Genomic DNA, 115,343 nt, shown 5'->3' with positions numbered 1-115,343 from the left:
ATGATGAAATAGATTCAATAAGAACATTTGATACTATAACAGGTAAAAGCATCGATATGCTTGAAAGTTTTACTTTAGTTCCCGCAAAAACAAGTATTTTAAATTTTGAGAAATTAAACGAACTTAATAAAAAAGCAAGAGGAAAATTAGAAAAAGATATCGCAAAGAATACGGACGAAGAAATAGACAAAAATTGCAGAGAACTTTATGAAAAAATAAAAGATAATACAAATTCTACAACCAAATATGTTTTCTATGCATTAAAAGAATTAAAGTCTGTTTTAGATTTATTTACAGATCCTATAATTATTTTTGATGATTACAGCTTACTAAAGAAAAGCTACAATTCTTTTTACAAAAAAAACAAAGAAGAATTAAAAGACCTTTATGAACATGGAAAAATTCTTAATAATCAGGTAAACAATCATTTTACTTTTTCACATGTAGAGGAAATATTTATAAGGAATAATTCCATGATTTATTTTGATTTGTCTATGACATCAAATAATCTTTTCTGCAAAGATATAATAGAAATAAAATCTGCAGATAATATCAATTATGTAAAAAACATTCATTTTTTAATAGATAGTATAGTTTCTTTCCTAAAAGATGATTACAAAGTTTTAATAACATATAGAAATGAAAAAGAGAAAAAGAACTTAAGCGAGTTTTTGGATAATTACAAATTAACTTACAGCGAAAATATAGCAAAAGGAAGAATTGCTTTTGTAAAGGAAAATATAAAGTACGGTGTAAATATATTAAGTGAAAAAATGTTTATTCTTTCTTATAATGATATTTTAAAGAAGAAAGAAACAAAAAAAACAGTAAAAAAATCTGATAAAAAGAAAGAGAAAGCATTTTTCAGCGAAATATCAAAAGGGGACTATGTAGTTCATGAAACATACGGTATAGGTAGATATCTTGGTATGGTAAACATGGAAGCCGGAGGATTATATAACGACTATTTGGAGATAGAGTTTGCGGGAAGTGACAAACTTTATGTAATTGCAAATAAGATGCATCTTGTAAGTAAATATATAGGAAGTGACGATGCACCTCCAAAGCTTAACAAATTAGGTTCTCAGGTTTGGGAAAATACAAAAGCCAGAACAAAAAAGGCTGTAAAAGAACTTGCCAAAGAATATATAACCCTTTATGCAAAAAGAAGAGAAATAAAAGGATATGCTTTCTCTTCCGATACTCCTTGGCAAAAAGAATTTGAAGATAGTTTTAGATATGAGCTTACTGAGGATCAGGAGAGATGTGTAAGGGAAGTAAAGGAAGACATGGAAAAACCTTATCCTATGGACAGGCTTGTATGTGGAGATGTAGGTTTTGGGAAAACAGAAGTTGCTATGCGAGCAGTTTTTAAAGCCTGCATGGATTCAAAACAATGTGCTGTTTTGGTTCCAACGACAATCCTTGCAATGCAACATTACGATACTTTCGTTGAAAGGTTTAAAGATTTTCCCGTAACTATAGAAATGCTATCAAGATTTAAAACAAAAAAAGAGCAAGATAAGATAATAGATAAATTAAAAAGAGGAAAAGTGGATATTGTAATAGGAACTCATAAACTGCTTTCCGACAGTATTCAGTTTAAAGATTTGGGGCTTCTTGTTGTAGACGAAGAACAGAGGTTTGGAGTTGCTCATAAGGATAAACTTAAACTTCTAAAAGAAAATGTAGATACTCTTACTTTATCAGCAACACCTATTCCAAGAACTTTAAATATGTCTTTAATAGGTATAAGAGATTTATCTACAATAGAAAAACCCCCAAAAGAAAGAGAAGAAACAGAAACATATGTACTTGAGTATGATGATTATATAATCAAGGAAGCTATAAACAGAGAGCTTAGAAGAGATGGGCAAGTATTCTTTGTTTATAATTCAGTAAAGAATGCTGAAAGCACTTGTTCTTATTTAAGGAAATTAATTCCAGGGTTAAAAGTTGAATTTGCAAATGGGCAGATGCCTGAAAGAGAGCTTGAAAAGACTATGTTTCGTTTCTTAAATAAAGAGTTTGATGTACTTGTATGTACGGCAATAGTTGAAAATGGACTTAACATATTAAATGCAAATACTATGATAATAAAAGACGGTAATAATCTTGGACTTTCTCAGTTGTATCAGCTTAGAGGAAGAGTAGGAAGAAGCAATAAAAATGCTTATTGTTATATAACATATGAAAAAAACAGGGCATTAAACGAAACTGCTGTAAAAAGACTTAAAGCAATAAATGAATTTACAAAATTTGGTTCAGGATTCCAAATTGCCATAAGAGATTTACAGATAAGGGGTGCCGGTAATCTTCTAGGTGCAAATCAAAGCGGGCATTTTTCTTCGGTTGGATATGAACTTTATACAAAAATGCTTTCAGAGGCTTTAAAAGAAAGCAAAGGGGAAGTATCCAAAAAAGAAGTAGAAACAAGTATAAACATGAAAGTAGATGCTTATATAGGAAAGAATTATATTGAAGATGAAATGCAAAGAATTCTTACTTATAAAGAAATAGCGGGAGTTGAAACAGAATCTGACAAAGAAGACCTTATTGATCATTTAATAGATGTGTATGGAGATATTCCATCTGCAACAATGAACCTTATTAATATATCCCTTCTTAGAAATAAGGCATCTATAAAAGATGTATTAAGTATTAACGTAAATGAGCAAAATAGAGAAATATATTTTGATTTTGATAAAGACATTGAAATTAATATAGATATAGTGAATAAACTATATGAAATGTTTAAGGGTAAATTTATAAAGAATACAAAATTTATTAGAATATGTTTCCCTTATAAAAAGACCAGAAATGTTCATGTAAATATCATGAAGCTTATAGATAAAATAATTGATAATCTATGATGGATTGTGTATAATTTATAAGATTAATCATTATTAATATAAAAGTTTATGTAACAGAAAGGAAATGTTATGAAAATTATAAATAAAGTTGTTGGTATTGTTGTATCGCTGCTTTTTGTGCTATCTGTATGCGGATGTACAGTAAATGAAGAAAAACTTGCTTCAAGTGCTGTTGCAAAAGTTAATGATACGGAAATTTTAAAATCACAAATGGATGAAATTGTTAATTTTACAGCTGTATATTATTATGCTACAACAGGACAAGATATAACTGAAGATGAAGACTCTTTTAAAACTATGAAAGAAGATATTGTTAATGAAATGGTTGAAAGAGAACTTCTTAAAACAGTAGCTGATAAATACGATTATAAAGTTAATGAAAAAGAAGTTGAAGAAGGCGTAAATAATTTACTTGCCGGAATTGAAGAAAGTCAATATATGACAAATGATGATTATTTGGAAGTTTTACAAAAATATGGTTTTAAAGATGAAAAAAGTTTTAAAGAAGCCGCAAAAACATATTCAGAAGCAATGACTTATACTAATGGTTTCATGGATAAATTCAGAAATGAAGTTCAAGGTAAAGGTTATGCAACTTCAACATATATGACTGTAGATGATATCGAAGTTCCAGCATATGTTTATTATTATATATATATTCAAAAAACAATAGAAGAAGAATATAACAGCTATATGAATTCTTATTATTCAAGCGGGGATTCTTCAACTACTGAATCGAAAACTCCTGAAGAAATAAAAGAAGACACAGAAGAAACAATAAAAGAAAAAGCTGCTTTTTATGCCGAAGGAACAGCAAAGAAACTTGAAGTTACAGATGAAACAATAAATAATATAAAGAAACAAAATTCAACATATGATTCAATTTATGACTCAGAAACAATGGAATCTGTATATAATGCATATGGTATAACAAAAGAACAATATGATAAAGCTGCTACATGGGTAGCAACTGCTGATGCTTACAAAAATAAGCTTCATGATGAAGTTTCATATGAAAAACCTACAGAAGATGATGCAAAGAAAGAATTTGAAAAAAATACAAAACAATACGATACTTCAACAGTAAGTGCAAAACATATTTTGACACAAGATAAATCTTTGGCAAAAGAGATATATGAACAAGCAACAAAAGAAGGGGCAAATTTTGATGATTTAATGAGCAAATATCAAAATGATGAAAGTGTTGAACAGGCATCTGATCTTGGTGCTTTTAAGTATTCAGATATGGTTGAAGAATTTTCTGAAGCTGTATTTGATGCTGAAAAAGGTGAAGTTATAGGACCTGTTAAAACAGAATATGGTTATCATGTAGTTTATGTTTATGATAAAAATATCGTAGAACCTAAGTTTGAAGATTCTATGGATCAAATTCTAGTTGCACTTGATGCCGACAGAAAGGCAGAAGCTGCTTCTAAGTTAGATGAAGAAATTAAAAAAGAACATAAATATGATATTTTAAGAACAGAAATAGATGAGCCATTTAATATGTTTATAGCTGATTTAAAAGAAAACAATAAGATTAAGACTTATAAATCTATAATTAAAAAATAAAAAGAACTGCTTTGTCAGTTCTTTTTTTATAAAAGTATTGACTTAGAGTTAACTCCAAGGTGTAAATTATATATATGAAATAAAAATAGCTATAAATTATATATTTAAAATATAGAGGTAAGAAAAATGAAAATAGCCGAAGTTAGTAAAAAAATGAATTTATCTCAAGATACACTTAGATATTATGAGCGTATTGGACTTATTCCGCCGGTAAAAAGAAACTCTTCAGGGATAAGAGATTATACTGAAAAAGATATTGGATGGGTAGAATTTATTAAATGTATGAGAGGAGCAGGGCTTTCAATTGAAAGTTTAATAGAGTATGTAAAATTATTTGAAGAAGGTGACAAAACTGCGAGAGCAAGAAAAGATATATTATTTGAAGAAAGAGAAAAGTTAATTGAAAGAATTAATTCAATGCAGGAAACTCTTGAAAGATTAAATAAAAAAATTGAAAGATATGAAAAATGTCTTAAAAAAGAAAAGGAACTCAGAGGTGAATAAAAATGAAAGATGACAGAATTAATTTAGCAAAAGAAAATTTAAGAAACCTTGTTTCAAGCGGAAATGTTGAAAATATATTAGATTCAGAATTTAATCAAATAATGAATTATTTTATTTATGGTGAAGTATTTGAAAGTAGTGATTTAATAGATAAGAAATTTAGGGAGCTTATTACAATAAGTGTTCTATTAGCTAATGGCTTATTTTCATCTCTTAAAGAACATATTGAATATGCCCTAAATTTAAAAGCAAGTAGTGTAGAAATAAACGAAACAATATTACAGTGTTCTCCTTATATTGGTTTTGCCAAAGTTAAGGAAGCTATAAAGGTAATGAAAGAAGTTTTTAAAGAAAACAATATTGATTATCCTGTGGAAAGTCAAAAGACAACAAATGAAGAGAATAGATTTGAAGAAGGATTAAAAGTTCAAAAAGAAATTTTTGGAGAAGTTATCGATCAGCTACATGAAAATGCACCAAAAAATCAAAAGCATATACAAAATTATTTATCTGCGATGTGCTTTGGAGACTTTTATACAAGAAAATGCCTGGATTTGAAACAAAGAGAAATAATTACTTTAAGTTGTTTAATATCTCTTGGAGGATGTGAAAGTCAAGTTAAATCTCATATTCAAGGAAATATTAATGTAGGAAATACAAAAGAAATACTTATTGCGGTTATAACCCAGTGTCTGCCATATATAGGCTTTCCAAGAACGTTAAATGCCTTTAATTGTTTAAATGAAGTCATACCTGATTAGTAAAAAACACTTAAACTTTATATAGAGTTTAAGTGTTTTTTTATATATAAAAAATTTACAGCTTTACTTTTATTTTACATTCCTTTTACTTAAGTATGATTTCCAAAGTTTAAATATTGGTATATCATAGCACCATATTAAATAAAGAGAGGAAATGAAGAATATGAAAAAGAAATTATTAGCTGTAGGTTTAGCAGCATTATGCTTAATGGGATTTGCCGGATGCGGTTCAAGCTCTGAAGGAACTGGATCAATAACAATGGCAGGTTCTACATCAATGGAAAGCGTTGCGAAAGCATGGGGTGAAGATTACCTTGCTAAAAACGGAGTAACAATCTCAGTTCAAGGTGGTGGTTCATCAGCAGGTGTAACAAGTGTTGTTGATGGAAGTGCTCAAGTTGGTATGTTAAGTAGAGATGTTAAAGATGAAGAAAAATCAGATGATTTACAAGTTACTCAAGTAGCAATCGATGGTATTGCAATCGTAGTAAATCCTGAAAACGGAGTTGAAGAATTATCATCAGAACAAATTGCTGAAATCTACACAGGAAAAATCACAAACTGGAAAGAAGTTGGCGGAGCTGACGAAGAAATCGTAGTTGTTGGTAGAGAAGCTGGTAGTGGTACAAGAGATGGTTTCGAAAGCATTCTTGGTGTTGAAGAAAAATGTAAATACAAAGCTGAACTTAACGAAACAGGTCAAGTTAAATCAACAGTTGCTTCAACAAAAGGCGCTATCGGATATATGTCTTTAGGATATGTTGATGAAGAAGTAAAAGCTGTAAAAGTTGACGGTGTTGCTCCAACAGAATCAACAGTATCAGACGGAAGCTACAAAGTACAAAGACCATTCATCGTAGTAACAAAAACAGATGCTTCTGATGAAGTAAAAGCATTCGTTGAATATATGTTAAGTGACGAAGGTCAAGCTATCGTTGAAAGCAGTCACTTTGTAAAAGTAAAATAAGAAATTACATAAATTAAATAATTAAAACATTAATGCACCGTATGGTGCATTAATGTTTATTGAAGAGGAAAATAAATGAAACTAAAAAATACATATAAACAAGATAGAATATCAAGTATATTTGAAAAAATATTTTTTGTATGCGCAGTAGTTTCTATTATTAGTGTAGTAGTAATAAGTTTATACATGATTATTTCAGGTTTCCCTGCAATAAAAGAGGTGGGACTTTTTAATTTCTTGTTTGGTACCGAATGGAATCCAACAGGAAGCAACCCAAGCTTTGGTATTTTACCAATGATACTTTCAAGTATATGTGCTACTCTTGGTGCAATAATAATAGGAGTTCCTGTGGGTGTATTAACAGCAGTGTTTTTAAGTGAAGTAGCAAATAAAAAAGTTGCTAGTATTATAAGACCATTTATCGAAATTCTTGCAGGTATACCTTCAGTAATTTACGGGTTTGTAGGATTAATATTGGTTGTACCATTTATTGCTGATGTATTTAATTTATCATACGGGGCATGTCTATTTACAGGTATGCTTGTACTTGCGATAATGATACTTCCTACAATTGTAACAATAAGTGAAGATAGTTTAAGAGCTCTTCCAAATGAATATAAAGAAGCTTCTTTAGGTCTTGGCGCAACAAAAATGCAAACAATTTTTAAAATATTAATTCCTGCTGCAAGAAGCGGTATTACAACAGGGGTTGTTCTAGGTATTGGTAGAGCGATCGGGGAAACAATGGCAGTAATCATGGTAACAGGAAACAGCGTAAATTTACCAAAATTATTCGGTTCTGTTAGACTTATGACAAGCGGTATCGTATCTGAAATGTCATATGCCGTTGGAACTCATAGAGATGCATTATTTGCAATAGGACTTGTATTGTTCATTTTCATTATGATAATAAACTTTGTTTTAAATATGATTTTAAATAAAGCAGATAAAAAATACGATTAAGGACAGGAGGGTAATATGAAAAATAAAAAGTTAAGAATTAGTGATACTATACTAAGACTCTTAGTTATTTTATGTGCGGGATTTACAGCATTACTTGCCTTGTCTTTAGTTCTATATGTTTTATTTAAAGGCGTAGGCAGCATAAACTGGGAAATGCTTACAACATCTCCGAGCGAACTTAAAGGAACAGTTGGGGTTCTTCCAATGATTGTAAATACTCTTTATATGATAGTACTTACACTTATCGTATCTGTTCCAATAGGAATCGGAAGTGCAATATACCTTAATGAATATGCAAAGAAAGACAGCAAAATCGTAAGACTTGTTGAATTCACAACACAAACTCTTGCAGGTATTCCTTCAATTATTTATGGTTTATTTGGATATATGTTCTTTTCTATATTCTGCGGTTTTGGTGTATCTATTTTATCAGGTGCCTTAACTCTTGCAATTATGGTTCTTCCTACTTTAATAAGAACTACACAAGAAGCCTTAAGCAGTGTGCCTGATATGTATAGAGAAGGTGCTCTTGGTATGGGAGCAAGAAAAATTCATTTAATAAGAACTATTTTACTTCCATGTTCAATGCCTGGTATAGTGACAGCTGTAATTTTAAGTATAGGTAAAGTTGTAGGAGAAAGTGCAGCTTTGATATTTACATCAGGTATGGGATATATGTTAACGGACGGAGTAATAAGTCATATATTTAAAAGCGGTGCAACACTTACCGTTCAACTTTATTTATATGCATCACGTGGAGAAAACTTATCAGTATGTTTTGCCCTTGCAAGTATACTTATAGTTATTGTTTTAATAATAAATGTATCAGCGAGATTGCTTTCAAAGAAATTGGAAGCTAAGTAGGAGGAAAAATGGAAAACAGAAAAAAGATTATTACTAAAGATATGAATCTTTATTATTCAGAAAACCATGCTTTAAAAAATATAAACATGGATATTTTAGAAAATGAAGTAGTATCATTAATAGGTCCCAGCGGATGTGGTAAGTCTACTTTCTTAAAAAGCTTAAACAGAATGAATGACTTAGTGGACGGAGTAAAAATTACCGGGGAAATATTAATTGATAATGAAAATATATATGATAACGATATTGACTTAACGCTACTTAGAAAAAAAGTAGGTATGGTGTTCCAAAAACCAAACCCATTCCCAATGAGTATATATGATAATATTGCTTATGGTCCAAGAGTTCACGGAATAAAAAATAAAAGCGAACTTGATGAAATTGTAGAAAGAAGCTTAAGAGGTGCTGCTTTATTTGATGAAGTAAAAGACAGACTTAAAAAATCTGCTTTTGGTTTATCAGGTGGTCAACAACAAAGACTTTGTATTGCCAGAGCATTAGCAGTTGAACCTGAAATTCTTCTTATGGATGAACCAACTTCAGCTCTAGACCCTATTTCTACAATGAAGATAGAAGAATTGGTATTTGACCTTAAAAAGAAATATACTGTTGTAATTGTAACTCATAATATGCAACAAGCTGCGAGAATTTCTGATAAAACAGCGTTTTTCTTGCTTGGTGAATTAATTGAATACAATAAAACTTCTTCTTTGTTTGCTAATCCTGAGCATCCAAAAACAGAAGAATACATAACAGGAAGATTTGGTTGATACTTAACTATAATTTATCAAACAGGAAGGAGAAATATATAAATGAGTGCAAGAAGAAGATTTGATGAAGAACTTGATTTATTACATCATGAACTTATTGAAATGGGTTCTATGATTGAAAAAGCAATAAAATCTTCATTTGAAGCAATTGAAAGTGATGATGAAGATATTGCAAGAGATATTATTGAAAATGATAAAGCAATAAATGAAATGGAAAGAAAAATAGAAGCAAGATGTCTTAAATTAATTTTAAGACAACAACCGGTTGCTTCTGACTTAAGACTTATTTCAACAGCAATGAAGATGATTACCGATATGGAAAGAATCGGGGACCATGCTGCTGATATAGCATCAATCTGCATACCTGATGAAAGAGAAAAAAATCAAGAAAAATTCCAAATTGTAGATGAAAAAATTGTACAAATGTCAAATATTGACCTTGAAATGGTTGCATCAAGTATATCTGCATTTGTAAATGATAATTTAGATTTAGCTAAAACAACAATTAAAACTGACAACGAAGTTGATGAGTTGTTTTATGAAGTTAGAGATGATATAATAAGAGGGCTTAAAAATGATCAAATTACTCCGGGGATTGCAATGGATACATTAATGCTTATTAAGTATCTTGAAAGAATCGGAGATCATGCAACAAATATTTGTGAATGGGTAATCTTCTATTTAACAGGAGAACATAAGAATAAGAAATTATTGTAAAAAAGGATAGTGAAAATTATGGGAAATTATATTTATGTAGTTGAAGATGATAATAATATAAGTGAACTTTTAAAATGTTCATTGGAAGCATTTAATTTTTTTGTTAAAGTATATGAAAATTGTGAAGATATGATGGTTGCATTAAAGGAAGAAAAACCTAAATTGATGCTTCTTGATATAATGCTTCCAGGAATGAGCGGAATAAATGCTTTAAAGCTATTAAAAAACAGTAAAAAATATAAAGAAATTCCCATAATTATTTTAAGTGCAAAGAGTAGTGAAATAGATAAAGTAAATGCTTTAGAACTTGGAGCCGACGATTATGTTACTAAACCTTTCTCTGTTTTAGAGCTTTCTTCAAGAATTAAAAGCGTACTTAGAAGAAGTTATAAAGAAGAGGATAATATATTAAGCTATAAAGATATAACAATTGATAAAGAAAATTATTTGGTTACACATGCAGGTGAAGAAGTTATTCTTACAAAGAAAGAATATAAAATACTTCTTTATATGTTTGAAAATGAAGGCAGGGTAGTAACAAGAGAAGAGCTTTTAAATGAAGTTTGGGGATATGACTTTGAAGGTGAAAGTCGTACTCTTGATATGCATATGAAAACTTTAAGGAATAAAATCGGAAGCGAAGATGATAAGTATAAGTATATAAAAACTGTTAGAGGAATAGGTTATAAATTAGGATAATGAGAAAATTTGTATTTGTAAGAAGTTTTCTTGTAGGTCTTATTTGTACTTTAATACTTAGCTTGTCTTTCCTATTTGTATTATCTAAAAATCAAGATAATGGTTATCATACGACAATAGAATCTTTTTTACATACAGTTAAAGAAACATATGAGTTTAGTACTGATTATGAAAAAGATGCAGAGTATTTAGAATCAATTTCTACTGATAACTATAGAGTAACAATTATTTCTCCCGACGGTACTGTTTTGGCTGATTCAACTCATAAAGAACTTACAGAAAACCATAAAAATAGAGAAGAAGTTAAACAGGCTCTCAAAGAAGGGGAAGGTTATTCAATAAGAAGTTCTTCAACTCTTGATAAAAAAGTTATGTATGGTGCCATCGTATTAAAAAATGGTAATATTTTAAGAGTTATGGTTCCTATGGGAACTATTTACAGTAATTTAGCTACAAAAATAACCATATTTCTTTTAGCTATAGTGATTTCTTTTATTATATCTTGTTTTGCGGCAAGGAAATTTGCTAATGATTCCATAAAACCTTTTGGTAGTGCCGTAGATATATATAAAAAAGAATTCTTTGCTAATGCTTCTCATGAACTTAAAACTCCTATTACATCTATAAGAGGTTTTGCTGAACTCATTTCCTCCGGGCTTATAGATGATAAAGACAAGATAATAGAATACAGTACGACAATAAAAAGAGAAGCTATAAGGATGGATACAATGGTAGAAGAAATACTTAAGTTGTCCAGTCTTGAAGATATTGATGAAAATGAAATGCCTCTTGAAAAGCTAAATGTCGCTGATATTATAAAAGAAGCAGTTGAAGTTCTTGATTATAAATTATACGAAAAGAAAATTATAACAAATGTTGATGTGCATGATGTATACATCGAAAGTGTGCATGAAGATATATTAAGAGTTTTTACAAATCTTATTGAAAACGGAATAAAGTATAATAAAGATAACGGAAAGATTTATATTTCTTTACGTAGAGTAAGAAATAAAGCCGTTATTATAATAAAAGATACAGGAATAGGAATAAAAAAAGAAGATCTCCCTCACATTTTTGAAAGATTTTATCGTGTTGATAAAAGCAGAAACAGAAAAGTTGAAGGGACAGGTCTTGGGCTTTCTATAGTTAAAAGAATAGTTATGAAGTATAAAGGTGAAATAAGTGTTAAATCCACCTATAACGTTGGTACGGAATTTACTATAAAATTTGATGCAGTAACAAAATAGACAAAGCAAAATGCTTTGTCTATTTTTTGTTTTTTTGAGTTTTTTTACAAAAATCACATAAGTCTTTTAACATACATTCACTACATTTTGGATTTCTTGCACTGCACACTTTTCTTCCGTGCCATATAATCCAGTGATGTGCATCAGACCAATATTCTTTAGGGATTTTCTTCATTAAAGATTGTTCAGTCTTTAATACATCATCGCTTTTCGCAAGTCCTAATCTGTTAGATACTCTTTGGACGTGCGTATCAACAGCAATTGCAGGAATACCAAAAGCATTGGACATTACAACATTTGCTGTTTTTCTGCCTACACCATTTAATTTTATAAGTTCTTCCATTGTGCTTGGGACTTCTTCATTGTATTTATCACAAAGAGTAAAGCAAGTTTTCATTATATTTTTTGCTTTAGTGTTTGAAAGCCCGCAGCTTTTTATGTATTCATGAAGTTTCTCTTCGCCAAGTTCTAAAATTTCTCCAGGAGTATTTGCGGCTTTAAATAATTCTTTTGTAACTATATTAACTCTTTCATCTGTGCACTGAGCAGAGAGAATTGTTGCGATTAAAAGTTCAAAAGGAGAATTGAAGTTAAGTCCGCATTTATATTCTCCGTATTCTTTACTTAATATATCTATTATTTCTAATGTTTCTTTTTTTGTTTTCATAAAAATTACCTTAACTTTTATTACCTTTTTTAATTTTTTATTTATTGTATCATAGAGTAAAAAAATTGGAACAATAAATATGAAATAATTAAGAAAGGAAAATAAAAAATGAGAAGAAATACAATGACAATGCTTACGAGCTTAACTACCGGTATGATAGCGGGGATAGGACTTGCCTCTTATGTTTCATCAAACAAAGAACTTAAAAAGCCTGTAAGAAAAATGAAAAATGCAGTTGAAAAGGCTGCAAAAGAAGCTGTAAGCGAAATACAAGATATGACAATGAAAAACTAATGATAAAAGAGTTTTAATATTTATATTAAAACTCTTTTAAATATTATATAAGTTAATTAAAGATTTTGTGTATTTCATTAAATCAGTTGTATATTTTTCAAATTGTAAATCATCTATGTTATTATTTATTTTTAAATTAAAAAATGAATTAAGAATATTTTTATCTTCATTTTCTATTTTTTCCATTAGTTCAATATTTTTATGTATGTATTTATTGGTTTTTAAATAATATTTAGCTTTTATACAAAAAGACATTGATTTATAAAGTGAAAGTAAAATGTCATTGCTTTTTTCATATAAAAAATTATGAACTGTCATATGATAGGTATTACAAGCATTTAGTAACACAGCACGTTTTATATCTTCATTTTTATAAGAGGTTAAAAAAAATCTAAACTTTTGTATATTGGAAGTGTATCAAAATAAAACTGAAAAAGGTCTGATTTTTCCAGTTTTTTATCTCCTGCATTCCTGAGATAAAACCGCAAAATAAATTATTATGTTCTAATGAAGATATTATTTCTTTATAAGTTTTTAAATCATTTATTGATAGGTTATCTAAAATCACAACAATATCGATATCGCTGTTTTCATTTGCTTCTTTTCTTTATCTGCTTCCTTGAAGTCCCAAAAATATAAGTCTATTTTTAAATTCTTCTAAAAGTTTATTTTCTAGTGTTTTTAAAATTAAATTTACATCAATCATTTTTTAACCTCCTTATATTAGGGTTATATTATTATATTATAAAATAATTATAATAAATAAAAAATGTTTACTTTTTAAAATCATAGTGCTATTATTTATGCGGATGGTATTCTTTTGAAACTATACCGAGAAAAATATTAATAGTCTTCAATCTACCTAATTGCTATAAAGCTTTTATCGAAAGAAAGAGACTTTTCAATTATCAAAAGGAAGAAAAGACGAATGAAAATTGGATTTATTGGTGCTGGCAAAGTAGGCGTAAGTCTTGGGAAATATTTTGTTATGCACGAAAAAAAAGTAATGGGGTATTATAGTAATACTCTATCTTCTGCAGTTGATGCTGCAAATTTTACAAATACTAATTATTTTAATTCTTTGGAAGATATTATATCTTCTTGTGATATTTTATTTTTGACTGTTCCCGATTCAAAGATAAAAGAAGTATGGGAGCAAATATGTAAATTTGATATAGAAAATAAAATATTTTCTCATTGTAGCGGAGCTATGTCTTCTGCTGTCTTTCAAAAGTGTGACCAAGATATTCTTGGTTTTTCCATTCATCCAATGTATGCTTTCAGCGATAAGTATACTTCTTACAAAGATCTTTCAAAGGCTTACTTTACAATTGAAGGAAACGAAAAGAGAATTAATGTTATTAAGGATTTTTTTGAAAGCCTTGGAAATCATGTAAAAATCATTCCAAAAGACAATAAAACTAAATATCATTTATCTTGCGTTTTTGCGAGTAATTTAGTTGTAGCTTTGTTTTATAAGAGTATAAAAATTCTTATGGAAACAGAGTTTACTTTTGATGAAGCCAAAAATGCACTACTTCCTCTTTTTATGAATAATGCAGAGAATATTGCTTCAAAAGGTGTAATAAATGCATTAAGCGGTCCAATTGAAAGGAACGATGTAAAAACAGTAAAAGAGCATTTATCTGTTATAAACGGAAGTGAAAAGGATATTTATAAATTGTTGTCTGAGGAGCTTATTGATGTTGCAATGAAAAAAGATAATACAAAAGATTATTGCAATATGAAAAAAATTATTAAAGAGGAATAAGAGGATGAAAAACACAGTAACAACATTCAAAAAACAAAAAGAAGAAAATAGTAAGATTTCCATGCTTACGGCTTATGATTATTCGATGGCAAAATTGATCGATAAGGCAGGTATTAACGGGATTTTAGTAGGGGATTCTCTTGGTAATGTAATCCTTGGCTATGAAGATACAATACCTGTTACAATGGAAGATATGATCCACCACGGAAGAGCCGTTGCAAGAGGGGCAAAAGATGCATTGGTTGTTATAGATATGCCTTTTATGTCATATCAAACAAGTGTATATGATGCAGTAAAAAATGCAGGAAGACTCATGAAAGAAGGGCTTGGTGATGCTGTTAAGCTTGAAGGCGGCAGAGAAGTATGTGAGCAGATAAAAGCAATAACTTCTGCCGGTATACCTGTAATGGCACATCTTGGCTTAACCCCACAAAGCATTAATGCATTTGGAGGATTTAAAATACAAGGAAGAGATGAGCAAAGAGCAAAACAAATTCTTGAAGATGCTTTGTTAGTTGAAGAAGCGGGAGCTTTTGCACTTGTTCTTGAGTGTGTTCCGGAAAAATTAGCTAAACTTATTACTCAAAAAGTTAGTATTCCAACAATCGGAATAGGTGCAGGAAAATACTGTGACGGACAAATTTTGGTATATCAAGATATGCTTGGAATGTTTTCTGATTTTACGCCGAAATTTGTAAAGAAATATGCAAATATAGGTGAAATAATGCAGGACGCATTTAAAACTTACCATAAAGAAATAAATGAGGGTAAATTCCCTATGGAAGAAAATACATATAAAATTGATGATGAAGTTATAGAAAAATTATATTAATTATGGAGAGAAATATGAAAGTAGTACATAAAATCAGTGAAGTAAGAGAAATTGTAAATACATGGAAAAGAGAAGGACTTAGTGTTGGGCTTGTTCCTACAATGGGTTATCTTCATGAAGGACATCAAAGTTTAATTAAAAAAGCCGTAGAACAAAATGACAGAGTAGTTGTAAGCGTGTTTGTAAATCCTATGCAATTTGGTGAAAACGAAGATTTAGCAAGCTACCCAAGAGACCTTGAAAAAGATACAAAACTATGCGAAGAAACAGGAGCAGATTTGATTTTTAATCCAACACCTGAAGAAATGTATCCTGAAGGTTTTTGTTCGTATGTTGATATGAACTCACTTACAAAAGAACTTTGCGGAAAAAGCAGACCTATTCATTTTAGAGGTGTTATGACTGTTGTAAGTAAGCTGTTTAATATTGTTACACCTAATAAAGCATACTTTGGAATGAAAGATGCACAACAGCTTCTTATAATAAAAAGAATGGTAAAAGATTTAAGTTTTGTCATAGAAATAGTAGGATGTCCAATAGTAAGAGAAGAAGATGGTCTTGCAAAGAGTTCAAGAAATACTTATTTAAACGAAGAGGAAAGAAAAGCAGCTTTGATATTATATAAAACAATTAATTTAGGTAAGAAACTTCTTGAAGAAGGTGAAAGAGACAGTGCTGTTTTACTTTCAAAGATGAAAGAAAATATAAATAAAGAACCACTTGCGAAAATTGATTATGTTGAAGCAGTCGATATTGAAAAGGTAGAAAAAGTGGATAAAATCGAAGGTACGGTTCTTGTTGCAATGGCTGTATATATTGGCAAAACTAGATTAATTGACAACTTTGTGTTTGAGTGTTAGGAGGAAAATATGTTACTTAATATGTTAAAAGGTAAAATTCACAGAGCAACCGTTGTTCAATCAGAGCTTGATTATGTAGGAAGTATTACTGTTGATGAAGAACTTCTTGAAAAAGCCGGAATATATGAATATGAAAAGGTTCAAATTGTAGACGTAAATAACGGAAGCAGATTTGAAACTTACACAATTGCTGGAAAAAGAGGCAGTGGTATGATATGCTTAAATGGAGCCGCAGCAAGAGAAGTTCAAGTAGGGGATAAGATCATAATAATGGCTTATGCAAACATGAGTCCTGAAGAAGTGAAAGATAATCCTCCGAAAGTGCTTTTCGTTGATGAAGATAATAAAATAAAAAGAATAACAAGATATGAAAAACACGGACTCTTAACGGAGGATATGATTGATGAATAAAATTTTAGAGGGGAAAGTTGTAACCCTTGGCGTAACAGGCAGTATTGCTGCTTATAAAATGGCAAACGTAGCCAGTATACTTATAAAATTAGGTGCTGAAGTTCATGTAATAATGACTAAAAACGCAACTAACTTTATAAACCCAATAACATTCGAAACTTTAACAAATTCAAAATGCTTGGTTGATACATTTGACAGGAATTTTGAATTTCATGTTTCTCATGTAAATCTTGGTCAAAAATCAGATGTGATGCTTATTGCTCCTGCAAGTGCAAATATTATTGCAAAAATGGCTTATGGAATAGCAGATGATATGCTATCAACTACTGTTTTAGCAGCTACTTGCAAAAAGATAGTATCTCCTGCAATGAATACACATATGTACCATAATAAAATAGTTCAAGATAACATAGAAAAATTAAAAGAATATGGTTTTGAAATAATAGAGCCTGCAAAAGGCATGCTAGCGTGTAGAGACATTGGAGACGGTAAACTTCCTGATGAACAGACTCTTGTAAATTATGTATTAAAAGAAATAGCTCATGAAAAAGATTTAAAAGGTATGAATGTTATGGTAACGGCAGGAGCGACAATGGAAGCTATAGACCCTGTAAGATACATAACAAATCATTCAAGCGGTAAAATGGGATATGCGATTGCAAGAAATGCAATGTTAAGAGGGGCAAACGTAACTTTAGTAAGTGCCAATAGCAGCGAAGAGGTTCCTCCTTTTGTTGAATTAATTAAAGTAAAAAGTGCAAAAGACATGTTCGAAGCAGTAAAAGAAAAAAGCAGTGAAATGGATTTTATTATTAAAGCTGCTGCAGTTTCTGATTATACGCCTATTGATGTAAGTGATGAAAAAATAAAGAAAAAAGATGGAGATCTTTCCATAAAACTAAAAAGAACATATGATATTTTGATGTATCTTGGAGAAAATAAAAAAGAAAATCAAGTTTTATGTGGTTTTGCAATGGAAACTCAAAACTTAATAGATAATGCAAAAGCTAAGCTTGTAAAGAAAAACGCTGATATTATAGTGGCTAACTGCTTAAAAGAAGAAGGTGCAGGTTTTAAGGGAGATACAAATAAAGTTACATTCCTTACAAAAGATAATATAGAGAAAAAAGAGCTTATGAGTAAAGATGAAGTAAGCGAGATTTTACTTGATAAATTGCTTGAGATAAAAAATAAAAAGACCGATTAATCGGTCTTTTTTAAATATGCATCAATAAATAAGTCAATATCTCCATCCATTACTGATTGAACGTTTGATGTTTCGGCTTTTGTCCTATGGTCTTTTACCATGCTGTATGGGTGGAAAACGTATGAGCGAATTTGATTTCCCCATGCGATTTGTCCATAGTCGCCTTTTATTTCATCAAGTTTTTCTTTATGTTCTTCCATTAATATTTTGTATAGTTTACCCTTTAAAATTTTCATAGCCGTTTCTTTGTTTTGGAACTGGCTTCTTTCGTTTTGGCATGATACAACAATTTTTGTAGGAAGATGAGTTATTCTAACAGCTGAGTCGGTTTTGTTTACATGTTGTCCTCCTGCTCCTCCAGAACGATAAGTATCTATTTTTAAATCACTTGGATTGATTTCAAGGTTTATATCTTCTTTTATTTCCGGTTCTACATCTACTGATGCAAAAGAAGTATGTCTTCTGTTATTACTGTCAAAAGGTGAGATTCTTACAAGGCGATGTACCCCTTTTTCGCTTTTTAAATATCCGTAAGCATTTTCGCCCTTAATAAGCATTGTAACGCTTTTTATTCCTGCAACATCTCCCGATAACTCTTCGAGAATTTTTATTTTAAAATTTCTTTTTTCTGCAAATCTTGTGAACATTCTATATAACATTTCTGCCCAGTCTTGACTTTCTGTTCCTCCTGCTCCCGGGTGAATTGAAAGAATGGCATTGTTTGAATCGTATTCTCCTGATAAAAGAGTTGTTAGTGCAAAATTATTTACATCTTTTTTTAGCATATTTAATTCTTTTAAGGTATTATCTGCTTCTGTTTCTATGAATTCTTCACTTAGCATTTCCATAATAATACTGATATCTTCTTTTTTGTTTTCAAGAGATGTAAATGATGTTATTTGTGATTTTAAAGTTTTAACGTCCTTTAAAATTTGATTTGCATTTTCACTGTCATTCCAAAAATTTTCATCATTCATTAAGCTTTCTTTTTCTTTTAGATTTTGTTGTAAACTTTCAATGTTAATGGAGTTTGATAAATCATCAAGTTCCTTTGATATATCATTAAGTAAATTTTTTAATTCAATTAATTCAGTCATTTTATTACTTCCTTTTAAATATTAAATTCATTATATATTATATGACGATATTAAACAATACTATCGTTAAAATGCTTTAATGCAATTAAAGTTTAATTATTGTTTCTTTTTATAAAAAACAGCTGTTAATAAATAATTTGTAACATGATTATAATTGTTTATTAGTTGAATATGTAAAGGTTACACATTTAAAAAGATAATGATGTTTGTTTAGAAGATGTAAATTTTCATGACCTTTTTTTTTCTTTTTTTATGAAAGTACTTGTAATTATATTTTTTATCATATATAATTTTTTTAGTAAAAATCAAGTGTTATATAAAACAAGGAGAGATTACAAATGTTATATTTAATCGATGATGCTAATATCGAAAGCATTAAAACAATTACTCAATATTTCCCAATTACAGGGGTAACAACAAATCCAAGCATTATTGCTGCAAACGGAGAAAATGTTTATAAAAAAATTAAAGAAATAAGAGACGTTATTGGTCCTGACTGTGAACTTCACGCTCAAGTTTTAGCTTCAACTTGCGATGAAATCGTACAAGAAGCAATAAGACTTAGAGATGCTGTAGGCGGAAAATTCTTTGTAAAAGTTCCTGTAACAGGTGAAGGTTTAAAATCAATCAGCGTACTTAAAGAACTTGGCTTTGGCGTAACAGCTACAGCTATCTTTACAGCTCAACAAGCTTTACTTGCTGCTACAGCAGGTGCTGACTATGTAGCTCCATATGTAAACAGAATAGATAATTTCTCTTCTGACGGTATCGGAGTTGTTGCTGACATCGTTGAATTATTCGATATGTACGGAAAAGATACAAAAGTATTAGCTGCAAGCTTTAAAAATACACAACAAGTTCACAATGTAGCTTTGGCTGGTTCTCATGCTGCAACAATCAGCTGTGATTTATTTGAAAAATTAATCTATCATCCACTTACAACAGCTGCAATTATGGAATTTGAAGAAAAAGGTGCAGAATTCTATACATACGAAGAAAAATAGTATGTTTAATAAAAAAATCAGGCGGATTTTTATCCGTCTTTTTTTATTTGCAAAATTACAAAAAATAATGTATATTTAAGATTTCTTACTTTAGGGTAGAAAAGTGAGAAAAATATTGTATAATGGTTTAAATGGAAAGTGGAGGAGAAAAATGAAGAGTAATTTAAAAGTAAGTTTAGTTAGATACACTCCTGAACCTGTAAAGACTGTGGCAATGGCTGCTAAGCTTTGTTATTCAAAGGTTGGGGTTGAAGATATAAGTGAAAAAATAAGTAATGAAGATGCTGAAAAATTTGTAAAGATGCTTATGGGATTTTCTCACATGTCACCTCTTGAACATATAAGCTTTTCTTTTGCAATAGAAGGAGTAAGCAGAACTTTAACTCATCAACTTGTTAGACATAGAATTGCAAGTTATTCTCAACAATCACAAAGATATGTTGACGAAAACGAGTTTGATTATATAATACCTCCTCAAATCGAAAAAGACGAAGAAGCTTTAAAAGTATTTGAGGAAAGTATGAGTATGATTCAATCTTCATACGAAAAATTAAGAGATGTTTTAACAAAAAATGTTACAAAACAAATTATGGACGAAGACGGACTTGAAGAAAGCGAAGCTAGAAAAAAAGCCGTTAAACTTGCAAATGAAGATGCAAGATTTGTTTTACCGGGAGCTTGCGAAACAAAGATTATAACTACAATGAACGCAAGACAACTTCTTCATTTCTTTGAAGAGAGAACATGTGTAAGAGCTCAATGGGAAATAAGAGAACTTGCGACACAGATGTTAAAACTTGTTAAGGAAGTTTGTCCTGTTATTTTTGACAATGCAGGCCCTGGATGCGTAAAAGGCGGCTGTCCGGAAGGAAAGATGACTTGCGGAAAAGCAAAAGAAATAAGAGAAAAATTTAAAAATTTATAGAGGTAAGATATGAGTAATTATGAAAGAGTAAGCGGACGTAATGCCGTAAGAGAAACTTTAAAATCAGGAAGAAACATAAATAAATTATATATTAGCGAAAACCATGATTCTGGACTTGTTAACATAATTAAAATGGCAAAAAGCAAAGGTATTTCAATAAAAAAAACAAACAGACATAAACTTGACAGCATTGCAGGGAATCCTCATCATCAAGGAGTTATTGCTCTTTGCTCTCCTGTTGAAACAGTATCTTTAAGAGAGCTTACAGATAAGCTTAATAAAAAAGAAGGAAAATCTCTTGTTGTAATTCTTGATAATATAACAGACCCTCATAATGCAGGGGCAATAATCAGAAGTGCGTACTGCGCAGGTGCTGACGGTGTAATTATGCAAAACAGGAGAAGTGCCTCAATAGGAGAAGGTATGTATAAATCTTCTGCAGGTGCTTTAGAATACATCGATATATGCGAAGTGTCAAATATATCGCAGACAATAGATGCATTAAAAAAGGAAGGACTTTTTGTTGTAGGTCTTGATATGGACGGAGAAAATTATTACGATATCGATTATGATATGCCTCTTGCCATAGTTGTAGGTGCAGAGGGTAAGGGACTTGGAAGGCTTGTTAAAGAAAAATGCGACTTTATAAGTTCTATTCCACTAAAAAACAATTTTGATTCGTTAAATGCTTCTGTTGCAGCGGGAATTGTTTTATTTGAAGCTGTAAAATGCAGATAGAAAACAGCACTTTTAAGGTGCTGTTTTTTTTGTAATATATTGCTAACTTATGGACTTAAATAATATAAAATGATAGAATAGTCTAAATATAATTATGAAAGGAGAATAGAATCAAAAATGAACGATGACGATAGTGACGCGGCGAACAAACCGATACCTCTGATAGTGCGTTGTTTAATATGTTTTAGATACAAAAAAGACTGATAGAAATAAATATCGAATAAAAAAACGTATTTAGGAGGTAAGATTATGAAAAGTTCGATAATATTAATGATTTTATTACAAATTGTTTTAATTGCGTTAAATGCTGTATTTGCCTGTGCTGAAATTGCTGTTATATCCATGAACGATAACAAGCTTGAAAAAATGGCGGCAAAAGGAGATAAAAGGGCAATAAGACTTTTAAAATTAACCGAGCAGCCTGCAAGATTTTTAGCAACAATTCAAGTTGCAATTACTCTTTCCGGATTTTTGGGCAGTGCTTTTGCTGCGGAAAACTTTTCTGATGGGTTGGTTAATTTGGTTATGAAATTAGGGGGCCAATTTCCCCAAGCGTTTTAGATTCTATCTCTGTAATTTTGATTACAATTATATTATCTTATGTAACTCTTATTTTTGGTGAGCTTGTTCCAAAAAGAGTTGCCATGAAAAAAGCAGAATCTTTGGCTCTTGGTATGTCAGGGCTTACATATTCTATTTCAAAGATATTTGCGCCTTTGGTAAGTATGCTTACTGCTTCAACAAACTTTGTTTTAAGGCTTATAGGTATTGATCCTGAGGAAGAAGACGAAGATGTCAGCGAAGAAGAAATAAGAATGATGGTTGATGTAGGAAGTGAAAAGGGGACTATTGACCATGAAGAAAGAGAATTCATTCAAAATGTTTTTGAATTTGATGATTTATCTGCTGATGAAATATTAACACATAGAACTGATGTTGTTACTCTTGATATGGAAGAAAGTCTTGAAAAGTGGAAAGAGATTATATTTAATACAAAGCATACTCTTTATCCTGTTTGTGACGGTTCAATAGATAACATTATTGGAGTTCTTGATTCAAAGAAATATTTTCGTTTGGAAGATAAAAATATTGAAACTATAATAGAAAATACCATGTCAAAAGCATATTATGTTCCTGATACAATAAAAGCAGATGATTTATTCAGAAATATGAGAAAAACAGGCAATACAATGGCTGTTGTTTTAGATGAGTACGGTGGAACTGCCGGGATAATTACAATAAATGACTTGGTAGAACAGCTTGTTGGGGACCTTGAAGAAGATAATGAGATTGTAAAAATAGATGATGTAACATGTAAAGTAAAGGGAATTGCCTCTTTAGACGAGCTTTCAAAACAAATGGGTGTATCATTATCTACCGAAGAATACGACACAATCGGAGGGCTAATATTCCATGTTCTTCAAAGTATTCCGGAAAAAGGAGAAAATATTGAATTTGATTTTGAAGGAATAAAAGTAATGAATGTTAAAATATATGATCATAAAGTAGTAAGTGCGGTTGTAAAGAAAAATTCACCGAATGAAGAAGATAAAGATAATGAATAAATTAAAGACTCTAAAAAGTTTAGAGTCTTTTTAAATTATATAATTTGTCATTCCTTCATAGTCAAAGGAAGCATTAATCACTTTTTTATATATTGCATTATTATTTATTTCACTGATTAGTGCATTTTTAATTAAACTCATTATTTCTTTTTCGTTAATAGGTGAGATAATCATTGCATTAAGATATTCATTTTTAGGAATTTTATCCCATCTTACAATAACATTTAATTTTTCTTTAAGCATAAAATCAAGCCATATTCTCATTGCTCTGCCGTTTCCTTCTCTAAAAGGATGTGCGATATTCATTTCTATATATTTTTTTATTATTTTTTCATAAGAATCAATGGGCATATTATCAATAATTCTTAAACTTTCATTTAAAAATTTTACAGGTGCAAATTTAAAATTTCCTTTAGATAAATCTACACTGCGTATTTTTCCCGCAAAAGAAAATACATCCATAAACAGATATCTATGGATTTGAATTAATTCGATGGTTTTACCGTTTATTTGATTTATTTTTAATGTGTTTTCATAAAGTTGTAATGCTCTTTGTTTTGAAAAAATTTCTTCTTTTTCTATGTTCATTTTTACCGCTGTTTTATTATATCATTAAAATTTATGTTAGAAATAAATATCAAAAAATACATTTAATTTTGTAAGAAAAAAATTTTTTAAAGATAAAAAAAGAAATAAAAATTAATATAATTAAAACGTTATTATATGTTAAATTAAACGCATATTTCGTTGACTTTATTAGTGTAATTTTATATAATAAACAAAAATACTTTTAACTTAGCACGAGAGGCTAAAAAGGTTATATCCGATTTATGAGTAGCTTGATGGACAAGCTATGCATTTTTTGCGAATACCTGGCCTAAGTGCAGGTATTTTTTTATAAATATCGGAGGTATAAAACAATGTTAAAAGGTCGCAATTTGATTGAGCCAACGAATTTTACAGTAGAAGAATTAGATGAAATATTTGAGCTTGCTAATGATATTCTTAAAGACGAAAAGAAGTATGTTAACGTATGTCATGGGAAATTATTGGCAAGCCTTTTTTATGAGCCGTCAACAAGAACAAAATTTTCTTTTGACGCAGCCATGTATAGATTAGGCGGAAATGTGCTTGGCTTTTCCGATCCGAATACATCAAGTACATCAAAAGGTGAATCTCTTGCAGATACAACAGTTGTAATTTCAAATTATGTTGATATTATCGTTGCAAGACACCCAAGAGAAGGTACTGCAAAGCTTATGAGCGAACATTCAAGTGTTCCTGTAATTAACGCAGGAGACGGTGGACATCAACATCCTACACAAACATTAACAGACCTTCTTACAATTCAGTACTATAAACATAGATTTAATAATTTAAAAATCGGTGTTTGTGGAGACTTGATGTTTGGAAGAACAATTCACTCTTTGGTAAAAGCAATGTCAAGATATGAAAATATAGAGTTTGTATTTATTTCTCCAAAAGAACTTGCTATGCCTGAATATATTAAAGAGGAAATCGAAGGAAAAGTTAAATATTCTGAAACAAATTCTCTTGATGAAGTAATAGGTGATTTAGATGTACTTTATATGTCAAGAGTACAAAGAGAAAGATTTGTAAACGAAGAAGAATATTTAAGGCTTAAAGATTACTTCATACTTACAAAAGAAAAACTTGAAAATGCAAAAGAAGATATGATAGTTATGCATCCACTTCCAAGAGTAAACGAAATTTCAACAGATGTTGATAGTGATAAAAGAGCAGTTTACTTTATGCAAGGAAGACTTGGAATGTATGTAAGAATGGCTCTTATAATGAAATTATTGGGGGTAAGTTTAGATGATTAATGTTTCAATGTTAAAACAAGGTATTGTTATTGACCATATAAAAGTAAACCATGGTTATGAAGTTTTTAAACAACTTAAACTTGATGAAATAGATGATGTTATTGTTCTTATGAGAAATATTCCAAGTCATAAAATGGGAAGAAAAGACATTATAAAAATAGAAACAGACTTAAAACTTGACCTTACAATACTTGGATTAATTGACCCAAACATTACTGTAAGCTACATTAAAGATGGAAAAAGAGTAAAAAAAGTTCAACCTGAACTACCTGAAGTTGTAGAGGGTATTTTAAAATGCAAGAATCCAAGATGTATAACACAATATGAAAAAGTTGATAACATTAAATTCTATCTTGCAAATGCAGAAAAAAGAGAATACAGATGTTCTTATTGCGATTCAAAAACAACATTGGTTGAACATAAATAAGGAGAGATATGAAAACATTATTTACTGGCGGTGTTTTAATTGATGCAACCAAAACCATAAAGGAAGATGTTTTGGTTGAAGATGGAAAAATAATAAAAGTCGGAAAAGATATTGATAAAACGAACTGTGAAGTAATTGATTTAAAAGGGAAAGCATTACTTCCTGCCTTTATAGATATGCATTCTCATTTTAGAGACCCTGGTTATACCTATAAAGAAGATATTGAAACCGGTATGAAAGCAAGCGTTAAAGGCGGATATAGTGTTGTTTGCACAATGGCAAATACAAAACCTGTTTGTGATAATACTGAAGTTTTAAAATATGTAAAGGAAAAATCCGAAAAAGTAGATCTAAATAAAGTAATTCAAATTAGTGCAATCGGAAAAGACCTTGAAGATAAAGAGTTTGTAGATATTAAAGAAAACATGAAATATACAAATCTTTTCTCAAATGACGGAAAAACAATTTTCAGTGATGAATTTATGGAAGAGGCTTTGAAAAAATCTAGTGAATATGGTTTCCATTTACTAACTCATTGTCAACCTGAAGAAGAAATAATCGAAAGGGATATGAAGCTTCTTGAAAAAGTTGGCGGAAATCTTCATGTGTGTCATATAAGTACAAAGAAATCATTGGAACTTATAAAAGAAGCAAGAAAAAAAGGATTAAAGGTAAGCTGTGAAGTTGCACCTCATCATTTATTTGCAGACAGCCTTTCTTACAGAGTAAATCCTTCCTTTGCAACACCTGAAGACAGAATGGCTCTTATAGAAGGAATCAAAAATAATGATATAGAAATTCTTGCAATAGACCATGCACCTCATTCAAAAGAAGACAAAGAAAAAGGAGCTCCGGGAATTGATAATATCGAAGTTGCTTTTTCTATGTACTATAAAGTATTCTTTGATAATGATATCAGCATAAATAAATTAAGCGAAATGATAAGTTTAAATCCGGCAAAAAAAATAGGTTTAAACAAAGGTTTAATCAAAGAAGGTTATGATGCAGATTTGGTTGTTGTTGATACTGATTATGAAGGAATTATAAACAAAGACGAATTTATTTCAAAATCAAACAACACACCTTTTGATAAAGAAAAAATTAAGGGCAAAGTTTTAATGACATTTGTCGGAGGAGAAAAGAAATATGAAGCTGATAGATAAACTATATGAAAGAAGCAAGAAAAACATGGCTGTATGTTTGGGTCTTGATACAAAAGAAGCTTTTTTACCTGAATATATAAGCAACATGGATATATCTTTAGGAGAAAAATATTTCTTGTTTAATAAAGCTATAATAGATGCCACAAAAGATATTGTAGCTTGTTATAAAGTTCAAATTGCTTGTTATGAAGCTCTTGGAATGGATGGGCTTAACGCATATCAAAAAACACTTAAATATATAAGAGAAAATGACGGAATTGTAATTGCAGACATAAAAAGAGGAGATATTTCTTCAACTGCTGCAATGTATGCTGACGGTCATTTTAAAGGAGACTTTGAAGCTGACTTTATTACTATAAACACATATATGGGACTTGATGCAATTAGCCCATATTTTGACTATATGAAAGATGGAAGCAAGGGGCTTTTCGTTTTAGTAAAAACATCAAATCCAAACGGACATCAAATTCAAGACTTAGAAGTAAAAGATGGCGAAAAAGTTTATGAAAAGATGGCTAAATACGTTGATGAATGGGGAAGCGACTTTGTAGGAGAATGTGGATACAGCAGTGTCGGAGCTGTTGTAGGTCTAACTTATCCTAAAGAATTTATAGAAGTAAAGAAATTTATGCCAAAAGCATTCTTCTTAATTCCGGGATATGGAGCTCAAGGCGGAACAGGAAAAGATATTGCGGAAATTTTCAAAGACGATATCTGCGGAGTTGTTAATTCATCAAGAGGAATTATATCTGCACATAAAGGTAAAATTGAAGATGAAAACTTTACTGAACTTACGTTAAAAGCCGTAAAAGATATGCAAGAGGATATAGGACAATGGCTATAGTATTATTTAATGAAAAAATAAAAGATGATATCTATATGATGAAACTTGAAGGAAAGTTTGAAGGAAAAGAAGGACAGTTTTATATGCTTCGCTCTTTAAATACATTTCTTGCAAAACCTATAAGTATTCATGATATAGATGAAGAAGGGATAACTTTCTTATATCAAGTAAAAGGAGAGGGTACAAAGTACTTTAAGACTCTTCAAAAAGGAATGGAACTTGACTTATTTGGTCCAAGAGGTAACGGGTTTGATATAGAAAATATCGAAAAAGATGTTACTTTAATAGGCGGAGGTATAGGAACTGCTCCTTTATATTATCTATGTAAACAAATAAGAAATAAATATCCTGATAAAAAAATAAGAGTATATCTTGGTTTTACTAAAGAAGATTATCTTGTAGATGATTTTAAGAAAATTGCAGATGAAGTTATAGTTGATGTAGGCGGAATAATAACTCATAAAGTTGATTTTATAAAGGATGATATTTACTTTACATGCGGTCCTGATATTATGATGAGAAGCGCATATGATCTTGCTAAAAAAGCAGGAAGAGAAATATATGTTTCATTAGAAAACAGAATGGCATGTGGTGTAGGAGCTTGTCTTGGATGTAATGTTGAGACACCAAACGGAAATAAAAAAGTATGTAAAGACGGTCCTGTATTTAAAGGAAGCGAGGTATACTAAAATGGATAGATTAAAAGTAAATTTCTTAGGTAAAGAATTTAATAATCCATTGGTTGCCGCAAGCGGAACTTTTGGTTTTGGAAGAGAATACAGCGAGTTTTTTGATGTAAAAGAAATTGGTGGTATATGCTCAAAAGGGCTTACTTTAAATCCTCAACCCGGTAATACGGGAGTTAGAATTTGGGAAACTCCAAGCGGAGTAATAAACAGTATAGGACTTGAAAACCCCGGGGTTAAAAAATTTATAGAAAATGAACTTGATTATATGAATTCTACCGAAAGCAGGGTTATAGTAAATTTCGGGGCTCACAGCAAGGAAGATTTTCTTGATGGTATTGAGCTTTTAAATGAACAAGAACTTGATTTTATAGAACTTAACATTTCATGTCCAAATGTTAAGGAAGGCGGAATGGCTTTTTGTATGAATTCTGCAAGTGCATATGATATTACAAAATCGGTAAAAGAAAAGTCAAAATATCCTATTATCGTTAAATTATCGCCAAATGCACCAAGTGTTACAGATGTTGCAAAAGCAGTGGAAGACGGCGGTGCTGATGCTGTAAGTTTAACAAATACATTTCTTGCAATGGCTATTGATATAAATAAGAAAAAACCTGTATTTGATAATGTTTATGCAGGGTTATCGGGAAGTGCAATAAAACCTATTGCTCTTAGAATGGTTCATCAGGTTGCAAAGGAAATAAAAATTCCTATTCTTGCTTACGGAGGAGTAAGCAATTATAAAGATGCTCTTGAATTTATAATGGCAGGAGCGACTTTAGTAGGAGTTGGAAGTGCAATTTTTGCTAATCCGATGGTAATGATTGAAATAAGAGATGATTTAGATAAATATCTAAAGAATAATAATATAAACAATATAAGTGAACTTATAGGAATAGTATAAAGGAGAGTATGTAATGAGTGAACAAAGAGTAAAAGAAATTTTAAAAGAAACAGAAGCATTTTTGGAAGGTCATTTTTTACTTTCATCAGGCAGACATTCAAATCAATATGTACAATGTGCAAAACTTTTAAGATTTCCTGATAAAGCAGCGGAAGTATTAAAAGATGTAGCTGAACAAGTAAAAGATTTAGGTATTACAAAAATATGTGGACCTGCAATGGGTGGTGTTATAGTTTCTTATGAACTAGGGAGGCAACTTGGAATAGAAAGTATCTTTACAGAAAGAAAAGACGGTAACATGGAACTTAGAAGAGGATTCACTGTAGGAAAAGGAGATAAAGTTCTAATAAGTGAAGATGTTATCACAACAGGAAAAAGCACACTTGAAACTGTTAAAGTATTAGAAGATATGGGAGCAGAAGTGGTTGGTGTTTGTTCAATAGTAAACAGAACAAGCGAAGATCTTGATTTCCCACTTCCTATTTATTCTGCAATAAGACTTAACATTGTTTCTTATGATAGTGAAGAATGTCCACTTTGTAAAGAGGGAAAAATTGAACTTGTAAAACCTGGCAGCAGAGATTTTAAGAAAAGTAAATAAAGAGGTTAGAAAATGAAAGGATACTTACAACTTGAAAATGGAATGACCTTTGAAGGTGAGCTTTTCGGTAAGATTGAAGATAAAGTTATCGGAGAAGTTGTATTTAATACTTCAATGACAGGTTATCAAGAAATTCTTACAGACCCTTCTTATTATGGTCAAATAGTAACAATGACATATCCTTTAATCGGTAATTATGGGGTAAATTTTGATTATGAACAATCAGCTTGCTGTAAAGCAAGAGGTTTTATTGTAAAAGAAGTAAGCAACAAACCAAATAATTTCAATAATGAAATGACTCTTCCCGATTATTTGGAAAGCGAAGATATAACAGCAATAAGCGGTGTAGATACAAGAATGCTTACAAAAGTACTTAGAAACGAAGGCGTTATGAGAGGAATGATTACAACTCACATGATGCCAAAGACAAAACTTATCGAAATACTTGACGAATTTGATAATTCAAAAAGTGTATTCAGCGTTTCGACTTCAGCTCCATTTGAAGTTAAAGGAGATAAAGACGGAAAGCATATTGTAGCTATAGATTATGGAATAAAAGCAAATATCATAAATATGTTTAAACAGAGAGGGGTTAATTTAACCGTAGTTCCTTTTGATACAAAGGCGGAAGATATACTAAAAATGAATCCTGATGCTGTATTTTTATCAAACGGACCTGGGGATCCTGCCGATTTACCTGATTGTGTAAAAGAAATTAAAAAATTAATAGGTAAACTTCCTATAATAGGAATTTGTCTTGGTCACCAATTAGCGTCTCTTGCGCTTGGAGGAAAGACATCAAAACTTAAATTTGGACACAGAGGAGGAAACCACCCTGTAAAGAATTTAGACAATGAAAAAGTATTTATGACAAGTCAAAATCACGGTTATGTAGTAGATGAATTACCTGAAGGGGTAGAAGTTACTTATAGAAATATCAATGACGGAAGTATAGAAGGAATGAGATGTAAGGATAAGAAGATATTTACAATTCAATTCCATCCTGAAGCTTGTCCAGGACCTTATGAAGGCGTTCATATTTTTGACGAATTTTTAAAGGTAATAGAATAGGAGGAATATACAAATGCCAAAAAGAGATGATATAAAGAAAGTATTGGTTATAGGTTCTGGTCCTATTATTATCGGTCAAGCTGCAGAATTTGACTATTCAGGAACTCAGGCTTGTGAAGCATTAAAAGAAGAAGGGGTAGAAGTTGTTCTTGTAAACTCTAACCCTGCTACAATAATGACAGATAAACAAACAGCTGATAAAGTATATATTGAGCCTTTAAATGTTGAATCTTTGGAAAAAGTAATTGCAAAAGAAAGACCGGATTCAATCATTGGAGGTATGGGTGGACAAACCGCTCTTAACTTAACGATGGAACTTCACAATAAAGGTATCCTTGATAAATACGGAGTAAAAGTAATAGGTACTAGTATTGAAGGTATCATAAAAGGTGAAGACAGAGATGAATTTAGAAAGTTAATGCAAGAAATTGGACAACCTATAATTGAAAGTAGAATTGTAAACACATTGGAAGATGCCAAAAAGGCGGCTCTTGATATAGGTTATCCTGTTGTTGTAAGACCTGCTTATACACTTGGCGGTACAGGCGGTGGTATCGTAAATAATGAAGAAGAGTTATTAAAAATTGCAGAAAGCGGTCTTGCTCTTTCAATGACAACTCAAGTTTTAATTGAAAAGAGTATCAAAAACTGGAAAGAAATCGAATATGAAGTAATGAGAGATGCCAAGGGTACATGTATTACAATTTGTAATATGGAAAATATAGACCCAGTAGGTATTCATACAGGAGACAGTATTGTTGTTGCTCCTAGTCAAACTCTTTCAGATAAAGAATATCAAATGCTAAGAACAGCATCTATAGATATAATTAACGCTGTAGGAATTGAAGGTGGATGTAACGTACAAATTGCTCTACATCCTGACAGCATGGAATATGCAATAATCGAAATTAACCCAAGAGTTTCTCGTTCTTCAGCTCTTGCATCAAAAGCTGCAGGATATCCAATCGCTAAAGTTTCAGCTAAAATTGCTCTTGGATATTATCTTGATGAAATTAAAAATGCGGTTACAAAAGAAACTTATGCTTGTTTTGAACCTGCTCTTGACTATGTTGTAGTAAAAATTCCTAAATGGCCATTTGATAAATTCTTAAATGCAAAAAGAGATTTAGGTACTAAGATGATGGCGACAGGGGAAGTAATGGCTATAGGTAGAACTTTTGAAGAAGCTTTCTTAAAAGCTATACGTTCTCTTGAAATTAAAAAACATACTTTAGTACATGATAAAGTAAATGATATTCCTATAAAAGAACTTAGACATAAAGTATTTAAAGCTGATGATGAAAGAATCTTTGTTCTTGCTCAAATGCTTAGAATGAAATATTCTGTAACTCAAGTAAGTAAAATTACAGGTATTGATTTATTCTTTGTAAATAAAATTAATGAAATAGTAAAAAGAGAAGAACATTTAAAAACTCTAACTTTAGAAACTTTAACAAGAGATGAACTTCTTGATTTAAAGAAAAAAGGATTCTCTGATAAGGGAATTAGTTTCTTAATGGGAGTTAGAGAAAAAGATATATATGAAATGAGACAAATGTGGAATATTAATCCTGTTTATAAAATGGTTGATACATGTGCAGGTGAATTTGAAGCAAATACTCCATATTATTACTCAACATACGATACTGAAGATGAAGTAGTAGTAAGTGACAAGAAGAAAGTCATGGTTATAGGTTCAGGTCCAATCAGAATCGGACAAGGTATTGAATTTGACTACAGCTCAGTACATTGTGTATATGCTCTAAAACAATTAGGAATCGAAACAATAGTTGTAAACAACAACCCTGAAACAGTAAGTACAGACTTCGACATTTCAGATAAACTTTATTTTGAACCATTAACAGATGAAGATGTGCTTAACATTTACAATAAAGAAAAACCTGACGGAGTAATTTTACAATTCGGTGGACAAACAGCAATTAAACTTGCAGAAATGTGCGTAAGAGAAAATATTCCAATTCTTGGAACTTCTCCAGATAGTATCGACAGAGCAGAAGATAGAGAAAGATTTGAAGAAATGCTTACAAAACTTGGTGTAAAACAACCAACAGGTAAAGGTGTATTTACAGTTGAAGAAGGTATCGAAACTGCAAATAAAATTGAATATCCTGTACTTGTAAGACCTTCATATGTTCTTGGTGGTAGAGGTATGATGATTTGCCACGACGAAGAAAGTCTTGTTAAATATCTAACAAACGCAATCAAAGAAGACCCTAAAAATCCTGTTCTTATTGATAAATATTTATATGGTCTTGAACTTGAAGTTGATGCAGTATGCGATGGTGAAGATGTTTTCGTTCCTGGTATCATGGAACATCTTGACAGAGCAGGGGTTCACTCAGGAGACAGCGTAACAATTTATCCAACAATTCATGTAAGTGATAAAATAAAAGAAACATTATATGACTATACAAGAAAAATTGCTCTTGAACTTGATGTAAGAGGTATGATAAATATCCAATTTATCGTATTCAAAGACGAACTTTATGTAATCGAAGTTAACCCTCGTTCAAGTAGAACAGTACCATATATTACAAAGATTACAAACGTTCCTATTCTTGAAATGGCAGTAAGATCTATGTTTGGTCCTTGCATTAAAGAAATGGGATATGGAAGTTATGTATATAAAGACAGCGAAAATTATGGAATTAAAGTACCTGTATTCTCAACAGAAAAACTTCCAAACGTTGAAGTAAGCCTTGGACCAGAAATGCGTTCAACAGGTGAAGTACTTGGTGTAAGTAAAAATTACCTTGAAGCATTATACAAAGGTTTCCTTGCAGCAGGATTTGATTTAAGCAGAAGAAAAAGAAAACTTCTTATTTCTTTAAATGATGAAAGTAAAGAAGAACTTATTGAATCTCTTAAAAAGATGTCTGAAATTGGATATGAATTCTTTGCAACAGGGAATACAAAGAAATACATGGAAGAACATGGTGTAGAAAATGTTACTGAAGTGTATAAGATTGGTTACGAAGGAGAACATAAAGAACTTGGTATTCTTGATGTAATTAAAAATCATAAAATTGATTTAATAATCAATACTCCTCAAAGCTCATCAGATTCAGAAACAGACGGATTTAAGATAAGAAGATGTGCTGTTGAATGTGGAGTAAGCATCGTTACTTCAATAGATAGTGCAATTGCTTTAGCAACATTATTCTGTGAAGATTTAGATTATGATAAATTTGATATTACAGATGTTGCAAGTTATTAATAAAAATAAAAAGATAGCTTAGGCTGTCTTTTTTTGTTGCATTAAAAATCTTTATACAATCTTAATGCTTCCTAATATCTCCTTAATACTATTTTAATTCTCTTAGTGATAAACTTTATTAAGTAAAAAGGAGGAATTAAAAATGGCATTTCTTATAGGAATAAGTGGGTTGGCAGCATTAGCTATGCTTATATATTATGCTGTTTTACTATTAGGAGGTAGAGATAAATGAGTAATTCTATTTTACAATATGTGCTTTACTTGGTAATTTTGGTGGGATTAGCAATCCCATTAGGGAAATACATTAGTAAGGTAATGAATGGTGAAAAGGTATTTTTATCGAAAATTATAGTTCCCGCAGAAAACTTAATTTATAAAACTTTAAAGATAAATAAAGATGAAGATATGGGGTTTAAAAAATATGCTGTTAGTGCACTTGCATTTAGTGGTTTTGGATTAATATTTCTATTTGTAATTCAATGTGCACAAGCATTGTTACCTTTAAATCCTGAAGGGATAGAAGGTATGAGTTGGCATTTATCTTTTAATACAGCTGCAAGTTTTGTAACTAATACAAACTGGCAAGCGTATAGTGGAGAATCCAAATTAAGTTATTTATCACAAGCTTTAGGATTAACAGTTCAAAACTTTACATCAGCAGCAACAGGTATTGCTGTTTTATATGCTCTTGTAAGAGGATTAATGAGAGTTAAAAGTAATGGAATAGGAAACTTTTTTGTTGATGTAACAAGAAGTATTCTTTACATATTACTTCCACTTTCTATTGTAGTAACAATAGGACTTGCATCTCAAGGTGTTGTTCAAACAATGAGAGGCCATGAAGAAGTAGCATTACTTGAGCCTGTTGCAGTAACAACAGAAGGAGAAGTAATAGAACATGCAAAAATCTTAAATGATAAAGTGTATGTAGACGGAAAAGAAGTTAAGGATGCTGAAATTGTAACAAAAGAAGTTGTTCCATTAGGTATGGCAGCAAGTCAAGTTGCAATAAAACAACTTGGAACAAATGGTGGTAGATATTATGGAGTTAACTCTGCTCATCCACTTGAAAATCCAACTCCGTTTTCAAATATGTTGGAAATGATATCTTTACTACTTATACCTGTAGCTTTATGTTTTGCATTTGGTAGAGATGTTAAGAATAAAAAACAAGGTATTGCTTTATTTATGGCAATGTTTATTATGCTAGTAGTCGGTCTTGGTTTAACTGCTTACAGTGAGCATTCTTCAACTCATGCATTTACACAAAATCAATCGGTAAGTACGTCAGTTGATGGACAAATGGGTAACATGGAAGGAAAAGAAACAAGATTTGGTATTGCAACTTCCGTTACTTGGGCATCATTTACAACTGCTGCTTCAAATGGTTCGGTAAACTCAATGCATGACAGTTATACACCATTGGACGGTATGATTCCAATGCTTCAAATGCAGCTTGGTGAAGTAATATTTGGAGGTGTCGGTTGTGGTTTATACGGTATGTTAGGATTTGCAATTTTAACAGTATTTGTTGCAGGACTTATGGTTGGAAGAACACCTTAGTTTTTAGGGAAGAAAATAGAGCCGTTTGAAATGAGGATGTCTGTACTTGTTTGCTTGGCGACACCTATTGCAATATTGGTGGGAAGCTTTATTGCAACAATTCTTCCTCAAACAGCTGAAAGTTTAAATAACACAGGCGCTCATGGCTTAAGTGAAGTTATATATGCATTCTCTTCTTGTGGAGGGAATAACGGTTTTGCTTTTGCAGGTTTTAATGCAAATACTCCATGCTTAAACGTAAACTTAGGTTTGGTAATGTTATTTGCTCGTTTTGTTCAAATGACTGCTTGGCTTGCAATAGCAGGAAGTTTAGCTAAGAAAAAGAAAATTGCTGTGACATCCGGTACACTTTCGACATTAAATGCGATGTTTGTATTCTTATTAATATTAATGGTATTAATTGTCGGAGCATTAAGTTTCTTCCCTGCATTGTCTCTTGGACCTATAGCAGAGTTCTTTGAAATGATTGTATAGTTAGGAAGGAGAAATAAAAGAAAATGAAAAATAATGAATACACAAGTGCTTTAAAAGATAAAAAATGGTGCTTCCTGAAATAAAAGATGCACCAAGCGGATATATTTTTGGAATATCTATAATTTTATGGTTTACGGTAATATTTGCTAATTTTGCAGAAGCAATAGCTGAAGGAAGGGGAAAAGCTCAATCCGATTCACTAAGAGCTGCAAAGTAAGATGTTATAGCCTATAAAATACCTTCAGCAGATAAAAAAGAAGAAATCTTAGAAACTTTTTCTTCAAATCTACAAAAAGGAGATATCGTTATAGTGAAAGCAGGGGGACAAATTCCTGCTGATGGCGAAGTTATAGAAGGTGCTGCATCTGTTGATGAAAGTGCAATAACAGGTGAATCAGCTCCGGTTATTAGAGGAAGTGGTGGAGATAGAAGTGCTGTAACAGGTGGTACTACTGTAATTTCTGACTGGATTATTGTAAAAGTAACAAGTGAAAAAGGCGAAAGCTTTTTAGATAAAATGATTACTATGGTTGAAGGAGCGTCAAGAAAGAAAACTCCTAACGAAATAGTTTTGGAAGTATTCCTGGCAGCTTTATCAATTATATTTATATTGGTTACTGTAGCATTATATGGATACTCTTTATTCTCAGCAAATCAACAAGGTGTTGCAAACCCAACATCAATAACATCGTTAATAGCATTATTGGTTTGTCTTGCCCCAACAACAATAGGTGCTCTTCTTTCTGCAATTGGTATTGCCGGTATGAGCAGACTTAACAGTGCAAATGTTCTTGCAATGAGTGGTAGAGCAATTGAAGCAGCTGGAGATGTTGATATTTTAATGCTTGATAAAACAGGTACTATTACACTTGGGAATAGAAAAGCAAGTGAATTTATTCCGGCAGAAGGTGTTGATATTAAAGAACTTGCCGATGCTGCTCAGTTATCGTCATTAGCAGATGAAACTCCTGAGGGAAGAAGTATTGTAGTTCTTGCAAAAAAAGAGTTTGGACTTAGAGGAAGAAACCTTGAAGAACTAAATATGGAATTCGTTCCATTCACTGCAAAAACTCGCATGAGCGGTGTAAATATGGACGGTATTGAAATTAGAAAAGGTGCTGCCGATACGATTAAAGAATATGTAAAACAAAAAGGCGGAAACTACAGCCGAATAGTAGAAGAAGCCGTTAATAAAATTGCAAACCAAGGTGGTACTCCTCTTGTGGTAGCAAAAAATGAAAGAGTACTTGGGGTAATATACTTAAAAGATATTATCAAACAAGGTGTAAAAGAAAAATTTGTAAACCTAAGAAAAATGGGTATTAAAACAATTATGATTACAGGGGATAATCCTTTAACCGCAGCAGCAATCGCAGCTGAAGCCGGAGTGGATGACTTCTTGGCAGAAGCAACTCCTGAAGGAAAGCTTGAAATGATAAGAGATTTCCAAAGAAAAGGACACCTAGTAGCCATGACTGGAGATGGAACAAACGACGCGCCTGCTCTTGTTCAAGCTGATGTTGCCGTTGCGATGAACTCTGGTACTCAAGCTGCCAAGGAAGCAGGAAACATGGTTGATTTAGATTCTTCTCCTACAAAATTAATTGATGTTGTAAGAATAGTTAAACAACTTCTTATGACAAGAGGAAGCTTAACAACATTTAGTATTGCAAATGATATTGCAAAATACTTTGCGATTATTCTAGCGTTGTTTTTAAGCTTATATCCGGAATTACAAGCATTAAATATAATGAATTTACATAGTGCAAATTCGGCTGTTTTCTCTGCAATAATATATAACGCACTCATCATTATAGCTTTAATACCTCTTGCATTAAAAGGAGTAAAATATAGAGAAGTATCTTCAGGAAAGCTTCTTACAAGAAACTTATTAATCTACGGACTTGGCAGTATTATCGCACCGTTTATATGTATAAAAATAATTGATATTTTTATTGTTGCTCTTGGTTTATTATAGGAGAGGAATAAGATAAATGAAAGGTATAATTAAAAAATCATTTGTATTTGTTATATTAACAACAATACTATGTGGGCTTATATATACTCTTGTTATGACAGGTATATGCCAAGTATTATTTAATGATAAAGCAAACGGAAGCATAATTGAAGTTAACGGAGTAAAATAGGGAAGTGAATTTATGGCTCAACAATATGAAGATGAAGATCATATGTGGGGACGTATAATGAATTTAAATACGACAACATTTAAATATAAAGACGGTAAGATACTTCTTTATTCTGCTTCTTCTAATCTTACTCCTGCAAGTGAAGATTATGAAAAACAATACAAGAAAGAGTTGATAAAATAAAAGCAAGTCATCCAGAAATGGCAGATACTCCTATTCCTGCGGATTTGCTAACAAACTCAGGAAGTGGGCTAGACCCTGAAATTTCACCTGAGGCAGCAGAATATCAAGTAAAAAGACTAGCTAAAAATAATGGTATGACAGAAGAACAAGTAAGAAATATTATTGATAAATGCACAACAGGTCGTTTTCTTGGAATATTCGGTGAAGAAAGAGTTAATGTGTTAGAAGTTAACTTAATGTTAGACGGAATTCTAAAATAAAAGGAGGAATAAATGATGCATAATAAGATTATTGCACATCAACAGGAGTTACATTTTAAAAATTTGTCTAAAATAAGTGAAGAGTTTTTGCTTATTGAATGTGTGTATAGCTTAGGTTATGAACTTAAGATGAATCCAAAGGTTTATAAAATAGATAAAGAAAATTTCCTTTGGATATATTACGAACAGTCTTGTTTTGCGCTAAATTCTTTCATTAATGATTTTGGTATAATTATTGGAATTGTATCAAATAAATATCCATTATCTATTTATGGAACAATAAATGATAATGAATCTGCCTCTTTAGAATCTTATTATGATGCTAAAGAGGAAAAAGTAAAGTTGGTAAAGATGAATATTTCAGGTAAAGATTTTGATGAAATGTCAGATGTTTGCGTAAAATTAGAGATAAAAGAGCATAGTCTTTTAAATGACTTCTATAAATTATTTTCAAATTTGAATTATAAAAAAAGTTATATTGCTTTAGATAGAATGAAATTTAAAGCAGGCATCTTTGAGGGAATTGAAGAAGAGGATAAGGAGACTTATTATAAATATCTTAAAATAGATAATCCTTATGAATCTGAACTGTTTATCGATTCACTTAGTATAGAGCAGATGAAAGAATTATGGTTAGTATTTCTAAGAGAAAAAATATCACCATTGGAATTTGACTATGCAATGAATAGGTACAAAAATGATATTCTTTATTCATTGTTTGAATGGGAGCTAGCTTTAAGGCTTGCTCTTAATGATATGGATATAAGTATCAGCTATGATAATAACAACTTCCATGTAAAAGATAAAAATGGTAAAAGACTTTACTTTGATTATAATACTGGGGATAGCGCAGAACAGCTTTTTTAAAGATATTATTTCCAGTAAAAAAATATTTTTTAATAAATAAATTTAGTGTTAATATATCTATATTAGCACTATTTGCACTGTACAGGAGAAAATAATGAGACCCAATCTAGATAAAATCTTAGAAAAAATAAAAAAACGAAAATCTTAACAACGGTATGGGAAAACTTAAAATATTTTTTGGTTATGCTGCAGGTGTAGGGAAAACTTATTCAATGCTTGAGGCTGCACATAAGGCTCATTATGAAGGCAAGGATGTAGTTCTTGGTTATATAGAACCTCATGCAAGGTCTGAAACAGCTGCTTTGCAAGAAGGGTTAGAAAGTATACCTAAAAAGGAAATAGAGTATAATGGAATAATATTGAGAGAGTTTGATTTGGATGCAGCCTTAGAAAGAAAACCAGAGATAATTTTATTAGATGAATTAGCTCATACAAATGCACAAGGGTACAGACATTTAAAAAGATATCAAGATATAGAAGAACTATTAAAAGCAGGTATAAATGTTTATACTACCGTTAATGTTCATCATATTGAAAGCCTTAATGATATTGTGGCATCAATAACAGTCATAGAAGTAAGGGAAAGAATTCCCGATAGGATATTTGATCTATCATATCAAGTAGAACTTGTGGATATTGAACCACAAGAATTGATAAAGCGTTTGAATAAAGAGAAGATTTATAAACAGGACAGAGCTGTTGCTGCTTTGGATAATTTCTTTACCATAGAGAATTTAACATCTCTAAGAGAGATTTCTCTTAGAAGATGTACTTACAGAGTAAACAAGATATATTCAAAAAGCAAAGAAAGTCACTTAATAAATGAACATATCTTAATATGTTTATCTTCTTCTCCTAGCAATAAAAAAGTTATTAGAACAGCAGCACGTATGGCGGACGCCTTTAAAGGTACTTTTACAGCTTTATATGTAGAAACATCTGACGCAAAGGAAATGAGCAAAGATGATAAAAGAAGATTAAATGAAAACTTTAAGCTAGCTGAGCAACTCGGAGCAAATATCACTACTGTTTATGGAGATGATGTTGTTTTTCAAATAGCGGAGTTTGCAAGGTTATCAAATGTATCAAAAATAATCATAGGTAGAAGCAGAAACAAGAAATTCTTGTTTTCGCCAAACAGTTCTTTCGCAAATAGGCTTTCTGTTTTATACCCTAATTTAGATATTTATATTATACCTGATAATGAGGTGCAGTCTGATAAAGGACAGAGGTTACGTGCTTTAAAAAAAGAACAGTTTGAAATTTCATTATGGGATTTAATTAAATCAATATCCATATTGTTTGCTAGTACTTTGTTTGGATTTTTATTTTATAATTTAGGTTTTAGTGAGGCAAATATAATTACAGTATATATTCTAGGGGTTTTATTAACTTCATTTGTAACATCAAAAAAATATACCCAATAACATCATCGTTTTTAAGCGTTTCAGTTTTTAACTTTTTATTTACAGAACCTAGATTTACCTTTAATGCATATGAAAGCGGTTATCCTATTACTTTTCTTATAATGTTTATATCTGCATTTATCACTGGAACATTAACATCAAAAATAAAAGAACAAGCAAAACAGTCAGCAAGATTTGCTTACAGAACTAAAGTCCTTTTAGATACGGATCAAAAATTACAACAAGCAAAAACAAAAGAAGAAATAATAACTGAAACGGGAAATCAAATTGTAAAATTCCTCGGTAAGACAGCCACGATATATCTGTCAATATATGGCAGATTAATGGAACCGTTAGTATTTAGAGATAAAAATCAAAGTGATATAAAAGAATATGTAAGTATCAATGAACAAGCTGTTGCTCAATGGGTATATAAAAATAACAAACACGCAGGAGCAACAACAAATACACTTTCAGGTTCAAAGTGTTATTATCTTTCTATCAGAGGTAAAGAAGGAGTTTATGGCGTTGTTGGGGTTGCAATGGATAAGGACGAAGAATTTAGTATGTTTGAAAGAAGTTTACTTATTTCATTAGTAAATGAGTGTGGCGTTGTTCTTGAAAATAATTATTTAGAGAAAAAAAATACAAAAGCTTTAATGGAAGCAAATCAAGAAAAATTAAGAGCTAATTTGCTTAGGTCGATTTCTCATGATTTAAGAGCTCCTTTAACAAGTATTTCAGGAAATGCTTCAGTATTAATAAAAGATATTGAATTAAGTGAAAGTAAAAAATATAAATTATATGAAAATATATATGACGATTCTATGTGGCTTATAAATTTAGTTGAGAATTTATTATCAGTAACAAGGATTGAAGATGGTAGTATGAATCTTAATATACAGCCTGAATTGTTATCTGAAATTATAAGTGAAGCATTAAAACATATAAATAGGAAAAGCGTAGAGCATAACATTAAAGTAGAAATAGAAAATGAATTTATTATGGCGAGAATGGATTCGAGGTTAATAATTCAGGTAGTAATAAATATAATAGACAATGCCATAAAATACACACCAAAAGGATCAAATATTACTGTTAGAGTTGATAAGAAAGGTGAGTATGTATACACTAGCATAATTGATGATGGAGATGGAATCAGTGATGAAGGAAAGAAAAATCTTTTTAAGATGTTCTATACAGAAGGAAATAGAGTTGCTGATAGCAGAAGAGGTTTGGGGCTTGGATTATATTTATGTAAAACCATTATAAAAGCGCATGGAGGAGATCTTACAGTAAAGGATCATTATCCTAAAGGAACAATTTTTACATTTACATTAAAAGCTCAGGAGGTTAATGTACATGAATAATATGGTTTTGGTTATTGAAGACGATAATGCAATAAAAAACCTTATTGCTGCAACTTTAGAAAGTAAAGACTATAAATTTCATACAGCAAAAAACGGTAAACAAGCATTGGACGAGGCAATAAGTCTTAAGCCAGATGTTATACTTCTGGATTTGGGACTTCCTGATATGGATGGTGTAGATATAATAAAAAACGTAAGAACATGGTATAATGTACCTATTATTGTAGTTAGTGCTAGAAGCGAAGATAAGGATAAAATTGATGCTCTTGATGCAGGGGCAGACGATTATTTGACAAAACCTTTTAGTGTTGATGAATTATTGGCTAGATTGAGAGTAGCATTTAGAAGACTTGATTATCAAAATCATCATTTTTCAAGAACGGAAGAGGCTGTTTTTATAAACGGAAGTCTTAAAATAGATTATGCAAGCGGATGCGTTTATGTAGATGATAATGAAGTACATTTAACACCTAACGAATATAAACTTATTTGTTTATTAAGCAATAATGTTGGTAAAGTGCTTACTCATAAATATATATTGAATGAAATTTGGGGAAGTGCCTTTGATAGTGATGTAGCTTCTCTTAGGGTTTACATGGCTACATTAAGAAAGAAAATAGAAAAAGATACAGAGCATCCAGAATATATTCAAACACATATAGGTATAGGATATAGAATGCTTAGAATTGAACAATAAAAAAGAACTCTATTAGAGTTCTTTTTCTTTTTGTAAAAGTTCCCTTCTTCTCTTTTTAGAAAATCTTTCTTCCTCGCTGAAAATACATCCACAGTAGTTTTGTCTGTATAAACCGAGGCTTATGGCTTTTTCTTGCCCTTCATTAAAATATGGTCTAAAATCTCTATATAGAAATTCAACATCATATTTTTTTGCTGCAGCTTTTGCAATTGAGCAAATCAAATTATGGTCTTGAAAAGGACTAATTAAAAGAGTTGTAGAAAATGCATCAAATCCCTTTTCTTTTGCGTATCTTGCTGTTTCAAAAAGACGCATATTATAGCATACACCACATCTGTTATCAAAATTAGGGTAAATATTATCTATAAACTCTCTAAGTCCATATTCATTTTCTATAATAAGTTTTATATTAATGCTTTCAGTATAATCAATAAGTGTTTTTTTTCTTTTTTTATATTCATTAAAAGGATGAATATTTGGATTATACCAAAAACAAGTTGGTTCTATATTTTCTTTTCTAAGTGTATCAATGCACATTATTGAGCATGGGGCACAACATGAATGTAATAATACTTTCAAAATAAATCTCCTTTATGTATAATAATATATTATAAAAATAAAATAAATTAATTGCAACAAGATAGGAAAATAATAATATGGAAAATGTAATAGCTTTAGGGATTGTTTTAATTGTAGTTTTAATATTTGTTATAATTGGAATTTCAATGATTAATACAAAAGATAAACCTATACAGTATTTATCAAATACAAAAAAACTACCAAATGTAAAAGACATAAGAGGATATAATAAGGCTATTGGTAAAATATTTATTATTTTTGCTTTGCTTCTTTTACCTATTTTATCACATATAGTTTTATTTTCTCAAAATTCAAAGTATTCGTTTTTATCAATTTTATTAATGCCCTTTTGGGTGATAGGACTTATTATTTCTTGTGTATTTACGGAAGGAAAATATAAAAAATAAATTAGATATTATAATAGATTTTATGTGTATTAATGTTATAAAAAAAGAAACATCTAATATGTAGATGTTTCTTTTTATTTTAAATATTATTTTTTAGCTTCTTTTCTTGCATTTGCTTCTTCGATTATTTTAGCGCTTGCTATTTGAGGAACTTCATCATATCTTTCAAATTCCATTGTGAAAGATCCTCTTGCTTGAGTCATTGAACGAAGTTCTGTTGCATATTTGAACATTTCTCCTAAAGGAACTTCAGCAGTAATCATTGTTTTACCGTTTCCTACAGGATCCATTCCAAGAACTCTGCCTCTCTTCTTGTTTAAGTCTCCCATTACATCTCCTGTGTTATCATCAGGAATTGTAATTTCAACTTTATAAATAGGTTCAAGAAGTACAGGATCAGCAGCTGCCATACCTTGTTTATAAGCTATGCTTGCAGCCATTTTAAAGCTCATTTCGTCTGAATCTACAGGATGGAATTTTCCGTCAAACAATGTAGCTTTAAGACCAACAACAGGATATCCTGCTAGAACACCATATTCGATACATTCTCTTAATCCTTTTTCTACTGCAGGAATGAAGTTTCTTGGAACTGCACCGCCTACAACAGCATCTACAAATACTAAATCATCTTCAAGATTATATGTAGGTTCAAAATCAATGTTTACAACACCAAATTGACCTCTACCACCTGATTGTTTCTTATGTTTACCTTCAGCAGTTGCTTTTTTCTTTATTGTTTCTCTGTAAGGTATAATAGGTGGAGTTAATACAACTTCTATGCCAAATTTATTTTTAAGTTTTTCTTTAACAACTTCAAGATGTGTTTCTCCCATACCGTAAAGTACGTTTTGATGTGTTTCATCATCTCTTTTAACAACAATTGTTGGGTCTTCTTCTCTTAGTTTATTAAGACCTGTTGAAAGTTTATCTTCATCGCCTCTTGATTTAGGTTCGATACCTGTAAAGATAATAGATTGAGGGAAGTTGATTGGGTTAAACTTAATATGGTCTTTAGGATCGCATAATGTATCTGATGTTTTAGTATATGCAAGTTTTGCAAGTGCACCGATATCTCCAGGATGCATTTCCATAACTTCTTCTTGTTTTTTACCTATTAATGTGTATACTTTTGCGATTTTTTCTTTTTTGTCTTGAGTTGTGTTATTTAATTCCATACCAGGTTTTAAAATACCACTTTTAACTTTGAATAAAGAAAGTTTTCCAACAAATGGGTCAGCAATTGTTTTAAATACGAAAGCACTAAGTGGAGCATCATCTTCGTAATGTCTTTGTGCTTCTTTTCCATCTTGGTCAACTTTTGCAGCTTTTGCTTCTATTGGTGTTGGGAAGTTATATACAATTGCATCTAAGAATTTATCGATAGCTATATCATTTAAAGCACTTACGCAAAATACAGGTATAAGTTCTTCGTTTGCTATTGCTGTTTTAACACCTGAATGTAATTCTGCCTCTGTTAACGTTCCATCTTCATCTTCAAAATATTTTTCCATTAATTCTTCATCTGTTGTTGCAGCAATTTCAAAAATAATGTCTTTATATTTTGTTGATTTTTCAATTGTAGAGTCAGGTACATCCGTAATTGTCATTTTGCCTTTTTCGTATGTATAAGCCTTATTATCAAAAATATCAGCTACGCTGTTAAAACCAACTCCTTCGTTAATAGGGATTTGGAATGGAACAATCTTAGGTCCTGTAAGGGCTCTTAATTCTTCCATAACTTTATGTGTATCTACATTTTCTCTGTCTAGTTTATTGATTACAAAGGCAATTGGTATTCCTCTTTCAACAGCCATTTCATAGGCTTTTTCTGTTCCTACTTGAACTCCACTTACAGCGTCAACTACTATTACTGCAGTATCAGCAACTCTTAGAGCTGAGCATTGTTCTCCTATGTAATCAAAATATCCCGGAATATCTAGAACATTAATTTTAACGCCACCGTGTTCTATAGGGATAAGTGATGTAGATATGGAACTATGTTTACTTTGTTCGCACGAATCATAATCTGAAATTGTTGTTCCATCTTCTGTTTTTCCAAGTCTTTCTATTAGACCTGCTTTAAGAGCCATAGCCTCTGCAAGCAAGGTCTTACCTGAGCCTCCATGGCCAAGTAGTGCAATGTTTCTTATGTCCTTGGTTTTATACGTTTTCATTTGTCTTTCTCCTTTTGCTTTTATTTTTGATGATAATATTCAAAAAGGCCGCAGCAATCTCACGAGATTATTTAGCTACAACCTTATGTCAACGATATTATTTACTTTTTCTTTTTTTTCTTTTTTTCATGTGGAAAAAATCCTTAACAACCATTACAGCAAACATTACGTTTTTTGCGGTGGAATAATATTGTTTTATTTTCATCGTACTATGCATTATTCCATTTGGATCATCAAGCGGTGTTTTTAATGCTGTTTCAATTCCTTTTACAGAGTTATTTACTTTGTTTGTTAACTCCTTTGCATCGCTTGTTATTCCTTCAACATTTTCAATTATTGAATTAATTTTATTTGTATTTGCACTGGTAACTGTTTGCACGTCTCTTAGTACATCGTTAAGTTTAGTCATTGTTTTTGATAGTTTGCTAACGGTTACAATTAAATATAAAATTAATACGACCAAAACAACGCATACAATTATTAAGGCTATATCTAAGGGACTAAGGTTTATAATCATCTAATTTAATTCTCCATTATAAAAGTTCTTCGTCAAATTTTAATTCAAAATCATCAAGATTTTCTTTTTTAGTTTCTTCTTTAGCTTCTTGAACCATATCTTTTAAATCATCGATTTGTTCATCTGCATAATTAGCAACATCATCAATTCTTTCTTTAGCTGTGTTTAAAGCTAAATCGGCACTTGCTTTTGCTTGTTTAGAAAGTTTTTCTGCTTTTTCAAGTGAATGTTGCGCAAATGTGCAAAGTTCATCTTTTGCAATATAATAATTATCAATAGCAATATCCATTAATTCTTCTTTGTTGTCGTAAGCATATTTTGCAGCAATACCTGCAGCTATCCCAACTACTAATCCTGCTAAAAATTTTCCGTTTGACATAATCTCCATCCTCCTAAATACATCTAATAATATATTATCACATTTTATACAAAAAATACATAGAAATTTAACTCTAAATTTTTTATGATAAATTTTTACCTTTTGAATTTATATTTTTTAGCTTGTTTATTAATATACTTAACACAAAAGCAATAAGCGTTGGCACTATCCATGCAAAACCTATATCATAAAAAGGTAAATTTTTGCTTAATCCTGAAAATAAAGGTATGTTTATTAAAATACTTATTATTAAACATACTGATATTGTAAGTGGATATACAATATTATTGTTACTTATTTTCTTATTTATACATGCAAGTATAATTAATACAATTGATACAGGGTATAAAATATTAAGTACAGGAACCGAATATTTTAAAATTGGTGTGAGTCCTATTATTGAGATTAAAAAAGAAACAAGGGCAAAAATTATAACCCAGCTTCTATAACTAAGCTTTGGAAATGTTTCATTAAAATAAGTTCCGCAGCAGCTAAAAAGTCCTATGCAAGTATTTAAACATGCTATAACAAATATCATTGCAAGAATTATTAATCCTACTTTACCATAAATTAAAGAAACTACATAAGTTAAAGTTTGAGCTCCGTTTTCTGTCATCTGCCCGCTTATTCCTGTAAAAAGTCCCGTTATTCCAAGCATAAAATATATGATTAAAAGAAATATTCCTGCTAAAAATCCAGCTTTAATCGTATATTTTGTAACTTTGTTATCATCTTTTATTCCTTTTTCTATTATATTCATTGAGATAATCATTCCAAAGTTCAAGGCTGCAAGAGTATCCATAGTTTGATATCCATCAATAAATCCTTTTACATATGAAAGGTTTTTATATGTATCTATTGGCTGTACTACATTACCAAATAATGTAAAGCAAGCTCCCACAAAAACTATAAAAATAAGAACAAGCAAACAAGGGGTAAGTCTTTTACCTAAATATTCCGTTAGTTTTTCCGGTTTTTGTGCAATGAGGCCTGCAATTAAGAAAAAAATAAAGGAATAAATTATACTTGGTATAATGCTGTCTACATTAAAAAATGGTAAAACTGCCATTTCAAATGAAGTACTTGCCGTTCTTGGAATCGCAAGGCAAGGTCCTATTGCAAGGTATAGAACTAGAATAAAAATAAAAGAAAAAACAGGATGAACCCTATTTGTTAATTGTTTTAATCCTCCTGATTTTGTGACTGCGTAAACTGCCAGTACAGGAAGCCCTATTGCACTTAGAGCAAATCCAACAAAAGCAGGTAGAAAATTTGTCCCTGCGTTTGTTCCAAGGTATGGTGGAAATATTAAATTCCCTGCTCCAAAGAACATTGAAAATAATGTAAGTCCTATTAGTATTGTGTCTTTTTTATTTAATTTGTTCATGTTAAATTCCTTTTTTTATTTGTAAGGGTTATTCTATCATAATATAATGATTTTGTAAAAATAAAAAAAGCATACCCAAAGGTATGCTTAATTTTTTAATTATTCAGCTGTGTATGGTAATAAAGCAGCATTTCTTGCAATATTAACAGCTTGAGTAACACCTCTTTGATGTTTTGCACAAGTTCCTGTTACTCTTCTAGGTAAAATTTTGTATCTTTCAGATACATATTTCTTTAAAACTTTTGTATCTTTATAATCAATGTGTTCAATTTTGTTTTCACAGAAGTAGCAAACTTTTTTTCTTCTTCTGAAACCGCCATTAGAACCACCTTGTCTTTGCATAGCCATAGTTTTTCTCCTTTTTTAATATTTAATTAAAATGGCATATCGTCATCATCCATTTCACTGAATCCATCCATAGGAACACCGAATTCATTGTCAGGTGATGAGAAATTATTGTTATTTCTGCTCATGCCGTCATTTTTAGAACCTAAAAATGTAACTTCTTCGGCAACAACTTCCGTAACATATCTTTTTGAGCCATCATTAGCATCATAACTTCTTGTTTGAATTCTACCAGCAACGGCTGTTTGTCTGCCCTTGCTTAAGTATTGTCCGCAAAGCTCTGCGGTTTTTCCCCATGCAACGATAGGGATGAAGTCTGTGCCTCTTTCTCCGTCTCTTGATTTAAATGTTCTATCAACTGCTAACGTAAATGTGCTAACACTTGAACCTGAAGATAAAACTCTTGTTTCAGGATCTCTTGTTAGACGACCGATTAATACTACTTTGTTTAGCATTTTATACTCCTAATTAATATCTTTTAACGATAATGTCTCTTAAGATATCTTCTGTAATTCTGAATGTATGATTTAATTCATCTAAGCAAGATTTTTCAGCTTCAAAATTAATTAATGTGTAATATGCATCACGATATTTGTTTTTAATTTTGTAAGCAAGTTTTCTCATGCCCCATTCTTCAACTTCTTCAACGTTTCCGCCGTTGTTTTTGATTACGTTTTGAATTCTTTCTATTATTCCTTTGATTTCTTCTTCAGTCATGTCAGGTCTAATAGCGAAAAGTGTTTCATATTTTTTCATATCTTTCACCTCCTTGTGGACTTATGGGGAAAACTTTTTGTTTTCCCAAGGATGCGACTTTTCGTCACAGTTCATTAATTATAGCATTATAAAAGGTTTTTTGTAAAGTTATTTTTTCAAAAAAATAAAAAAAGAGCAGATTATCTGCTCTTTTATTTTGTATAAACTTTTGAATCTATTGCATATTTTGTCACATACATAGTTTTTTCTTCATAAGCACTGTTTCTTTCTTCTACTGTAGGAGAAACTGTGTAGTCGCTTCCGTAAATCATTTTATGAAGATATTCTACATTTGATTTAAGTGTATCAAATACAAGACACCATGATCCATTTATTGTTGCTGATTTTACTATATTTTCATCAGTAAGGGATTGAGATTTTGGTCCTTCTTCGCTTTTAAAATATGCCATTAATATTGGCCACATATCATTTGGTTCAAGTGATGTTGTAATATAAGGAAGTACTGATTCCATCGCTTTTTTTTGTGTTAATAAGTCGCTGCTTTTAAGTTTTTCATATATTTTATTCATTACTATTCTTTGTCTTGCAGTTCTTTGGTAGTCTCCGTTTCCTGCGTATCTTATTCTACAATATGATAAAGCTTGTTTGCCGTCAAGAACTTGTTCTCCCGAAGTTGTAAGTTCTTTGGAAGGTTCTCCTCCAAGAAGTTTGTTATTTTCTCTTATAAATTTATTTAAGTTTTCTATTTCATCTTCTTTTACATCCAAAGTAATTCCGCCTAAAGCATCAACAATATCCGCAACTGCTTCGAAATTTACTTCAACATAATCAGTTATGTTTAAATCGAAATTTTCGTTTAATGTCTTAACTGTCATTAGTGGTCCGCCGTAAGAGTGCGCAGCATTGATTTTATCAAAGCCATAGTCTTGTCCATCTGTTTGTGCAATTTGAATATAGGAGTCTCTTAGTATTGATGTAAGAGAAATCTCGCCTGTTTTACTGTTTACAGAACATATCATCAAAGAGTCAGTTCTTCCACTTTCTTCACCTCTTGAATCGACACCGAATAAAGCATAGTTTTTAATATATTTACTTTGTGCACCATAATAATCTTCCACATAAGAAGAAATTCCTAGTTCTTCATTGCTTGTAGGGAAATCTACATTATTCATCTTAGCAAATATTTGATTTACTTGATAATATGCAAAAGCAGCACCTATTATTAAAAATACTAAAATGAAGATTGCTATTTTCTTAAGTCTTCTTCTCCATTTTTTTTGCGGTTTTTTTCTTCTTTTCCTTCTTTTTTGATCAACCGGGATTCTGTTTTTAGGATCGTTATTTCTATTGGTTGTTTTTCTTTGTTTTCTTTTGGGACGGCTTGGCCTTTTTTTGTTATGGCTTCTTTGTTCCTTATCTCTTATTTTTCTAAGTTCACCCAAAGCTTCGTTCTCATCAATTTTAATGATTTCCCCGTCAGCTCTTTTTACTACAATTTTACCCATTATAAACCTCAACTCATTATAAAATATTGTAAATATTCTAACGTAATAATATTACGAAAATATTATGACCTAATTAATTTTTTATTAAGAAAAAGGTTTCTCGAATTTAATATTTTAACAAAAAAATTGTTAATTACAATAATATAATAAATTTTTAATCATAATATAATAAAGTTTTTTATAAATATATTTATAATACATATTGTTTAAAATAATTTGTAAATAAATATCTAAAATTATATTTTTTTTAATTATATCATAAAAACTTATAATAGTATAATATTTATTGATTTAACCTTGATAATTGGGGAGTACTTGTTTAAAATACTATTATGGAATTATCTAAGAGAATAGAAAATAAAGTAAAACAATTTATCATTGATAACAATTTAATAAAGAAAAATGAAAGAGTAATGATTGCGTTGTCAGGTGGAAGTGATTCTGTCTGTCTTTTTCATATTTTAAATAAACTTAAATTATCTTTGTCTTTTGAACTTTTTGCTTTTCATTTGAATCATAATATTAGAAAAGAAGCTAAAGATGATGAAATGTTTGTCAGAAAATTATGTGATAATTATGGCGTAACATTATTTTTAAAGAGTGTAGATATTCCGAGTATTCAAAAGGAAGAGAATTTAGGACTTGAAGAATTAAGCAGAAATATTCGTTATAATTTAATAAATGAGATTTCTAGAGAAAATAAAATAGACAAAACCGCAACTGCACATCATTTGCTTGATCATAGCGAAAGCATTATTTTAAATATGGTAAGAGGAAGCGGTATAAGAGGACTTAGAGGTATTGGAGTAAAAAACGGTAATATAATAAGACCTATGCTTATTTTATCAAAAGATGAAATTCTTTCTTATATTGAAGATAATAAACTATCATATGTAACGGATAAAACGAATTTTGATACAGACTATAGCAGAAACAATATAAGGCATAATGTTTTACCACACTTAAAAGAAATAAACAATAAAGCCTTTATGCATTTTTTTGAGCTCTCTTTAGTTGCTGAAGAAATGGAAGAGCTTCTTAATGAGCTTAGCAGTAGTGTAGAAATTTATCACGATAACAATGTTGTTTATGTTTATGTAAATGAATTTGAAAAGTTAAATAGAGCCGTAAAAAAACAGGTATTGTTTAATATGTTAAGGTCAATAAAAGTTACAAAAGATATAAGCAGTAAACATGTTAATAAAATTATAGAACTTATACAAAAAAATAAAACTACATTTGATCTTAATATATCAAATGATATAGTTGTTAAGAGAAGATATGAAAAACTTTATTTTGAATATAAAATAAAAGAAAATAACATACAAAATGAAGATAAAAAAATAAATATTAAGGTTGATAATTTAGATAATTTTAAAGCACAAATAAATAATTACAAAATTAATTTAAAAAAAATTAAATTTTTAGAAAAAAATACTGAAGATAAATACGTTGATTATGATAAAATAAAAAATAACCTTATTATAAGAACAAGAAAAGAGGGAGATGTGTTTTATCCTTTTGGATTAGAGGGGAGTAAGAAATTAAAAAAATATTTCATAGATAAGAAAATTCCAAGAGAAAAAAGGGATGAAATTCCTCTTTTAGTTGACGGAGAAAATATAGTTGCGATAATAGGATATGAAGTAAGTGACAAATATAAGGCAGATAAAAATACAAAAAATATATTAAACATACATTATAATATTGAGAGGTAAAAAAATGAAAGAAGATATCAAAAAAGTTTTAATTACAGAAGAAGAAATTAAAGCAAAGGTAGAAGAGCTTGGAAAAGTTTTAACAGAAGATTATAAAGACAAAAACCCACTTGTAATTTGTGTTTTAAGAGGGGCTGTTATGTTTTTAAGTGATTTACTAAGAGAAATAGATACTTTTGTTGATATGGACTTTATGGCTGTATCAAGTTATGAAGGAACAAGTTCTTCAGGAGTTGTAAATATCGTAAAAGACTTAACAACAAACATTGAAGGAAGAGATATTCTTATAGTTGAAGATATTTTAGATACAGGAAGAACTTTGGATTACTTAATAAGAATTCTAAAAGAAAGAAAACCAAAGAGTATAAAAGTATGCTCTTTACTTATTAAAAAAGGAAGAGAAGAAATAAAAGTTCCTGTTGATTACTATGGATTCTATATCCCAAATGAATTTGTTGTAGGTTATGGACTTGACTACAACGATAAATACAGAAACTTAAAATATATCGGAATTTTAAAAGAAGAGATATATTCTTAAAAAGGGTTAATATCTGCTTAATTTATTGTTAATAATGAATAAGTATGATAAAATATAAAAATTAATTTAAAAGGAAAGGATTGGAGCAGAAAATTTGAACAATAAAAAATTTAGAACCATAATTATATATGTTGTGCTTATATTTGGCGTATATTTTCTTATAAGCATGGTCACAGGTTCTGTAAATCCTCTTTTAAATGCAAAAGTGGAAAAGGCTTCATACAGTAAGCTGGTTCAGAATTTAGAGGCTGATAACGTAAAAAGCATAACCATAAACAGAAATAAACAAAGTGCCGAAACTACATTAAAAAGCGGAGATACAATTTTAGTATCAAATGTTGCTTTATCTGAATTAGACAGTCTTTTGACAGACTATATCAAAGCAAATCCGGGAGAAATTGATGTTAATTATGAAATATCAAATTCAACAGGTTGGACCAATATTTTAATGGTTCTTGTATCTCTTGGATTAATGGGCTTTTTAATTTTTGTTTTCTTCTCTCAACAAGGTGGGGGCGGAAACAAAGTTATGTCTTTTGGTAAGAGTAAAGCAAAATTATATACAAAAAGCGATAAACAATATACATTTGATGATGTCGCAGGTGCAGATGAAGAAAAAGAAGAACTTGCAGAAGTTGTTGACTTTTTAAGATCACCAAAAAGGTACATTGATTTGGGAGCGAGAATTCCAAAAGGTGTTCTTCTTGTAGGACCTCCTGGAACAGGTAAAACATTACTTGCAAAAGCAACTGCAGGGGAAGCAAAAGTTCCGTTCTTTAGCATAAGCGGTTCTGATTTTGTTGAAATGTTTGTAGGTGTTGGTGCCAGCAGAGTAAGAGATTTATTTGAAACAGCAAAGAAAAATGCACCATGTATTGTATTCATAGACGAAATTGATGCCGTTGGACGTCATAGAGGTGCCGGACTTGGCGGTGGTAATGATGAAAGAGAACAAACTCTTAACCAACTATTGGTTGAAATGGACGGATTCTCAAATCAAGAAGGAATAATCATAATAGCAGCAACAAACAGAGCTGATATATTAGACCCTGCTATATTAAGACCGGGAAGATTTGACAGACAAATTCTTGTAGCCCCTCCTGATGTAAAAGGAAGAGAAGATATCTTAAAAGTTCATGCAAAAGGAAAACCATTAGAAGATGATATTGATTTAAGTATTATTGCAAAAAGTACTGCCGGATTTACAGGTGCAGATCTTGAAAATGTAATGAATGAAGCAAGTTTGCTTGCTGCAAGAAAAAGAGAAAAGAAAGTTTCTATGAAAGACATAGAAGAAGCTATAAAAAGAGTTATTGCAGGACCTGAAAAGAAAAGTAAGGTTATTACTGATGAAGATAAAAAAATTACAGCTGCGCATGAAGCTGGTCATGCAATAGTAATGAAGAGTCTTCCTCAATGTGATGAAGTAAGAGAAATTTCAATCATTCCAAGAGGAATGGCTGCAGGGTATACGATTTCGCTTCCTGACAATGATAATTCTCATATGCCAAAAGGTAAACTTCTTGATATGATTTGTGGTTTACTTGGTGGTAGAGCGGCAGAAGAAGTTATGCTTGATGATATTTGCACTGGTGCTTCAAATGATATTGAAAGAGCAAGTAAAATTGCAAGAAGCATGGTAACTGAATGGGGTATGTCAGATTTACTTGGACCTTTATGCTTAGGCAGCGGACAAGATGATGTATTTATTGGAAGAGACTTCTTAAGAAGTAAAAACTACGGAGAAGAAGTTGCGAGTGCAATAGATAAAGAAGTAAGAGACATTATAAACGAATGTCATGAAAAAGCTATTAATATTTTAGCTGAAAATAAAGATAAGCTTGAACTTATCACAAATGAATTAATCAAAAAAGAAACTCTAACCGGAGAAGAATTTGCAAGTTTATTTGAAACAGGGAAATATCCGGGAGAAGAAGAAAAAAACAATGAAGAAGAGGACAATATAAATGAATAAAGAATTAACTGTCGGATTAAAAAATGAAAGAGAAATGGTTGTAAAAGAAGAACATCTTGCATGTTCAAAAGGGAGCGGAGCCGCAAAGGTTTTTTCAACTCCTGATTTACTTTTACTTATGGAAGGAACTTGCTTTAAACTTGCAGAAGGATATCTGAGTGAAGAGGAATCGACTGTTGGAACTTTAGCAAACTTTAAACATCTTGCCGCAACACCACTTGGAATGAAAGTAAGATGTGAATGTGAGCTTATTGAAATTGACAGAAGAAGACTTGTATTTAAAGTTGAAGCTTTTGATGAAAAGGAGAAAGTCGGTGAAGGAATTCACGAAAGATTTATTATAAATAAAGAAAAATTTGAAGCTAAAGCTGAAAGTAAAAAATAAGAGATTGGATTTTCCAATCTCTTATTTTATTCATACATTTCTTCTCTTACTTTAACTACAATTATACTTACATCGTCTTTGAGTTTCCCAAGACTTCTTGCATAAGCTTCATTAAACAGTTCATCAGCAATCTTTTGAGGATTTCTATATTCCATGTTAAGGATTTTTCCTTTTATAAGTTCTCTATCGTTCATAAATGCTTCTAAAAAGCCGTCACTTACCATATAAATATAATCATTGTTTTTTAATTTTATGGTCTCTTTTGCTATATCTATATTTTCTATTATTCCTATTGGAAGAGCTTGGGCAGAAAGACTGGTTACTTCACCCTCTCTTTTTAAGTAGCTTTCAGTTGCTCCTGCTTTTATAAATTCTGCTTTTGCTGTAAATAAATCAAAAAGTATAATATCGAGTGTAGAAAAAACTTCTTTTTCTTCAAGAGATAAAATTGTATTTATGGTGTTTATACTGTCAATTTCTTCACTTTCACATCCGAGCATTTCTTCTAGAAGATTTAATACTCTTTCACTTTGCATATTGGCTTTTTCTCCCGTTCCCATACCGTCTGCAAGAGCGATTAAGTGTTTGTTTGTAGGAAGAATTATATTTGAGTAATTATCTCCACATTTATCTTTGTCGTTTCTTTTTCCTCTTTTAATTCCAACACTTAAAGAAAAAGGCATTCTTTCCGTAAAAGTATATTCAAAAGCTTCAAGAGAGGATTCAGTGAAAGAATCATAATCATACATGATATTTTTATTTAATATCTCACTTAGGAGTAAAGGTACTGTTATTCTGTATTCTTCAGAGGATAAACGTTTGCTTGTTTTAATGTATATTCTCATTTTTCCTTGAAAATCTTCCAAAACGACACTTTCTTTTGCTATAATTCCCATAGCAAAAAGGCTTTCTCTTATATTTTCTTCATCTTTTGAAAAGTAATTTAATCCTTTTTTTATGTTTGTATAAATATTGTCTAAAGTTTTATTTATACTTTTGAACTCTATTTTCATAAGTTCTTTGAATTTAGAAAGTTTATTTTTGTAATCTTTTTTTATTTTGAGATTGTCACATAAGTAAGATGCGCTTTTAAAAATAAAGAAGTTATATTTGCATTTGTTTACAAAACTTTTTGGTAAATCTTTTTTTGATGTTATTTTACCATTATATGTATCAAGTATTACTTGAGAAAAGTTTACAAAGGTTTCTTTTCCGTCTTCATTCCAACACTTAGCAAAGTTCTCACAGTTTGTGCATATATCGGCAGTTAGAACTTTGCAAATACTTTTTGTTATATTCTCATTTTTTTCTTCTTCCTCTAAGGTTATGTTATAACTTACTTCGTTTATCATATTTTTCTTATTTTCAATTTCTTCTTTTATTGTCTTTTTTATGGCACTATTAAATATATTTCCGTGAAAATCTTTTTGTTTTGTATTTACCAAATTTAAAATTTTTTGATTAAAAGATGTTGATACAATAAGAAATATAACACCTGCAATTAATACATCAAGTATTGGGATAGTAAACATAATACTTTTATTTACATAGCAAGAAAGAGTAAGAGTGGTGAATATAAATACCAAGGTGCTTATTCCTCTTGATAAATTTTTTGTCATTGAAGAGAATAAAGTAGCTAATGTAAAAATTAAAATTATGTCAGTACTGTATCCACCTTTTAGAGTAAGTAAAATACTTCCTATAAGTGAAAAACTAAGGCAAAGGCTTAATGAAAAGTAGGTAGATACAAAAAGCAACATGAAAGAGGTTATAATAAGAGCAATGGACACTGTAAATATTTTTATATCGCTTAATCCAAGTACTATTATTGAAAAAATAATAGATAGGCTTATTGCTTCAAAAGAGGAGAATTCTTTTTTTAAATCAAAATTTTCTATAAGATTATAAGAGGTATTAAAAACAAAAAATACCAATATTAAACTTAAACTTTCGATTAATGAATAAACGTTGTTAATCGGTGGGTTTTTAAAAATATAATTAACAAAGAAACCGCTTAACAAAGTAATAAGGGCACATATAACGGAATATGTGCTTTTATTTTCATTTACTATATAATTTTGATTTACTATAAGTATAAAGCAAAATGCAATAATTAACCTAAAAGCTAAGGATATATTTAAAGTGAAAGCCGTTAACACTGTCATAATAATTAAAGGTAAATTATTTAATTCCTTTTTATAAATTATAAAAGCACCAAATCCAAAAACAAATGGCAGTGTATAAGAAAAGAAAATACAAAAGCTGCTTAATATTGACATAACAAGCATAAAAACATTGCGATAAGTTAAAAATTTGTTTTCTTTTCTTTTATTTTTTAAATTTTCAGCGTATGTATTGTTGATTTTTAGTATACCTTCTCTACTTATCATATTAAAGCCTCCCATAAGTTATATAAAAATTATAAAAAGCCTCGTTGGTGAAATTTGATGAAAAAAAGAATAAAACTAAAAAAAATAAAAAACCCTTTAAGTATTTGTATTTAATTTGCTAATATTATATACTTACAGTGTAAATTAACTTAGAGGATAAAATCATGTTAGTAAATGGAAATGAAATAGAAATTTTAGCACCTGCTGGAAATTTTGAAAATTTAAAAACAGCAATATTAAGCGGTGCGGATAGTGTATATTTTGGACTTGGAAATTTTAATGCAAGAAGAAACGCGAAGAATTTTTCTACATTTGAAGAGGTAAAAGAAGCGGTTGATTTTTGCCATTTAAGAGGTAAAAAAGCTCATGTAACTTTAAATACTCTTGTTTATGATAATGAAATAGAAAAGTTAATCGAAGAAGTTGAAATGATTAATAAAGCCGGCTTTGATGCTATTATAGTTCAAGACCTTGGAGTAATAAATATATTAAAGCAAATATCTCATGTTCCTCTTCATGCTTCAACGCAGCTTAGCGTTCATAACGTAAGCGATGCGAAAAAACTAAAAGAAATGGGTTTTGACAGGGTTGTGTTATCAAGAGAATTATCTCTTGTGGAAATTCAAAGAATACTTGATGAAGTAGATATCGAAGTTGAAATTTTCATGCACGGTGCTTTATGCATGAGTGTTTCCGGACAGTGTTATTTTTCTTCCGCACTGGGAGAAAGAAGCGGAAACAGAGGTTTATGTGCAGGAGTATGCAGGCTTCCTTTTTATGTAAATGATAAAAATAGATATAATCTTTCTTTGAAAGACGTTTGTTATATAGACTATATTGATACTTTTGCAAAAATGGGTATTGCTTCTTTAAAAATAGAAGGAAGAATGAAAAGCAATGAGTACGTTAAAAGCGTTGTTTGTGCCGTTAAAGATAAAGTTGAAAAAGGATATTACAATAAAAAACAACTTGAAAATGTATTTTCAAGAAGCGGTTTTACCGATGGATATATAACAGGAAAAAGAAATGATATGTTTGGTATAAGAAGCGAAGAAGATAAATCTTATACTAAACAAATAAGTGAAGAAATTAAAAATATGGATATTGATGAAGAAAAAGTTAAAGTTAATGTGACTTATGACTTTTCTTTGGGTGAAAAAGCATATGTTAAAGTAACCGATGAAGAAGGGGTATCGGTAGAACAGTTTGGTCCTATAATAGAGCAGGCGAAAAATAAACCTACTTTAAAAGAAAATATAGAAAAGAATTTAAGTAAGTTTGGTGAAAGTATATATTACGTAGATAAAATGGATGGAAATACTGATTATAATATTTTTATTCCAGTATCAGCTATTAATGAAATGAGAAGAAATGCCATAAAAGAAATGGACAGTATAAGATTAAACAGGTTTAAAACTTATGATATAGATACGTTAAAGAAGATTAATAAGAAAGATATTGTAAGAGAACATAAAAATATTGCCGTATTAAGTAATATAAATTTATTAACAAATAAAGTTTTAAATTACTTTGATATTATCTTTGTTCCATTATTTCAAGTTAAAAATATATCTAAAGATGTAATAGAAAAGTATAGTGAAAAGCTTGGGGTAGAAATACCAAGAATTTATTTTGACAGGGAAGATAATATAGAATTAGTGCTTGATACTGCAAAAGAGATTGGAATAAACAAAGCATTATCTCATACCATAGGTAAAATATACTTAGCTGATGAAAGAGGATTTGATGTGTACAGTGGATTTGGCAGTAATATAACAAATTCATACAGTATAGATATACTTGAGAAAAATATTACAAATTTAAAGAATATTACTTTATCTTTTGAAAATACAGTAAATAATATAAATAAAATAAAAACAAATACTCCTTTATCTGTGATAGTTTACGGGTATTTACCTCTAATGACTGTAAGAAACTGCCCTGTTAATGAAGAAGTTGGATGTAAAAGCTGTAATAAAAACAAAAGCCTTACGGATAGAATGGGTAAAAAATTTAAAGTTAAATGTAACGGACAAACCAGTGAAATTTTTAACACATATCCCGTATGTATATTTGACAAATTAGATAAACTAAAGGATAATATTGATAGAGTATTCTTATTTACAAATGAGAATAGTAAAGAAGTTGATATTGTAATTGATAAATATTTACGAAAAGAAAGATTAGCAGAAAGTACTAAAGGTTGTTATTTTAGGAGGTTATTATAGGAGGTAATTATGGAAAAAGTTGATTTTCATATTCATACTAACGCATCTGACGGAAGTTGGGATAGCGAAGAAGCTGTAATAAATATAAAAAAGGCAGGAGTTAAATACTGTGCTATATCGGATCATGACAGTATCTCAAACGTTAAATTAGCAGAATATCTTGCAAAACAAGAAGGAATAAATTTAATCAGAGCAACTGAAATATGCTCAAAGTCTTATGATAAAGAAGTTCATATTTTAGGTTATGATATTGATATAGATGATATAGATCTTACTTATACAATGACAAGAACAAAAAGAGTAAGACAAAACAGAGATACAAGAATAATAAATTGGTGCGCAAAGAGGTATGATAATGTAAGTTTGGAAGAATACAATATATATAAAATGCAGGAAATGGCAGGTCTTCCAATCATGAATTATCTTGCTGAGAAAAACGTGTGTAAGGGAATAGAACCTTTTAATGCAATTAAAGCTCAGGTTCCCGTCCCAAAAGAGGAAGATTTGTTATCTTCAGAAGAAATTATTGCAGCAATTAAAAAGGCCGGAGGTGTTGCTGTTCTTGCTCATCCATCATATTATTTCCCGGGAAATGTAATGCCAAAGGATATGCTTGAAAACTATCTTTCAATGGGAATTGATGGTATTGAGTGTTACAGCACTTATAATCCTTTAAAGGAACAAAATGAATATTATTTTGATTTTTGTAAAAAGCATGATTTAATAGTAAGTGGAGGCTCCGATTGTCACGGAAGTGTTTACACAACAAGATTTGTAGGAACTCCTACGGTAGATTTATCACAAACAAACTTACTTTCAAGAACAAGAAACTATGCAAAATTGCAGTCTAACCCATGTTTTTAGTTGGTTTTTAGCTATTAGTCTTTATTTTTAAAGTAAATTTTAGTATAATACTAAAGCTAAAGTAAAAAGAATTTAAAGGATGAAAATAGAATGGAAAAAATTATTATAAAAGGTGGAAACAGATTATCTGGAGAAGTTACAATTACAGGTGCAAAAAATGCGGCCCTTGGCATTCTTCCAGCAACAGTTCTTGCCAGCGATAAATTTATTATTGAGAATTTACCTGATATTCAAGATATCAGAAACTATATAAGTATTATGAAAAAACTTGGTGCAAAAATCAGAAAGACATCAAAAGGTTTAAGTGTAGACACAACAAATATTGCAGATTGCACAAGTGATGAAATTGCAGAAGAAAGCACAAAAATGAGAGCAAGTTACTATTTGCTTGGTGCATTACTAGGAAGAAACGGAAGCGTTGAACTTCCACCTCCTGGAGGATGCGATATCGGTGCTAGACCAATTGATCAACATATTAAAGGCTTTGAAGCGTTAGGGGCAAAAGTTGATGTTAAAGGTTCAATAAAAATAGAAGCTCCAAATGGACTTAAAGGTACAAACATTTATATGGATGTTGTAAGCGTAGGGGCAACAATTAATATAATGCTTGCTGCAGTAAAGGCAAATGGTTTAACCGTTATTGAAAATGCTGCAAAAGAACCTCATGTTGTTGACATTGCTAACTTCTTAAATTTAATGGGAGCAAATATAAAAGGTGCCGGTACTGATGTAATAAGAATAAACGGGGTAGAAGAACTTCATGGTTGTGAATACTCTGTTGTTCCTGACCAAATAACAGCGGGAACATACATGATTGCTGCAGCTGCAACAAAAGGGGATGTTTTGATTAAAAACGTTATTCCTCCTCATCTTGATTCAATAACAGCAAAATTAATAGAAATGGGTGCTGAAGTTACAGTTGATGAAGATGATAATATTAGGGTAATAGGAAGAGAATACATTAAACCTTGTAACGTTAAAACATTACCATATCCTGGATTCCCAACAGATTTACAACAACCTATGGGACTGTTTATGTGTTTGGCAAACGGAGTAAGTACTATTACTGAAAGCATATTTGAAAATCGTTTTAGATATGTAACAGAACTTCAAAAAATGGGCGCAAACATAAGAGTAAATGGTAATACAGCAGTATTCACAGGTCCTTGTGAACTTTACGGTGCAAAAATTCAAGCAACTGATTTAAGAGCCGGTGCTGCTATGATATTGGCAGGGCTTGTTGCAAAAGGTATTACTGAAGTTACTAATTTAAAATATATTGACAGAGGATATGAAAATATAGAAGAGAACTTTAGGAATTTAGGTGCCGACATAGAAAGAGTTGATTCATAAAGATTTAATCCCCTAAATATGCAGGGGATTTTATTTTATATTATAAATATATAAAAATTACATAAAATGAAAGGGAGAATAAATTGAAGTTTACAAATCTCTTTTCTTCATCAAAGGGAAACAGCTTACTTGTTGAAAGTGAGAATACAAAAGTTTTAATAGATGCCGGGCTTGCAGGTAAACATATAATAAATGAGCTTAAAAGGATTGATGTAGATATTCATGATATTGATGCAATACTTATTACTCATGAACATTCTGATCATGTAAAAGGTGCAGGTGTGTTGTCCAGAAAAGCCGATATACCTATTTATATTCAAAAAGATGCGTGTCCTTCGGTTTTAAAAAAGATAGGAAATGTTAAAGGAGATAATATATATAGAATAGAAGAAGAAAGACCACTATATATAAATGATTTATTAATTGATAGCTTTTCTATTCCGCATGATGCTGTTGCTCCTGTTGGATTTACTATTGATGATGGTAAAAATAAAATCGGCGTGGCAACTGACATGGGAATGATAATGGAAAGTGTAATAAATAAGCTTAAGGATTGTAAATTTGTTTTTTTAGAAGCAAACCATGATGAAACAATGCTAAAAAACGGGTCTTATCCAATTGAATTAAAACAAAGAATTTTATCGCCTTTCGGTCATCTTTCAAATACAGACAGCGGTAAAGTATTAAGTGAACTTATAAAAGGAAAGACAGAAAGAATCAGGCTTGGACATTTAAGCGAAGAAAATAATCTTTCTTCTGTTGCTTTTGAAACGGTAAAAGACGTTGCAAAAAGCAATGATGCCATTGAGGGAAAAGATTTTGTTTTAGATGTTGCAAACAGAATAGGAATTAACGGTACTATTCATTGCTAGGAGGTCAATATGCATAAAAAGGGGAAAAGCGGACTTACCATATTCTTTTTGGGATTAATTATAGGTGGAATTATATTCGGTTCATTAGCTTTTTTTATAACTAATATGAGAATGAACGCTTTAATTGATGAAAAACTTGGTATGGAAAGTGAAATAGTAACAGACGATTCTTCAGGAAGCGTTACACTTAAGGAGTCTACTACCGAAAAAGTTGCGCAAAGTGTTACTCCAGCTGTTGTAGGTATTGAAACAGTTTCGGTAACAAAAGATATATTTGACAGAGAGTCTGAGGTTGGAGGAATCGGAACAGGTTTTATTGTAGATAAAAACGGTCTAATACTAACAAATCAGCACGTTGTAAGTGAAAACCCAAAACAAATAAATGTAACATTAAAAGACGGAAGAAATTTTGATGCAAAAGTAATATATTCATCTACTACAATTGATTTGGCAGTAATAAAAATTGATGCAAAGAATTTGCCTGTTGTAAAACTTGGGGACAGTGAAAAAATAAATATAGGTCAAACGGCAATTGCAATAGGAAACCCAATGGGACTAACTTTTGAAAGAACCGTAACACAAGGTATCATAAGTGCCCTTAACAGGAGCATTGCGGTAGATTCTTCAACAATTGCTGAAGATTTAATTCAAACAGATGCTTCAATAAATGAAGGGAACAGTGGAGGTCCTTTATTAAATCTTGCAGGTGAAGTTGTTGGAATAAATACTTATAAAATTCAGTCAGGAGAAGGTCTTGGTTTTGCAATTCCGATAAACATTGCCAAACCAATTATAGAACATATAAAAAATGAGGGAGAATTCGTTTCTACGGTTATGGGGATTGAAGGTGTTGATAAAGAAATTGCAAGATATTATTCAGAAGATATAGATTTAGAAAAAGGAATTTTAATTGTTGGAGTTGTAAATGGAATGGGTGCTGATAATTCCGGTATAAAAGAAAATGATATAATAACAAAAGTTAATAATGTTGAAATAAAAAATATGCTTCACTTTAGAGAGCAACTATATTATCATAGTCCCGGAGATAAAGTTAAAGTTACTTATGAAAGAGACGGGAAAAGCAAGACAGTTGAAGTCGCATTAAGCAAAGGAAATAATTAAACAGCTTTAGGGCTGTTTTTTTATTATTATGAAAAATATTTTTATAAAAGACTTTTTAATGGTAAAATAAAAAAGAGGTGTAATTATGGACGAAGTTATAAAAAGAAAACATAAAAGTTATATAAAATGGATTGTAGCAATAATCGGGCTTGGGTTATTTCTTTATTTGTGTGCGAAACTTAGTGTAAATGACCTTAATCACTTTGATTTTATGGTTTATAATTTTGTATCTTCGTTTATTTCACCTAAAGCAACAAAGATATTTAGGTTTATTACAAGGTTTGGTTCTGTTGAAGTAATATTTCCTTTATGTATTTTAATCTTTATGCTTATGAAAGATAAGAAAAAAATTATTTTATCAATAGTAAATATACTAGGTGCAGTTTGTTTAAACCAAGTTTTAAAGTTTATAATAGAAAGACCTCGTCCTGCAGTTGTAAGACTTGCAGAAGCAAGCGGATTTAGTTTCCCAAGCGGACACTCAATGTGTTCATTAGCATTTTACGGATTTTTGTTGTATCTTCTTATAAGGAGTAACGGTGGTTTTTGGTTTAAATTTTTTGGAAGTATTGTAATATGTTCTCTTATTATATTAATAGGAGTAAGCAGGATTTATCTTGGGGTACATTATTCAAGCGACGTTATTGCAGGGTTTGCTCTTGCACTTGCTTATTTAATTGTGTTTACTGATATTACCGATAAAATTGTATATAACATATAAAAGAACGCTTTGACGTTCTTTTATTTATAATTGATGTAATTATATTTAGTGTATGATATAATATTTCCTTAAGGAGAACAATATGAATTTAAGATTAGATGATTTGCAGATAAAAGATTATTATATATATCAAGATACAGATACTTTTTGTTTTGGTGTAGATGCTGTGCTCCTTGCAAATTTTACATCAAAATATATAAATAAAAAGGATAGTTATATTGATTTATGTACAGGAAGCGGAGTTATACCGATTCTTGTATATGCAAAAAGAGAAAATAAAAATATTAAAGCAGTTGAGATTGATGAAGAAATGTGTATGGTAGTAAAAAAATCTCTTGACTACAATAATATTGACAATATTGAAATAATAAATCAAAATATAAATAACCTTGATAAAAGTTTATACAATAAATTTGATAGTTTGTCTGTAAATCCACCTTACTATAAAGCAGGCAGCGGAGAAGTAAGCATAAATGATAAAAAAAGTTATGCACGACATGAGATATTATGTAGTTTTGAAGATATTGCAAGAGTTTCTTCAAAGTTATTAAAGGATAAAGGAAAGTTTTTCTTGGTACATAGAACAAATAGATTTGAAGAAATTATGAAAATACTTGGAGAGTATAGATTTGCTGTTAAAGATGTTCAGTTTATTTATCCAAAGAAAGAGAAAAATTCAAATTTATTTTTGCTCAAAGCTGTAAAAGGAGGAAAAAGCGGATTAAATATTTTGCCTCCTCTTGTAATGTATAACGAACAAAACGAATATACAAAGGAATTTTTGGAGTATTACTATGAAGATAGAACAAATAAATAACGATTTAATACTAACTGATGTTGACCATTTTAATTTGAAAAAGACCTTTGAATGTGGGCAATGTTTTAGATGGAATGAATTAGAAAAAGATGAATTTATCGGCGTTGTAAATGGAAAAGTAATTCACATAAAAGAAGACGACGGAAAATTTACATTTTATGATACAACAAAAGAGTATTTTGATTCTTTTTTAAAAACGTATTTTGATTTTGATCTTGATTATAATGAAATAGATAAAAAGATAAATACAGATGAACATATAGAAAAATGTATAGAATACGGTAATGGTATAAGAATATTAAAACAGGATTTATTTGAAACAATTATTTCTTTTATAATTTCTGCAAATAATAATATACCAAGAATAAAAGCTATAATAGAACTTATTTGTGAAAGATATGGAAAAGAAATAGAGTATAAAGGTAAAAAGTATTATTCTTTCCCAAGTTATATAGATTTAAAAGATGTAACAAAAGAAGAATTTCATGAACTTAAAATGGGATTTAGGGATAAATATTTAGTTGATGCCATACATAAAATAAACACAGGCGAAATTGACCTTGAAAAGATAAGTGAAATGGATACTGAATTAGCTAAAAAAGAACTTATGAAAATAAAAGGGGTTGGAGAGAAAGTATCGGATTGTATTTTGTTGTTTGCTCTAAAGAGATTAGAACTTTGTCCTATGGATGTATGGGTTAAGAGAATATTTTTAAATAGATATGGGCTTACTGATTTAACTTTTGAAAATGGATTTAACCTTGCTAAGAGCAAGTGGGGGGAATTTGCCGGTATTGCACAACAGTATTTATTTTATTATGAAAGAGAAACTTCAAAGGAGAAATAATGAAAAAGAAATTATTAATATTTGATTTTGACGGAACCTTAGTTGATTCACTTCCTCTTTGGCAAAAAGTAGATTATATCTTTTTTAACGAAAGAAGAGGTATACAATATTCAATAGAAGATATTGACTTTAGACCTATGAGTATTGAAGAGGCTGCTCAAGCGACAAAAGATGTATACAAGGTTGAAGAAAGTATTGAAGAAATTATTAAGGAATGGGTAGATATAGTAAATGAACTTTATTTAACCGAAGATATATTAAGAGATGGTGCAAAAGAGATTATAAAAGAAGCTAAAGATAAAGGTTATAAGCTTGCAATTGGGACAAACAACACAATGGAGCTTATAAAAAGCTTCTTAGATAAAGAAGGTTTGCATGGTGTTTTTGATTTAGTTGTTACCGCTAACTGCGTAAAGAGAAGCAAACCTGACCCTGATATATTTTTGCACATTGCAAGTAAGCTTAATATAAATCCTGAAGAATGCATAGTTGTGGAAGATTCTCTTGCCGGGACAATGGCTGGAAAAGCTGCTAATATGTATACTTATACAATTGAAGAAGAAGAAAGTATAGAGCATAAAAAAGAGATTTTAGAAATAACCGATAAATATATTTACTCATTAAGAGAAATTAAGCTATAGATCTTTTTATTTTGACAAAATATTTTATATATGATATAGTATTGATTCGTAAGGGAGTAATCGGCGTGAAGGCGTAATAAAGTCAACATATTGGAAAGAAATTCCTGGCTTTATTTTAAACGATGAGACTTATCTGTTTTTTAACGGATAGGTCTCTTTTTTTATCAATAAAATTTTGTAATGAGAGGAAAAAGATGAATTTAATTGAATTGTTTATAATCGGTGTAGGTCTTTCTATGGACGCATTTGCGGTATCTGTTTGCAAAGGTCTTTCTACAAGGAAATTAAGAAGTAGTAATTATCTTACTGTTGGAGTATACTTTGGTGGATTTCAGGCTTTAATGCCCCTTATAGGTTATTATCTTGGTTATTATTTTAAAAATATAATAATGGATTTTGATCATTGGATTGCTTTTATTCTTCTTGCCTTTATAGGTGTTAATATGATAATGGAATCAAGAAAAGAAGAAAATCTTGATTCAAGATTTGATTTTAAAACAATGATTCCACTCGCAGTTGCAACCAGTATAGATGCTCTTGCTATAGGGGTTACTTTTGCATTTTTAAACGTAAATATATTTTTAGCAATATCTATAATAGGTTGTACGACTTTTGTATTATCTATGATTGGATTAAAAGTTGGTAATATTTTTGGTAAGAAATATAAACAAAGAGCCGAACTTGTCGGGGGTATTATTCTTGTTTTAATGGGTATTAAAATTTTGCTTGAACATCTTGGTATTTTGTAAAAATATTTTAGATATGATTATGTTTTATGAAAATATATAATCCATAAAAAAAACACTCTAAAAGAGTGTTTTTATTTTATATTGCCTCTGTTATTAAATCTCCCATTTGTCTTGTGCCGACTTCTTTTGTTCCTTCACTTACTATATCAGGAGTTCTATATCCCATATCAAGAACCTTTGTTACGGCATTTTCGATTGCACTTGCTTCTTCTTCAAGGTTAAATGAATATCTAAGCATCATTGCCATTGAAAGAATTGTTGCAATAGGGTTAGCCATGTTTTTACCTGCAATATCAGGAGCAGAACCGTGAATTGGTTCATACATTCCGAAAGAATTTTCTCCAAGACTTGCTGATGGAAGCATACCAATAGAACCTGTAATTTGGCTTGCTTCATCTGATAAAATATCACCGAACATATTTGATGTTACAATAACGTCAAATTGTTTAGGGTTTCTTACAAGCTGCATAGCTGCATTATCAACATACATATGTGTAACTTCAACTTCCGGATAATCTTTGCTCATTTCTGTTATGATTTTTCTCCAAAGTCTGCTGCTTTCAAGTACGTTTGCTTTATCAATACTTGCAAGTTTTTTGTTTCTTGCCATTGCTGTTTCAAATGCAATTTTACCTATTCTTCTTATTTCCATTTCTGAATAGCTTTCTGTGTCGTAAGCTTCGTTTCCGTATTTACCTTCTCTATATCCTCTTTCTCCAAAGTAGATACCGCCTGTAAGTTCTCTTACAACTATAATATCTAAGCTGTCTCCTATAATTTCTTTCTTTATAGGGCAAGCATCGCTTAGAGCTTTATGTATTATTGCAGGTCTAAGATTTGCGTATAATCCTAGGGCTTCTCTTATGCCAAGTAATGCTTTTTCAGGTCTTTGATCTCCTGGAAGATTATCCCATTTAGGACCTCCAACAGCACCTAAAATAACGCTGTCAGAGTTTTTGCATAGTTGAACTGTTTCTTTTGGTAAACATTCACCGCAATTGTCGATTGCGTCTCCGCCTGCTCTAACATATGCAAGTTTAAATGTATGAGAATATTTTTCTCCTATTTTATTTAGTACTTTTACAGCTTCAGCTGTTACCTCAGGACCTATTCCGTCACCTTTTATTACCGCCAAATTAAATTCCATATTATTCTCCGATCTTTTCCTTTGTATATTCTACAAGTCCGCCTGCTTTCATGATTTTTTGCATGAATTCAGGGAAAGGTTGTGCCTTATATTCTTTGTTTGTTGTTAAGTTTGAAATAATACCTGTGTTAAAATCAACTTTTACTTCATCGCCTACTTTAATATCATTTGCTGCTTCTTCACATTCAAGAATAGGTAAGCCGATATTTATTGCGTTACGATAGAAGATTCTTGCAAATGTTGATGCGATAACACAAGATACCCCTGCGCATTTAATTGCAAGAGGAGCGTGTTCTCTACTTGAACCACAACCAAAGTTTTTCGTTGCAACGATTATGTCACCCTTATTCATTTTATTTATAAAGTCTTTGTCTATATCAATCATACAATATTTTGCAAGTTCATCTCCGCTTGATACATTTAAGTATCTTGCAGGGATTATTACGTCTGTATCTACATTATCACCGTATTTGAATACTTTTCCTTGTGCTTCCATTAAAAATCTCCCTCCATTACTTTTTCTGGGTCAATAATATATCCGGCAACTGCTGATGCTGCTGCAACGGCTGGACTTGATAAGTAAACTTCACTGTCTACATGTCCCATTCTTCCTACGAAGTTTCTGTTTGTTGTTGAAATTGCTTTTTCTCCTGCAGCCAAGATACCCATATGTCCTCCAAGACATGGCCCACATGTTGGAGTAGAAACAATTGCGCCTGCTTTTATTATATCTTCAACATATCCAAGTTTGATACTGTCAAGATAAATTTGTTGTGTAGCAGGGATAACTATTGCTCTTACTTTTTTGTTTACTTTTCTGCCTCTTAAAATATCAGCAGCCATTTTAATATCTTCAAGTCTTCCATTTGTACAAGAACCGATAACTGCTTGATCTACATATACTTTTTCTTCTGCTGCTTCATCTACTGTTTTTGTATTTTCAGGAAGATGAGGGTAAGAAACTGTAGGTCTAAGCTTACTTAAGTCGATTTCAATAACTTGTTCATATTCAGCATCTTCATCAGCTTCAAATACTTCAAAAGGTTTTGTTGAATGTGCTTTTGCATATTTGATTGTTTTTTCATCAACAGGGAATATACCATTTTTGGCACCTGCTTCTATAGCCATATTAGCCATTGAGAATCTATCATCCATAGATAAATACTTAATTCCATCTCCAACAAATTCCATTGATTTGTATAAAGCTCCGTCAACACCGATTTTACCAATAATATGTAATATAATGTCTTTACCGCTTATCCATTTTGCAGGTTTGTTTTTTAGTACAAATTTAATTGCTTCAGGAACTTTGAACCATGCTTCACCTGTTGCCATACCTATTGCCATGTCTGTACTTCCAACACCTGTTGAAAAAGCTCCAAGAGCTCCATATGTACAAGTATGAGAGTCTGCTCCGATTATAACTTCTCCAGGAACTACTATTCCTTTTTCAGGTAAAAGTGCATGTTCGATACCCATATCCCCAACATCAAAAAAGTTTTTAACATTCATATCCCAAGCAAAATTTCTACAGCTTTTACATTGTTCAGCTGCTTTGATGTCTTTGTTTGGTGTGAAGTGGTCAAGTACGATTGCTACTTTGTTTTCATCAAATACTTTCTTTGCGCCAGTTTTTTTGAATTCTTTTAAAGCAACTGCAGTTGTAATGTCGTTACCCATTACAATGTCAAGTTTTGCTTCAATTAATTGCCCTGCAACAACGCTGTCTAGTCCTGCGTGTTTTGCAAGGATTTTTTGTGTCATTGTCATTCCCATAATAAATATCTCTCCTTAATTTCTACTTAACAATTTTATTTGCAACACTTACTACGGCATAGAATGAAGATAATGTTATGTTACTTGATACTCCGGCTCCGTAGTACATTTTGTGGTTATGTCCTTCAATTTGAATGTATGAAATAGCTCTTGCGTTTGTACCGTATTCCATAGAGTGTTCTCTATAATCGGTTACTTCCATTTCAATGTTAAATTCATTTTCAAGAGCATGTGTGAATGCATCTATAATACCATTACCAACGCCGCTTATTTCTCTTTCTTCGCCTTTATATTCAATTATAGCTTTGATAGAAACTTCTTCGTCGTGGTCTTTAGTTGTTTCTTTATATTTTATAAGTTTAATAGGATTTTCGTTGTTGATGTATTCTTTTTTGAATATATCAAATATAACTTCAGGTGCAAGGTCACTATGATGTTTATCTGATACTTTTGTTGTAACTTTGCTGAAATCTTTTTGGAATTCTTTAGGAAGATATAATCCATAATTTTGTTCAAGTACGAATGCAACCCCGCCTTTACCAGACTGTGAATTGATACGTACGATTGGGTCGTATGTACCTCCAACGTCTTTTGGGTCGATTGGAAGATAAGGAACTTCCCATATTGTTTGTTTTCTTTCTTCTCTTTTGTTCATTCCTTTTCTTATTGCATCTTGGTGTGAGCCTGAGAATGCAGTGAATACTAAAGAACCAACGTAAGGATGTCTTGGGTTTATTTCCATTCTTGTAAGTCTTTCGTACATATCCCCAAGTTCTCTTATTTTTGAAAAGTCAAGTTTAGGGTCTATTCCTTGAGAGAACATATTCATTGCAACAACCATAATGTCACAGTTACCTGTTCTTTCTCCGTTTCCGAAAAGTGTTCCTTCAACTCTGTCTGCTCCTGCCATTAAAGCAAGTTCTGTTGCGGCAACTCCCGTTCCTCTGTCGTTGTGAGCATGAAGACTTAATATAACGTCTTCGCGGTGATGAAGTCTTTCTGAACAATATTCTATTTGGTCTGCATAAATATTGGCAGTTGCCATTTCAACAGTTGATGGAAGATTTATTATAATTTTATTATTTACTTTTCCATGCCATGTATCTATTACTGCATTACAGATTTCAACTGCATAATCCATTTCTGTTCCTGTATAGCTTTCAGGAGAATATTCAAAAGTAAAATCTGTTTCAGGATATTTTTTCATTTCTTCCAAGAATTTCTTAGCGCCTCTTACGGCAATTTGTGTTACTTCTTCTTTACTTGCATTAAATACTACGTCTCTTTGAAGAACTGAAGTAGAGTTGTAAAGATGTACTATTGCTCTTTTAGCACCTTTTATGGAAGCAAATGTTTTTTCTATTATTTCATCTCTTGATTGTGTAAGAACTTGAATATTTACATCATCGGGAATCATGCCTTTTTCTATTAATGTTCTTACAAATTCAAATTCTGTATCGCTTGCAGCTGGGAAGCTTACTTCGATTTCTTTAAAGCCTATTTCCACAAGCTTGTTATAAAATTCAATTTTTTCATCTAAGCTCATAGGAATTTCAAGAGCTTGGTTCCCGTCTCTTAAGTCAACGCTGCACCATATTGGAGCTTTTTCAATAACTTTATCCGGCCATTTTCTATCAGTTTTTTTCATTGGCGGATATGGTCTGTACTTTTCAAAATTTTTCATATTTTTTTACCTCTTTAATTATTTATGAACGTACCTTATTTAAAATTTAACACACTTTTTAGTTGGAATTTGGTATAAAAAAACTTCCGTTCTCAAATAAGAGACGAAAGTTACTAATTCCGCGGTACCACTCTAATTTATTCTTTAGTAAATAAGAATACACTCATTAAAGATACGGGCAGTGTGCCGATATCTCGTCACTGTAACGGGTGACACCCGTTTCCACTTACTCTCCGTAGATTTCAGTAAACCACTCTGAGGCGAGTTCGGTTTTTGTTAAGTACTGTTTTACACCAACCAACAGCTCTCTGCGACTTGTTAAAAAACTTACTATTCCTCTTCTTTGTGTTTAAAGGTATTAAGTTCATATTGATAATAATCTATCACATGAAAAGTTAATTGTCAATAATATTTAGAAAATTCTTTAATTTTTAGATGCATTTTACATTTATTATATTTGTAACGTTTAGGGTGTTGAATTTATGAAAATATATAGAAAATTTTATGTGAATTATTTTATTTTTCATTAATGTAAAACAATAAAAAAACACCTTAAAAGGTGTTTAAATTTCTTTTTTTGAGAAAGATGTTTTTACTTGAACGTGGTCGATTTTTCCAAGTCTTCCCGTAAAAGCATTTATTGTATCAGCTTCGCCGATTACGGCAATAGATATAATTGATACATTTTCTCTGTCTAATGGTATTCCCATTCTTCCTCTTATAATATCTTTATAGCTGCTTATTACCTCGTTTACTTCTTTTTGTACTTTTTTAGGTTCATCTAGAACCAGACTTATTACTGCTATTCTCATACTTCCTCCTTTATTTACATTTGTTTATGAATTCTTTAATTATTTTTATGCTTGTTTCTTCTTTTTCATAATTGAATTCAGGATGCCACTGAAGTCCCCAAACAACTTTTTTATCCTCTAAATATACTCCTTCTATTAATCCGTCTTTTGAAACTGCCATAGGTTTTAAATTAACTGCCAAATCTTTTATTGCTTGGTGATGATAACTGTTTACGCCTATTTCATTTAAGTTTAAAATATTATATAAAGGGGTATCTTTTATTATATCCACTTTATGAAAGTTTATGTCGTAAGGTGGTTTTTGGACGTGGTTTAATCCTTTTTGTGTTTGTAAGTCTTGATATAAACTACCTCCAAGAAGAACGTTTATTATTTGTATTCCTCTGCAAATTGCAAGAAGAGGTTTATCCTCTTTTATTATTTCTTCAAATAATATTGTTTCCATTTCGTCACGTTTATAGCATATATTATGGCATTTATTGGATTTTTCTTCTTTATACAGATTAGGGTTTACATCGTGTCCACCGGAAAATAGAAATCCATCACAGTATTTTGTAAGTTTTTTTATATTTTCCTTATTAGTTGTTAGAGGTAACATTATAGGTATTCCACCGCATTTTTCAATGCTTAACATATATCCCGGAAGCATCCAATAGCTGTCTTTGTATTCGTCAAAAAGCGGTACTATTCCGATTATTGGTTTTTCCATTTTGTCTCCTTTTTATGTCAATGCTTTATAATATTTGTTTTATTTTAGCTAATAATAAAAGAATATCATATATAAAAAAATAATTCCATATTATAAAAATTCTATTTTTATAATAAAAATTACATATTTATATTCATTTACTAAATAATAATGGTATGAAAAAGAAATTATTTTTTTGCTTTATTTTTATAGCATTGATATATTTATTTTGTGAAAACTATTCGTGTGAAATATTTGATAGAACTTTCATGATATATATGAATGGTTCTGATTTGGAAAGCGAAGATAAAATTGCCAGCGGTGATTTAAAAGAGATATGTGAAAGTGAAATCCCCAAAGGCAGCAAGGTTTTAATATATACAGGTGGAACAAAGAATTGGAATAATGAAAAAATAAATGAAAATAATAATCAAATATTTGAAATAAAAAACAAAAAACTTCATTTAATTAAGAACCTATCTAAAAAAAGTATGGGAAGCAGTGAAACACTTAGTGAGTTCATTGATTTTTCAATGGGACATTATAAAAGTGATGAAAATATACTGATTTTTTGGAACCATGGAGGAGGAGCAATATCGGGATTTGGTAAAGATGAAAATTTTGATAATGATACGCTTTTGCTTAGTGAACTGAAAAAAGGACTTAAAACTTCATATGAAAATCATAAAACAAAACTAGATATGATTGTTTTTGATGCGTGTTTAATGGGCTCTTTGGAAACGGCATATAGTATCAAAGACTACTCTAAGTATATGGTCGCAAGTGAAGAATTTGTTTTAGGTTATGGACTAAATTATAAAAATATTATTGAAAAATCATCAAACAGAGATATAGAAAGTCTAGGAAGATTAATTGTTGAAAGTTATTATAAAGAAAGCGTAAGAAAAAATAAAGATAAGATAATAACAATGTCTTTATTAAATTTAGATAAGGTTGAAGCTTTGTATGATGAATTTAATTTTTTACTTGAAAATAATATAAATGAATATGATGTAAGTAATCTAAAAGAAGATATTTTAAAAGGAACAGTTTTTGGAGGAAGAACAAAAGAAGAAGGGTTCAGTAACATGGTTGATTTCCTTTCTCTTTTAAAAAATATATTTAAAGAAAGTGATTATATAAAGCTTGAAAGACTGGTAGATGATGTTGTTATATATAATAGGAAAGGATTTATAAATAATGATGCTTGCGGGGTATCAATTTTCTTTCCTTTAGATTATAATAGTAAGACGTTAAATGAACTTATATTATACGAAACGCTTAACACAAATAGTTCTTATTGTGCTTTTTTAAAGAAATATGCTTTAAGCCGTGATATGAAAAAATATAAAGATATTTTAAAAGTTAAAAGGGTGCAAAATAAAAATATAATATATGAGATAACAAAATATGGTCAAAAAAGTGACAATTCTCCATTCTATTTTAATGGATATATGCTTTCTTGTTATAAAATTAACTCTGTGGGTATGAATGAAATTTATGCTGCTCCTATAATATATAACGGTAAGGAAGCAAGTATCAGATTTGAATATAATGTGTATAATAATAAGGTAGATATTTTAGGCATTGTCATGGGTAGAGGTAACTTAAATATTTCTGAAAAAAAGTTAATTGATATAGCTTTTGGAGACAAAATATGTATAATAAATTACGAACTTTTAAGGAGAGGGGATGTGAAGATTCTGCGTAGAAATGCGCTTAAAGTCACAGAAAACATCAAATTATTACAAATGTAATCAAAATATGAAAATTTTTTCATTTTTTTGTAAAAAAAGTATAATGTTTTTTTTCATAATATAGTATAATATAAAACGTGAACCTAGAAATTTTTTAATAATTCATATAAAAAAGGAGAGAAAAAATTGAAAAAAATAGCAGTTTTAACAAGTGGCGGGGATGCTCCCGGTATGAACGCAGCTATTAGAGCTGTTGTTAGAGCAGGAATATATTATGGATTTGAAGTTTATGGTGTACAACAAGGTTATCAAGGTTTAATGGATGATAACATTGAAAAACTTGATGCTTATTCTGTATCAGATAAAATTCAAAGAGGTGGAACCTTCCTTCGTTCTGCAAGATGTTTAGAAATGAAAACAGATGAAGGCTTAAAAAGAGCTGTTAATACACTAAACAAACATGGTATTGAAGGTTTAGTTGTTATTGGTGGGGACGGTTCTTACAGAGGTGCTCAAAAATTAAGCAGAGCAGGAATTAACGTTATCGGAATTCCTGGAACAATTGATAATGATATTTCATGTACTGAATATTCTATAGGATTCGATACAGCAGTAAATACTGCAGTTGACGCAATCAATAAAATCAGAGATACATCTTCTTCTCACAACAGAGTAAATGTTGTTGAAGTAATGGGAAGAAACAGTGGTTTTATTGCTCTTTATGCAGGTATTGCAGCAGGAGCTGAAGCAATTTTAATTCCTGAAAAAGAATTAAACTTAGATGTTGTTTGTGAAAAAATAAAAGAAGGCTTTAGCCTTGGAAAATATTATGGACTTGTTATTCTTGCCGAAGGAGTTGGACATTACGAAGAATTCTGTGATGTTATTGAAAAATACTCTGGTGTAACAACAAGAGGAACTAACTTAGGATACATACAAAGAGGTGGTTCTCCAACTGCATTTGACAGAATGCTTGCAAGTAAAATGGGTGCTTTAGCTGTTGAATGTTTAAGAGATGGAAAAACAAACAGATGTATGTGTTATCAACATGGAAGATTTTTAGATATGGAAATTGAAGAAGCATTGGCTATGCCATATGTAATTGATGAAGAAGCAAAAAGAATTGCTGAAATGTTAGCAATATAATATAAAAATAAGTTTATGATTAGGAGATGGGCATAAAATTATGAAGAAAACAAAAATAGTATGTACAATAGGTCCTGCAAGTGAAGATAAAAAAATTCTTACACATTTAATTGCATCAGGTATGAATGTTGCAAGACTTAACTTTTCACATGGGGATTATGAAGAACATCAAGCAAGAATAGACACAATAAAAGAAATCAGAGAAAAATTAAATCAACCAATTGCTATCTTATTAGATACAAAAGGTCCTGAAATTAGAACAAAGAAATTTAAAGACGGTGGAGTATTTTTAAAAGAAGGAAGCATGTTCACTCTTTATGTTGGTGATGAACTTGGAGATGAACATGGTTGTGCTACAACATATGATCATTTAGCAGAAGAACTAAAAAAAGGTGATGTAGTTTTAATCGATGACGGTTTAATTAAACTAACTGTTAGAGAAATTAAAGGAAGCGACGTTGTTTTAAGAGTAGATAACGGTGGCCCTGTAAAAAATCATAAAAGTATAAATATTCCTGGAGTAAATATTAAACTTCCAGCTCTTACTGAAAAAGATACAAATGACTTATTATTTGGTATTAAAAACGATATTGACTTCGTTGCAGCATCTTTTATTAGAAGCAAAGAAGATGTTTTTGCAATAAGAGAAGTTTTAAATAACAATGGTGGAGAAGATATTCATATTATTTCTAAAATTGAAAACAGACAAGGTGTTGACAATATTGATGAAATTATCGAAGCCAGTGATGGAATCATGGTTGCCAGAGGTGACCTTGGGGTAGAAATTCCAGCAGAAGAAGTACCAATCGTACAAAAAGATATCATTAAAAAATGTAACTATGTTGGTAAACCTGTTATTACAGCTACACAAATGCTTGATAGCATGATAAACAACCCAAGAGCTACAAGAGCCGAAGTTACAGACGTATTTAATGCTATTTTTGACGGTACTGACGCAATTATGCTTTCAGGAGAAACTGCTGCCGGTAAATATCCTATTGAAGCAGTTCAAACAATGGGTATTATTGCAGAATCTGCAGAAAGCAAATTAGCAAGTGACTTTAGAACAAGAAGTAAATATGTAAATGATAAGAGTATGACAAGTGCTGTAAGTTTATCAACAGTACAAATTGCAGATTCTCTTAATGCAAAAGCAATTTTAACACCTACAAGTTCTGGTTATACAGCAAGAAGAATTTCTAAACATAGACCAAACTGTGATATAGTTGCTTATACAGATAAAGAATACGTACAAAGAAGACTATCTCTAGTATGGGGTGTTGATGCTTATAAAATTGATGTATTCTCAGATGTAGAACTTTTATATAAAGAAGTAATTAACAGTGCAAAAGAACATATGCATGTAAAAGATGGTGATATTGTTGTTATTACAGCTGGTATCCCTCTTGGTGTGAAAGGTACAACAAACTCAATCAGAATTGAAACAGTTGGAGAACATGTTCTTAAAGGGGCTGGTTTAATCAGCGGTAGAGTAAGAAGCAATATCAGAATGTATAGTGATGATTTAAAAGATTTTAAAGAAGGTGAAATCTTAGCTCTTACTAAATGCTCAAAAGAAGCTAAACCTTTATTAGAAAAAGCAGGCGGAGTTGTTTATACAGAAAAGGCATTGTTAAATGAATTAGCAATGGAATTAAGAACAGCAGGTATTCCTGTTTTGGTTGGAGTAGAATCTTTTGAGGGATTTGAAGATAACGATAAAGTTACTCTTGATGCTACAAGAGGTATTCTATATAAAACAAAATAATTAAATAATCTTATAGGGGCGTAACATGAAGACTTATTTAGAAAACGGTAATATAATGAAATTTTTTGTGGATATGTTTTTTGTTACAATTGCATGTATTATAATGTCTTTTGCTTTTGCAGCATTTTGTATTCCAAATAATATAGCACCGGGTGGGTTTTCAGGTTTGGCTACAGTCCTATATTCTTTTACAGGGGCACCGGTTGGTGTCTCTTCTTTTGTTATGTGTATTCCTTTGTTTATTATTTTATATAAGGATATGGGTGTTATAAATTTTTTAAAGACATTGTATGGTACATTTGTTTTCTCGTTTTTTATAGATTTAATGACGGGAAGATTTAATTTTACAAATGATTTATTTTTAGCATCTGTATTCGGAGGAATAGTTTTTGGTTTTGGGGCAGGCGTATTGTTTAAGTTTAAAGGGACTACAGGTGGAACTGAACTTCTAGCCTTACTTATTCATAGAAAACTTACCCAGATATCTTTAGGTAATTTAATTTTAATAATAGATGGTATTGTAATATTAATTGCCGGTATTGCATTTAAAAATTTTGAAATCATGCTTTATTCTGCAATAAATATTTATGTTGCAACAAAAGTTATAGACTTTATTCAGGAAGGTTCAAGCTATACAAAGGCATTTTATATTTTTACTTCATATCCTGAAGATATTAAAAATGCAATTTTTCAAAATCTTGACAGAGGCGTTACTTTCTTAAAGGCAAAAGGTGGATTTACGAATGAAGATAAAGATATTGTCTTTTGTGTTGTAAGCAGAATGGAAGTTGCAGCTTTAAGAGAACTTGTTACTGATATAGATAAAGATGCTTTTGTTATTCTAGCAGAGGTTAGTGAGGTTCTTGGTGAAGGATTTAAGGGTGTAACAGTGGAATAACCATGAAAGAAATAATTATAAATGATGAATATAAAGATATGAGACTGGACAGGTTTGTTACTAAAGTGACAAACCTGTCTAAAGTTGAAATTCAAAAACTTTTAAGAAAGAAAAATATCAAGGTAAACGGTAAAAAAGAACAAGGAAGTTATAGAACTAAAAAGCTTGATAAAATTCAGTTTTATATAAATGAAGAACATTTTAAAATAGAAAAAAAAGTAAAAGCCGTAAATACAAATAGACTAGATATTATTTATGAAGATGAAAATATTATTATTGTAAATAAACCGGCAGGTATTTTATCTCAAGGAAACGGAAGCAATAAAGCTGATGTTGTAAGTATGCTTAAAAGCTATTTGAATACAAATACTACCGGAATAATAACGAGGCTTGATCTTAATACAAGTGGTATAGTAATTGCAGGTAAAAACAGAAGAAGTTTAATGTTATTAAATGAAATATCAAAGAAAAATTTAATTGATAAAAGATATTTAACTTTGGTTTATGGTGAATTTAAAAATGAAGGTAAAGTAACTCTTTATGGAATAAAAGATAGAAAACAAAACAAATTAATTTTAAATAAAGAAAAAATAAACGGTGCATTTGAAGTAAGCTCCTTTTTTAAAATAAAGAAAAAATATAAGGATTATACTTTACTTGAAGTAAAACTTATTACAGGGAAAAGTCATCAAATAAGATCTCAGCTTAATGCTTTAGGATATAGTGTATTAGGGGATAGAAAATATGATGATAATAAAAAAACAGATTCAAATATAACTTTAAACAGACAGTTTTTACATTGTTATAAAGTAACAATAAATTATGATGAAAAATATAAAGATATAATTAAAGAAAAAAAACAATTTAATTCTCCTCTTCCAAAAGATCTTGAAAAAGTTATAAGTTTATTGGAAAAAACAGATAAATTTTGATAATTTATTTTAAAATTATATTTTATAATTTTATTTGTTAAATTATGATATTTATTGGAGTGATTATATGTATATAAGTAGAAAAAGGAAGATAATTTTTATCATTTTTTTTGTTGTATTTCTTTTATTTTTATTTATTGCTTTTGCATCGAATGTTTTTAAATCAGATAAATTATTACCTATAAATAAGGATATTGAAGCAGGGGAGAATATAGATACTTTATCTCTTGTAAAATTAGGTGATGATTATAAAAACTATATTGTTAGTGCAAAGAGTGAAAAGATAACGCTAAATAAAACAGGAAAAACAACAATTACATATTACATAAGAAAAAACGGTGAAAGCAAAAAGGAAAAAGTTGAAGTATCTTTTAATGTAGTTGATACTACTCCTCCTGATATAAAAACCGAAGATGTGTTAAGTGTTGCTTATGGCAGTGAATTTAATATAAAAAATTTGGTTAGTGTGTATGATAATGTTGATGAGAGGATAAATGATATTGATGTAAGTGGAGAAGTTAATACAAAAAAATTAGGACAATATAAGATTACTGTTACAGCAAAAGACAGCAGTAAAAACACCGCAGAAAAAGAAATTTTGGTATCAGTTGTAAATCCATATTTACCTTATGAAGATATTTCTTCAATTAGCGGTAAATGGTTAAATAAAGAAGAAGATTTGATTTTAAGCTTTTTTAATAACTACGGAAGAGCTAAATATTCTGTTAGCGTGAAAGGTGAATTATCAAATTATAACGGATTTGTAAGCAGTATAGATGTAAACGGAAATAAAATAACTCTTGTTTTAAGTTATAATGCTTCAAATTGGCAGGAAGGAGAAAGTCCTGATTATAAATTTGCTAAAATGGTTTTAATAAAAGATGATAATAAATTAACTTTAAAAAGTTTTATGAAATATAAAGATATTGATTTTTCTTATGCCGGAGAAAGTTGGCAGGAAGTAGATGAAAAATACACAAATTAAAAAAGACCCGTTAGGGTCTTTTTTATAATCCTAAATTATCATCATTTAAGAAAAATACTTTAATTCTGTCTTTATTTTTTTGATATCCAGTCAAAGTATAAAAAATACATATTTTGTCATCACTCTTACAGTTAGCACATCTTCCAAGTTCTCTGCAAGGAGTCTTCATATCAAGTCTTTCACAGTTCATTGGACCTGTTTGTTCTTTTACTCTGTCGATTGCAGCATCTACACTTGATACGATTTTATTAGGACTCGCTATAATTATTACATGTTCAGGTCCGTAAATTAAAGCTGAAACTCTGTTTCCTGTTCCGTCAACGTTATATAATTCACCGTTAACAGTTATTGCATTGGAGCTCATAAAATAGTAGTCAACAAAATTTGCTTCCATTGCAATTTTTCTTGCTTCTTCTTTTGAGTTAGCTTCCTTCTTTCTGTCTTTAAAGTCATAACTTTGAATAAGTTCGCTTAAGCCTTCCACTTGTTTGATAGTATAGCTTCCGCCCATTGCAGTTGTTGATCCTTCAGGAATAAGTTCTTTAACTGCATTTAAAAGTTCATCTTTACTATCAAATAATCTTGCATCAATATTGTTTTTCTTTAAAGCTTTAATTGTTGTTAAAATTTTCTTTTCATTAATTTTCTTTATGCTGCCGATATAATCCATTTTTTTATCTCCTTTTATTCTTCGGATAATTCTTCCTCATCTTGAGATGGGGCTTTTGCAATTGTTGCGATGTTTACATCTTCATCAAGTTTCATTACTTTAACGCCTGATGTGCTTCTTCCCATTTGAGATATTCCGCTTACATCAATTCTAATAACTGTTCCGTCATCACTTATAAGCATTATATCGTCTTTTTCTTTTTCCACTACGCACATTCCTGCAAGGTTACCTGTTTTGCCTGTAATTTTATAGTTAAGCACGCCTTTTCCGGCTCTTCCTTGTGTAGGATATAAATTAGCTTTTGTAATTTTTCCAAATCCTTTTTCTGTAATAGAAAGTACGTATCTGTCATTCTTAGCAATGTCCATTCCGATTACGAAGTCATTTTCTTTAAGAGTAATACCTTTAACACCTCTTGATACTCTACCAATTGGTCTGATATCTTCTTCTTTGAATTTGATTGCAACACCTTTATGAGTTCCAAGTATTACTTCTTGGTGTCCGTCTGTTAGACATACTCCGATAAGTTCATCGTCTTCTGCTAAGTTAATTCCGATAATTCCGTTCTTTCTTGAAGAGTCATATTCAGTTAGGCTTGTCTTTTTAAATATACCGTTTCTTGTTGCCATTAGAAGGAATTCGTCGTCTTTAAATTCTTTTATAGGTATAACAGCGGTTATTTTTTCGCCTGGATCAAGAGCTAAAAGATTAACAATTGCAGTTCCTTTTGCTGTTCTTGATGCTTCAGGAAGTTCATAGCCTTTAAGTCTATATACTTTACCTTTGTTTGTAAAGAACATAATGTAGTGATGTGTTGTAGTAAAGAATAGATGTTTTACGAAGTCATTTTCTCTTGTAGATAGTGCCGTAACACCTCTTCCACCTCTCTTTTGAGCTTTATATGTGTTTGCAGGAAGTCTTTTTACATAACCTACGTGAGTTATTGTAACTACAATATCTTCTTCTTCGATTAAGTCTTCCATGTCAAAATCTTCATCATCTGCTTCAAAAGCTGTTCTTCTTTCGTCGTTATATTTACCTTTGATTTCAAGAAGTTCTTCTTTTATGATGTTCATAACCAAATCTTCACTTGCAAGAACGCTTTCTAAGTATTCTATTGTTTTAAGAAGTTCAGCATATTCATTTTCAAGTTTTTCTCTTTCAAGTCCTTGCAATCTTCTAAGTCTCATATCTACGATTGCTTTTGCTTGTACTTCAGAAAGTTCAAAGCGTTTCATAAGTTTTAATTCAGCATCGTTGTAACTTGCTCTGATGATTTTGATTATTTCATCGATATTGTCAAGGGCAATAAGAAGCCCTTCAACAATATGAGCTCTTGCTTTTGCTTTCTTTAAATCAAATTCTGTTCTTCTTACGATTATCTCTTTTTGGTGATTTAGATAATGAACTAAAATTTCTTTTAGGTTAAGAACTTTAGGTTGGTTATTTACAAGAGCAAGCATTATTACGCCGAATGTATCTTGCAGTTGTGTATATTTATATAACTGATTTAAGATGATTGAAGCATTAACGTCTTTTCTTAAATCAATTGCAACCCTAATTCCGTTTCTGTCTGATTCATCTCTGATATCTGAAATTCCAACAACTTTTTTGTCTCTTACCAAGTCGGCAATTTTTTCAACAAGTTTTGATTTGTTAACCATATAAGGAATTTCTGTAATGACAATTCTTTGTCTTGTTTTACTTATTTCTTCTATATGAGTTTTACTTCTTAATTTAATTCTTCCTCTACCTGTTGTGTATGCGTTGTAAATACCGCTTTTACCCATAATGATTCCGCCTGTAGGGAAGTCAGGGCCTTTGATATATTTAATAAGATCGTTTATTTCTATGTTTTCATTGTCTATTAAAGCAACAATTGCATCTATTACTTCTCCTAAGTTATGAGGTGGGATGTTTGTTGCCATACCAACGGCGATACCGTTAGAGCCGTTTACAAGAAGATTTGGGAATCTACTTGGAAGAACTACAGGTTCTTTAAGAGTTTCATCAAAGTTAGGTATATAATCTACTGTTTCTTTGTTTATGTCTCTTAACATTTCTCCTGTAAGTTTTGTCATTTTTGCTTCGGTATAACGCATAGCCGCTTGGCTGTCGCCGTCGATTGAACCGAAGTTACCGTGACCGTCTACAAGAGGATATCTTGTAGAGAAATCTTGGGCAAGTCTAACCATTGCATCATAAATTGCGCTGTCACCATGAGGGTGATATTTACCCATTGTATCCCCAACGATTCTGGCACTTTTTCTAAAAGGCTTATCGTAGGTTAAGTTAAGTTCTGCCATAGAATATAATATTCTTCTGTGAACAGGTTTTAAACCATCTCTTACATCTGGAAGAGCTCTTCCAACAATTACGCTCATGGCATAATCTATATAAGAGGTTTGCATTTCTTGTACTATGTCACGTGTTTCTATTTTTCCATGAATATCTTGAATTTCTTCTTTTTTCGCCATATTTTATACCTCCTATATATCTAGATTTTTAACCTTTCTTGCGTTTTCTGTGATGAAGTCTTTTCTTGGTTGAACTTGGTCTCCCATAAGGATAGAGAAAATTTCATCAGCATAAGCTGCATCATCTATTGTAACTTGTAATAAAGTTCTGTTTTCAGGGTTCATTGTTGTATCCCAAAGTTGTTCACCGTTCATTTCCCCAAGACCTTTATATCTTTGAAGACCTATTTTATCTCTTCCGATTTCGCTTAATTTTTCTTCAAGTTCTTCATCTGAGTATAGGTACCATACTTTCTTTTGTTTTTCAAGTTTATATAAAGGGGGCTGCGCTATATAAACATACCCTGCGTCGATAAGACCTCTCATATAACGATAGAAGAATGTAAGAAGTAATGTTCTGATATGAGCACCATCGACGTCGGCATCGGTCATGATTACAATTTTGTGATATCTTGCTTTTTCAATATCAAATTCGTCTGAAATACCTGTGCCAAAAGCAGTAATCATAGAACGGATAGTATCTGCATTTAGCATTCTGTCAAGTCTTGCTTTTTCTACATTTAAAATTTTACCTCTAAGCGGTAAGATAGCTTGAGTTTTTGGGTTTCTTCCTAGTTTTGCACTACCACCCGCACTGTCCCCTTCGACAAGGTATATTTCACATTTTGCAGGGTCTTTTTCTCTGCAGTCGGCAAGTTTTCCAGGTAATGCTGTACTTTCAAGTACACTCTTTCTTCTTACAAGGTCTTTTGCCTTTCTTGCTGCTTTTCTTGCTCTTTGAGCAGTTAGAGCTTTTTCAACAATTATCTTAGCTTCTTGAGGATGTTCTTCAAGGTAAGCTGTGATGTTATCTCCAACCGTAGTATCAACATATCCTCTTACTTCAGGGTTACCAAGTTTTGTTTTGGTTTGTCCTTCAAATTCAGGATCAGAAATTTTTACGCTTATTACAACCGTAAGACCTTCTCTTATGTCATCTCCGGAAAGATTTTCTTCGTTTTCTTTTAGTATAGAATATTTTCTTGCGTATGCATTGATACTTCTTGTTAAGGCTGTTTTAAAGCCGTTTACATGCATACCGCCTTCAACGGTATTGATGTTGTTTGCAAAAGAATATATACTTTCGCTGAAACTTGTAGTGTACTGCATAGCAACATCTAAAAGACAAACGTCGCTTTCTTTTTCAAAATATATTATTTCATTTGTAAGTTTTTCTTTGCCTCTGTTTGCGTATTCTACAAACTCTATGATACCACCTTCATAATGGAAAGTTTCTTCTTGTTCTTTGCCTTCTCTTTCATCTTTTAAAGTGATTTTTAATCCTTTATTTAAGAAAGCAAGTTCTCTTATTCTGTGTTTTAAAGTATCATAGTTATATACAAGTTCAGAGAAAATTTCATAGTCAGGTTTAAAGAACACAGTTGTTCCTGTTTCTTTAGTTTTTCCTATAACTTCAAGTTTTGTTATAGGTTTGCCTCTTTCATATTTTTGTTGATGTATTTGACCGTTTTGATATACTGTGACGGTTAAATGTTCTGATAAAGCGTTAACAACTGATACCCCAACACCGTGTAAACCTCCGGATACTTTATATGTACCAGAGTCAAATTTACCACCAGCATGAAGTATTGTAAGGGCAATTTCAACGGCACTTTTTTTGTATTTTGGGTTTATTCCCGTAGGAATACCTCTACCGTCATCTTTTACGGTGATTGTATCTCCTTCTCCTATTGTTACAACTATATTTTTACAAAAACCGGCTAATGCTTCGTCCACACTGTTGTCTATGATTTCATATACAAGGTGATGAAGGCCTTTTTCTCCTGTACTACCAATGTACATACCCGGTCTTTTTCTAACAGCTTCCAGACCTTCCAGTACTTTTATTTTACTGGCATCATAATTATTATTATCTTGTTTGGCCACTGGTTACCTCCTTTAAATTTCCATTTTCAATTTTATATATTTTATAATCATTTATATCTTCTAAAAAAGAATGATTGACACAAGTTATAAATGATTGTGTGTCCTTTATTAAGTTTAATATTTGTTTTTGTCTGAATTTATCTAAATCACTCATTACATCGTCAAGAAGTACTATCGGATAGTCTTCAAATTTGTCATAAAGTAATTTTATTAAAGATAATTTCATGCAAAGGGCAATGCTTCTTTGTTGTCCTTGAGATGCAAATTTTTTTGTATCCAAGTCATTTATAAAAATGTTTATGTCGTCATGATGTATTCCGACAGTTGTTGTCCCTCTTGATAGATCCTCTTTTCTTGCTTTTTTTAGAGCATTTTTATACATTAGCTTTATATCAGTTAAGTCACTGTTTTTTAGTACATTTGAAGAATAGAAAAATTTAATATTTTCATTTTTGCATACTTCTTTATTTAGATTATCTGTAATTTTTTCTATTTTCTTTAAAACATTTATTCTTGTTTTTATAATGTCACTTCCTATTGTGTATAATGTTTCATCATATACATCCAGTAAACTTGAAGCGATGTTTCTTTTTGTGTAATCTTTTAAAATAGTATTTCTTTGTTTTAAAGCTTTATTGTATTTTCTTAAAGCACTATGATAAGCAGGAAAAATAAGGCTTATACTTTCATCTAGAAATTTTCGTCTGTCCTTTGGATATCCTTTTATAATTTTTAAATCTTCAGGAGTAAACAAAACTATATTATATTCTTTTAAAAGTTCTGTTCTTGTTTTTACGGGGGTAGAATTAATTTCATATTTTCTTGTATCTTTAATAGTGAGTTTTACGTTTGTGTCTATGTCATCATCTTTTTTTACATTTGCCGAAACGGTGCAAAAATCGCTATCTTGTTTTATGAAATTAAGAGTGCTTTTTTCTCTATGAGAAATTCCGTTTAAAGTCAAAGAAAGGGCCTCTAAAAAATTAGTTTTGCCCTGTGCGTTTTCCCCATAAAAAATATTATATTTTTTATTAAAGGACGTATTAATTTTTTCAATATTCCTAAAATTTGTTATATCAATATTTTCTATATACATAAAAAAACCCCTTTAGGATTTATACTGTAATTATAGCATAAAATGGGGTTTTTTCATAGGATTTAATCAAAATATGAGGGATATTTTAATTAAAAAACAAGTGTGAATTTTTTGTTTTATAATGTGGTAAATTAATACAAAATATTTTGACATGAGAATGTTTTGATATATAATAAAGATAATTTATTTTTACTAATCGGAGAGAATTATAATATGAAAAATTTTTTAAAACAAGTTAACTTATTTTACGGAGTAGTAATACTTCTGATTTCAATTTTATTTTTACGTCCAAGTTTAATTGGACAAATAAATCCAGAACAGTTAAAGGTGTATTTAAATATTCAAATATACTACGCCATAGGATTACTTGCAGCTTTGATTTCTTTGGTATTTATGAATTATATTTATACAAAGGTAAAGTATGGAGTAATTAAAAGTGTTGATGATATTAGATACATAAAACCAAGAAGAATTATGTTCTTTTTCATGGCAATAGCTGTAATAGCATTTTTAGGAACATTTTGTTATGAGTTTCCAAAACTTTCAGGACTAGTTGATGTTGGTTTTGTTGGAATTCTTTTAGGTAAATCTACATTCTCATATTCTATATGGGGTATGTTTGTTAGTGCTGTTATAGTACTGTATGTAATGTTTTTTACAAAGTCCCTTGAAAATGAGCTTCCAAGACGTAGAAGATCAAAACAAAAAGTTAAAGTTGATATGAATGACTTCTTTAGTATTTTTATTCCTCATATACCTGCTTTTATAAACTTAATCGTTGTTGTTGTGTTCTTTGTTGGAATGAGAAGTTTATTGTAAAAATTGTTTATTTTAGTTTAATAACTAAATCATAAATTTTAACAAAATATATTTTATTAAGTTTTTATTATGGTATAATAAAGTCAAATATAACGTTATAAGGAGAAGATTAATGTACGCTAAAAAGACAGATAATATAGGAGATGTAAATATCTCTACTGAAATTATTGAACAAATGGTAGGGCTTTGTGCAATGGAATGTTTTGGTATTGTAGGAATGGCAAGCAGAAGCGTAACCAATGGTATTATAGAACTTTTAAAGAAAGAAAACCTTAGAAAAGGTGTAAAAGTTATTGAAGAAGATGGCAGACTTATAATAGATATTTACGTTATTGTTGAATTTGGCGTGAAAATTGTTACGGTTGCAGAAAATCTTATTGACACCGTAAAATATAATGTTGAAAAACAAACGGGACTAAAAATCAAAAAAATCAATGTTCACGTTCAAAGCGTTAGAGCTAATCAATAAAATAACGGTGAGGTAAAAGTAAAAAATGATAGATTCAAAAATGTTTAAAAAAGTATTAAAAGGAGCATATGCTAACCTAGAAAATAATAAACAAATGGTTAACAATTTAAATGTTTTCCCTGTTCCTGACGGTGATACAGGAACAAATATGTCTTTAACGGTTAAAACTGCCGTTGAAGAAATGAGTAAGGTTACATCTGATAAAATCGGTGATATTGCTGCAAGCATGTCAAGCGGAGCTTTAATGGGAGCAAGAGGAAACTCAGGTGTTATTTTATCACAACTTTTCAGAGGGTTTGCAAAAGGTTTAAAAGATGTAAAGGAAATTGACATTGACTCTTTAATAGGAGCATTTGAGCTTTCTACAAAAATGGCTTACAGAGCCGTTATGAAACCAACTGAAGGAACAATTCTTACAGTTGCAAGAGAAATGTATGAATTTGCAAAAGAACACGGTAATAGCTATTCTTCAGTAGAAGATTTTATTTCTCATGTTCTTGAAGCAGGTGAAAAATCTCTTCAAAATACACCAAACCTTTTACCTGTATTAAAAGAAGCAGGCGTTGTTGATGCCGGAGGTAGAGGTTTACTTTGTTTATTTGAAGGTGCTTTAAAAGTTTTAAAAGGTGAAGAAGTTGTATTTATTGATGTTGAAGATGTAGAAAAAGAAGAAAGCGGAGTACAAGGCTTTGAAATAGATTCTTCTGATATTAAATACGGTTATTGTACTGAATTTTTAATTAAGGTTCATGAAGAAAATTTAAAATATGAAAGTGCTATTACTGCGGCATTAAAAGATAAACTTACTCCAATCGGAGATTCTTTGGTTGCCGTTCATGATAATGGAATTATTAAAATTCATGTTCATACAAATGTGCCTTGGAATGCAATGAAGATGGCGGCTACTTGTGGTGAACTTTCAAAAATTAAAATTGAAAATATGAGAGAACAACACAGTGAACTTATTTTGAAAGAAGCTGAAGAAGAAAAACCAGAAGAAAAATATTCTAAAGAAGAAAAAGACTTTATCTTTGTTGGTGTTGCTGCCGGAAGCGGTATGAGTAAAATCCTTAAAGATCTTGGTATGGACTATGTTATTGAAGGAGGACAAACAATGAATCCTTCAACTCAAGACTTCTTAGATATAATTGAAAATACAAATGGTAAAAATTATATTTTAATGCCAAATAATAAAAATATCATCATGGCTGCAAGTCAAGCTAAGGAAATAAGCGAAAAGAATATTGAAGTTGTAAAAACAAGAACAATTCCAGAAGCAATTTCTGCTTTAATGGTATTTGATGCAACATCTTCTTTAGCCAATAATGCTGAAAATATGGCAGATGCAATAAGTGAAGTTAAAACAGGTCAAGTAACATTTGCCGTAAGAGATACACAAATCGGTGATACTGTGATTTCAGAAGGTGACATTCTTGGTATATTAGGTTCTGATATTGTTTGCGATACAAAAGATGTTTCATCTGCTACAATTGAGTTAATTGATAAAATGGTTGATGACGACAGCGAACTTATCAGTATTTACTATGGTGAAGATGTAAAAGAAGAAGATGCAAATAAAGTTGCTGAAATAGTTGAAGAAAAATATGAAGATTTAGATGTTGAAATAACATACGGCGGACAGCCATTATATTACTATATTGTAAGTGTTGAATAATATGAGTTATGAATTAACAACCCTTAAAGGTGTAGGGGAAAAGAAAGCCGTAGAACTTAATAATTTGGGCATTTTTTCCCTAAAAGAACTTATTGATTACTATCCAAGAACCTATGAGGTTATCGGAGATATTAAATCTATAAAAGATGCAAAACAAAATCAAAAAGAACTTATTAAATGTAATTTTGTAGAAGCTCAAAAGACGAGGATAGTAAGAAGAAATTTAAAAATAACAAAAATAAAATTTGAAAGTGAAGGTAGTATATTTTATGCTACCTTCTTTAATAATCCCTACATTTCTTCGTTCTTTAAAAAAGATGAAGAATATAAACTTTATGGTAAAGTTGAGAAAAAGGGGAATTATTATGAAATGGTTTCTCCAAAGTATGCAAAGTTAAATGATGAAACATCTATAAAAAGCGGACTTAATCCTGTTTATCCGTTAAGTAATAAAAGCAAAATAACAAATAAAGAACTTAAGAAATTTGTTTTAAATGCATTAGATATTATGACAATAAAGGATTTTATTCCGGAATATATAAAAGATGAGTATAATTTATGTTCATTATATGATGCATATAAAGGAATTCATAATCCAAAGAGATTAGGTGATACTCTTAAAGCCAATGAACGTTTGACTTTTGATGAGTTTTGTGGATTTAATTTATCTATGATACTAAATAAGAATCTTAATATGGGTGTTAAGGGAGAGATAATAGAAATAAATTACAAACAAGATTTCTTAGATAAACTTCCCTTTACACTTACTGATTCTCAAAATAAAGTTTTAAAAGACATAGAAGATGATTTTATGTCTGGAGTAAAGATGAATAGACTCGTTCAAGGGGATGTAGGAAGCGGTAAAACAGTTATAGCCATGTATGCGGTATTTTTAGCTGTTATGAGCGGTTATCAAGCAGTTTTTTGTGCTCCTACGAAGATACTTGCTTCTCAGCACTTTGAGAAAATGAAAGAAATCTTTGATAATTTTAATATAAGAATGGAATTTCTTTATTCCGGTATGACAGCTAAAGAAAAACGTTTGGCTTATGAGAGAATAGAAAGCGGAATAAGTAATGTAATTGTTGGTACTCATGCAGTTTTTTCAAAGAAAGTAAAATACAAGAATTTGGCTCTTGCTGTTATTGACGAACAGCATAGGTTTGGGGTTATTCAAAGAGGTTTTTTAACAAAGAAAGGGGATAGCGTTCATACTCTTGTAATGAGTGCGACACCTATTCCAAGAACATTGGCTCTTAGTATTTACAAAGACCTTGATGTGAGTATAATAGATAAAAAACCTTCCGGCAGAAAAGAAATAAAAACATACTTTAAAGATTATTCATATTATGACAGAGTATATAGATTTGCTGTAAAGCAGATTAGTGAAGGAAATCAGGTATATGTTGTTTGTCCATCAATTGGCAGTGAAGACTTAAAAGCTGCAGAAGATATTTATGAAAAATTAAATAAAACGTATTTTAAAAATATTAATATCGCATTAATTCACGGAAAAATGGCAGAAGATGAAAAAGACAGAATAATGGATGATTTTTACAGCGGGAAAATAAAAGCATTGGTTTCTACAAGTGTAATAGAAGTAGGTATAGACAGTAAAGATGCAACACTTATCATTATAGAAGATGCTGATAGGTTTGGACTTGCTTCTCTTCATCAATTAAGGGGAAGAGTTGGAAGAAATGACAAAGAAAGTTATTGTATACTTTTAAGTAATAATCAAAGTAAAAAGAGTATTGAAAGGCTAAGTTTTTTATCAAAGAATACCGATGGGTTTAAAATAGCTCTTTATGATTTGAAAACCAGGGGAAGCGGCGATATTCTTGGTGTAAGACAAAGCGGGAAAGACGGATATAATATATATAAACTTATTGAAAACAGCGAGCTTTTTAATAAGGCAAAAGATGCAATGGAAGATATTCTAAACGACAATACAAATGAAAATAGAGATTATTTAAAATATATAAAAGAAAAATACAGCAGTATTTCAAAGAATATTACATGGAATTAGAGGAAAAATAAATGAGAGTTATCGGTGGGAAAATGAGAGGAACGAATCTTGATAGTCCAAAAGACAGAAGAGTTCGTCCTACAACAGATAGAATAAAGGAAGATTTATTTAATATTCTTATGCCGTATATTCCGGAAAGTAAATTTTTAGATTTATTTGGCGGTAGTGGTGCAATAGGTATAGAAGCAATAAGCCGTGGGGCAGATAAAAGTTATTTTATAGATAATAACATGGACAGTATAAGGCTTATAAGAAGAAATATAAAGAAAACGAAATGCGAAGAGTTTTGTAAAGTTATAAAAAAAGATGCATTAAGTTTTGTTAATAATACAGAAGAAAAATTCGACGTTATTTTTCTAGATCCCCCCTATAAATATGAAAAACTAAAAATTTTGATAGAAAATATAGTGAAATGTGATATACTATGTAATAATGGTATATTGGTTGTAGAGCATGACAAAAATATACCAATTGGAGAATTTGAACATTTAACAAAAATCAGATCAAAGTCTTATTCACTTACAAGTATCGATTTTTTTGTTTGGGAGGATTAGATGAAAAAAGCAATATATGCAGGAAGTTTTGACCCAATAACAAACGGACATTTGGACATAATAAAAAGAGGGGCAAAAGTTTTTGATAAGATTTACGTTGTACTTATGGAAAACACAAAAAAAACCCATCTGTTCTCTTTGGAAGAAAGATTATCGTTGCTTAAAGAAAGCGTAAAAGAACTTGGTGATAAAGTTGAAGTAGATTTTTACACGGGACTTATAGCAGATTATTGCAATATAAAAGATACTTATATTTTAATTAGAGGTTTAAGAGCCTTAACTGATTTTGAATATGAATTCCAAATGGCTACTATAAACAGAAAGCTTAATAAGGAAGTTGAAAGTGTCTTTTTCGTAGCAAGTAATAAATATACCTATGTTTCTTCCAGCAATGTGAAACAAATTGCTGAATTCGGAGGGGATGTTTCTTCTATAGTACCTAAATGTGTAAACAATGCACTTATAGAAAAATATAAGGGAGAAGAATAATGAAAGTTTTAGAATTATTGGATAAATTACAAGATTTAGTGGAAAATGGGGCAACAGTTCCTTTTTCAACAAAAATAATTGTTGACCCTGATGAAGTTTTAGATTTGTTGGATGAAATAAGAGCAGAAATGCCTGGAGATTTAAAAGATGCAATCAGAATTACTGAACAAGAAAAAATGATTGTTGACGGGGCTCAAAGAGAAGCAAATAAGATTATGAATGCAGCTGAAAGAAAAGTTAAAGAGCTTATTGATTCTGATGAAATTACAAGAAGTGCATATAATAAAGCTCAAGATATGCTAAAAAAAGCAAATACAGAATCTTTAAATATGAGAATAGGTTCAATCGAATATTCTGCTGCAATGCTTAAAGACTTACAAGATAAATTAAGAGAAATGATGAATACAATTGAAGATAATAAAATAGAGTTAAAAGAACTTAGAAAATCTGCAATTAACAGCAGACCGCCGGAAGTTAACGAAGAAAAATAAAAAGAGATATTTTTATATCTCTTTTTTTAATATCATCGCTGAAACTGCGATTATAAAAGTGTATACTATGCAAAAGAAAAAAACTGATGTAATACTATATGAAAAAGGTAGAAAATTGTTTATGGCAAATGTAGTTATTTCGCCTCTTAAAAATATAAAACTTAATATATAAGAAATAATAGCCGATATACTTCCAAGAATTATTTTTGAAATGATATATTTTAATACATTTAAATCGGTATTTACTATAAAAGATATACATTGCATATTTGCACAAAAGCCACCGAATGATAGAAGGAATGTAATTGATGAAATTATTAGGGGTAGAGGAATTATATTAATGGTACTTAATTCTTGAATTCCGTTTGTCATTTCAATTAGCCCTTTTATGAAAGCGGATAAAAATATATGTAACTTAAATGGAAGATGTTCACTAAAAAAAATAGTATTGTCTATTAAATTTATTACAAGAGAAAAAAACATTATATATCCCATTACGCTTAAAAGAGTATTTAGTGAATTAGTAATGCTATCGGAAAAAATTTTCCCTATATTATAATGTTTTTTATAATTTGAATGTGAAATATTTTTTTTTGTTTCCTTATCATATTTAAAAAATATTTTAGCATATATAAATAAAGCTGAGTATATGCTTATTAGAATTATAACTGCACTGCTTGGTACATTTAAAAAGATACTACAAACAGTTCCTATTACAAATATTGGTCCTGGGGTAGAGCATATTGATATTAGTTTAGAGGCTTGTTGTTTTGTAAGTTTATTATTAAGATACATATCACAAACAGATTTGCTTCCTATTGGATATCCGCAAATAATACTTGTAATTAACGGATAAGCTCCTATTCCACTTGTTTTAAAAAATTTAGTCATAAAAGGGGAAAATATTTTTGCCATATATTTTGCATAATCAAGTTTGAAAAACATATTTGAAATAACTAAAAAAGGAAATAATGAGGGCAGTACTCCGTTAAAAAAGAGTATTGCCCCGTCTTTTATTGCATTCACTGCATTTTTTGTATTTAAAATTAAATATAATAATAAAATAATTAAAATAATAAAATATAAAATTCTTTGTTTTTTCATATTTTATTTATATGCTATCTATCAAGATAAAATGCCTGCTTGTAAAAATCCAGATTGAATTTATCTAAATTAATATTATATATATTGTCTGCCTTAATATTTTTTTCAATTATTTCTCTGTCTGTTTCATTTAGTTTATATATATCTTTGTTTAGATTATTAAATATCTGAATTCCATTTTGTTTTATTTCCTTTAAAAGAGTTCTTCCTTTGTTATCAAATGCAAGAACTTTGATATAACCAGGAGTATGATGTTTATATTTATCAAATTCTTTTTTTTGATAATTTGTAAGAATATGAATTAAAATTCTTCTTATTCTGTTTTTTGTATATCTTTTGGTAGATATTAAATTTATAAAACTTTCAACATCATTTGAAAGAAAAATATTATTGTATATTCTATTGTTTAGTCCTATTTCTACATCAGCATAGTTATATAAGTCATCTTTGTCCATTGACATAATTATGCTTTTTAAAGTAAAGAAATAATCTTCCAATATCTTAACATGAGGAATATTATTATAAGTTTTTATTGCATTAATTGGAACATAGTCGCTTATGTCTTCACCTTTTAGAATTTTTTCCCTTATACCGTAAGCACTTAAAAAACTGTCTAAACTATCTGTGCTTTTGTAAGAAGAGGATCTTTTAATTGGATAAGGAATTATCAATGAATTAAGACTTATAAGTTCTTTAATATATTCTAATGCCAATATATTATTGGGCTGTTTTATAAAAGAAATATCTTTATTTAAAAGTTTATTTAATGCTTCTTGCTTTGATTTAATATAAGATTTTCCTTTTGATAAATTATCTTTTAATATTTCTTTAAATACATCGCTTTCTTTGAGTAAAATCTTTGCAATTTGAATTGTTTCTATAAGTTTTGAGTTGTCTTCCATTCCAAAACAAAGATAATTTATTATTCCGAGGCTGTTTAATATTCTTACTGCAGAGGAAGCAAAAATTTCTGCCGTTGTGCAAGCATAAACAAAAGGCAGCTCTATAACAAGATTAGCACCGTTTTTTACTGCCATTTCAGCTTTTTTGTATTTATCGATGATGGATAATTCTCCTCTTTGGGTGAAGTTTCCACTCATTATACAAACTACGTTGTCTGCATTAAGATTTTCTTTTATTTTTTCTATTTGATATTTATGTCCGTTATGAAACGGGTTGTATTCAGCTATTATTCCTGCTGTTTTCATTTTATACCTCTGTGATTATGTTTTTACTTAAAAAGTATAGATAACTATGAGAGACTTTTTTATTCATTAATGTAGTTATTGCCTTTTTATAATAATTTATTTGAAGTTTATATTCTTTAATAAGCGTTTCTTTTTCTTTATCTGTTTTAAAATAGTTGGTTTTATAATCAACTAAAATCATATTTCCATTTTCATCTTCAAATGTAAGGTCAATAATTCCTTGAACTAGTACATCTTCATCGCTCTCAGTCCATTTGTCAGAAATATCTTTTGCAGGTATTGCAAGGTTAAAAGGAAGTTCCCTATATATTTTTTTTGAGTTTAATAATTGTTTGCCTATTTCACTTTCAAAAAACTTATATACATATTCAATATCAATGCTTTCATATTCTTTTTTAGAAAGTATTTCTTTTTCTATTAATTCATTAATTTGATTATCAATATTATCTCGTAAATTGCTATCTTCTTTTAATTTATTTATATCAATTGTTTCAAAAATAAAGTGAATAATAGTTCCTTTTTGTGCTGCCGATATTTCCGTTTCTTCTTTTAGGAAATCAGGTTCTTCTTTTATTGTAATTACATTGTTTCCAACTTCTAAAAGTTCTGTGTTTTTTAAGCTACTTACGCCTGCTTTTCTTGGGATTTTAGTATCTATAATATTTTTATACTTATAATTTAGATTTTGAATTATTAACTTACTAAAATCTTCATTTGTAAATTTTTCGTTTTTTATTGTTTTATCTTCGTTATTATTAGTATCCGTTAATAAACTGTTTATATCATTGTTATATATTATAAAGTTTTTATCTTCAAAAACAATATTTTCTTTCGTATTAAAATGTTTATTACAAAGGATTGCTTTAACTATCCAGTCTAAATATGTTTTAGAATTTTTTATATCTACTCTTGTTATTTCTTTAGGTATTTTTTCTAAGATATCTTCAATTTTAGCCTTTGATGTTATTATTAATTTTTCCTTTGCTCTTGTAAGGGCAACGTAAAGTAAACGCATTTCTTCACTTTTTAGTTCTTGTTTTTCAAGTTCATTTGCGGCAATTTTTGAAATACTGTTTATTTTTATTTTATTGTCCAAATCTATTAGGCTAGGGCAAAGTCCCAAATCTTTATTTAGAACGATATTTTCTTTTAGGTCTCTTTCATTAAAAGTCTTGCTTGTATCCATTAAAATAACTATTGGAAATTCAAGTCCTTTGCTTGCATGGATTGTAGTAAATTTTACACTGTTATCACTGTTTTCATTTAAGGCTATACCTGATTCATTTCTTTCTTTTGCATAGTCCATAAATTTAATAAATCCATATAAACCTTCATTTGAAAAGTTTTCGTATTCTTTTGCTTTGGTAATAAGTGCTTTAAGGTTATTTTCTCTGATATTACCAAAGGGAAGAGCTTTTACATATTCTGTAAAAGAAGTCTTTTCATAAATATCTTCAATTAAATCACTGACAGGCATATATAGACTTTTAGAGTTATATTCGTTTATTATATTTATCATATTTATTACTTTATTTTTAAGTTCTATATTGTCATTTTCTTCTTTAGTGAAATTTTCAACGCATTTATAATAATATTTTTCTTTTGAGTATAATTTTATTTCCAGTAGTTCCTCTGTGGAAAAATTAAAAATAGGACCTCTCATAACTCCAAGTAGTGACAAGTCGTCTTTGAAATTATTTATTATATTTAAGAAGTCTTTAATTATTGATATTTCGTGTGTTTTAAAATATTCCGTTTCTTTTTCGCTATTTACGGGAATTGAATATTTGTTAAATATTTCTTTTAAAGGTTTTATTCTTGTATTGGCACTTCTTGCTAGAATGCAAATATCAGAAAATTTTGTTTTCCTGAATTTCTTAAGTTCACTATCATATATATCTTGCTTTATTAAATTGTTTATTAACATTGCCAGGTATGTATACTCTTTTTCGTCATTTGTTAAAGGTTTATCAAAATAATCTTCATCATTTTCATTTTCTTTTAAAAAGTGAAGTTCTATTTTACTTTCTATTTCTTCATTTCTTCCCGGGATAAGCTTTTCATTTTCGTTATAGTCTATTTTACCTATCTCTTTTGACATTATTTTTGAAAATAATTCGTTGATTCCTGATATGATATTTTTATTTGTTCTAAAATTTGTATTCATATATATTATTTCGTTTATATCATTTTCTTTTTCATATCTTTCTAAACGATTTATGAATACTTCAGGTTCTGCTTGTCTAAAACGGTATATACTTTGTTTTACATCCCCTACGGTAAAAAGATTATTTTCTTTAATTATTTTTGTTATGATTGCTTCTTGTACAAGGTTAGTATCCTGGTATTCGTCTACAAAAACGAAATCAAACTTGTTTACAATTTCTTTTCTTGCATTTTCATTGTTAAGTATTTCAAGGCAGAGATGTTCAATATCATTAAATTCCAAAACACCCTTTTCCTTTTTTATTTCTTTATAGTAATAATCAAAATCAATCAAAGCTTTTTCGATTGTCTGCATTTGAGGATAAAGATTATTGTTGATTTTTAACATATCTTCAATAGAAAAAGCATATAAATTATTTATGATATTTTTTATTGTATCTTTTGCTAAATTCCTTTTTTGTGTTATTTCATTTTTTATTTGGGAATCAAGCTTGTTTGTTCCTACAATTCTTGCTCTAAATATATCACCCATTTTTAAGCTGAAAACTTTGTTGGAATTATTGTCAAAATCTCTTTTTAAAAGTTTTATATTGTTAACTTCTTCATTTAATAAGTCTATTAATTTTTCATTTGCTTTGTAAAATTTTGCTTTTCCCAAAGCTCCATTTAGTAGATTAAAAGAAAGTTCAATTCCGTCATAAGCTTCTTCTTTAATTATTTTAAAGGCGAGACTTTCTTTAAGCTCTTCTTCGTTTTGATTGAAAAATTCTACTTTTTCATGAAGCCATTTAAAAGGAGATGGCCTATTGTATATAAAAGTATATATGTTTTTTAATTGTTCCTTAAAATAGTCTTCATTTGTACGTGAAAAAGAATAATTTAATGATGTTTGAATAAACCTTTCATCATTGTTTTCATATCTATCATTAAACAGTTTTTCAAAAGCTTCATCCATAAGCATGTCTACATTTGTATCCGTTATTATTTGAAAAGATGGGTCTATTTCTACAATATGGTAATATTCTCTTATAATATTTATACATAGAGAATGAAGAGTACTGATATTTGCACTTTCTAAATTTGAAATTTGTTCAAATAAAAACTTTTTGTCGCTTTTTTCTTCTTTTAATTTTTCATAAAGAAGTTTTCTTATTTTTTCTTTCATTCCGTTTGCAGCGGCATTGGTAAAAGTTACTACAAGAAATTTATTAATGTCGATTTTATTTTTAAGCATTAATCTTATTATTCTGTTTGTTAAAATTGCAGTTTTACCACAGCCTGCCCCTGCGCTTACAAGGAGGTTTTTTCCGTCGTTATTTATTGCTTTATATTGACTTTCAGTCCATTTCATTTTCACTTTCCTCCTTTATAAGTTTTAATATGTCTTCTGCTTTTGCTTTTGGTAGTTCATTAAATTTATTATCTTTAAAGCAAGTATCAAAATGACATATATTTTCATATTTACAATACTCGCATGGTGTTTCATTTGCTTTTTTATATGGAGTTATTGATATTTTACCATTTATAATATTATCGGAAATTTCTTTTGCTAAATTCGTAGCATGATTTATTAAGTTTGATAAATCTTCTTTTGGAATAACTTTATTTCTTTTGCTTTTAAGTTTCTTTACTATTCCGTTGTTTTCATCATCGTCAATATTATTTAATATATCCGTATTATCAATAACAACTCCGTCAATTTGGTTTTCTTCTGCTTTTTCTAAAAATTGTTTTAAGTCTTTTGAATTTTCTACTTTTTGAATATCCGGAGAAATTCTAAAGTATAATGCACCGGCAGGTTCGCTATTATTATTTAATGTTGTTGCTGCAAGGTATATTGGAAGCTGCATATTTATTCCATAATAACTCTTTGAGAAGTTGAAGTTTTCTCCTTTTGTTTTATAGTCTATTACCTTTACATATTCTCCATCATCAGAATTATAAGTATCTATTCTGTCTATTTTTCCTTTAATGCTTACAATATTGTTTTCTTTTGTTACGAAGCTTAAATAATTTTCTTTATCTTCACCAAATTCACTTTCGCATTTTGAAATGTGAAAATTGCTTCTTCTTAACTGTGTAACTATGTTTGAAAGAGCATATGAAGAATTTCTAAGAAGTTTCTTCTTAAAATAAGCGCTATTTACGATTTGTTTTACTTTTCCTTTTGAGTATTTTTCTGTTACTTCTTTAGTTATTTCTTTTGTTAAATCATTAAGTTCTTTTGAAGTAATTTTTTTTACGTCAACTTCGTTATTTATTATTTTATTTGAGAAAACGTATATAATCTCATGTAAGATATTTCCTATATCCGGGCTGTTTAATTCAAGTTTTTTTCGTTCAATTGGGGAAATTATATATGAAATAAAATAACTAAAAGGGCATTTTGCATAAGTTTCAAGCTGGCTTATGCTGGTTATCATTTTGCCGTTATATATTTCATTAATAAGTTTCTTATTAGAAATTTCTGAGTTGTTACTAAAGTTTATAGCGCTTTCCATTATGTCAATATAATGTTTTCCCAAGTTGTCATTTTTATAAATATCATAAACTTCTTCCCAAAGATTATTTACTTCGCTGTTTTCGCTTTTATTAATTCTACTATTTATTAAATGTTTAAATGTGGCATCAAAGTTTGATATTAAACTTAAATTATCATCTAAATTATCTTTATTAAAAGTTTTTGTTCTAATGTTTGGCATAATGTTTTTTATTCGCATTATAATAGAACTTTCGGTCAATTCATCACCGGAAGGAGATAGTATAGGATAAGAAAAATAAATATGCTTTTGTGTTTTTAAAATCAACGATGTTAAAAAGTATTTTTCTTCCTGTTGTTTATATTCATTTGTGCTTCTCAATTCTACTCCGTTTTCTATAATCTGAAGCTTTTCTTTATTAGAAAAAATACCTCCTGATTGGGCAAAGTTAGTTGGGAGTATGCCGTCATTTACACCTAGAATAAAAAGATATTTTATGTCGCTGCTTCTGGAACGTGATAAAGTAGCGATATTTACGCTGTCTATGGTTGATGGGATTATACCTATTTTTAATGCTTTAAATCCGCTTTCCATTATTTTTGCATATTCTTTTAAGCTTAGTTTTTCTTCGCCAAGGAAGTTATAAAGCTGTTCAAATATATTTATTATGCTGTTATAAATTTGTGCATATTTATTTGCATTTGTATAGTCATCTTTTTCTTCAAAGTCTTTTACTATTCTTTTTATTTTTTCATTTAATCCAAAATCTTTTAAAAATTTATAAAATACTATAGTTATTTCTTTTACATTTTTAGTATTTTTAAAGTTTTCTTTTAAAGTTATAAGGGGTAAAATAAATTCATCTTTTTTCTCATTCAAATAATCTAAATTATAGTCATTGAACTTATTGTTTCTTTTAAAGTCTTTAAGCCACATTGTTCCTTTTATGCCAAATTCCAAAGCATAATTTTCAAAGGTTTCGATGTCGTTTTTTGATAAATCTGTAAGCCCTGTTTTTAAAAATGATATTATATCATTCGTTTTGAAGTTATTGCTTATTATATTTAATATTTTTATTATTCCTCTTAATATATTTGTGTCTATTACATTTGATGTATTGTCTAAAAAGTAATTTATTTTATATTTATTGAAAACTTCACTTATGACATTTTTATATGTTTCGTAATCTGAAGGCAAAACTTGAATGTCTCTATATAAAGCATTTTCCTCTTTTATAAGCTTTAAGATATTTATTGCTGTATTTTCAACTTCTTCGTATATACTTGAGGCTTTAAAAATTTCAATATTTTTTACTTTATCTTTATATTCCTTTGTGTCATATGAAAAAATATTATCTGCAAGGAATTTTAAATCTTTTTCTTTTTCTTCTTCGTTTTGTGTTTGAATATTAAACTCTTCATTGCATTTGTCTGCAAGTTTATGTAACTTATATATTGTATTTTCTACTATTTTATAAGCAGGGGAGCTTTTTATATCATCTTTTGCGGTAAATAAAAAAGTTTGATTAATTTCCCTTTTGCTTATGGCTTCTATAAGAGAATAAATATTTTTATCGAAAGACTCAAAACCAAAGTAGTAAATTTCGCTGTTATCCAAAAATCTTGCTTTATCTAAATTTTGGCTTGCATGAAATGTTAAATCGTCAGCATCCCAAAAATCAGTGCCTAAAAAGTTATTATATCTTTCATAGATTTTATGAATATCATGAGTCTTTTTGTATAAGAAATTGTTGTTATTTTCTTCGTCTGAAAATTTATCCGGGCTTAAATCTTCACCGGTTACATTGTTTTTCTTGAGTTCAGAAAAAAGTTCACATACATTTTCGTTAAAAGATGCATTATTTGTAAGTCTGTTAAAGCATATAAGTTCTTCTTTTAATTCATTTAAAATAAAGCTAAGCACCATGCTTTTTCCGCTTTCGTCTAAAGTTTTTGGTACTTCGCTTTTTGTTTTTGTAAGTATTCTGTTTGAAAGTCTTTTAATACTTAAAACCTCAATATCAATAAGCCCTTTTGCTGTTAATTTATCTGTAAGCATTCGTTCTGCTTCTACTGTAAATTGTTCCGGAACTAAAAAGAGAATTTTGTTTATTTTATTATTCTCTTTTAAAGTTCTCTTAATATCTTTGCTGGCTTTGAAAAAGGCTTTTTCTTCAATGTAACTGGTTATAATATTAATCATTTTATTTTTTTAATCATCCTCAAATAATTTTATTTTTTCAAGTTTGTCTATGTTTATTTTTAATCTTTTTATATATGAAACGAATTCTAAAATATCTGCTGTTGTATAAAGAGATTTATAGCTTTCTTTTGTTTCGTTTAAGAAATCATAGTCTTCCAAATATTTTTTTACATTTCTTACCATTTGTTCCGCAGGGTCTAAAAGAGTAAGGTTTTTATATATTTCGTTTATTTCACTTTCTATTATTGGGAAATGTGAACAGCCTAAAATTAATTTTGATACATTTTTGTTTTGATCTACTATTGGCTGTATACATTCTTTTATAAGTTCATTAAGTAAGGGTTTATTTTCGATTTGAGAGTCTATTACCTTTGGAAGTCTTGTTGAGTCGTTTGATATAATTTTAATATTTTCGTTTACTTTATGAATTTCTTTATTATATGATCCGCTTTCTACAGTAGCTTTTGTTGCAATAAGCCCGATTAAATTATCATTTTCTTCTTCGCATTTTTTTAACGCGTATTCGCTTCCTGCTTTAACAATACTAAATAAAGGCACATTTGCATTAAGACTTTTAATATGAGATGAAATAGTATTGCAGGCAAGTAAAACAGCTTTTACATGATGTTTTTCAAGAAAAGCTATCATTGCATTTGCATATTTAATTATGTCTTCTTTGCTTTTGTTTCCATAAGGCATTCTTTTTGTATCGCCTATGTAAATTATATTTTCATTAGGTAGGAGTTTTTCTGTTTGTTTGAAAACGGTAAGTCCTCCCACTCCACTGTCTAAAATACCTATTGGTAGATTATTACTCATTAAAATTGACCTCTTTTTATAATAAATTTGAATTACTGTGATTATTCTATCATAAAAAACATAACATTAAAACAAGATAATTGAAGGAGAAGCCTATGAAGTTATGTTATATGCTGGATATTGATAAGTATGAGGAAAAATTTCCTTGTTCTAAGTGGAATAATCTGTATGAAAGGTTGTATCAAATGATTTTTAAACAAAGGAGAGTAAAAGGTCCTTTTTTAATTAAAGACGGTTCCTTTAAAGTTGTGGGGAGTGTTTTCTTGGTGGATTTTAATAATTTCATATCAAATAGGAATTTAAGATTAATAAATAATTATTTTGATAATGAAGAGGGGGTTATATGTCTTCCGAGAGATTTTAATGTAAAATATTTTTCAATGTGTAATATTCCATATATTCATGATGAAGATATATATTTTATTGCTTTCTTTTTAAAATTAAAAAAAATGGTAAAAGATACACAAAAAACACAGGTTGGAGTTTGTTTGGATAAAAATACAAATTATGAATATATAAAGATGATTTGTGAATATTTTCCACTTGTAATATTTTTTGTTAATAATCCTTATATTGGGGAAAATATTGCAAGTAATATTCTAAAAGATACGGGAAGCAGTATATATGTAAGTAAAAGTATATCTTCAATGAAAAAATGCGACTATATATTTGATTTAAGCAAAGAGATGTTAAGCGATAAAATAAATCATATAGAATGTGAAAATTATATTTCTTTATTTAAAAAAAATGAATATATAGATTGTAAGAGGATAGTTAACGATGTAAAAATTATTCCAAGTGGTTTTAATATTCAAAATATAGATATTGATTATTTTGATTTATCCTTTGTAAAAGGTCTTATATTATTAGAAAATAATGCAAACGACAAAAAAGATATATTAAATATTAATTTAGAGGAATTTTTACATAAAAAATCTTTAAAAATGCGGTTTTTTAATGGGTTTAAGCTCTTGACATGATTAATTTGAGTTATTATAATAAGTCCATTAGTATAAATGAAAAATATAGTTAAGAGGTAGTTTTGATGACTGGTAAAGAAGTAATCTTATCAAAAGAAGGATATAAAGAATTAGAAGAAAGATTAAATTACTTAAAGGACGAAAAAAGACATGAAGTTGCTTTGAAAATCAAAGCAGCCAGAGAATTCGGGGATTTAAGTGAAAATGCTGAATATGATGAAGCAAAACAAGAACAAGGATTTATTGAAGGCGAAATAAGAGAAATTGAATATAAATTAAAACATGCGTTAATTTTTGATGATGAAACAAAAACAAAAGATATTGTTTCTCTTGGAAGCAAAGTAAAAGTTTATGATACTGAGTTTGATGAAGAAGTTGAATATATTATTGTAGGAAGTGAAGAAGTAGACTTAGACAACAACAAGATTTCAAATGAATCTCCTATTGGAAATGCTCTTTTAGGTAAAAAAGTTGGAGAAGTAGCAAAGGTTAAACTTCCTGATGGAATAGTTGATTTAAAAGTTTTAGAAGTAGAATAAGAATGGAGAGATGATAAATGAGTAGTGATTTTTATGAAAATGTTCCTGAAGTAGTTAAAGTAAAGATTGATAAATTTAAAGAACTTACAGCTCAAGGAAAATATCCTTATAAAGAATGCAGATTTGAATATAATGCATTTTGTAAAGATATTAATGAAAAGTTTGAAGAATACGACGGCAAGGAAGTAAAAATTGCAGGTCGTCTTATGTCAAAAAGAGGACAAGGTAAGGTTGGTTTTTATGATTTAATGGATTCAACTGATAAAATTCAACTTTTCATAAAAAAAGATGTTGTTGGCGAAGAAGAATATGCTTTAATTAAATCTTACGATATAGGGGATATTCTTGGAATAGACGGAGAAGTATTTAAAACTCAAAGAGGTCAAATTTCTGTTAGAGTTAAAAAGGTAACAATGCTTAGTAAATCTATTCAAGTTTTACCTGAAAAATTCCACGGACTTAAAGATCCTGAACTTAGATATAGACAAAGATATGTTGATTTAATAATGAACCCTGAAGTAAAAGATGTTTTCTTAATGCGTTCAAAAATCGTAAAATGCATGAGAGACTTTATGGATGGAGAGGGATTTGTTGAAGTTGAAACTCCTGTACTTGGAACACTTGCAGGTGGTGCAAACGCAAGACCTTTCATTACTCGTCATAATGCTTTGGATATTCCAATGTATATGAGAATTGCTACTGAACTTCCACTTAAAAGACTTATTGTAGGTGGTTTTAACAGAGTATACGAAATCGGAAGAATTTTCAGAAATGAAGGTATGGATGCTACTCATAACCCTGAATTTACTTCTATGGAATCATATCAATCATATGCAGACTTTAATGATGTAATGGAAATGATTGAAAAGATGTTTGATTATATTGCTACAAATACTGTAGGCAGTGATACTATAACATATGGAGAACATGAAATTTCTCTTAAAGCTCCATTTAGAAAAGCTAAAATGGTTGATTTAGTAACAGAAGCAACAGGTGTTGATTTTGATAAAATAACTGATCTTGAAGTTGCAAGAGAAGAAGCTAAAAAACTAAATGTAGAACCTGAACCTGATTGGGGAATTGGTAAAATTATCGAAGAATTATTTGAAGAACATTGTGAAGCAAATTTAATTCAACCTACATTTGTAACACATCATCCGGTTGAAATTTCTCCACTTGCTAAAAAATGTCTTGATGATGATAGATATACTCAAAGATTTGAATTATTTGTTGCAGGTCACGAATATGCAAATGGATTTAGCGAACTTAACGATCCATTTGATCAAAGAGAAAGATTTGCAGCACAAATGGAAAAGAAAGCAACAGGGGATGAAGAAGCTCACCCATACGATACAGACTTTATCAATGCTCTTGAAGTTGGACTTCCTCCAACAGGCGGTGTAGGTGTTGGTGTAGACAGACTTGTAATGCTTCTTACAAATCAAAGTTCAATAAGAGATGTAATCTTATTCCCGACAATGAAGTCCTTACCGAACGACAAGTAAGAAAAACCCAGTGTTTATGCGGGTTTCGGGACTTTCAAAATCAAATAAATTTACCTCTTTACACCAAATTTACACCAATCGGTGCTAAAAACGGTGCAGAGACTAAAAAATCGCATAATTTACGGAATGAATGGGCAGTCCCATAGTGGGATTGCCCATTTCTAATAAAGGATACATTCGTATCTGAGTGCAAAAGGAATGTTTATTATGGAATTAAGTGAAAAATTACAAGAGTTGAGGAAAGAAAAAGGACTCACGCAGGAAGAACTTGCGGAAGCGTTATTTGTGTCTCGCACTGCAATTTCTAAGTGGGAATCCGGCAGAGGAGTTCCCAATATCGAGTCATTAAAAGCAATTTCAAAGTTTTTTTCAGTGTCAATAGATGAGTTATTGTCCGGTGAAGAAATACTTAAAATTGCTGACGAGGATAATAAGCAAAAGGAAAAACATACAAGAGACTTAGTGTTTGGTTTACTCGATTGCAGTTTGATTATGTTTCTGTTTCTGCCTTTCTTTGGACAAAAGGGTGATGAGATTATAAAAGAGGTATCTTTACTTTCGCTGACAGGTACCCCGCAGTATATCAAAATACCGTATTTAATTATTGTATTTGGAATTGTACTTACAGGTGTTTTGCTTCTCGCTCTACAAAATTATGAAGCAGTGTTTTGGTTGAAACACAAACATCAAATATCCATTGTGTTAAGCACAGTTGCTACAATAGAATTTATGATAACACTTCAACCTTATGCAGCCTTTTTCACTTTTGTTTTCTTGGCGATAAAGTCTCTGATGCTGATAAAATGGCGATGATACGAAGCGTGTCGCCAATGTGACGGTGAAATTCTTTTCATTTTTATTCATTCCACCTATATTGTAAACAGGCGAAAGCCAAATAATTATGGCAAAGGATTGATAAAAATGAAAAAAGAAAAAAGTCAAAAAGTATTGCTTTCAGGAATAGCAATGGTAGTGTTATTTATTTTGTGGACAGTGGCAATAAGCCTTATTGATGTTCAGCCCATCGGGCCACAAAACTCTTCTGTTGGATTTGCAACCTTGAACGGCTTTATCCACAGCCTGACAGGTGTGCATATGGCAATATATACCGTTACGGACTGGTTAGGACTGATACCGCTTTGCTTTATTTTGGGATTTGCGTTGCTTGGACTTATACAGCTTATTAAAAGAAAAAGCTTATTCAAGGTCGATTCCAGTATTTTGGTGTTGGGAGCATTCTATATTGTTGTAATGGCGGCATATTTGTTTTTTGAATTTTATGTTGTCAATTACCGCCCGGTATTGATTAACGGTTTTCTTGAAGCTTCGTATCCATCATCGACAACCTTGCTTGTTATGTGTGTTATGCCGACAGCTGTTATGCAGCTAAACAGTAGAATTAGAAATACAAAAATGAAAAGAGCATTTGCCTTTGCTTTAATTGCATTTACTGCTTTTATGGTAATTGGCAGGTTGATATCCGGTGTTCATTGGATTACTGATATTATTGGCGGGGCAATTTTAAGTGCGGGTTTAGTGATGATTTATTATAGTGTAACCACTCTTATTGCCCGACAGGAAAGATAAAATTCTAACTGAGGAATCACTTATTGACCTTGAGAGATATTTTCTCCCAAGGTCTTTCTTATTATTCGCAAACTACACCAATCCCGATTTTCTCAATATAATTGGGATAATCACAAAGGAAGGGGTGGTTGTACTATGACGGGCAGTTTAGCAAGCGTTCATCCGGAGCTTATTCCTGAATGGTCAGAGAAGAACTTACCGCTAACGCCGGATAAGATAACCTTCGGTTCAAATAAAAGAGTGTGGTGGAAAGGTGCTTGCGGACACGAGTGGGAAACGAGCGTCAAAGCTCGTTCAAAGGGCGAGAAATGCCCGATATGCTCAGGAGCGAGAGTAATAGAGGGTATCAATGATTTAGCCACATTGAAGCCCCTGTTGGCTCAGGAGTGGTCTAAAAAGAACAAATTAAAGCCTACCGAGGTATCTGTCGCTTCTCATAAGAAGATTATTTGGAAATGTAAACACGGACACGAATGGGAAGCAAGCGTTAAAAGCAGAACGGTAAACGGCACAGGCTGTCCATACTGCTCACATAATAAAGTCCTTGCCGGATTCAATGACCTTGCTTCACAGTATCCCGATATTGCTGCTGAATGGTCTGACAGAAATCTTCCGTTGCTGCCTACAATGGTAACAGCCTTTGCAAACAGTAAGGCTTGGTGGAAATGCAAAGATTGCGGAAACGAGTGGTACACTCTTATTTCAACCCGTTCCGGTGGGAGCAGATGTCCGTATTGTAGCGGATATACATTGCTCAAAGGATTTAATGACTTGGCGACTACGCACCCTGACCTTGCGGCTGAGTGGTCAGAAAGAAATTATCCCCTAATGCCTGATGAGGTAAACGCAAAATCAAGACACAATGTTTGGTGGAAGTGTAAGACCTGTGGCAATGAGTGGAAGTCCGTTATCAATGCTCGTGTAAAAGGAACAGTATGCCCGGTTTGTGCGGACAGGGCGGTTCTTGCAGGATACAATGATTTAGCCACAACGGACAGGAAACTGCTTGCTGAATGGGATTACGAAAAAAACTCTCTGCTCCCGACACAAGTGTCAAGAAAGTCAATGAAAAGTGTGTGGTGGAAATGTTCACTTGGACACTCTTGGAAAGCAAAAATCAGCGACAGAACAATTATCGGAGAAAAATGCACTGTGTGCGAAAACGAATATCGCTCCGTGTTCCCCGGCTTGGCTGTCGCCTATTACGCCAATCAAAAAGGACTAAAGGTACAGCTCGGTTCGGATAAACTATTGGGAATACCTCTTGAAACATACATTCCGTCAGAAAAGCTGGCGATAGAATTTACGAACGGCTCAGAACATATGGAGGTTCTCAAAAGCCACTTATGCAAGCAACGAAATATAAAACTCGTAAAACTCCCTTTTAAGACAACCGAAACGGAAGCGGAGTATGCCGACAGAGTAAAAGCAGTTTTCAAAAGCGTACATATCTTTATTTATTCTGATGTCGAAGCAGATGTTTCGGTAATCAGAGCAAAATTCAATGAATGGAGGAAGCGACTGTGAGAGAAGAAAAGTTCCATATCTATCTTAATGATGACGAATATAGCAGAGTAATACAAACACTTATCCGCTTAAAGAACAGTCTGATTTCACAAGGCAGATACACCGACGGAGTTGACGATGTTCTCTGCAAGGTGCTTTCAGCCAAGAAAAGAAAGGTCAAAATCAAATATTTCTAAACACAAAAAGAGACCGCCTACACGACGTAAGCGGTCTTTGCTAATTTTAGAGTAAATCCGACAAACTGAAATTTTACTTTTCCTTATATTCATCTGGTATTGCTATTTGAAATGTTTCACACAACAGCATCACATCATGCACATCATTTTTATCGTGTTCATATCCCAAATGAAGCATTACCTGACTCAATGGTTCAATACAAGAAACAGTTATATCTCCAACTTTTCCAATACCGGAAAAAGTTTTTGATGGAAATATATCTCCCTCATAAACAATTCCGTCATCTGTAAATTCAAAACAATGTAAATCAATGATTCTTTGTTTATCATCTTTCCAGACAGTATGACCATCCGTTGTATAATCAGTATTTACTTCCTCAAATCCATGCTGCTTAATCACATAAATATAATCATGATAATGTTTCAGTTCAACAAACAAATCAATATCATTGTGTATTCTTGATTCTCTTTTAAGAAGTGCATCAACACCCCATCCGCCATCTAAATATACTTTAATTTCGTTTTGCAAAGCATATTTTATAATTTCACATGCATCTTCTGTACGTACCATAATCTATCCTCCAAATTCAAATCTTTGTATGCTTTCCAACTCACTAAAAGCCTGAAATTTGTCAGTCTTTCATCCTTTTTGTTATCAATCACCAATTAGCTGTAATCCATTAGGATTTAGCTGATATATTTTATCGCACACCTCTTCAATATACTTTCTATCGTGAGAAATGCTAATGACAGCCCCCGGAAATTCTCGGAGCATTTTTCTTATTACCGGACCGGACAATGGTGAAAAATTTCTTGTCGGTTCATCCAGAATAAGAACATTTGCACCACTTAAGCTCATCCTCAAGAGAAGCACTTTCGCCTTTTGTCCGCCTGATAACTCCCGAATCGGATGCTCCATTTCATCTGGTGTGTATTTAAGTGAACCAAGGTATGTTCTAATTCTTGTACGCTCTTCTTTATCTCCTGTTTTATCAAGGTAATCAACCGGTGTAACATCCAAATCCAGCAGGTCTTCATAAGTTTGAGGCATATATTCTGCTTTAATGTCATTCCGATTTAGGAGTTCTTCCGCTATCTTTTTTAGAAGAGTCGTTTTTCCTGCCCCGTTGGCTCCTATCATACAGATTTTTTCTGAACCTTTTATTTTTAAATGAATTCCTTCTGCTAAAATTCTTTTGCCATCCGGAGTCACAAGCTTTGAAAGTTCATATTCTATGACCGTTTTTCCTGCGGGAATGTGTGAGTTTTCATCCCCTAATTTGACAAAGATTGCTTCTTCCTGTTCCGGCATCTGAGTCATATTTTCATCTTCTTTTTCAAATCTTCGTTCCATTGCCTTAACCGTATGCATTTTGTCCTTTAAGTTTTTGGCAACAGACGGTGCTTGTCTGGTACAACTTCTTAATGCACCTTGTACACTCTGCATAACTCTTTGATATTTTTCATCGCGAATCTTTTTCTCCCTACGGTCACTCAGTGCCCGCTGTTTTTGGATTTCAAATTTATGAAGCCGTTCTTCCACATAGCGTCTATAGGGAAGCTTTGCCACGGTATATCTCGCCTTTGTTTTTCGTATAATCTGCTCGATATGTATCACCATGTTGGCAGTACGCTCTATCAGCGTTTCATCGTGTGAAATAAAAAGCACAATGTGCTTCCAGTCATTTATGATTTTTTCCAGTAATGTAAGCGTCGCAATGTCGATGTCATTGGAAGGTTCGTCCAACAACAGCACAGAAACATCGCGAATGAAAAGCCTCATAAGTTGTGTCTTGACTTTTTCGCCTCCTGAAAGACTACCCATTGTCTGGTTACTGTAGAAAAAATCATTTTTCATTCCAAATTTTCCCGCAATAACAGACAATTCTTTAGGCGTTTTCTCCCAGAATATTTCCTCTTCAGAAAAATATTCGTATATTGTTTTTTCCTTATCTTCATCGAGCATCTCCTGCGGAAGATAACCAAGACATTCGTGTCCCATTATCCTTTCCCCATCTGCTTCTATATAGTTTTCTACAAGCGACGGATTGTATATCCACTTCATTAATGTCGATTTCCCATTTCCCTCTTCTCCAATAATAACTGCCTTATCTCCATCATTTAGCACAAGGTTGAAATCATTAAGAATTATTCTCAGGTCTTTTTTATGTGTTAAATTTAATTTTTTTATCTGCAACATTAAAGTTTCTCCTTTTCGAAGTCTGAGCCAATTATTATTTTGAACACACAAAAACGAGTCTTTTTTGCATACGCAAAAATAGACTCGCTAAATAGACCCTTATTTCTTTTCCAAAAGGAAAACAAAGGAAATGCCTCTTGCGATAATCCAACTTAAGCGTACACAAAACAAACCTATTCTCTACAGGCTCAATAACTATATGTGTCTTACTTAAATCAAATTATCTATTAATCATTTCCTCACCTTACACAAAATGTGCCTTTCTTTCTTCTAATAGCAATACTATCATACTGTATTTTTTGTGTCAATACATTTCACCTTATGGAAGTGCAAATTCAAATTTTTCTTTTGATTAACTCTTATTATACACCAAAAATATGAATATTTCTACCCGCCGTCTATTGACCTCAATTACGAGGGAAATAGGCGGCTTTTTTGTTTCTAAAAAATATTTTCAAGAAATTTTTGAAAAATGGGTGATTTTGGGTGTGCATTTTGACCCCCTTTGTCCAAATGAGTGAAGGGGTTAATTCCGAACCACAAAAAGGTCAGCCCTTTCACTTGTATTTTGACAACTGAATAAATCATTCACTAAGACTTTAATTCTGATGATTTTAGCCACCTTATCGGGTACGCCGTGACTTCTGCATTGCAGAACAGCGAGAACTCCCGGTATAAGTAATAGGTTGCCCCTGTTACGGCGATGACAGTCAGAAGGATAATGATACTTCTCTACGGAGCTGGCGGAGTACCCGGCAGAGGTGAAATTCCTATGATACAGATTAGCAGTCTGTTCCTTAGTGACTTCCCGTGAGCTTATTGCTCGGCAAGGGGTGTTGAGAACAAATATTGCCCGACCGGTTAGGAAATGAGCCGGTCAAGTACATAGCCATACTGCGATGGCTATGAATTTTACGAAAGGAGGACGCACAAAGTGTCGAACTGCAAAACGATTGCGATATGCAATCAAAAAGGCGGAGTTGGAAAGACGACCACTACGGTAAACCTCGGCGTCGGTCTTGCAATGCAGGGAAAGAAAGTGCTGCTCATAGACGCAGACCCACAGGGCGACTTAACCACTTGTCTCGGTTGGCAGGATACAGACAACTTGGGTATCACGCTTGCAACGAAACTCACAGATGTCTTAAACGAAACGATGAATGACCCTACGGTCGGTATTCTGCACCACGACGAGGGTGTTGACCTTGTTCCGGCAAACCTTGAGCTTTCTGCAATGGAATTTAACCTTGTCAACGCAATGAGCAGAGAGACGGCATTGAGAAATTATCTCAGCGAAGTGAAGGACAAATATGACTATATCCTTATAGATTGTATGCCTTCCCTCGGAATGGTAACAATCAATGCTCTATCTGCGTCAGACAGCGTTATTATTCCTGTTCAGGCTCAGTATTTACCGGCAAAGGGTATGACGCAGCTTGTTCAGACCATTTCAAGAGTTAAGAAGCGTATCAATCCGAACTTGAAGATTGACGGTATGCTTCTCACTTTGGTGGATAGCCGTACCAACCTCGCCAAAAGCACGGTAGAAGCTCTGAGAGAGAACTTCGGTAGTCAAATCAAGATGTATCGAACATATATCCCGATTGCCGTAAAAGCCGCAGAGACTTCTTCCAAAGGCAAGAGCATTTTTGCCTACGAACCGGGCAGCACGGTGTCAAAGGCGTACACAGAATTTACAAAGGAGGTGTTAGCCGATGGCAGGAAGAAAGAGCGACTTCACTCTCACGAAGCTCGATGACTTATTCTCAACGCAGGAACAGAGAGATGAAGAAAAGCTTTCCAAAATCCGAGATATTCCCTTGACTGAGATTGACGATTTCCCCGACCACCCTTTTAAGGTGCGTGATGACGAGGATATGGCACAGCTCATTGAGAGTATCAAGGAACGAGGGGTAATCACACCGGCGACGGTAAGGCAGAAAGAGGACGGCAGATACGAACTCATATCGGGACACAGACGAAAGCGAGCCTGTGAGCTTGCCGGGTTTGATACTCTCCGCTGTGAGGTCGTTGAACTGAACCGAGACGAAGCCACGATTTTAATGGTTGAGAGCAACTATCAAAGGTCGCAAATACTTCCCTCTGAAAAAGCCTATGCCTACAAAATGCGTTTGGAAGCGATGAAAAGGCAAGCGGGCAGACCGAGCAAAGATAATTTAGTCCCAGTGGGACAAAATTTTTCAAGGGAAGAACTTGCAACTCAAAGTGGCGAAAGCCAAACGCAAATTCAGCGTTATATTCGCCTTACAAACCTTGTTCCCGAACTTTTGGATTATGTTGATGAGGGGCGAATAAAAATGCGACCGGCGGTT

Annotated in this window: 101 protein-coding genes, 4 pseudogenes and 1 other annotated feature (2 of these 106 cut by a window edge); of the genes and pseudogenes, 74 read left to right on the top strand and 31 right to left on the bottom strand. The window is 30.7% G+C overall.

Annotated elements, in window-relative coordinates:
• The 11 genes from mfd to ACTQYZ_RS00770 all read left to right on the top strand — a co-directional run.
• Positions 1-2,873 carry the 3' portion of a transcription-repair coupling factor gene (gene mfd / locus ACTQYZ_RS00820; RefSeq protein WP_441021262.1) on the top strand. Its footprint begins 574 nt before the window's first position, so 2,873 of the gene's 3,447 nt are visible here — the last part of the coding sequence; the start codon falls outside the window, past its left edge; it ends in the stop codon at positions 2,871-2,873.
• A gap of 69 nt (positions 2,874-2,942) precedes the next feature.
• Positions 2,943-4,445 (top strand): peptidylprolyl isomerase, encoded by a 1,503-nt coding sequence (locus ACTQYZ_RS00815; protein ID WP_441021264.1) that lies wholly within the window; start codon positions 2,943-2,945, stop codon positions 4,443-4,445.
• Between the two features lie 126 nt (positions 4,446-4,571).
• Complete coding sequence (locus ACTQYZ_RS00810) at positions 4,572-4,949, top strand: MerR family transcriptional regulator (protein ID WP_138267942.1); 378 nt, start codon at positions 4,572-4,574, stop codon at positions 4,947-4,949.
• Positions 4,950-4,951: 2 nt separating this feature from the next.
• Entirely contained in the window at positions 4,952-5,710 is a 759-nt protein-coding gene (locus tag ACTQYZ_RS00805) for a carboxymuconolactone decarboxylase family protein (RefSeq protein WP_441021266.1), read from the top strand.
• A gap of 163 nt (positions 5,711-5,873) precedes the next feature.
• Positions 5,874-6,677 carry a phosphate ABC transporter substrate-binding protein gene (locus ACTQYZ_RS00800; protein WP_441021268.1) on the top strand — a complete coding sequence of 268 codons (804 nt, stop codon included), beginning with the start codon at positions 5,874-5,876 and terminating at the stop codon, positions 6,675-6,677.
• 75 nt (positions 6,678-6,752) lie between these two features.
• Entirely contained in the window at positions 6,753-7,640 is an 888-nt protein-coding gene (gene pstC / locus ACTQYZ_RS00795; protein WP_441021270.1) for a phosphate ABC transporter permease subunit PstC, read from the top strand.
• Between the two features lie 15 nt (positions 7,641-7,655).
• Positions 7,656-8,504 (top strand): phosphate ABC transporter permease PstA, encoded by an 849-nt coding sequence (pstA, locus tag ACTQYZ_RS00790; protein WP_138267946.1) that lies wholly within the window; start codon positions 7,656-7,658, stop codon positions 8,502-8,504.
• Between the two features lie 8 nt (positions 8,505-8,512).
• A complete protein-coding gene (gene pstB / locus ACTQYZ_RS00785; RefSeq protein WP_441021272.1) occupies positions 8,513-9,274 on the top strand; it encodes a phosphate ABC transporter ATP-binding protein PstB in 762 nt (253 codons plus the stop codon).
• 42 nt (positions 9,275-9,316) lie between these two features.
• Positions 9,317-9,991 (top strand): phosphate signaling complex protein PhoU, encoded by a 675-nt coding sequence (gene phoU, locus ACTQYZ_RS00780; protein ID WP_441021274.1) that lies wholly within the window; start codon positions 9,317-9,319, stop codon positions 9,989-9,991.
• An 18-nt stretch (positions 9,992-10,009) separates the two neighbouring features.
• A complete protein-coding gene (locus ACTQYZ_RS00775; protein ID WP_441021276.1) occupies positions 10,010-10,690 on the top strand; it encodes a winged helix-turn-helix domain-containing protein in 681 nt (226 codons plus the stop codon).
• Complete coding sequence (locus tag ACTQYZ_RS00770; protein WP_441021278.1) at positions 10,690-11,937, top strand: ATP-binding protein; 1,248 nt, start codon at positions 10,690-10,692, stop codon at positions 11,935-11,937. The genes ACTQYZ_RS00775 and ACTQYZ_RS00770 overlap by 1 nt, the downstream gene beginning before the upstream one ends.
• 19 nt (positions 11,938-11,956) lie before the next feature.
• Here the strand turns inward: ACTQYZ_RS00770 and nth are convergent, their stop codons facing one another.
• Entirely contained in the window at positions 11,957-12,604 is a 648-nt protein-coding gene (gene nth / locus ACTQYZ_RS00765; protein WP_441021280.1) for an endonuclease III, read from the bottom strand.
• A 108-nt stretch (positions 12,605-12,712) separates the two neighbouring features.
• Between nth and ACTQYZ_RS00760 the strand changes: the two genes are divergently transcribed.
• Positions 12,713-12,898 (top strand): hypothetical protein, encoded by a 186-nt coding sequence (locus ACTQYZ_RS00760; RefSeq protein ID WP_329382512.1) that lies wholly within the window; start codon positions 12,713-12,715, stop codon positions 12,896-12,898.
• Positions 12,899-12,934: 36 nt separating this feature from the next.
• On the opposite strand, the gene ACTQYZ_RS00755 is transcribed toward ACTQYZ_RS00760, so the two are convergent.
• Positions 12,935-13,153 (bottom strand): hypothetical protein, encoded by a 219-nt coding sequence (locus tag ACTQYZ_RS00755; RefSeq protein WP_441021282.1) that lies wholly within the window; start codon positions 13,151-13,153, stop codon positions 12,935-12,937.
• Between the two features lie 673 nt (positions 13,154-13,826).
• Here ACTQYZ_RS00755 and ACTQYZ_RS00750 point away from each other — a divergent pair.
• Genes ACTQYZ_RS00750 through coaBC form a run of 5 tightly spaced genes read left to right on the top strand, consistent with a single transcriptional unit; the run spans position 13,827 to position 17,979 of the window.
• Positions 13,827-14,669, top strand: coding sequence for a Rossmann-like and DUF2520 domain-containing protein (locus ACTQYZ_RS00750; RefSeq protein WP_441021284.1), 843 nt, complete (start codon positions 13,827-13,829; stop codon positions 14,667-14,669).
• 4 nt (positions 14,670-14,673) lie between these two features.
• Positions 14,674-15,501 carry a 3-methyl-2-oxobutanoate hydroxymethyltransferase gene (panB, locus tag ACTQYZ_RS00745; protein ID WP_441021286.1) on the top strand — a complete coding sequence of 276 codons (828 nt, stop codon included), beginning with the start codon at positions 14,674-14,676 and terminating at the stop codon, positions 15,499-15,501.
• Positions 15,502-15,515: 14 nt separating this feature from the next.
• Positions 15,516-16,361, top strand: a complete 846-nt coding sequence (gene panC / locus ACTQYZ_RS00740; RefSeq protein ID WP_441415822.1) for a pantoate--beta-alanine ligase — start codon at positions 15,516-15,518, stop codon at positions 16,359-16,361.
• Positions 16,362-16,370: 9 nt separating this feature from the next.
• Positions 16,371-16,772: an aspartate 1-decarboxylase gene (gene panD, locus ACTQYZ_RS00735; RefSeq protein WP_441021290.1), complete on the top strand. Its 402-nt coding sequence runs from the start codon at positions 16,371-16,373 to the stop codon at positions 16,770-16,772.
• Positions 16,765-17,979, top strand: coding sequence for a bifunctional phosphopantothenoylcysteine decarboxylase/phosphopantothenate--cysteine ligase CoaBC (gene coaBC / locus ACTQYZ_RS00730; RefSeq protein WP_441021291.1), 1,215 nt, complete (start codon positions 16,765-16,767; stop codon positions 17,977-17,979). The genes panD and coaBC overlap by 8 nt, the downstream gene beginning before the upstream one ends.
• Here the strand turns inward: coaBC and prfB are convergent.
• Positions 17,976-19,076 carry a peptide chain release factor 2 gene (gene prfB, locus ACTQYZ_RS00725; RefSeq protein WP_441021293.1) on the bottom strand — a complete coding sequence of 367 codons (1,101 nt, stop codon included), beginning with the start codon at positions 19,074-19,076 and terminating at the stop codon, positions 17,976-17,978. The two genes, coaBC and prfB, sit on opposite strands and share 4 nt — an antisense overlap.
• 338 nt (positions 19,077-19,414) lie before the next feature.
• Between prfB and ACTQYZ_RS00720 the strand changes: the two genes are divergently transcribed.
• The 5 genes from ACTQYZ_RS00720 to ACTQYZ_RS00700 all read left to right on the top strand — a co-directional run bounded on the left by ACTQYZ_RS00720 (position 19,415) and on the right by ACTQYZ_RS00700 (position 23,308).
• Entirely contained in the window at positions 19,415-20,080 is a 666-nt protein-coding gene (locus tag ACTQYZ_RS00720) for a transaldolase family protein (protein ID WP_441021294.1), read from the top strand.
• A 151-nt stretch (positions 20,081-20,231) separates the two neighbouring features.
• The gene (thyX, locus tag ACTQYZ_RS00715; RefSeq protein ID WP_441021296.1) at positions 20,232-21,005 is read left to right on the top strand and encodes an FAD-dependent thymidylate synthase; all 774 of its coding nucleotides are present in this window, start codon (positions 20,232-20,234) and stop codon (positions 21,003-21,005) included.
• Positions 21,006-21,014: 9 nt separating this feature from the next.
• A complete protein-coding gene (rlmB, locus tag ACTQYZ_RS00710; protein WP_441415821.1) occupies positions 21,015-21,743 on the top strand; it encodes a 23S rRNA (guanosine(2251)-2'-O)-methyltransferase RlmB in 729 nt (242 codons plus the stop codon).
• A gap of 249 nt (positions 21,744-21,992) precedes the next feature.
• Positions 21,993-22,304: a CNNM domain-containing protein gene (locus tag ACTQYZ_RS00705; RefSeq protein WP_441021298.1), complete on the top strand. Its 312-nt coding sequence runs from the start codon at positions 21,993-21,995 to the stop codon at positions 22,302-22,304.
• A 17-nt stretch (positions 22,305-22,321) separates the two neighbouring features.
• Entirely contained in the window at positions 22,322-23,308 is a 987-nt protein-coding gene (locus ACTQYZ_RS00700; RefSeq protein WP_441021299.1) for a hemolysin family protein, read from the top strand.
• 30 nt (positions 23,309-23,338) lie between these two features.
• On the opposite strand, the gene ACTQYZ_RS00695 is transcribed toward ACTQYZ_RS00700, so the two are convergent.
• Complete coding sequence (locus ACTQYZ_RS00695) at positions 23,339-23,896, bottom strand: Fic/DOC family protein (RefSeq protein ID WP_441415820.1); 558 nt, start codon at positions 23,894-23,896, stop codon at positions 23,339-23,341.
• A 332-nt stretch (positions 23,897-24,228) separates the two neighbouring features.
• Here ACTQYZ_RS00695 and pyrB point away from each other — a divergent pair, with 332 nt between their 5' ends.
• The 15 genes and pseudogenes from pyrB (at position 24,229) to ACTQYZ_RS00620 (ending at position 43,059) form a co-directional block, all read left to right on the top strand.
• Positions 24,229-25,155, top strand: a complete 927-nt coding sequence (gene pyrB, locus ACTQYZ_RS00690) for an aspartate carbamoyltransferase (RefSeq protein ID WP_138267963.1) — start codon at positions 24,229-24,231, stop codon at positions 25,153-25,155.
• On the top strand, positions 25,148-25,582 hold the full coding sequence (locus tag ACTQYZ_RS00685; protein WP_441021303.1) for an aspartate carbamoyltransferase regulatory subunit: 435 nt from the start codon (positions 25,148-25,150) through the stop codon (positions 25,580-25,582). Before pyrB ends, ACTQYZ_RS00685 begins: the two co-directional genes overlap by 8 nt.
• An 8-nt stretch (positions 25,583-25,590) precedes the next feature.
• The gene (locus ACTQYZ_RS00680; RefSeq protein ID WP_441415819.1) at positions 25,591-26,745 is read left to right on the top strand and encodes a dihydroorotase; all 1,155 of its coding nucleotides are present in this window, start codon (positions 25,591-25,593) and stop codon (positions 26,743-26,745) included.
• Positions 26,729-27,589 (top strand): orotidine-5'-phosphate decarboxylase, encoded by an 861-nt coding sequence (gene pyrF / locus ACTQYZ_RS00675; protein WP_441415818.1) that lies wholly within the window; start codon positions 26,729-26,731, stop codon positions 27,587-27,589. The genes ACTQYZ_RS00680 and pyrF overlap by 17 nt, the downstream gene beginning before the upstream one ends.
• Complete coding sequence (locus ACTQYZ_RS00670) at positions 27,580-28,278, top strand: dihydroorotate dehydrogenase electron transfer subunit (protein ID WP_441021307.1); 699 nt, start codon at positions 27,580-27,582, stop codon at positions 28,276-28,278. The genes pyrF and ACTQYZ_RS00670 overlap by 10 nt, the downstream gene beginning before the upstream one ends.
• 1 nt (position 28,279) lies before the next feature.
• Positions 28,280-29,182 (top strand): dihydroorotate dehydrogenase, encoded by a 903-nt coding sequence (locus ACTQYZ_RS00665; protein WP_441021309.1) that lies wholly within the window; start codon positions 28,280-28,282, stop codon positions 29,180-29,182.
• Positions 29,183-29,195: 13 nt separating this feature from the next.
• Entirely contained in the window at positions 29,196-29,783 is a 588-nt protein-coding gene (pyrE, locus tag ACTQYZ_RS00660; RefSeq protein ID WP_441021310.1) for an orotate phosphoribosyltransferase, read from the top strand.
• Between the two features lie 12 nt (positions 29,784-29,795).
• Complete coding sequence (locus ACTQYZ_RS00655) at positions 29,796-30,854, top strand: carbamoyl phosphate synthase small subunit (protein ID WP_441021311.1); 1,059 nt, start codon at positions 29,796-29,798, stop codon at positions 30,852-30,854.
• Positions 30,855-30,867: 13 nt separating this feature from the next.
• Positions 30,868-34,092 carry a carbamoyl-phosphate synthase large subunit gene (carB, locus tag ACTQYZ_RS00650; RefSeq protein WP_441021313.1) on the top strand — a complete coding sequence of 1,075 codons (3,225 nt, stop codon included), beginning with the start codon at positions 30,868-30,870 and terminating at the stop codon, positions 34,090-34,092.
• Positions 34,093-34,320: 228 nt separating this feature from the next.
• Positions 34,321-36,129: pseudogene (gene kdpA / locus ACTQYZ_RS00645) on the top strand (potassium-transporting ATPase subunit KdpA).
• Between the two features lie 79 nt (positions 36,130-36,208).
• A pseudogene (gene kdpB / locus ACTQYZ_RS00640) lies at positions 36,209-38,107 on the top strand (potassium-transporting ATPase subunit KdpB); the annotation flags it as partial.
• A gap of 16 nt (positions 38,108-38,123) precedes the next feature.
• Positions 38,124-38,719: pseudogene (locus ACTQYZ_RS00635) on the top strand (potassium-transporting ATPase subunit C).
• 12 nt (positions 38,720-38,731) lie between these two features.
• A complete protein-coding gene (locus ACTQYZ_RS00630) occupies positions 38,732-39,586 on the top strand; it encodes a hypothetical protein (protein WP_441021315.1) in 855 nt (284 codons plus the stop codon).
• 94 nt (positions 39,587-39,680) lie between these two features.
• Positions 39,681-42,362, top strand: a pseudogene (locus tag ACTQYZ_RS00625) (ATP-binding protein).
• Positions 42,355-43,059 (top strand): response regulator, encoded by a 705-nt coding sequence (locus tag ACTQYZ_RS00620; protein ID WP_441415817.1) that lies wholly within the window; start codon positions 42,355-42,357, stop codon positions 43,057-43,059. Before ACTQYZ_RS00625 ends, ACTQYZ_RS00620 begins: the two are co-directional and overlap by 8 nt.
• Before the next feature lie 12 nt (positions 43,060-43,071).
• Here ACTQYZ_RS00620 and ACTQYZ_RS00615 read toward each other — a convergent pair whose 3' ends face one another.
• Entirely contained in the window at positions 43,072-43,638 is a 567-nt protein-coding gene (locus tag ACTQYZ_RS00615; protein ID WP_441021319.1) for an epoxyqueuosine reductase QueH, read from the bottom strand.
• A gap of 77 nt (positions 43,639-43,715) precedes the next feature.
• Between ACTQYZ_RS00615 and ACTQYZ_RS00610 the strand changes: the two genes are divergently transcribed.
• Positions 43,716-44,045, top strand: a complete 330-nt coding sequence (locus ACTQYZ_RS00610; RefSeq protein WP_441021320.1) for a hypothetical protein — start codon at positions 43,716-43,718, stop codon at positions 44,043-44,045.
• 86 nt (positions 44,046-44,131) lie between these two features.
• On the opposite strand, the gene fusA is transcribed toward ACTQYZ_RS00610, so the two are convergent.
• From fusA to ACTQYZ_RS00570, 8 genes are all read right to left on the bottom strand, one after another.
• Positions 44,132-46,219 (bottom strand): elongation factor G, encoded by a 2,088-nt coding sequence (gene fusA / locus ACTQYZ_RS00605; RefSeq protein WP_441021321.1) that lies wholly within the window; start codon positions 46,217-46,219, stop codon positions 44,132-44,134.
• A gap of 97 nt (positions 46,220-46,316) precedes the next feature.
• On the bottom strand, positions 46,317-46,736 hold the full coding sequence (locus tag ACTQYZ_RS00600) for a hypothetical protein (RefSeq protein ID WP_329382576.1): 420 nt from the start codon (positions 46,734-46,736) through the stop codon (positions 46,317-46,319).
• A gap of 16 nt (positions 46,737-46,752) precedes the next feature.
• Positions 46,753-47,115, bottom strand: coding sequence for a hypothetical protein (locus ACTQYZ_RS00595; protein WP_441021322.1), 363 nt, complete (start codon positions 47,113-47,115; stop codon positions 46,753-46,755).
• A gap of 82 nt (positions 47,116-47,197) precedes the next feature.
• Entirely contained in the window at positions 47,198-48,502 is a 1,305-nt protein-coding gene (brnQ, locus tag ACTQYZ_RS00590; RefSeq protein ID WP_441021324.1) for a branched-chain amino acid transport system II carrier protein, read from the bottom strand.
• A gap of 99 nt (positions 48,503-48,601) precedes the next feature.
• The gene (gene rpsR, locus ACTQYZ_RS00585) at positions 48,602-48,850 is read right to left on the bottom strand and encodes a 30S ribosomal protein S18 (protein WP_138267978.1); all 249 of its coding nucleotides are present in this window, start codon (positions 48,848-48,850) and stop codon (positions 48,602-48,604) included.
• A gap of 26 nt (positions 48,851-48,876) precedes the next feature.
• Positions 48,877-49,302 carry a single-stranded DNA-binding protein gene (locus ACTQYZ_RS00580; protein WP_138267979.1) on the bottom strand — a complete coding sequence of 142 codons (426 nt, stop codon included), beginning with the start codon at positions 49,300-49,302 and terminating at the stop codon, positions 48,877-48,879.
• Positions 49,303-49,315: 13 nt separating this feature from the next.
• On the bottom strand, positions 49,316-49,603 hold the full coding sequence (rpsF, locus tag ACTQYZ_RS00575; RefSeq protein ID WP_441021416.1) for a 30S ribosomal protein S6: 288 nt from the start codon (positions 49,601-49,603) through the stop codon (positions 49,316-49,318).
• Positions 49,604-49,755: 152 nt separating this feature from the next.
• Positions 49,756-51,069, bottom strand: a complete 1,314-nt coding sequence (locus ACTQYZ_RS00570; RefSeq protein ID WP_441415816.1) for an LCP family protein — start codon at positions 51,067-51,069, stop codon at positions 49,756-49,758.
• A gap of 332 nt (positions 51,070-51,401) precedes the next feature.
• Here ACTQYZ_RS00570 and tilS point away from each other — a divergent pair, with 332 nt between their 5' ends.
• The 4 genes from tilS to ACTQYZ_RS00550 all read left to right on the top strand — a co-directional run bounded on the left by tilS (position 51,402) and on the right by ACTQYZ_RS00550 (position 55,685).
• Positions 51,402-52,787: a tRNA lysidine(34) synthetase TilS gene (tilS, locus tag ACTQYZ_RS00565; protein WP_441021327.1), complete on the top strand. Its 1,386-nt coding sequence runs from the start codon at positions 51,402-51,404 to the stop codon at positions 52,785-52,787.
• A 4-nt stretch (positions 52,788-52,791) separates the two neighbouring features.
• Positions 52,792-53,325, top strand: coding sequence for a hypoxanthine phosphoribosyltransferase (hpt, locus tag ACTQYZ_RS00560; RefSeq protein ID WP_329382593.1), 534 nt, complete (start codon positions 52,792-52,794; stop codon positions 53,323-53,325).
• 94 nt (positions 53,326-53,419) lie between these two features.
• Positions 53,420-55,300 carry an ATP-dependent zinc metalloprotease FtsH gene (ftsH, locus tag ACTQYZ_RS00555; protein WP_441021328.1) on the top strand — a complete coding sequence of 627 codons (1,881 nt, stop codon included), beginning with the start codon at positions 53,420-53,422 and terminating at the stop codon, positions 55,298-55,300.
• Complete coding sequence (locus ACTQYZ_RS00550) at positions 55,293-55,685, top strand: thioesterase family protein (RefSeq protein ID WP_441021330.1); 393 nt, start codon at positions 55,293-55,295, stop codon at positions 55,683-55,685. The genes ftsH and ACTQYZ_RS00550 overlap by 8 nt, the downstream gene beginning before the upstream one ends.
• A gap of 26 nt (positions 55,686-55,711) precedes the next feature.
• Here ACTQYZ_RS00550 and ACTQYZ_RS00545 read toward each other — a convergent pair whose 3' ends face one another.
• Positions 55,712-58,075, bottom strand: coding sequence for a SpoIIE family protein phosphatase (locus tag ACTQYZ_RS00545; RefSeq protein ID WP_441021331.1), 2,364 nt, complete (start codon positions 58,073-58,075; stop codon positions 55,712-55,714).
• Positions 58,076-58,239: 164 nt separating this feature from the next.
• Between ACTQYZ_RS00545 and ACTQYZ_RS00540 the strand changes: the two genes are divergently transcribed.
• From ACTQYZ_RS00540 to ACTQYZ_RS00495, 10 genes are all read left to right on the top strand, one after another.
• On the top strand, positions 58,240-60,303 hold the full coding sequence (locus tag ACTQYZ_RS00540) for a DUF3656 domain-containing U32 family peptidase (RefSeq protein WP_441021332.1): 2,064 nt from the start codon (positions 58,240-58,242) through the stop codon (positions 60,301-60,303).
• A 9-nt stretch (positions 60,304-60,312) separates the two neighbouring features.
• Positions 60,313-61,167, top strand: a complete 855-nt coding sequence (locus ACTQYZ_RS00535) for a PHP domain-containing protein (protein ID WP_441021333.1) — start codon at positions 60,313-60,315, stop codon at positions 61,165-61,167.
• Between the two features lie 90 nt (positions 61,168-61,257).
• The gene (locus ACTQYZ_RS00530) at positions 61,258-62,520 is read left to right on the top strand and encodes a UDP-N-acetylglucosamine 1-carboxyvinyltransferase (protein ID WP_441021335.1); all 1,263 of its coding nucleotides are present in this window, start codon (positions 61,258-61,260) and stop codon (positions 62,518-62,520) included.
• An 83-nt stretch (positions 62,521-62,603) separates the two neighbouring features.
• On the top strand, positions 62,604-63,392 hold the full coding sequence (locus ACTQYZ_RS00525) for an MBL fold metallo-hydrolase (protein ID WP_441021336.1): 789 nt from the start codon (positions 62,604-62,606) through the stop codon (positions 63,390-63,392).
• Positions 63,393-63,401: 9 nt separating this feature from the next.
• Positions 63,402-64,514: a S1C family serine protease gene (locus ACTQYZ_RS00520; RefSeq protein WP_441415815.1), complete on the top strand. Its 1,113-nt coding sequence runs from the start codon at positions 63,402-63,404 to the stop codon at positions 64,512-64,514.
• An 85-nt stretch (positions 64,515-64,599) separates the two neighbouring features.
• Positions 64,600-65,235: a phosphatase PAP2 family protein gene (locus ACTQYZ_RS00515; protein ID WP_441415814.1), complete on the top strand. Its 636-nt coding sequence runs from the start codon at positions 64,600-64,602 to the stop codon at positions 65,233-65,235.
• A gap of 82 nt (positions 65,236-65,317) precedes the next feature.
• Positions 65,318-66,052: a tRNA1(Val) (adenine(37)-N6)-methyltransferase gene (locus ACTQYZ_RS00510; RefSeq protein ID WP_441021340.1), complete on the top strand. Its 735-nt coding sequence runs from the start codon at positions 65,318-65,320 to the stop codon at positions 66,050-66,052.
• Positions 66,030-66,899: a DNA-3-methyladenine glycosylase family protein gene (locus ACTQYZ_RS00505; protein ID WP_441021341.1), complete on the top strand. Its 870-nt coding sequence runs from the start codon at positions 66,030-66,032 to the stop codon at positions 66,897-66,899. Before ACTQYZ_RS00510 ends, ACTQYZ_RS00505 begins: the two co-directional genes overlap by 23 nt.
• Positions 66,899-67,540 (top strand): HAD family hydrolase, encoded by a 642-nt coding sequence (locus tag ACTQYZ_RS00500; RefSeq protein WP_441415813.1) that lies wholly within the window; start codon positions 66,899-66,901, stop codon positions 67,538-67,540. The genes ACTQYZ_RS00505 and ACTQYZ_RS00500 overlap by 1 nt, the downstream gene beginning before the upstream one ends.
• A 194-nt stretch (positions 67,541-67,734) precedes the next feature.
• Positions 67,735-68,289: a manganese efflux pump MntP gene (locus tag ACTQYZ_RS00495; RefSeq protein WP_441021344.1), complete on the top strand. Its 555-nt coding sequence runs from the start codon at positions 67,735-67,737 to the stop codon at positions 68,287-68,289.
• Between the two features lie 76 nt (positions 68,290-68,365).
• Here the strand turns inward: ACTQYZ_RS00495 and leuB are convergent, their stop codons facing one another.
• From leuB to ACTQYZ_RS00465, 6 genes are all read right to left on the bottom strand, one after another.
• Complete coding sequence (gene leuB / locus ACTQYZ_RS00490; RefSeq protein WP_441021345.1) at positions 68,366-69,436, bottom strand: 3-isopropylmalate dehydrogenase; 1,071 nt, start codon at positions 69,434-69,436, stop codon at positions 68,366-68,368.
• Position 69,437: 1 nt separating this feature from the next.
• Positions 69,438-69,932, bottom strand: a complete 495-nt coding sequence (gene leuD, locus ACTQYZ_RS00485) for a 3-isopropylmalate dehydratase small subunit (RefSeq protein WP_441021346.1) — start codon at positions 69,930-69,932, stop codon at positions 69,438-69,440.
• A complete protein-coding gene (leuC, locus tag ACTQYZ_RS00480) occupies positions 69,932-71,212 on the bottom strand; it encodes a 3-isopropylmalate dehydratase large subunit (RefSeq protein WP_441021347.1) in 1,281 nt (426 codons plus the stop codon). The genes leuD and leuC overlap by 1 nt, the downstream gene beginning before the upstream one ends.
• A 22-nt stretch (positions 71,213-71,234) precedes the next feature.
• Positions 71,235-72,896 (bottom strand): 2-isopropylmalate synthase, encoded by a 1,662-nt coding sequence (gene leuA, locus ACTQYZ_RS00475; RefSeq protein ID WP_441021349.1) that lies wholly within the window; start codon positions 72,894-72,896, stop codon positions 71,235-71,237.
• A 96-nt stretch (positions 72,897-72,992) separates the two neighbouring features.
• Positions 72,993-73,249 (bottom strand) — a binding site (T-box leader).
• A gap of 210 nt (positions 73,250-73,459) precedes the next feature.
• The gene (locus ACTQYZ_RS00470; protein WP_138268004.1) at positions 73,460-73,708 is read right to left on the bottom strand and encodes a TM1266 family iron-only hydrogenase system putative regulator; all 249 of its coding nucleotides are present in this window, start codon (positions 73,706-73,708) and stop codon (positions 73,460-73,462) included.
• Between the two features lie 10 nt (positions 73,709-73,718).
• Entirely contained in the window at positions 73,719-74,417 is a 699-nt protein-coding gene (locus tag ACTQYZ_RS00465; protein ID WP_441021351.1) for a gamma-glutamyl-gamma-aminobutyrate hydrolase family protein, read from the bottom strand.
• Positions 74,418-74,611: 194 nt separating this feature from the next.
• Between ACTQYZ_RS00465 and ACTQYZ_RS00460 the strand changes: the two genes are divergently transcribed.
• The 6 genes from ACTQYZ_RS00460 (at position 74,612) to ACTQYZ_RS00435 (ending at position 81,822) form a co-directional block, all read left to right on the top strand.
• On the top strand, positions 74,612-76,153 hold the full coding sequence (locus ACTQYZ_RS00460; RefSeq protein WP_441415812.1) for a clostripain-related cysteine peptidase: 1,542 nt from the start codon (positions 74,612-74,614) through the stop codon (positions 76,151-76,153).
• Positions 76,154-76,279: 126 nt separating this feature from the next.
• Positions 76,280-77,239 carry a 6-phosphofructokinase gene (pfkA, locus tag ACTQYZ_RS00455; RefSeq protein WP_441021354.1) on the top strand — a complete coding sequence of 320 codons (960 nt, stop codon included), beginning with the start codon at positions 76,280-76,282 and terminating at the stop codon, positions 77,237-77,239.
• A 40-nt stretch (positions 77,240-77,279) separates the two neighbouring features.
• A complete protein-coding gene (gene pyk / locus ACTQYZ_RS00450; protein ID WP_441415811.1) occupies positions 77,280-79,007 on the top strand; it encodes a pyruvate kinase in 1,728 nt (575 codons plus the stop codon).
• Between the two features lie 25 nt (positions 79,008-79,032).
• Positions 79,033-79,905, top strand: coding sequence for a YitT family protein (locus ACTQYZ_RS00445; protein WP_441415810.1), 873 nt, complete (start codon positions 79,033-79,035; stop codon positions 79,903-79,905).
• Between the two features lie 2 nt (positions 79,906-79,907).
• The gene (locus ACTQYZ_RS00440) at positions 79,908-80,837 is read left to right on the top strand and encodes an RluA family pseudouridine synthase (RefSeq protein ID WP_441021358.1); all 930 of its coding nucleotides are present in this window, start codon (positions 79,908-79,910) and stop codon (positions 80,835-80,837) included.
• A gap of 67 nt (positions 80,838-80,904) precedes the next feature.
• Positions 80,905-81,822 (top strand): immunoglobulin-like domain-containing protein, encoded by a 918-nt coding sequence (locus ACTQYZ_RS00435; RefSeq protein WP_441415809.1) that lies wholly within the window; start codon positions 80,905-80,907, stop codon positions 81,820-81,822.
• Positions 81,823-81,844: 22 nt separating this feature from the next.
• Here ACTQYZ_RS00435 and ACTQYZ_RS00430 read toward each other — a convergent pair whose 3' ends face one another.
• The 4 genes from ACTQYZ_RS00430 to recF are packed head-to-tail and all read right to left on the bottom strand — an operon-like array spanning position 81,845 to position 87,991.
• Positions 81,845-82,492, bottom strand: a complete 648-nt coding sequence (locus tag ACTQYZ_RS00430) for a lactate utilization protein (protein WP_441415808.1) — start codon at positions 82,490-82,492, stop codon at positions 81,845-81,847.
• Positions 82,493-82,506: 14 nt separating this feature from the next.
• Positions 82,507-84,969, bottom strand: coding sequence for a DNA gyrase subunit A (gene gyrA / locus ACTQYZ_RS00425; RefSeq protein WP_441021362.1), 2,463 nt, complete (start codon positions 84,967-84,969; stop codon positions 82,507-82,509).
• A 12-nt stretch (positions 84,970-84,981) separates the two neighbouring features.
• Complete coding sequence (gyrB, locus tag ACTQYZ_RS00420) at positions 84,982-86,895, bottom strand: DNA topoisomerase (ATP-hydrolyzing) subunit B (protein WP_441021364.1); 1,914 nt, start codon at positions 86,893-86,895, stop codon at positions 84,982-84,984.
• Positions 86,879-87,991 (bottom strand): DNA replication/repair protein RecF, encoded by a 1,113-nt coding sequence (gene recF, locus ACTQYZ_RS00415; protein WP_441021365.1) that lies wholly within the window; start codon positions 87,989-87,991, stop codon positions 86,879-86,881. The genes gyrB and recF overlap by 17 nt, the downstream gene beginning before the upstream one ends.
• Positions 87,992-88,204: 213 nt before the next feature.
• Here recF and ACTQYZ_RS00410 point away from each other — a divergent pair, with 213 nt between their 5' ends.
• The 7 genes from ACTQYZ_RS00410 to ACTQYZ_RS00380 all read left to right on the top strand — a co-directional run bounded on the left by ACTQYZ_RS00410 (position 88,205) and on the right by ACTQYZ_RS00380 (position 94,517).
• A complete protein-coding gene (locus ACTQYZ_RS00410; RefSeq protein WP_441021366.1) occupies positions 88,205-88,810 on the top strand; it encodes a hypothetical protein in 606 nt (201 codons plus the stop codon).
• Between the two features lie 112 nt (positions 88,811-88,922).
• Complete coding sequence (locus tag ACTQYZ_RS00405) at positions 88,923-89,279, top strand: Asp23/Gls24 family envelope stress response protein (RefSeq protein ID WP_441021368.1); 357 nt, start codon at positions 88,923-88,925, stop codon at positions 89,277-89,279.
• 25 nt (positions 89,280-89,304) lie between these two features.
• Positions 89,305-90,954 carry a DAK2 domain-containing protein gene (locus tag ACTQYZ_RS00400; protein ID WP_441021370.1) on the top strand — a complete coding sequence of 550 codons (1,650 nt, stop codon included), beginning with the start codon at positions 89,305-89,307 and terminating at the stop codon, positions 90,952-90,954.
• A 1-nt stretch (position 90,955) separates the two neighbouring features.
• Positions 90,956-92,983 carry an ATP-dependent DNA helicase RecG gene (recG, locus tag ACTQYZ_RS00395; RefSeq protein WP_441415807.1) on the top strand — a complete coding sequence of 676 codons (2,028 nt, stop codon included), beginning with the start codon at positions 90,956-90,958 and terminating at the stop codon, positions 92,981-92,983.
• An 11-nt stretch (positions 92,984-92,994) separates the two neighbouring features.
• Entirely contained in the window at positions 92,995-93,537 is a 543-nt protein-coding gene (gene rsmD / locus ACTQYZ_RS00390; protein ID WP_329385470.1) for a 16S rRNA (guanine(966)-N(2))-methyltransferase RsmD, read from the top strand.
• The gene (gene coaD / locus ACTQYZ_RS00385) at positions 93,538-94,026 is read left to right on the top strand and encodes a pantetheine-phosphate adenylyltransferase (RefSeq protein ID WP_441021372.1); all 489 of its coding nucleotides are present in this window, start codon (positions 93,538-93,540) and stop codon (positions 94,024-94,026) included.
• A complete protein-coding gene (locus ACTQYZ_RS00380; protein WP_138268021.1) occupies positions 94,026-94,517 on the top strand; it encodes a hypothetical protein in 492 nt (163 codons plus the stop codon). The genes coaD and ACTQYZ_RS00380 overlap by 1 nt, the downstream gene beginning before the upstream one ends.
• A gap of 12 nt (positions 94,518-94,529) precedes the next feature.
• Here ACTQYZ_RS00380 and ACTQYZ_RS00375 read toward each other — a convergent pair whose 3' ends face one another.
• The 5 genes from ACTQYZ_RS00375 to murI all read right to left on the bottom strand — a co-directional run bounded on the left by ACTQYZ_RS00375 (position 94,530) and on the right by murI (position 104,496).
• Complete coding sequence (locus ACTQYZ_RS00375; RefSeq protein ID WP_441415806.1) at positions 94,530-95,408, bottom strand: hypothetical protein; 879 nt, start codon at positions 95,406-95,408, stop codon at positions 94,530-94,532.
• 227 nt (positions 95,409-95,635) lie between these two features.
• The gene (locus ACTQYZ_RS00370) at positions 95,636-96,829 is read right to left on the bottom strand and encodes a nucleotidyltransferase (RefSeq protein ID WP_441415805.1); all 1,194 of its coding nucleotides are present in this window, start codon (positions 96,827-96,829) and stop codon (positions 95,636-95,638) included.
• Position 96,830: 1 nt separating this feature from the next.
• Positions 96,831-100,346 carry a helicase-exonuclease AddAB subunit AddA gene (gene addA / locus ACTQYZ_RS00365; protein WP_441415804.1) on the bottom strand — a complete coding sequence of 1,172 codons (3,516 nt, stop codon included), beginning with the start codon at positions 100,344-100,346 and terminating at the stop codon, positions 96,831-96,833.
• Positions 100,333-103,677 (bottom strand): PD-(D/E)XK nuclease family protein, encoded by a 3,345-nt coding sequence (locus ACTQYZ_RS00360; RefSeq protein WP_441415803.1) that lies wholly within the window; start codon positions 103,675-103,677, stop codon positions 100,333-100,335. The genes addA and ACTQYZ_RS00360 overlap by 14 nt, the downstream gene beginning before the upstream one ends.
• A gap of 9 nt (positions 103,678-103,686) precedes the next feature.
• The gene (gene murI / locus ACTQYZ_RS00355) at positions 103,687-104,496 is read right to left on the bottom strand and encodes a glutamate racemase (protein ID WP_441021379.1); all 810 of its coding nucleotides are present in this window, start codon (positions 104,494-104,496) and stop codon (positions 103,687-103,689) included.
• Between the two features lie 95 nt (positions 104,497-104,591).
• Between murI and ACTQYZ_RS00350 the strand changes: the two genes are divergently transcribed.
• The 7 genes from ACTQYZ_RS00350 (at position 104,592) to ACTQYZ_RS00320 (ending at position 110,810) form a co-directional block, all read left to right on the top strand.
• Positions 104,592-105,476, top strand: coding sequence for a hypothetical protein (locus ACTQYZ_RS00350; protein WP_441415802.1), 885 nt, complete (start codon positions 104,592-104,594; stop codon positions 105,474-105,476).
• Positions 105,477-105,538: 62 nt separating this feature from the next.
• Positions 105,539-106,015, top strand: a complete 477-nt coding sequence (greA, locus tag ACTQYZ_RS00345) for a transcription elongation factor GreA (RefSeq protein WP_441021382.1) — start codon at positions 105,539-105,541, stop codon at positions 106,013-106,015.
• A 17-nt stretch (positions 106,016-106,032) separates the two neighbouring features.
• Positions 106,033-107,520 (top strand): lysine--tRNA ligase, encoded by a 1,488-nt coding sequence (gene lysS, locus ACTQYZ_RS00340; RefSeq protein WP_441415801.1) that lies wholly within the window; start codon positions 106,033-106,035, stop codon positions 107,518-107,520.
• A 207-nt stretch (positions 107,521-107,727) separates the two neighbouring features.
• A complete protein-coding gene (locus tag ACTQYZ_RS00335; protein ID WP_003525258.1) occupies positions 107,728-108,333 on the top strand; it encodes a helix-turn-helix domain-containing protein in 606 nt (201 codons plus the stop codon).
• A gap of 108 nt (positions 108,334-108,441) precedes the next feature.
• A complete protein-coding gene (locus tag ACTQYZ_RS00330) occupies positions 108,442-109,107 on the top strand; it encodes a phosphatase PAP2 family protein (protein ID WP_022156502.1) in 666 nt (221 codons plus the stop codon).
• Between the two features lie 135 nt (positions 109,108-109,242).
• Positions 109,243-110,634, top strand: coding sequence for a zinc-ribbon domain-containing protein (locus ACTQYZ_RS00325; RefSeq protein WP_066733313.1), 1,392 nt, complete (start codon positions 109,243-109,245; stop codon positions 110,632-110,634).
• The gene (locus ACTQYZ_RS00320; protein ID WP_441415800.1) at positions 110,616-110,810 is read left to right on the top strand and encodes a hypothetical protein; all 195 of its coding nucleotides are present in this window, start codon (positions 110,616-110,618) and stop codon (positions 110,808-110,810) included. Before ACTQYZ_RS00325 ends, ACTQYZ_RS00320 begins: the two co-directional genes overlap by 19 nt.
• A 73-nt stretch (positions 110,811-110,883) precedes the next feature.
• Here ACTQYZ_RS00320 and ACTQYZ_RS00315 read toward each other — a convergent pair whose 3' ends face one another.
• Positions 110,884-111,381 (bottom strand): nucleotidyltransferase domain-containing protein, encoded by a 498-nt coding sequence (locus tag ACTQYZ_RS00315; RefSeq protein ID WP_009247521.1) that lies wholly within the window; start codon positions 111,379-111,381, stop codon positions 110,884-110,886.
• Positions 111,382-111,465: 84 nt separating this feature from the next.
• A complete protein-coding gene (locus ACTQYZ_RS00310; protein ID WP_441415799.1) occupies positions 111,466-113,010 on the bottom strand; it encodes an ATP-binding cassette domain-containing protein in 1,545 nt (514 codons plus the stop codon).
• A gap of 934 nt (positions 113,011-113,944) precedes the next feature.
• Here ACTQYZ_RS00310 and ACTQYZ_RS00305 point away from each other — a divergent pair.
• Positions 113,945-114,769 (top strand): ParA family protein, encoded by an 825-nt coding sequence (locus tag ACTQYZ_RS00305; protein ID WP_044761249.1) that lies wholly within the window; start codon positions 113,945-113,947, stop codon positions 114,767-114,769.
• On the top strand, positions 114,726-115,343 hold the 5' portion of the coding sequence (locus tag ACTQYZ_RS00300; protein ID WP_050618025.1) for a ParB/RepB/Spo0J family partition protein. The gene runs 318 nt beyond the window's last position; 618 of the gene's 936 nt are visible here — the first part of the coding sequence; its start codon is at positions 114,726-114,728; its stop codon lies beyond the right edge, outside the window. Before ACTQYZ_RS00305 ends, ACTQYZ_RS00300 begins: the two co-directional genes overlap by 44 nt.

It is taken from the genome of Anaerofustis sp. LCP19S3_F7, from assembly GCF_052119445.1.
GTDB lineage: Bacteria > Bacillota > Clostridia > Eubacteriales > Anaerofustaceae > Anaerofustis > Anaerofustis butyriciformans.
Note: the sequence above shows the minus strand (reverse complement) of the source record. Positions and strands in the feature narration are given on the sequence as shown.

Coding starts and splice junctions, on each gene's coding strand:
- ACTQYZ_RS00815 (WP_441021264.1), top strand. CDS start 2,943: ATGAAAATTATAAATAAAGTTGTTGGTATTGTTGTATCGCTGCTTTTT.
- ACTQYZ_RS00810 (WP_138267942.1), top strand. CDS start 4,572: ATGAAAATAGCCGAAGTTAGTAAAAAAATGAATTTATCTCAAGATACA.
- ACTQYZ_RS00805 (WP_441021266.1), top strand. CDS start 4,952: ATGAAAGATGACAGAATTAATTTAGCAAAAGAAAATTTAAGAAACCTT.
- ACTQYZ_RS00800 (WP_441021268.1), top strand. CDS start 5,874: ATGAAAAAGAAATTATTAGCTGTAGGTTTAGCAGCATTATGCTTAATG.
- pstC (WP_441021270.1), top strand. CDS start 6,753: ATGAAACTAAAAAATACATATAAACAAGATAGAATATCAAGTATATTT.
- pstA (WP_138267946.1), top strand. CDS start 7,656: ATGAAAAATAAAAAGTTAAGAATTAGTGATACTATACTAAGACTCTTA.
- pstB (WP_441021272.1), top strand. CDS start 8,513: ATGGAAAACAGAAAAAAGATTATTACTAAAGATATGAATCTTTATTAT.
- phoU (WP_441021274.1), top strand. CDS start 9,317: ATGAGTGCAAGAAGAAGATTTGATGAAGAACTTGATTTATTACATCAT.
- ACTQYZ_RS00775 (WP_441021276.1), top strand. CDS start 10,010: ATGGGAAATTATATTTATGTAGTTGAAGATGATAATAATATAAGTGAA.
- ACTQYZ_RS00770 (WP_441021278.1), top strand. CDS start 10,690: ATGAGAAAATTTGTATTTGTAAGAAGTTTTCTTGTAGGTCTTATTTGT.
- nth (WP_441021280.1), bottom strand. CDS start 12,604: ATGAAAACAAAAAAAGAAACATTAGAAATAATAGATATATTAAGTAAA.
- ACTQYZ_RS00760 (WP_329382512.1), top strand. CDS start 12,713: ATGAGAAGAAATACAATGACAATGCTTACGAGCTTAACTACCGGTATG.
- ACTQYZ_RS00755 (WP_441021282.1), bottom strand. CDS start 13,153: ATGTCTTTTTGTATAAAAGCTAAATATTATTTAAAAACCAATAAATAC.
- ACTQYZ_RS00750 (WP_441021284.1), top strand. CDS start 13,827: ATGAAAATTGGATTTATTGGTGCTGGCAAAGTAGGCGTAAGTCTTGGG.
- panB (WP_441021286.1), top strand. CDS start 14,674: ATGAAAAACACAGTAACAACATTCAAAAAACAAAAAGAAGAAAATAGT.
- panC (WP_441415822.1), top strand. CDS start 15,516: ATGAAAGTAGTACATAAAATCAGTGAAGTAAGAGAAATTGTAAATACA.
- panD (WP_441021290.1), top strand. CDS start 16,371: ATGTTACTTAATATGTTAAAAGGTAAAATTCACAGAGCAACCGTTGTT.
- coaBC (WP_441021291.1), top strand. CDS start 16,765: ATGAATAAAATTTTAGAGGGGAAAGTTGTAACCCTTGGCGTAACAGGC.
- prfB (WP_441021293.1), bottom strand. CDS start 19,076: ATGACTGAATTAATTGAATTAAAAAATTTACTTAATGATATATCAAAG.
- ACTQYZ_RS00720 (WP_441021294.1), top strand. CDS start 19,415: ATGTTATATTTAATCGATGATGCTAATATCGAAAGCATTAAAACAATT.
- thyX (WP_441021296.1), top strand. CDS start 20,232: ATGAAGAGTAATTTAAAAGTAAGTTTAGTTAGATACACTCCTGAACCT.
- rlmB (WP_441415821.1), top strand. CDS start 21,015: ATGAGTAATTATGAAAGAGTAAGCGGACGTAATGCCGTAAGAGAAACT.
- ACTQYZ_RS00705 (WP_441021298.1), top strand. CDS start 21,993: ATGAAAAGTTCGATAATATTAATGATTTTATTACAAATTGTTTTAATT.
- ACTQYZ_RS00695 (WP_441415820.1), bottom strand. CDS start 23,896: ATGAACATAGAAAAAGAAGAAATTTTTTCAAAACAAAGAGCATTACAA.
- pyrB (WP_138267963.1), top strand. CDS start 24,229: ATGTTAAAAGGTCGCAATTTGATTGAGCCAACGAATTTTACAGTAGAA.
- ACTQYZ_RS00685 (WP_441021303.1), top strand. CDS start 25,148: ATGATTAATGTTTCAATGTTAAAACAAGGTATTGTTATTGACCATATA.
- ACTQYZ_RS00680 (WP_441415819.1), top strand. CDS start 25,591: ATGAAAACATTATTTACTGGCGGTGTTTTAATTGATGCAACCAAAACC.
- pyrF (WP_441415818.1), top strand. CDS start 26,729: ATGAAGCTGATAGATAAACTATATGAAAGAAGCAAGAAAAACATGGCT.
- ACTQYZ_RS00670 (WP_441021307.1), top strand. CDS start 27,580: ATGGCTATAGTATTATTTAATGAAAAAATAAAAGATGATATCTATATG.
- ACTQYZ_RS00665 (WP_441021309.1), top strand. CDS start 28,280: ATGGATAGATTAAAAGTAAATTTCTTAGGTAAAGAATTTAATAATCCA.
- pyrE (WP_441021310.1), top strand. CDS start 29,196: ATGAGTGAACAAAGAGTAAAAGAAATTTTAAAAGAAACAGAAGCATTT.
- ACTQYZ_RS00655 (WP_441021311.1), top strand. CDS start 29,796: ATGAAAGGATACTTACAACTTGAAAATGGAATGACCTTTGAAGGTGAG.
- carB (WP_441021313.1), top strand. CDS start 30,868: ATGCCAAAAAGAGATGATATAAAGAAAGTATTGGTTATAGGTTCTGGT.
- ACTQYZ_RS00630 (WP_441021315.1), top strand. CDS start 38,732: ATGATGCATAATAAGATTATTGCACATCAACAGGAGTTACATTTTAAA.
- ACTQYZ_RS00620 (WP_441415817.1), top strand. CDS start 42,355: ATGAATAATATGGTTTTGGTTATTGAAGACGATAATGCAATAAAAAAC.
- ACTQYZ_RS00610 (WP_441021320.1), top strand. CDS start 43,716: ATGGAAAATGTAATAGCTTTAGGGATTGTTTTAATTGTAGTTTTAATA.
- fusA (WP_441021321.1), bottom strand. CDS start 46,219: ATGAAAACGTATAAAACCAAGGACATAAGAAACATTGCACTACTTGGC.
- ACTQYZ_RS00600 (WP_329382576.1), bottom strand. CDS start 46,736: ATGATTATAAACCTTAGTCCCTTAGATATAGCCTTAATAATTGTATGC.
- ACTQYZ_RS00595 (WP_441021322.1), bottom strand. CDS start 47,115: ATGTCAAACGGAAAATTTTTAGCAGGATTAGTAGTTGGGATAGCTGCA.
- brnQ (WP_441021324.1), bottom strand. CDS start 48,502: ATGAACAAATTAAATAAAAAAGACACAATACTAATAGGACTTACATTA.
- rpsR (WP_138267978.1), bottom strand. CDS start 48,850: ATGGCTATGCAAAGACAAGGTGGTTCTAATGGCGGTTTCAGAAGAAGA.
- ACTQYZ_RS00580 (WP_138267979.1), bottom strand. CDS start 49,302: ATGCTAAACAAAGTAGTATTAATCGGTCGTCTAACAAGAGATCCTGAA.
- rpsF (WP_441021416.1), bottom strand. CDS start 49,603: ATGAAAAAATATGAAACACTTTTCGCTATTAGACCTGACATGACTGAA.
- ACTQYZ_RS00570 (WP_441415816.1), bottom strand. CDS start 51,069: ATGGGTAAAATTGTAGTAAAAAGAGCTGACGGGGAAATCATTAAAATT.
- tilS (WP_441021327.1), top strand. CDS start 51,402: ATGGAATTATCTAAGAGAATAGAAAATAAAGTAAAACAATTTATCATT.
- hpt (WP_329382593.1), top strand. CDS start 52,792: ATGAAAGAAGATATCAAAAAAGTTTTAATTACAGAAGAAGAAATTAAA.
- ACTQYZ_RS00550 (WP_441021330.1), top strand. CDS start 55,293: ATGAATAAAGAATTAACTGTCGGATTAAAAAATGAAAGAGAAATGGTT.
- ACTQYZ_RS00545 (WP_441021331.1), bottom strand. CDS start 58,075: ATGATAAGTAGAGAAGGTATACTAAAAATCAACAATACATACGCTGAA.
- ACTQYZ_RS00540 (WP_441021332.1), top strand. CDS start 58,240: ATGTTAGTAAATGGAAATGAAATAGAAATTTTAGCACCTGCTGGAAAT.
- ACTQYZ_RS00535 (WP_441021333.1), top strand. CDS start 60,313: ATGGAAAAAGTTGATTTTCATATTCATACTAACGCATCTGACGGAAGT.
- ACTQYZ_RS00530 (WP_441021335.1), top strand. CDS start 61,258: ATGGAAAAAATTATTATAAAAGGTGGAAACAGATTATCTGGAGAAGTT.
- ACTQYZ_RS00520 (WP_441415815.1), top strand. CDS start 63,402: ATGCATAAAAAGGGGAAAAGCGGACTTACCATATTCTTTTTGGGATTA.
- ACTQYZ_RS00515 (WP_441415814.1), top strand. CDS start 64,600: ATGGACGAAGTTATAAAAAGAAAACATAAAAGTTATATAAAATGGATT.
- ACTQYZ_RS00510 (WP_441021340.1), top strand. CDS start 65,318: ATGAATTTAAGATTAGATGATTTGCAGATAAAAGATTATTATATATAT.
- ACTQYZ_RS00505 (WP_441021341.1), top strand. CDS start 66,030: ATGAAGATAGAACAAATAAATAACGATTTAATACTAACTGATGTTGAC.
- ACTQYZ_RS00500 (WP_441415813.1), top strand. CDS start 66,899: ATGAAAAAGAAATTATTAATATTTGATTTTGACGGAACCTTAGTTGAT.
- ACTQYZ_RS00495 (WP_441021344.1), top strand. CDS start 67,735: ATGAATTTAATTGAATTGTTTATAATCGGTGTAGGTCTTTCTATGGAC.
- leuB (WP_441021345.1), bottom strand. CDS start 69,436: ATGGAATTTAATTTGGCGGTAATAAAAGGTGACGGAATAGGTCCTGAG.
- leuD (WP_441021346.1), bottom strand. CDS start 69,932: ATGGAAGCACAAGGAAAAGTATTCAAATACGGTGATAATGTAGATACA.
- leuC (WP_441021347.1), bottom strand. CDS start 71,212: ATGGGAATGACAATGACACAAAAAATCCTTGCAAAACACGCAGGACTA.
- leuA (WP_441021349.1), bottom strand. CDS start 72,896: ATGAAAAATTTTGAAAAGTACAGACCATATCCGCCAATGAAAAAAACT.
- ACTQYZ_RS00470 (WP_138268004.1), bottom strand. CDS start 73,708: ATGAGAATAGCAGTAATAAGTCTGGTTCTAGATGAACCTAAAAAAGTA.
- ACTQYZ_RS00465 (WP_441021351.1), bottom strand. CDS start 74,417: ATGGAAAAACCAATAATCGGAATAGTACCGCTTTTTGACGAATACAAA.
- pyk (WP_441415811.1), top strand. CDS start 77,280: ATGAAGAAAACAAAAATAGTATGTACAATAGGTCCTGCAAGTGAAGAT.
- ACTQYZ_RS00445 (WP_441415810.1), top strand. CDS start 79,033: ATGAAGACTTATTTAGAAAACGGTAATATAATGAAATTTTTTGTGGAT.
- ACTQYZ_RS00440 (WP_441021358.1), top strand. CDS start 79,908: ATGAAAGAAATAATTATAAATGATGAATATAAAGATATGAGACTGGAC.
- ACTQYZ_RS00435 (WP_441415809.1), top strand. CDS start 80,905: ATGTATATAAGTAGAAAAAGGAAGATAATTTTTATCATTTTTTTTGTT.
- ACTQYZ_RS00430 (WP_441415808.1), bottom strand. CDS start 82,492: ATGGATTATATCGGCAGCATAAAGAAAATTAATGAAAAGAAAATTTTA.
- gyrA (WP_441021362.1), bottom strand. CDS start 84,969: ATGGCGAAAAAAGAAGAAATTCAAGATATTCATGGAAAAATAGAAACA.
- recF (WP_441021365.1), bottom strand. CDS start 87,991: ATGTATATAGAAAATATTGATATAACAAATTTTAGGAATATTGAAAAA.
- ACTQYZ_RS00410 (WP_441021366.1), top strand. CDS start 88,205: ATGAAAAATTTTTTAAAACAAGTTAACTTATTTTACGGAGTAGTAATA.
- ACTQYZ_RS00405 (WP_441021368.1), top strand. CDS start 88,923: ATGTACGCTAAAAAGACAGATAATATAGGAGATGTAAATATCTCTACT.
- ACTQYZ_RS00400 (WP_441021370.1), top strand. CDS start 89,305: ATGATAGATTCAAAAATGTTTAAAAAAGTATTAAAAGGAGCATATGCT.
- recG (WP_441415807.1), top strand. CDS start 90,956: ATGAGTTATGAATTAACAACCCTTAAAGGTGTAGGGGAAAAGAAAGCC.
- rsmD (WP_329385470.1), top strand. CDS start 92,995: ATGAGAGTTATCGGTGGGAAAATGAGAGGAACGAATCTTGATAGTCCA.
- coaD (WP_441021372.1), top strand. CDS start 93,538: ATGAAAAAAGCAATATATGCAGGAAGTTTTGACCCAATAACAAACGGA.
- ACTQYZ_RS00380 (WP_138268021.1), top strand. CDS start 94,026: ATGAAAGTTTTAGAATTATTGGATAAATTACAAGATTTAGTGGAAAAT.
- ACTQYZ_RS00375 (WP_441415806.1), bottom strand. CDS start 95,408: ATGACTAAATTTTTTAAAACAAGTGGAATAGGAGCTTATCCGTTAATT.
- ACTQYZ_RS00370 (WP_441415805.1), bottom strand. CDS start 96,829: ATGAAAACAGCAGGAATAATAGCTGAATACAACCCGTTTCATAACGGA.
- addA (WP_441415804.1), bottom strand. CDS start 100,346: ATGAAATGGACTGAAAGTCAATATAAAGCAATAAATAACGACGGAAAA.
- ACTQYZ_RS00360 (WP_441415803.1), bottom strand. CDS start 103,677: ATGATTAATATTATAACCAGTTACATTGAAGAAAAAGCCTTTTTCAAA.
- murI (WP_441021379.1), bottom strand. CDS start 104,496: ATGAGTAATAATCTACCAATAGGTATTTTAGACAGTGGAGTGGGAGGA.
- ACTQYZ_RS00350 (WP_441415802.1), top strand. CDS start 104,592: ATGAAGTTATGTTATATGCTGGATATTGATAAGTATGAGGAAAAATTT.
- lysS (WP_441415801.1), top strand. CDS start 106,033: ATGAGTAGTGATTTTTATGAAAATGTTCCTGAAGTAGTTAAAGTAAAG.
- ACTQYZ_RS00335 (WP_003525258.1), top strand. CDS start 107,728: ATGGAATTAAGTGAAAAATTACAAGAGTTGAGGAAAGAAAAAGGACTC.
- ACTQYZ_RS00330 (WP_022156502.1), top strand. CDS start 108,442: ATGAAAAAAGAAAAAAGTCAAAAAGTATTGCTTTCAGGAATAGCAATG.
- ACTQYZ_RS00325 (WP_066733313.1), top strand. CDS start 109,243: ATGACGGGCAGTTTAGCAAGCGTTCATCCGGAGCTTATTCCTGAATGG.
- ACTQYZ_RS00320 (WP_441415800.1), top strand. CDS start 110,616: ATGGAGGAAGCGACTGTGAGAGAAGAAAAGTTCCATATCTATCTTAAT.
- ACTQYZ_RS00315 (WP_009247521.1), bottom strand. CDS start 111,381: ATGGTACGTACAGAAGATGCATGTGAAATTATAAAATATGCTTTGCAA.
- ACTQYZ_RS00310 (WP_441415799.1), bottom strand. CDS start 113,010: ATGTTGCAGATAAAAAAATTAAATTTAACACATAAAAAAGACCTGAGA.